Here is a 115,343-nt window from a genome sequence, read left to right as displayed (position 1 = left end):
CTCTGCCAACAGCGAAAAGCGTCGGGGTAACAAACCGTTTAGACCCTGAGCAATCTGTTCGTGGTGGTGTCGAGTACTTACGTCGTATTGTAAGTCGCGTGCCTGATAGCATTAACGAGCATGAAAAAATATGGTTTGCGTTAGCTTCATACAATATTGGTTACGGCCACATGATGGACGCACGACGACTCACCAAAGCACAAGGTGGCGATCCGAACGCTTGGGCCGATGTAAAAGACAGGCTGCCTTTACTTCGTCAGAAGCGCTATTACAGCCAAACTCGCTATGGGTACGCCAGAGGCGATGAAGCGCGTAATTACGTAGAAAATATTCGACGTTACTACCAATCCATCATTGGTCATGTCAGCCAACAGCCAGCGATTGATGAGAATAGCGATGACTTACAAGTGATTCCGCCGCTCACCCCCGACATTTTGATATCGGGCGCAGTAGAGACCGTCGTAGAACAAGTCTCTGGCGCTTCTGACGTCACGGTTGAAGAAGACACCAAACAAGAAAGCATTGAAGAATAAACCCGCGGTAAACTAAAAAATGACGAGCCTATGAAGCTCGTCATTTTTATTGAGTCCTAACGAAAACTTATCTAGAATCCAATATTCTGAGTGACACCAACCACACTCAACCATTCCTTTGGTTGGTCGCCTTTTCTTCATCGTTAGTAAAACTGATTGCTTTGTAACAGATTACTTTACAACCAAATGGTTTAGCTCACTTGATGAAGCGGCGCCTTCGGCTACACTCTGCCGAAATAACGTCACTCCTATTATTAAGCATCGTATTGAAATTGTTTGCTGGCTCTGTGCAATGCAGAAGTCAAATGAAGAACGTTTAAACCATACAATGTTTAGTGCGATTATCGAGCCTATTGCCAAGCATCGATGAGCCGCGCTTTACTGGTATAAGTCTTGTCTGCAGGAGGTTTTGAATATGAGAAGACGTAGAGTGCAGTCAAAGCGTTTAAATAACACAGTAGCTGCTATCCGACGTAAACGTAAACTGACATGTATGAAAAAGAAAGTAAGTTCACGTAATCGTGTTTTTGTACATTTAGTCAATCACTAGTGCGTCCAAGCAAACATCTACCACGTTGTAGGTGTTTGCTAGCCCTCACTACTCCCACTACCTTGTTCGCTCTCTCCATTTTCTAATGCTTTTTGTGCTTGCTTCTTCGCTTTAATTTCCTTTCGGCGGCGCTTAAAAAACGCTTGTAGCTGAGTGCGGCACTCATCTTCTAGCAGCCCCTTTTCAACTAAGGCGTAATGGTAAGCTGCTTGGCTTTCAAACAAATTAAGCACTGTTCCTGCTGCTCCAGCTTTTAAATCTGGCGCTCCAAAAACAACCCGCTTAACGCGGCTATGCAATAAGGCTCCGGCACACATTGGGCATGGCTCAAGTGTTACATATAACGTCGTATCCAGAAGGCGGTAATTTTCTAGCTTTTGGCCTGCTTTACGCAGTGTTTGGATCTCAGCATGTGCGGTAGCGTCATTAGTACCAATAGAGCGATTCCACCCCTCAGCGATAATTTCACCATCTTTGACAAGCACTGCGCCGACAGGTACTTCCCCCTCAGCTTCTGCTTGCTCGGCAAGCACCATCGCTCTGCGCATAAACAATTCATCTTGAGGGGAAAACGGATGGTTAGACAAAGGAGGCTCCAAAGAAACAAAAAACGATTGAAGTCAGGAATTTTATCACCAACTTCGGTTTCACTACAGCAACACATCACGGGACAAAGTCTGCAACTCCAAAAAACTAGTTACAAGGCCTATCGATGTTCGTTTTACGAGAACAAAAAAACGCAGATCGAAGACCTGCGCTTTTTGGCTGCCAATTAGCGGCTTTCACACCCTACACGTTTTTACATTGTGTAAGTGTAAGGAGCTTGAATGCCTAGCGGGATACCTACCATCCAATAAGCAACTAGGAAGATAGACCAACCGATCAGCATTGCGATCGAGAATGGCATCATTAGTGACGCAAGCGTACCGATACCAGCCGACTTCACATAACGCTGACAGTAAACCACTACAAGAGGGAAAAATACCATTAGAGGCGAAACGATGTTCGATACAGAGTCCCCCACACGGTAAGCCGCCTGAGACAGCTCAGGCGAGATACCAACCGCCATTAGCATTGGCACTAGGATTGGACCAATTAAAGCCCATTTTGCAGATGCCGAACCAATAAGTAGGTTTACAGACGCGGTTAGAAGTATCATACCGATGATGGTCACTTCACCTGGTAGGTTCATCGCTTTTAAGCCTTCTGCGCCATACAACGCTAGCATCGTACCGATGTTTGACTGAGCAAATGCAGATAGGAACTGAGCACAGAAGAACGACATAACAATGTATGCGCCCATGGTTGACATAGTATCAGCCATCGCTTTGATAATGTCGTTGCTGGTCTTGAACGTTCCAGACACTTTACCGTAAACGTAACCAGGAATGATAAACAGAATAAAGATCAACGGCACGATAGACTTCATTATCGGTGCTGAGAAGGCAGTAATTTCACCTTCAGGCGAGCGAAGTGCTGATGTTTCTGGAATTAACGCTGCAACAAGTAAAGCAATACCCGCCATCATTGCCCAACCTGCATAACGGAATGCTTTTGATTCCAGTTCAGTAAATGAACCTAGGTTTGGCGCGGTTTCCGCATCATCATCAATTGGCATTTTTGATAAACGAGGCTCGATGATTTTCTCTGTCACGTACCAACCAATCCCCACAATAATGATAGAGGATAGGCCAGTGAAGAAGATGTTCGCTAATGGGTTAACCACATATTCAGGATCAAGAACCTGCGCCGCAGTTTGCGTAAAGCCAGCCAATAGCGGATCGATACCTGAAGGGATAAAGTTTGCAGAGAAGCCACCAGATACACCTGCAAATGCTGCCGCAATACCCGCTAAAGGGTGACGACCTGCCGCATGGAAGATAATACCTCCAAGAGGAATAACCAGAACATAGCCTGCATCTGCCGCAGTATGCGATACAATGGCAACCAAAATAAGCATTGGAGTAAGAAGCTTAGCTGGCGTGAAGTTCAGCATCTTCTTAAGACCCGTCGTAATAAAACCCGAAGAATCTGCAACACCCACACCTAGCATTGCGACAAGTACGATACCCAGTGGCGCAAAGCCAGTAAACGTCGTCACCATATTAGCAAGGAAACTTGCTAGCGCTTCGCCCGTAAGTAAGTTGGTGATAGTAAGAGCTTCGCCCGTTCGAGGGTTTGGAAGATCGAATGATACATTCGACAAAAGTGCTGACGCCGCCCAAGTAATGATCAATGCCCAGAAGAACAAAATCGCAGGATCAGGGATTTTGTTACCTGTCCTCTCGATAAAGTTTAAAAAGCGCTCCATCCCGCTCGGCTTCGATGATGGTGCTTTATTTACAGCTTGGTTACTCATGGTAACTCCATAGTGAATGATGTTGGTGCCAAGGCCTATTTGAATAATTATAACGACCTACTATCCAACGAGTATTCTAGTAAACACTAATGGAGAAAGCACAAGGTTCTAGATTTTTTTTCATAATTGGAGACATATTTTGCAAAAACACCACTTCAATTAAACATAATAAAAACAGTAGAACATCAACTCAATTAACAGTTCAAAAACCATTTATTAACCGTAACAAATCCGGTATCAAACAGGAGTTACATCCGCATTTGTCTCAGCCCATGTATACAATTGAACTTAGTTTTCGAATTCACTGTATTGTGAGATCATCGTTTTAAGCTGAACTGATCGTGTCTCGCCGATTCTATCCTTCCAGCTAGAGGTAATGGTGATAGTTTTCAGTGTTCCTGAAACCGTGGCAGCTGGAACTTCCCACTCGACGACATAAGATCCAGTAACAGAAGAGCCTGTTGCAATAGAAGCAAAATTTGCAGGTGTGATGGTAGACATCGCCGCAGAAGCACCACGCGTCCGGAACCATTCGAGCTGGTTTTCTGCTAGACGAAGTGCTTCAATACTTTTTATGGCATATTCGGATTCGCGTTCTAAATACACGTTTAGCTTAGTTAAACCTAGTGCCCCAACACCGATAAGTAGAAAAGAAATTAGAACTTCAAGAAGGTTAAAACCTTTTTGTTTAGAGATCATTCCAGGAGCCCTTCTTCCAGCGGAAATTAATAATCGGATCAACGACCTCATCGATGTTATCTCGGTTGTAAGCAAAATTTAGAGAGTTAACAAAATAAGCACTGTAGCCTGGACTATCTAAGACTTGTCCCCCCGAAAAACTAAATGAGCCACGCTGCAGGTAAACGACTTTATCTAGAGCAAGCGTGGGAAAGTTAGCCGCATCCCCAAAATGATCTTTGGCCTCGAACAATTTCCAATGTGTATCTAAATCTGTAAGTGAATTAGTCGTAAGTTGATAGAGCATACCAGGGAATGTCATTGAACCATGTACAGCAAAAATACCATCTTGAACCACAAGTAATATTGGAGCTTCTCCAGTAGCGGCAAAAGCTTCATTAAGATAATCAATGCCTCCTTTGATTAGTATCCCATCAGAATCATTCTCATACTCTCCAGAGCTATTCTTTTTAGAGGAAGTAAACTCACAGGACCCCGTAACCCAAATATGAGTTTTCCCTGCTGAAATTTGCTCCCCAACTTTCTTTCCACAATCAGTAACGACTTGGTTAGTTGAGTCGTCGTAATCAATCGTAGTAAACCCCCAGCCTGATTTCACCGAGTTCCAGTCACTGCGTTGCTCTCTAAAAATGTCGTAAAATGGCTCTAGGTCTGCATCTTGAATAAAGTCCTCTCCGTAATCTGAGTCAGAAGAGGTCACACTCATATGTTCCGATTTACAATCTATATTGTTGTGAACAAAATCAGCATAAGGGGCAGAACCATGTATAACCCCTTGGTTTGTCGCTCCAGCACGTGAGTGAAATGTATTCTTATAGCGAATAGCAACACACTCCCACCCACTTCCTACAAATTCGCCAGGATCTGGTGTTGAAAATGCGGAGCTACCATTAACGTATAAATCTGTACTACTTTTTAATGCTCCGGACGCTCTTCCTCTTGAAAGGACAAGTTGTTTTTCAACGGTCCGGCTGGAGTTTGGAACTGGTTTGCTTAACAGCTTATTGTCGGGTTCCAATGCTAATTGATATAAACCTAAAGGCGTTTCACATCGGCTTGAAATTAGTGAAGTTGCAGAAGAAACATCACCGGTACTTTGAACTAAAGAATAGAAACACTCCAATCCCCCTTCTGCAAGCCAATGTTCTTGTCGTGCTTCAATTTGATTGTTGGCACGCTTGATCTGATAAAAAAGAGACTTGTAGCTACCAAGCGACATCATTAATGCCGCAACTAGCAATACACCCACAACTAATAACGCAGCTGCACCTTGTTGTTTCTTCATTACTGCCAGTTCCTTTGCATTGCAGTAAACGACTGCAGAGTGCGAATATCAGTCGCATCTTTCAATTCGGTTTCCAATGTAACGGTCACCAGTGCACTTTTTGCATCAGTGCTTTCTAACCGTTCACTAGTAAGGTCAAAACGATTAACGTGAATAACTTTCTTATCAAAAAGATTTTTACATGAGCCAGTGCCTGCAAGGTTAATCACGTCATCAACATCCCATATCGTTATTTGCTTTTTTTCACAAACAAATAGCGACTCTGGCGTGCTAACTCGTTGCTCATAAGCTACGTTTTTATATAAAGGAAAAGCGCCAGAAACACCTATGTAATAGGCATAAGCAATCACCCCGCTATCAACATCATCGAGAGTGTAAATCGTGTTCGATGCGCCAGATATTTTTAAAGAATGGTCATCGTTACCATCAAAACCAGCACGCTGAATGTCACTCTTGAGCATTTGCACGACACTTTCAGAGTTCTGTAACAACATTAGCTCTTTCGACCGTTCCATTATCACCCTTTGACCACTCACATAAATTGCCCCCACTGTCGCAAGAGAAATAAGCCCAAGTGCAGATGCGATCATAAACTCAACAAGGCTTGCCCCTTTTTGTTTAAACATAATCATCCTTTTAAGAGCAAGTTGAATAACCGTAATATTCTGTACTGTTGCTATCACTACACACTCGCACGCGAGCAGATAAAGTGTGGGAAATAAGTTTTAAGACTTTTGATGATTCACCAACAGGATGAAACTTCAAGTTTCCTGATGATGGTCGGCCATAAACGTCGTCAAAACTGATTTGGTCTGAATCGTAGTTAGGTGTAACGACAATACCGTCATACGGCTTACCTGATAAAGAGAACAACACAGTCCCAGCCCCCTCAGCTCCGTTATCTGTCAAATCAATACGCCAGTTTCCGTCACTGGATGAACTCCCAGACATGATGATGTGAGCCCAAAGTCTTTCACGCCGTAATACTGCTTCAGACTTGCCTTCAATAACAAAGCCATGCAATTCATTAGCTAAGCGCTGCATTTTGTTGGTTTCAAAAACATTTTGGAAAGATGGTGCTGCAAACGCCAATATAATACTCAGTACAGCAACAGTAATAAGAAGCTCCAACAACGTAAACCCGCGAGGCATTTCCCAAATTCCTATGTAAACGGCAAAAGGGCCGTAATTCATCTTGCACAGATGCTATCACCTGCCAAAAATAGGCGGAAAAGTGAAAAGGAAACTACTCGTGATGATTCGAATTTCTCGTTGTAACGGCTACAAAAAAGGATTGAGAGGGATGACATTGATCGAATTACTGGTAGCTGTAGTGATTGTCGGGATCATTGCGGCTGTCGCCTACCCTTCTTACACCAATCATGTGCTCAAGTCTCATAGGACGGTTGCCTTGAGCGATCTTAGTCGAATTCAGCTAGAGCTAGAGACATCTTATGATGGTGGGTACGACTGGAGTCATATTATCTCTGGAGGCATATGCTCTCTATGCGATTCAGACACAGATAGATTTTCTTTCAATATTGCGAGCTCTGCAAGTACGGCCTATACCATTACAGCAACAGCAAAATCGGCTCTGGGACAAGACGACGACGAGTGCTTGACTGGTTCTAAAACGATTACTTTAACGTCAACAAATGTCGAAGAACCTAGTGATTGCTGGAACTAGCAAGAACACCGAGATGCAAAAAGGCCTGCATTTTAGCAGGCCTTTGTATTTGTGCTTTTCACTAACGTCTTAGCTGGTTAAATCGTCAAAGAACTTTTTCACACCGTTGAAAAAGCCTTCTGATTTAGGCTTGTGCTTTGTCGCCGCTTCACCACCACAAGACTCTTCAAACTCTTTGAGCAGTTCTTTTTGGCGTGAGCTTAGATTTACTGGTGTTTCGACAACCAACTTCACAATAAGATCACCAACACCGCCACCGCGAACGCCTTTCACACCTTTACCACGCATACGGAACATACGACCTGTTTGCGTTTCTGAAGGCACTTTTAGGCTTACGCGACCATCTAGGGTTGGTACTTCAACTTCACCACCTAGAGCTGCCATCGCAAAGCTTACTGGCACTTCACAGTATAGGTTGTTGCCATCACGCTCGAAGATATGGTGCTCTTTCACGTGCACTTGTACATACAAGTCGCCAGCAGGCGCCCCCATTTCTCCCGCTTCACCTTCGCCAGATAGGCGAATACGATCACCAGTATCAACACCTGCCGGGATCTTAACGTTAAGTGTTTTTGTTTTCTGCTTACGACCTTGACCATGACACTCATTACAAGGGTCTTTAATGATTTTACCTTTGCCGTGACAGGTAGGACAGGTTTGTTGCACTGCGAAGAAGCCCTGGCGCATCTGTACTTGACCATGACCATGACAGGTACCACATGTTTCAGCAGATGAACCTTTCTTCGCGCCACTACCATCACAGGTATCACAGTGTACTAGTGTCGGTACTTCGATCTCCTTCGTTACACCACGAACCGCTTCTTCTAGCGTCAATTCCATGTTGTAACGTAGGTCAGCACCTCGCTGGGCACGGTGGCCACCACCGCCACGACGACCACCACCAAAGATGTCACCGAATACATCGCCAAAGATGTCGCCGAAATCAGCACCGCCGCCGCCAAAGCCGCCGCCACCGAAACCACCGCCGCCTTGTTCAAAAGCAGCATGACCGTATTGGTCGTACGCCGCTTTCTTTTGAGGGTCGGTCAGAACTTCGTACGCTTCTTTTACTTCTTTAAACTTGTCCGCCGCAGAATCATCCCCCTGGTTTCGGTCTGGGTGGAATTTCATCGCTAGACGCTTATACGCCTTTTTGATATCGCGCTCTGAGGCATCACGGCTTACGCCTAACACTTCGTAAAAATCACGTTTTGACATGTTCTTCGTCACCAGTTAATTACTACAAACGGCATCGATTCACCGCTTGGTGTTTGTATCGTTCTAGGTAAGTGCACTTGTCTGCAACATACTTAACTAGAAAGACAGCGTTTACAAACAGACGGGCGTAAGAGTTGCCCCAAACGCCCGCACACGAAGTCTTATCGACCCCAGATGGCTATGCAACCATCTGGTTAAGAAATATTATTTCTTGTCGTCTTTAACTTCTTCGAACTCAGCATCTACAACGTCGTCTTCTTTAGACTGTGCACCTGCGTCAGCACCTTGTGCTTGCTGCGCTTGAGCTTGTTGTTGAGCGATTTCCATCAGCTTTTGAGAAGCAGTCATTAGTGCTTGAACTTTAGCATCGATAGCTTCTTTGTCTTCGCCTTTACGTGCTGTTTCTAGCTCAGAAATTGCTGCTTCAATCTTCTCTTTCTCTTCTGCAGGTAGCGCTTCACCAGCTTCTTCTACTTGCTTACGAGTACCGTGAATCATTTGGTCAGCTTGGTTACGTGCAGTTGCTAGCTCTTCGAACTTCTTGTCCGCTTCTTTGTTAGCTTCTGCTTCTTGAACCATTTTCTCGATGTCTTCATCGCTTAGACCGCCAGAAGCTTGGATAGTGATCTTCTGCTCTTTACCAGTCTGCTTGTCTTTCGCAGATACGTGTAGGATACCGTCCGCATCAAGGTCAAACGTAACCTCGATTTGTGGCATACCACGTGGTGCAGGCTGGATGCCTTCTAGGTTAAATTGGCCTAGAGACTTGTTGTACATCGCTTGCTTACGCTCACCTTGTAGAACGTGGATAGTTACCGCGCTCTGGTTGTCTTCCGCTGTAGAGAAAACTTGGTTCGCTTTAGTTGGGATAGTTGTGTTCTTCTCAACTAACTTAGTCATCACGCCACCCATTGTCTCGATACCTAGAGACAGTGGAGTTACGTCTAGTAGTAGTACGTCTTTAACGTCACCAGCAAGTACACCACCTTGAACTGCAGCACCCATTGCTACTGCTTCGTCAGGGTTTACGTCACGGCGCGCTTCTTTACCAAAGAACTCAGCAACTTTCGCTTGAACCATTGGCATACGAGTCTGACCACCAACTAGGATTACGTCAGTGATGTCGTTTACTGATAGGTCAGCGTCAGCTAGAGCTACTTTTAATGGCTCAAGAGAGCGTTGTACTAGGTCTTCAACTAGAGATTCTAGTTTTGCACGAGTCACTTTAATGTTCATGTGCTTAGGACCAGTTGCATCTGCAGTAACGTAAGGTAGGTTTACGTCTGTTTGAGAAGTAGAAGAAAGCTCGATTTTCGCTTTCTCTGCTGCTTCTTTAACACGCTGCATTGCTAGTGGGTCGTTCTTAAGGTTGATGCCTTGCTCTTTGTTGAACTCATCAACCAAGTAGTTGATTAGACGGTTATCAAAGTCTTCACCACCTAGGTGAGTATCACCGTTAGTTGCTAGAACTTCGAATGTTTTCTCGCCTTCAACTTCATCAATTTCGATGATTGAAATATCGAATGTACCACCACCAAGGTCGTATACCGCGATAGTGCGATCGCCGCCCTTCTTATCAAGACCGTAAGCTAGCGCAGCTGCTGTTGGTTCGTTGATGATACGTTTAACTTCTAGACCTGCGATACGGCCAGCATCTTTTGTCGCTTGACGCTGAGCATCGTTAAAGTAAGCAGGTACTGTGATAACTGCGCCAGTTACTTCCTCACCAAGGAAGTCTTCAGCAGTTTTCTTCATTTTCTTAAGAACTTCAGCAGAAACCTGAGGAGCTGCCATTTTTTGGCCTTTCGCTTCTACCCAAGCATCACCGTTGTCAGCCTTAACGATTTTGTAAGGCATGATTTCGATGTCACGCTGAACTTCTTCGTCTTCAAAACGACGACCGATTAGACGCTTAATTGCAAATAGCGTGTTTTCTGGGTTAGTTACTGCTTGACGTTTCGCTGGTTGACCTACTAGCGTCTCACCGTCAGTGTAAGCAATAACCGATGCAGTAGTACGTTCGCCCTCTGCGTTTTCAATTACACGTGGTTTGTCGCCGTCTAATACAGCAACACATGAGTTAGTAGTACCTAAGTCAATACCAATGATTTTACCCATCTGGCTATCTCCGAATAAATTCTATTTTCGTTTGGTTATAACCCCAATGTGGGGGGAGGAGAATCGGGTTTCAACCCTTGCTCACAAACAAAAATAATCAATGTTTGCTTCTCTATGCCACATAGATAAGGGCGGCAAAATGCTTTTCAAGGGCAGAATTAAAAAAAAGCGTCTTTTTTCGAAATTTATGTGTTTCTTTCTGATTAGTTGGGAACTCGTCACACTGCTGTAGCGCAACAAAACGTCATTTCCCAGATAAATTTATTTATGTCCGACTCTTCCTAAATAAAAAACGAGCTCATAAGAGCTCGCTTCAATATTAGGGTTAAAATAAATGATTCAAGGTATTAGGCGTTCGCTTGAGCAGGCTCAGCATCAACACCTTCTTCTTTACCTATCTCACCTTCTGTTTTTGCAACAATGGTGTTCACTGCCGTGTCGCCGACAACGTTAGATGATGTACAGAACATATCATTAATACGGTCGACCGCTGCAATGATTGCCAAACCTTCAGGTGGTAAACCTAGTTGGTGAAGCAAAACGCCTACCATTACCACGCCGCCCCCAGGAACGCCGCCAGCACCAATAGATAACAGAAGAATAGTTAAGCCAAGTGTGAAGATGTCTGCGGTGTTAATTGGCTGGCCAAAAGCGTTCGCAACAAACATCGTTGCTAGAGCAATATAGATAGACACACCAGACATATTCATCGTTGCGCCCAGTGGTACACCGAAGCCAGCAACCGATTTAGAGACCTGAAGCTTTTCTGTCAGTGTGCGCATCGTTACCGGGATAGTCGCGTTTGAGCTCGCGGTAGATAGAGAGAAAAGAATCTGCTCACGAGTTGCACGTAGGAAAGTCTTTGGAGAAGTTCCTGTCGCAATACTCACTGCCATTGGGTAGAAGAAGAAGATCCAAAACACCAACATCGCAACCACCAAAGCCACGTAACCGGCAACGGACATTAATGTATTGGCGTTTAGCGTTGCACCTAGTTGAATCATTAGTGCGAACACACCATATGGTGCAAGACTCATCACTAATCCAACCAATTTCATCATGATTTCATTTGCCATTTTGAATGTGCGAATAGCTGGGCCACCACGAGAATCCAAAGCTTGAATTGCAAGCCCCGTCAAAATTGCCATAAAGATGATTTGCAGCATGTCGCCGCTAGCAAACGCTTGTACAGGATTGCTAGGAACAATGTTAACAACTAAAGAGAAAATGTCCGGCGTCTCTGTCGTTGTCAGCTGTACAGCCTCAGATACCGTTCCTGCTAGATTAGCGCCCGCTCCTGGCTGGAAGATCAAGCCGACAGTCAAAGCCGCCGTAATCGCAATGATGGTGTTAAGAATGTAAAGGGTAAAAGTTTTTCCACCAAGACGACCAAATGCACTGATGTCTTTCAAGTCAACAATGCCGCATACGATTGAAACGTAAACTAAAGGAACAACAAGCAATTTGATCAGTGAGACGAACATGCCGCCAACACCTTCTGCTGCTCCAAGTAGGTATGTATCAAAAATCGCAATACCGCTAAATAAGTACTGAATTGCTGTCCCCAGCACAAGGCCGGCAAACAAGCCTATAAAAATCTTACTAGAAAGCGATTTATCCATTATAAATCTCCGATATGTTGTGTTTACTATTTACATTTTTGTAGTTATATATGCTTACTTTTAAAGCATTAGTCGCAAATCATACACACCGAAGTTACAAAATAAAGTGATAATTTACATTTTTGTTAACGAAATTGTTTTAGAAAAAATGACTATATTTACATTCCTATGCAGAACAAACATTCACACAGCGAATGATTACAATCACTTATAGCCCTTTCCGTTAATAAACACGCAGCGAGATGAGAGAAAATCTCCTATAGGAAAATAATTAACCAATAGGAAAAAATATGAAGGGGATCAAATTTTCATTTATCGATATACAACGAAGTTCGATGCAGTCATTTATGTTTAAAACAAAAAAGCGCCCATCAAAAATGATGGGCGCTTTTATATTAAAAAAACAGGGAGTTAAAGTTACTTAGCAACCATTACCATTGCCGGACGAATCACACGACCGTTTAGTTCGTAACCTTTTTGCATAACAAACATAACAGTGTTTGATTCATGATCAGGGCTCTCCTGAATCGACATCGCTTGATGGAACTCTGGATTGAATGCTTCACCTTCAGGGTTGATTGCTTTCAAGCCAAATTTCGCGACAACGTCTACAAACGTTTTATGTGTTAGTTCAACGCCTTCTAGGAACGGCTTCACAGTTTCATTCTCTGTATCTGCCGCTTGAATTGCACGCTCTAGGTTATCAATAACAGGAAGCAGCTCTTCTGCAAACTTGTTCAACGCAAACTTACGTGCTTTATCGATCTCTTGCTCAGTGCGACGACGCATGTTTTCTACTTCAGCTTTAGAACGCAACACCGCATCTTGTTGCTCTTTTACTTTTGCCTCGCTAGACAATAGTGCCGCTTCTAGTTGAGCAATCTTAGCGTCTGTCTCATCACCAAGCTCTTCAAGCTCAGCTTCAACTTCTTGTGCTTCAGCTTCTACTTTTTCAGCCTCTTCGATGATTTGATCAAGCTCTTCTTCTGTAACTTTGTTTTCTTCGTTGCTCATGATATCTCCAGAATTCAACATAATGCCCTTAAAGCCATGCGCGTTTTTGCGGGCTTTAACCACATAAAAATTCGCATATTTAGGTGACTTGCCATTATTATGGGGATGAAGATTCCTGATTCAAGCCTCTTTAATGCGGAAATGCTATGAAAAATCCATGTAACGTGATCGCGATTATCGGAAAACCAAGAGATCAACAAGCAATTCAAACTCATAAAGAGTTGTACCAATGGTTGACTTCTGAGGGCTATAAAGTATTCATTGACGATCGCCTTGCCGCAATACTGGATGATATCCCACAGAGTCAGTTTGCTAGCTTAGTTGAACTAGGAAAAAATGCCGATCTAGCCATTGTGGTTGGTGGCGATGGCAACATGTTAGGTGCGGCAAGAATTTTATCCCGATTTGATGTGCCAGTTATAGGCGTGAACCGTGGAAATTTGGGCTTCTTAACTGACTTGAACCCAGACGACTTCCAAGCGTCTCTGCAAGCGGTACTCGACGGTGAGTATATTGAAGAGGAACGTTTTCTTTTAGAGGCGGAAGTACACCGCCACGGACAAATAAAGAGCCATAACGCTGCGCTAAACGAAGCCGTACTTCACCCAGGGCAAATTGCCCATATGATTGAATTTGAAGTGTACATAGATGAAAGCTTCGCCTTCTCTTTACGGGCCGACGGTTTGATTGTCTCCACTCCGACTGGCTCGACGGCATATTCACTTTCTGGCGGCGGCCCAATTCTTTCTCCTAGCTTGAATGCCATTTCACTCGTGCCAATGTTCCCTCATACATTGTCGAGTCGACCTTTGGTGGTTGATGGAAAACGTCGAATTAAATTGGTGGTATCACCAGAAAACCGTGGAACACAAGAAGTTAGCTGTGATGGACAAGTCTCACTTCCAGTTACCCCTGGCGACGAAATTCACATCTATCAAAGTCCAAATGTACTAAAGCTCATCCATCCAAAAGACTACAGCTACTATCACGTCTTACGGAATAAGCTTGGCTGGTCTAGTAAATTGTTCTAACACTTGTTACTCAGGGTAATAACTTCAATAAAAAAGCCAGCAGCTCAATTGCTACTGGCTTTTGGCTTTCTTAGACAAGAAATAGACACAAAGTAGTGAGGCGACACGATATTTGTCATCATTAAAGAGAAGCTTATAAATTTTGATCCTGTGGGCAAACTTTACACAAAAGATAGAAAAGCAAATTCAATGATCTATGTCCGGTGATATTCTCACCATGAATAGAGTATTAACTCTATTTCATACAATCAATAAAGGACATATTATGAAGAAAACCATCATTCTGTCTGTTCTCAGTACATTAGCACTTATTGGCTGCCAATCAGAGGAAACGCAAGTCAACAGTGTATCCAACGCAAAAGCGGAAGATATCACTAAGACGAAGCGTGCCCTAGCTCAACAATTGAGTGAGAACTATGCTGCCATTGAACCCATGTTGAGAAGAGATATTACTCCGCAACAGACTAACGTGTCTGTATCAGCATTTGTTAAGCAAAACCCTAACTCAGAGTTCAGCCGCCAGCTTGTACAAGCTGACACTCAAATTCGTAGCTGGAAAGGTATTTCTGAATACTCAGATCAGTTGTTAGAAGTTCGCTTGGCAAATGAAGCCATGATAACAGCATGGCAAAGTGGCGAGGTCGAGCCATTATTTGCATTTGAACCAAGTGGTGATGATGAGAATTGGCAATACATCGAAGCATTTGATGTTTATGGCAACATCCATCAACTCGATGTTTACCAGCTCCCTGAGGTACCTGTACTTGTCGTTGATAACAATAGCTCTGCAGAGTTAAAAGCAGGCTTGCAAGCTATGCAAGCTGAGATGAAAAAACTCGGTCAACCAGCTTTAGTTCAACCATATATTGCTGATGAACAACGCCAAAATACACCGCTATTGTCAAGTAGCGCAGTGGGCGAAGCGGCTCCAATTCAAACCACGCAGTTGAAAAAGATCCGTCTAGCCGATGACAAAGAACCTTGGATCTCTGGCAAGGCAGAAATCTACGCTATCGTAACGGGCGTCAATCCAAGTCGTGATGAACCTACTCTCGATTTGGTGGAGCTTCCATACTTAGACTACGATAACCAAGATTACTATCCAAATCAGATCATTATTCACTGGTCTCGTTACCGCTGGGGTGCGGCAGACATTGTGCTCATGGAGCAAGATGACGGCACAGACTATAAACAATTGGCAAAACTCCTTGTTCAAGTTGCCGAAGAAGTATTGAAAGCGATTCCAGATCCAGAAGTTCAGGCTTACGCGATTATTCCGCAAATCACGAACAAGATCATCGACACTATCCCCGATGGTGTACTCACGAATGATGATGACTTCGTCGACGTTTACTACACTCTAATGCAAGACACTTCATACGTGGATCACCCTGGTGCAGGTGTGAATGCAGTCGTCACACTAGAACCACTAACGATTAACCCAACTCGTCCGTAACCTGTTCAATTTTAATGAGTCGTTGTAATCACATCGGCTCATTTTTCCCACTTCATCACAAAAAACAGCCTACAAAGAAAATTTTCCTTACCTGACTTTACTGTATAAAGAAACAGTATATACTGTTCTCTTATACAGTATTGTTCAGTTATACAGGTAAATAAAATGCTGGCTCATCTAAGTGTTAATAATTTTGCGATTGTTAAGTCTTTACAACTCGAGCTTTCTAAGGGCATGACCACCATTACAGGTGAAACAGGCGCGGGTAAATCCATTGCTATCGATGCTTTAGGGCTCTGCTTAGGCGGACGAGCCGATGCCGGCATGGTGCGACAAGGTGAAGAGAAAACCGAAGTTAGCGCCGCTTTTTTATTGGACAACAACTTACATGCAACACGTTGGTTAGAAGATAACGATCTGCTAGATGGCAGTGAGTGTATTTTGCGTCGTATTATCACAAAAGAAGGCCGCTCAAGAGCCTTCATTAATGGCAGCCCTGTTCCACTATCACAACTCAAATCTCTAGGGCAGCTACTTATCAATATCCATGGGCAGCACGCTCATCATCAATTGATGAAAAGTGAGCACCAAATGGCCATGCTCGACCAATATGCTGGGCATTTAAACCTACTAAAAAGCACACGAAGTGCTTACCAGCATTGGCGTCAGGCGGATAATAACCTCAAGCAGCTAAAAGAAAATAGCCAGCAAAACCAGGCGCAAAAACAGTTGCTTGAATACCAAATCAAAGAACTGAATGAGTTATCGCTAGGTGAAGAAGAATTTGCAGAGCTCGAGCAAGAGCACAAACGACTATCCAACAGTGGTGAACTCGCCACTACCTGTCAGCAAGCCATCGAACTTATTTACGAAGGTGAAGAAGTCAATGCGCTTGGTATTTTGCAATCGGCCAATCACTCCCTAATTCAATTAGCCGAATTAGATGAAAAGCTATCTGAGCTACCTAACATGCTGTCAGAAGCGATGATTCAACTTGAAGAAACGAAGAATGAATTACGCAGCTACTTAGATGGCATCGATGTTGATCCTGCTCGTATGGCTTATGTAGAAGAACGTTTTTCTAAAGTGATGTCTGTAGCTCGTAAACACCACGTAATGCCAGAAGAACTATACCAACATCATCAAGATCTTCTGGCCCAAGTAGAAGCGTTAGATTGCTCCGATGAACGTTTAGATGAGCTTGCTCAAGAAGTAGAACACAAGTACCAAAGCTTTCTAACACAAGCAGAAAAACTGAACAAATCACGCAGCCGTTACGCAAAAGAACTGAACAAACTGATCACACAAAGCATGCACGAATTGAGCATGGAGAAAGCAGTATTCAGTATCGAAGTTAGCAATGACAACACGCACCCATCGCCGCTTGGCATGGACAGCGTGTGCTTCTTAGTATCGACCAACCCGGGACAACCATTGCAACCTATAGCAAAAGTTGCGTCAGGCGGTGAGCTATCACGTATCTCTCTAGCGATCCAAGTGATCACCGCTCAGAAAGTAGATACACCAAGTTTAATCTTCGATGAAGTGGATGTAGGTATTAGTGGCCCAACAGCTGCCGTAGTGGGCAAAATGCTACGCAAGCTTGGCGAATCTACTCAAGTATTGTGTGTCACTCACCTCCCTCAAGTTGCCGGATGCGGCCATCAACAAATGTTTGTTGCTAAGCAAACCAAAGCAGGCCAAACCGAAACCCAAATGCACGCATTAGATGAACAACAACGTGTGGCAGAATTAGCTCGCTTACTTGGTGGTAGTCAAATAACCGACTCAACGTTGGCAAACGCAAAAGAACTGCTTATCGCCGCTTAATAGATCGACAAGGGATGAGATATGGATATCAGAGCAATACACAAAACCAACTGCTTAGATCTCATCCCTATTTTTATTGAGTTAGAACATTACTACTTCAAAGAAAAAGCTTCATCAAAACACGATCTGGTCCATTATCTAAAGAGCCAAGTCTTCTCTGAACATTCTGGTGTTAATATCATTGCGGTTTACGATAATGATGACGTCGTAGGCTTTGCATCTTATACCGTCATGTTCCCTGCCCCAAAACTCTCAGGGCAGATGTACTTAAAAGATCTGTTCGTATCTTCGAAGGTTCGAGGAAAAGGGGTTGGTCTCAAGTTAATGAAGTATCTGGCATCTTTGGCGATCAAGTGTGGATGCCAAAGGTTGGACTGGACAGCTGAAAGTAGTAACCCTACCGCAGGTCAGTTTTACCGCTCAATTGGTGCAACACTAATTCATGAAAAAGAGTATTATCGTTTTTCAGGTGATGCATTACGCGAATTCGCCAAAACCGACTAACGAGTCACTAGGCTTGGCTCACCGCTGAAAGCGTCCATCACCCTACCTCCGATTGAAATGTGCTCTTCGTCACCTAACTAATACGTCATGTGGTGACATTTACCGCCTAATATCGGTGAATAAATGCAACTCAACTCAAAATTCGTTGTCAGATTGTCTACCATACGACGCATAGCTTTTTACATCTGCGTCGAGCTTGTTTATTATCAGCGCAGTATTTTAAAGGTTACTAAGAAATTATTATGCAATTAAAGAAGTGGTTAGTTGCCGTACCATTAGCAATGACATTGCTGACAGGATGTTCGGTATTGGAAAAACTGGTTTATCGTATTGATATCAACCAAGGCAACTATGTAGAACAAAGTGCGGTTGATAAATTAAAGTTTGGGATGACTAAAGCACAGGTTCGCTTCGTATTAGGGTCGCCAATGCTTATTGAAAACGGCTATCCAAACACTTGGTATTACATCTATCATCATACTCCTGGCCATGGCGAACCAGTACAGAAAGATCTGATTGTAAACTTTAATGACCAAGGCACGCTCGCAGACATCAGTGGTGACTTTCCAAAAAGTGACGCATTTTACGAGCAAATTCAGTAAACTGACTTTTGCAAAAAACCTCCCGTTTGGGAGGTTTTTTATTATATAGAAATCACGTTAGTCAAACTTTGAGTAACTCACATGAGCTATTGGGTTTATATTAATCCTGCTTATTTTTACGTACAGAACTAGGCTTGCCACCGGTGACTGGGTCTGCACTTCCCTCGGCTTTAGCCTGCTCCGCCCGTTTACGGCGAATCTCTTTCGGATCGGCGAGTAACGGACGATAAATCTCTATTCGGTCTCGATCTCGAACGGTCACATCCAACTTCACGTTACGACTAAACACACCCACTTTGTTCTTGGACAAATCAATTTCAGGGTACAACTCCAATACACCGGATTGTCGAATGATCTCTTCTACCGTTGCGTGATTATTTACCACTAAGTTAAATACACGCTGTTCATGAGGAAGAGCATAGACAACCTCAACGTGAATCATATCTGACTCAATACTCATAACACTCGTAGACCTGTTTTGCGCGTTTAGTAAATGCATTTACCATATTACTAGTAAGCTCGTTAAAAATCTTACCGAAGGCCATCTCAATCATTTTACTTGAGAATTCAAACTCAAGCTTTAGTTCAACCTTGCAAGCTTGCTCATCTAGCGCGGTAAAAATCCAACCACCACGCAACGTCTTAAACGGGCCATCCACCAAGTTCATCATAATTGCCTGACCGGGGATCAACTCATTTGAAGTCGTAAACGTTTTGCTGATTCCAGCCTTCGCCACATCGACAGAAGCCACCATACCATTCCCCGAAGACTCAATGATTCTAGAGCCCGAGCAACCAGGCAGAAATTCAGGGTATTTAGCAACATCATTAACCAGATTGAACATCTGTTCGGCGCTAAAAGACACAAGCGCAGAACGGCTGACTTGCTTCATACATACTCCTATCGATACATGTACAGATTTAAAGCTACTCGCCAATTTTACTTTTATTCCACGATTGCGCAAATAAAAGGATTTCCTATCCGATATCCAACCCGTATAATGACGCTATTATGGCAAAGAAAAAAACGAAACAAAAAGCGGGTAGCAATACTATCGCGCTGAATAAAAAAGCTCGCCACGAGTATTTCATCGATGATGAAATCGAAGCTGGCTTGGAGCTCCAAGGTTGGGAAGTGAAAGCCCTTCGCCAAGGTAAAGCCAATATTTCTGAAAGTTACGTATTTATGCGTGACGGTGAAGCCTTTGTGAGTGGCATGACAATCACTCCTTTAAATCAGGCATCGACACACGTTGTGGCGAACCCTACACGTGTGCGTAAACTACTAATGAGTCGTCGTGAGCTAGATAACCTATTCGGACGTGTAAACCGTGAAGGTATGACATTAACGGCCCTCTCACTGTACTGGTCTCGCTCTTGGGTGAAACTAAAAATTGGCGTAGCAAAAGGTAAAAAGCTGCACGATAAACGTACGGATCTAAAAGAAAAAGACTGGGCAAGAGAAAAAGCGCGCGTAATGAAGAGCGCGCTGCGTTAATCTTGACCACTTAAACGCATAGTACTGGACAGCCAATGCTTTTCTGTTACTATGCGAATATTACCTGGGGCTGATTTAGGATTCGACGGGAATTCAGAAGTCTGAGGTGCATGCCGAGGTGCGGTAGGCCTCGTTAACAAACCGCAAAAAAATAGTCGCAAACGACGAAAACTACGCACTAGCAGCTTAATAACCTGCTAAGAGCTCTCTCGCCCTAGCTTCCGCACGTAAGACGGGGATCAACGAGGGATCAAACCCAAACGCGCTAGCCCGGATTCTCCCGCCTGAGAGATGAACGGCGAATTTTAATTCAGGCTAGTCATTCATTAGCGTGTCGGTTCGCAGGTGGATGGCGAAATTAAAGATCGACTAAGCATGTAGTACCAATGATGAACGGTTTTCGGACGCGGGTTCAACTCCCGCCAGCTCCACCAAACGTTTGGAAAAGGCCACCCTCGGGTGGCCTTTTTTGTATCAACAACCCACTATCCACTATCCACATTGTCTTCTTTTCTCACGCACTCATGCTACCTGATAACTTTTCACGAGCATTACTGCATAACTCTGAACGTACGCCGATTTAAAAACTCGTTGAGTATTAAGTAACAGACGATACGCTCATAAATACACCACCAAAACTACACGGAAGTTCAGAAGAACTCATCCAAGGACAAAAGTGTGTCTATATGTTCTTCGATTTAAAGTGTTCTAAGTTTTTGGGGTATCAACAACTACGAGTGCTAAATCTAAGTTATAGAATTATGATGGGTTAAAGTAGAACAATTTGGGTTTATCACTAACCATCAAAAGATACTAAATAAGCCTTTTCTTTTGCTCTTGGTTATCACAATTGGCGGAAAAATAAATTATCAAGTCAATCTAGCATTACGATGTAAAGCAATAAAAATACCTCTTGACAAAGCGAATAATTAACTGTTTTCAATACGATTTCATTGTCTGAAACCTAGTATTTATAGAGTTTTTATCATTCGGTAGCTCTCGTTTATTTTGCTTTCACATTACCTGATGAAAGCCTCAAAAATCCAATACAATATAACTACCTAAGATTAGCGCAGACTGAGTGTTCCAGATTTAAACTTTATTAATGCTAATGAAAATCGGTCAAATAGATAAACATAAATCTAAAAATGTAATTTTCAAATTCACAAGTTACAGAGCAATGCAATATGAATCACATAGTTAAAATTAAATATTGTAAAAACACACAATACATATAGATTTATAGATTTTTAAAATGAAAAAAGTCGATGTGAGAAATTACTTATTTGGATTTATTACAATCATATTGTTGAACATTAATATGAGTTTTGGAGAGAGTATATTGAATAACGATAAAGTTAACCAATACACACCACAAATCAATGGTGTGATAACAAAAAAAGGGAAGCCGATTAATAACCAAAAGGTTAGTCTTAATATTGGTTTAAGCGCTTCAGGAAAATCAATAGACTTATCAACATTTACTGACAGCAATGGTCGGTTTGAATTTTCTCCTGTGTATGAGAACAAAGAGAGCGTTAAGATCCCGCTTATTGAACATTATGTAACTATTGTTTTAACCACAGAACTAGATATTGATGAAAGCGTTATTATTTGGGAAGGTTCGTTCGATGGCTATGAAATAGAGGATTACGTAAAAAACAATATGGCTAATCTAGTCTGTGATGCAGCAAACCCTCTTAAGTACTTTGCTTTTTCAATTGATGATGACGAAAACGATGACTACTACGTAAATAGTCAATGTGATTTATTTGGATATATTGACTCTGACTTATATGGAAATTAAAGAATGCAATCACTCTCACCAAAACTATCATCTAGAATCGCAGAAATCCCCTATTCTGTATTCGCAACTAATGTTCGTAACGTTAGTGGTTATATAGCAAAGTTTTTTACATTTGATCTAAGGAATGATGTCAAAAAAGGAACGACAAGTGGCTTTATGGGATTTGGTGGAATGACATCAGATTTTGTAGCGATAGGTCGAGGTAAGGGCGAGTTTGCCGATACTTTGGTATTTTCCTTCCGTGGCACTCAAGTAAACATCGGCGACATTATGACCGATGGAAACATTGGGATATCAGGTACCTCATCCGGTTACAGGGTACATGCAGGTTTTGTAAATCTCTTCAATACGATAAAGCCACAACTTGCAGCATACATCGCTGGTTATTCGAAAAAGAACATGAAAGCACCGAAGGCAATACACTGTGTAGGTCATAGTTTAGGTGGTGCTCTTGCTTCATTAGCGGCAGATTGGGTGAAGAGTCAGTACGGCTATAGCGTACACCTATATACTTTTGGCGCACCAAAAGTTGGCTTTAAACCATACGCAAGAAGGGAGTTAGATTCTTCCTATCGCTGCACTCATGGCGCAGATCCAGTTCCTATGTCTCCTCTTTGGCCATTTACTCACGGTGGTATTGAGTATCGGCTAGATGGAAGTTCTGGCATCTACTTCTGCGCTCATGGACTAGGAAAAAAATCTGTTCCGGGTTATGTCAATACCGCTACAAGTAATGAGTGGTCGGCACTACAACCCAAATCTCAAGCTTACCTAGAACGCAACGTATTTCTTGACTTCAACAATAGATATAATGCTCGGATGACTGATGGTTGGGTAAGTAAAATAGTCTCTTCAATTTTGACCTTATTAAGAATTTCAGGTCTGGGTCATATAATACAACAAATAGCAACTGTAGGCCTTACTGCTTGGGATCAACTAGCTAAAGCTATGGCGTACATCTCAAAACTAAAAAACGAGTATACAGAACACGTTCGCGGTATTTTAGGTCACATGAATGTAATGTCAGGTAGCGCAGCGATCGACCTATCGAGTATTACTTATAGAGTGATAAAACTTTGTTTTTCGAGACTAGTAAGAAGGTTAGATAGTCATGTTAGAAATGCTCTAAATATAGTAGAGTGACAGTAAAAGGCACGAACAATTATTCTAAAAAACGCTCTATTATCCTCAACTAGATTGAGTTCAGAAAAAGCGAAGCTATTTAGGCTTCGCTTTTTATTAGGGCTTAGAGTTGTTAACAATATTAAAATCTATATTCCACACCTAGTGATGCTTGGTTAAAGTCTGTTTCCGTGTTTGCACCGTTCGCGACATTCTCCGCATTGAGTTCTACGTCGTACCACATATATTCTGCGTTAACTAAGAAGTTATCAGTAACTTTAAAACCCACACCGGCACCAGCGAATACACCTTCATCATCTTTGTTGCCTTGGAAGCCCGCAACGTCGTAATCCGTCGAGTACCACATTTGACCGCCTTTTGCGTAAAGGTCGACACGATCAGCAATAGGGGCTGTAACTTTTAGTGCTGCGGTGTAACCGTCCGTTTCGGCATTTGCTAGGTTATTACCATAGCTACCGAAATCAATGTAACCACCTTCCAACGCTAAGTAAGGATTAAAACGGTAACCAACTAAACCTTGAATAACATCGCTGTCATCATCAAAGTCATCTTGTCCATCAACTTTTAAGTAACCGTAGTTGGCGCCAACATATACACCATGATCGTTGGAGTCCGCAGCATGTGATAAAGTACTAAACGTTGCTAAAGAAAAAAGGCTAATCAAAGTAACAACATTGCTTTTCATTTCGTTCTCCTAATATAAGTTCCATTGAAGGTTCGAATAGTAAAGAGCAAATGCAATGCCAACTTTAAATTAATGAAAAATATATTTAATTTTATAGAATACTGACAATCCTCTAAAGAACGCCGAACAAAAACAGAAAAAAAGATCTGTCTGTTTACTTTATATAAACAATACTAAATTGAGGTTAATCGATGATGTGAAAAAGATTCTTGTTAATTTGTAGATTTTTCAAAGAAATTAAATAAACATCTAAAATACTCTTGTAGATTAATCAGTCAAAAAACGCTTAGCTAGTTTTTATAAGAAAGGAAGCTAATCACACATACGTTGCATCTTACTTTGCTTCAAGCCGTGAATACTCTACTCTTTGCCTAAGCAGAGTTTAATGGAACTGAAGTATGTTAAAAGGCAGTGAATACCCTTCTATTCGAGCATTAAGGACGTTTGTCGCGGTCTCTAATTACCTCAGTTTCTCTAAAGCAGCGGATGCCCTATGTATTACGCAAAGCGCAGTAAGCAAACAAATCGCATCGCTGGAGCAATTGGTGGGTTTACCTTTAATACAAAGAAGGGCGAGTGGTATTGAGTTAACCGAAGAAGGCAAGCGTTATCTGCCGCAAGTCACAGAAGCTTTGGAGCTTATTCAGCATGCAACTGCCAACTTAATCCAGTCAGATTCAAAGCAAGAATTACTCACCGTGGACGTAACCCCTTCTTTTGCCAGCCTTTGGTTGATACCTAATATTGATGACTTCCACCAGCAACATCCTAACATCCGAGTAAGAGTCTGTACCGGGGATGGGAACGTCAAAGATTCGAGCAACGAAAGTGACTTACATATTCGCTGCCTTCCATTATCCACACATTATGAATACAGCCACTTACTGTGCGAAGAAACATTGTTATTAGTCGGTTGCACAAATGCTCCTGCAATTGAGAGTGTGCACGCTGTTAGTAATTATCCGTTTATACCTCAAATCACTCGCCCTCAGCTATGGGAGCAATTTAAAACTGTCTACACTGTAGAATCTCCCGTTACCTATCAACCTGTAGGCGTCGAACATTTTTACCTAGCTTGCGAAGCTGTCAGAATGGGAAAAGGGCTCGCCTTGCTTCCTGATTTTATGGCGCAGTATTCGATTTTAAGAGGGGACATTCAGCATGTTCTCAACCTAACTTTACAGAGCGGTTATGGTTATTACGTGATGATTCCAAATTATCGACTTTCAGCTAAAAAAGTAGTGGCATTTCACGAATGGCTGAAGAGCAAGCTAAGTTAATGTTGTTTCTTTAAACTCGTTTAGGTAAACCAAAACAACTCAAAGACTTCGGTATCTGTCTGCTCAAATTTATGGCATTCTCATCCATACTATTTAAAAAGGATAAATGGATAGTACGATATGGACAGCAACACGCCAAGACTCTCTTTACGCACCATTGAGCCGACCGATTACCCAGAGCTCGCGGAATTAATGGACCTTGTTTTTCCTGATGTTGGTGGCTCATGGCCACGCCTGACCATCATGGATCTTATTCATCAGTTTCCTGATGGACAAATCTGTATTGAGGATAACGGAAAAATTGTCGGCGCAGCGCTAACAATCAAAGTGGACTACAACCGATTTTCACTTCCTCACCTGTACACCGACATCATCACCGAGAACAACGTCATCCAAAACCAAGTGACCGGTGACGCCATGTATGGTCTCGATGTATTTGTTCACCCGGACTACCGTGGGCTGCGTTTAGGTCGCCGTCTGTATGATGCGCGTAAAGAACTTTGCCGGAGTAAGAATTTCAAAGCAATTTTAGCCGGTGGTCGCATCCCGAATTACCACAAATATGCTGACGAACTGAGCGTGGCTGAATACATCGACAAGATAAAACGCCGTGAGCTTCACGATCCTATTTTGTCTTTTCAGCTTGCAAACGACTTCGATGTCAAACGTATTATGCGTGGTTACTTGCCAGAGGATAGTGCTTCTAAAGGCTACGCAACTCTGCTGGAGTGGGATAACTTCTTCTACGAAGAGGATATTCAATCCGTACATGATGTAGAAAAAACGCTGATTCGTATTGGTGTTGTGCAGTGGCAAATGCGTGCTATGAATGACTTAGAGGACTTGCTCGATCAGGCTGAGTTCTTCATCTCTTCTCTTGCGAACTACAAAGCCGATTTCGCCCTATTCCCTGAATTCTTTAACGCGCCGCTGATGGGATTGCAAAACGACCAAAATTCCGTCGAAGCAATTCGCTTTTTGGCTAGCTTTACAGAAGAGATCAAAAACCGCTTCTCGCAGATGGCAGTCACCTACAACATCAACATTATTGCAGGCAGTATGCCCGTCATCGAGGATGGCAAGTTGTATAATGTGGCCTACTTGCTGCAACGAGATGGTGAAATAAACGCTCAATATAAGATCCACATCACGCCCCATGAGCAAAAAGACTGGGTGATCGACGGTGGTGACAATGTTCAAGTGTTCGAAACCGATGCAGGCAAAGTCGGCATACTGATTTGTTATGACAGCGAGTTCCCAGAGTTGGGAAGAATGCTCGCCGAGCAAGGCGCACAAATTGTGTTCGTTCCTTTCTGGACAGACACAAAAAATGGCTACCAACGAGTACGAATCTGTTCCCAATCACGAGCCATCGAAAACGAATGCTACGTTGCAATTGGGGGCAGTGTCGGCAACTTACCTCGTGTTGATAATGTCGATATCCAGTACGCACAATCTGCCGTATTTTCACCGTCGGATATCTATTTTCCACACGATGCGACCTTGACAGAAGCAAGCGCCAACACCGAAATGATAATCTTCGCTGATGTTGATTTGACTAAGTTGAAACAGCTTAATACCGAAGGCTCTGTCACCAACTTACGTCATCGCCGCCTTGATTTGTATGGTGCATTCACCAAAGCCAAAGAGTCATAAGGATCTCCCTAATTCGCCGCTACCAAAGAGCGTGGCGGCGAATAAAGCCTGCTGCAGGTTGATTCTGCGCAATTATCAGAGGCATGTCAGTTTTTCTCAATGGTGAGAAACAAGAATTGACCCAATAGGACATTCGGAGTATCACTCCAACTTCGTTCCGCTTTTATTAGGGGAAAGCTTTTGGAACATATTAACGAACTTCTCATGTCAATGAAGCCTTTGCTTGAGCAATACGGCTACGTTGCGCTGATTGTCAGTATATTTCTAGAAGGGATAGGTATCCCGATGCCTGGTCAATCACTGATGATCGCGGCATCTTTGCTCTCGTCAGAACAAGTCATGAACCTAAGTATGGTAATGATGGTATCGTGGCTGAGCTGCTTTTTTGGTAATACCTGTGGCTACTTAATCGGTTATTACTTTGAGGGGTGGTTAGATAAAAAAGGCTACATTTCCGGCCCGAAGATGCAAACGCTTCAATTGACTATCCAGAAATACGGCCCTACGTGCTTGGTGGTCAGCCGCTTTATTGAAGGAATGAAGCAATTTATGCCTCTTGCATGCGGTATCGCGAAAATGCCACGTAGAGAGTTTTTGCTCGGTAACGCCCTCGCGGCGACGGTTTGGGTATTGGTATTCAGCTTGTTAACTCACTTTGCATTTGAACATTTAAGCGTGTTGAGCAACCTGTACACCGAATACAAATATCTGGTATGGGCATTTGCTGCTGTCTTATTTACGTGGATGGTTTTAGGTATTGTTAAACGCAAAAAAGCCAAATCAATGCAATAACGACAGTCTCTTCATTAGCGCATAACTAAAGCTCGTGGTATCAGTGAGATACGCAACACGAGCTTTTATCTTTTTCTTTACGTGTAAAATTTAAACAGCCATTTAGACGTCTAGACGTTGACAATGTAGAAATGTGATATTAGTCTGCTCTTCTCTCTTATCATTAACATTGTCGTTTACATGTCCGGTTCCCAACAAACTACTAAAACAGTTGCACCGTCTGCGGTCGCACTGATCCCATTAATTGTATTCCTTGCGCTATTTATTGGCGTAGGCACTTACTTATCTTTGCAAGGCGTGGAATTTGCCTTCTACCAGCTGCCTGCACCCATCGCGGTATTACCAGCCATCATCATTGCGTTTCTTTTAAGTAAAGAGAAACTTAACCGCTCAATCGAACACTTCATGCGTGGTGTTGGCCACCCAGACATCATCGCAATGTGTATGATCTATCTGCTTGCAGGTGCCTTTGCTGCGGTAGCAAAAGCCTCTGGCGGTGTTGATGCAACAGTGAACCTTGGTTTATCCGCTATTCCAACCAGCATGATTTTACCGGGCATTTTTCTGATTTCTGCTTTTATCGCAACAGCAATGGGGACTTCGATGGGTACCATCGCAGCCGTTGCCCCCGTAGCGTTGGGTATTGCTGAATCAGCAGGAATGAGCTTACCGTTAACCGCAGGCGTTGTACTGAGCGGCGCTATGTTTGGTGATAACCTTTCTATCATCTCTGACACCACCATCGCGGCGACACGCTCTCAAGGTTGTGAGATGAAAGACAAGTTTAAAGAGAACATTCGTATTGCTTTACCTGCGGCGTTGATCGCGATTGCAGTGTTCGCTTTCAACAGTACTGCGACTCAAGTGCCTGCAACTGGCGATATTGAGTGGCTAAAAGTCTTGCCGTACATCACTATTTTGATCCTAGCGGTATCTGGTGTGAATGTGTTTGTGGTTCTGTCGATTGGCATTCTTTTGGCTGGCGGCGTGAGCTTGGCATCGATTGACAATTACGGACTAACTAATCTAGCCCAAGACGTATACAAAGGCTTTGGTAACATGCAAGAGATCTTCTTGTTATCCATGCTGATTGGTGGCTTGAGTGAACTGATGCGTCGCCAAGGTGGTCTTGCTTTTCTAACAAATTTCGTTAGTAGCCTTATCCACGCGTTTGGCTCTAGTCACTCTAAGCATGCGAACAGTCGTGCAAGCGAGCTAGGTATTGCAGGTTTGGTATCAATGGTCAATGGCTGTACGGCAAACAACACCGTAGCCATCATTGTATCGGGCAGCGTTGCTCGCCAACTGGCGGAAGAGAATAATGTCTCTCCTCGCCGCTCAGCAAGCTTGTTAGACATTTTCTCATGCGTGGTGCAAGGCGTGTTGCCTTACGGTGCTCAAGTACTACTGCTAGGTTCCGTGTTCAACCTCTCGCCACTTGAAGTAGTTGCCAATTCTTACTACTGTTTTGCATTAGCGATAGCGGCTGTTGTCGCGGTGTTTATCAAACATCCCGCTCGTCAACCTGTAGCGCAAACTGAGAACTAACGACAAATACCGAAAAGGCTCCGATGGAGCCTTTTTACTTTCCTTTCTTCTTTTTTTCTTTTCCGCGAGCAGATTTACTTCAAAGCTGAACGCAAACTTTGCGCACTGCGTAAAGGAATCGCAAAGCGATGCGCCACATCGCGTAGAGCTTCCACCTGAGCCGCGTTACTGATTGCTAATTCGCCTGCCACATCGAAGTGGTTATTCTCAAACCCCACTCTAACATCGAATCCAAGTAACATCGCACTCGCTAAACAGTCTTGCTCTCGCGCACCAAAAGCACAAATGGCACATCGAATTTCTTCCTCGACAAAACGCGCCAAATTCAAACCTCGTAAATCCCATGGCGAAGACTGTTGAGCTTGGTGATAACGCCCTAACACCACTAATGCATGCTGATGCGTTTTAGGTAACACGCCCGCATCACGCAGTTGGAAATAACGTTCAATGTCGGTTGCATCGTAGAGAATAATTTGGCTCACGATGTTGTGTTCTGCCACCCAATGGAAAAAGGCATGCCCTTCTTTCTCACTTGCGCGATCAGGGATTAACTCCCTCAATGCAAAAGAAGCCGCTTCTGGTTTCACAGCTTTAACTAACGCCATCTGTTGTGGCGGAGAATACAAGCCCACCGCCTCTGTGGTGAGCTGTACCATCATGTTTTGTCCCACCGCTTCTTTCACGGCATGGTAAATTGCCATGTTGTCGTCGATGTCTAATGAATGACGTCCGTTGGCGTCTCTAGCATGTAAATGGATCATGGCAGCCCCTAGCGTTTGACAAGCGATAGCCTCTGCAACCAGTTCGTCTGTTGTCATGGGTAAGCTGGCGTGATCGTGCTTAGTTTTTCTTGCACCGTTTGGGGCCACGATAATGGCGATAGGTTCTCGCAAATATTGGTTTGCTACTTCCATGTCTCCGCCACCTCTTTTAACGTTAATGAGAGTTTACCGACTAGTTCATCAATATGATGAGACTGAATAATGAATGGCGGTGCGAGCAAAATATGGTGCCCATTAACGCCATCAATCGTTCCGCCCATTGGGTAGCACATTAAGCCATTTTCCATTGCTCGCCGTTTGATGCGTTTGTCTGCCAATGTGGCTTTACTCAGAGGCGCCTTGCTTTCTTTATCCGCCACCAGCTCAATGCCAAAAAACAAGCCTTTACCACGAATGTCGCCAATGTACGGTAAATGGGCCAATGCAGAAGTAAGCTCATTACGCAGCAAAGCACTTTGCTGATTCACCGCCGTTAATAAATCATCTTGGAAGATGGTTTCAATTGTTGCCACGGCAGCAGCGCACGCCACAGGGTGCGCCATAAAGGTATGACCGTGTTGGAAAAAACCGCTTCCATCAGCAATAGCTTGATAGACTCGATCATTCGCAACCACCGCGCCAATAGGTTGATAGCCCGCACCAAGCCCTTTAGCCATACACACCAGATCGGGTTCTGCCTCTTCTTGCTCAAACGCAAAAAAACTGCCACTGCGTCCAACGCCACACATGACTTCATCCAAGATCAATAACACATCGTATTGGTCGCATATTTCGCGAATACGCTTGAAGTAACCTTGTGTGGCAGGCACAGCTCCAGCGGTGGCTCCCACAATGGGCTCAGCGACAAAAGCCATGACATTATCAGCCCCCAACTCAAGAATTTTTGCCTCTAGCTCATTCGCCGCTCGCAATGAGTAATCCAATTCCGACTCATGACTCTGCTGATAACGATAAGCATAGCAAGGGGCGATATGATGGCTCGGGTGTAAGATGGGTTTGAACGGTTCACGTCGCCATTCATTACCTCCGACAGCCAGAGCCCCCAAGGTATTACCGTGATAACTTTGCTGACGCGCGATGAATTGCTTTTTCTCTGGCTTACCTGATTCCACGAAATACTGCCGCGCCATTTTTAGTGCCGACTCCACCGCTTCTGATCCTCCACTGACTAAATACACATGGTTGAACTGTTCAGGCATGTACTGACAAATCAATTCTGCTAGGCGCTCACTGTTGTCACTAGTAAAAAATCCAGTATGAGCAAATGGCACTCGCTCGATCTGTTCCAACATGGCTTTTTTAACGGCGTGATGACTGTGGCCAAGGTTTGATACCGCAGCACCACCACAAGCATCGAGATACTGCTTTCCATGCTTATCGAATAGATAAACACCTTCACCTCTATCGATGATTGGTAGCGTGGCATGGCAATGACGGTGAAATACGTAAGACATTTGAGTCCCTTCCAATGTGTAATACTTGCACACATCATCAGGAACAAACCCAAACGTGACAAGAGAATAAATCTCACCCTCTATGAGCTTTTGGAATGCCACAAACCAAAAACACCAAAGCCCTTGATATTTAAACAATAAAATAAAAATAGGCCAGCTTTTTTAAAGGCTGGCCTATGGGTAACCCAAAGCTAAAAACAGAATCGTTTTACGAGTTTAGTGCCTGTTCTAAATCGGCTAGAATATCGTCAATATGTTCAATACCCACCGATAAACGAATCATCTCTGGAGACACACCAGCTTGTTTTTGTTCTGCTTCGCTCAATTGACGATGAGTCGTCGATGCAGGATGGCAAGCCAATGATTTTGCATCGCCAATGTTCACCAAACGCTTAAAGATTTTCAAAGCATCATAAAAACGCACACCAGCGTCATAACCATCTTTTAAACCAAACGACAAAATCGCAGAAGGCTTACCTTTCATGTATTTTTCGGCGAGATGGAAGTGTTCAGAACTTGGCAATCCGGCATAACTTACCCAACTGACTTTGTCATTCTGTTCCAAGAATTCAGCCACTTTGAGTGTGTTCTCGGTATGGCGCTCCATACGCAGCGGTAACGTTTCTAACCCTTGCATAAGCATAAATGCATTCATCGGTGATAATGCTGCTCCGGTATTACGCAGTGGTACGGTACGCGCACGCCCGATAAATGCCGCCTCACCAAACGCTTCGGTATACACCACGCCGTGGTAAGAAGGTTCTGGTTGGTTGAAAACAGGAAAGCGGTCTTTGTGCTGTGCCCAAGGGAATTTACCGGAATCTACAATCACGCCACCCAATGTGGTGCCATGCCCACCAACGTATTTAGTGAGAGAGTGAACTACGATATCCGCACCAAATTCGATGGGTTTGCAAAGCACTGGCGTCGCAACAGTGTTATCCACAATCACAGGTACGCCTTGTGCATGAGCAAGCTCCGCCACACGTTCTAAATCGATGATATTACCCGCAGGGTTCCCAATGCTCTCGCAGTACACCGCTTTGGTATTTTCATCAATTAACTCGGCCAAACTTTCTGGCTTGTCATCTTTGGCAAACTTCACTTGAATACCTTGATTTGGCAGCATGTGCGCAAACAAGGTGTAAGTACCGCCATAAAGTTGCGGCGTAGAAACGATGTTATCGCCCGCTTGCGCTAACGTCAGAATCGCATAGTTAATCGCTGCACTCCCCGCACTCACGACCAACCCGGCAATGCCGCCTTCTAACGCTGCCATGCGTTTTTCCAGCACGTCATTAGTCGGATTCATGATGCGAGTGTAGATATTCCCCGGCACTTCCAAGTTAAACAGATCAGCACCATGCTGCGCGTTATCAAACTCGTACGCGACCGTTTGATAAATCGGTGTCGCGACAGATTTGGTGGTCGGGTCAGTTTCGTAACCAAAATGGATGGATAGCGTTTCGTCTTTCATGTTCTTCCCTGTCTTTCATCACTCAAATAGCGGCAAGAAAAGCACTTACCTTGCTTAAAACTTATATTGCCCAATTTTTCAACAAATAACGTAGGGGCGAATCACAGAGATAAAACGCTAATTCAACTGTCCAAGTAACCAGTGACGAAACGTTTCTGTCGCATTCGTACGTGTGTTCATGATCAAGTAATACCCTGCATTGGCAGGAATCGGTTTGAATGGAGAAACCAAACGCTCTGTCGTCAATTCATCCTCAATCAGTGCCATTCGTGCCATCGCAATCCCAACGCCAGCTTCGGCTGCAGACATCGCCATATCCGTTCGATTAAAAAAGTGTCCGATATCGGTTTTAAAATCCAACCCCATCGCTGACGCCCAATATAGCCACTCATAGTCACGCGTCGCTTTTTCCCATGGCATCGCATCGTGTAGTAGCGTCGCCTCTTGCCATTGCTTCACTGGCATTGAGTTTTTTTGCTCACCAAACAACGTTTTTAGCCAGCCATGATCCTCAAGGTATTTTGGACTCATCACCGGTAGCAGATGCTCATCCAAAATCAGCTCCGCGTTAGCATTTCTATAAGGATGAAGACCATAGTCAATTGCGACGTCATAGTCTTTTATCTCACTATTTACCAGCGCACCTTCCGCAAAGATTTGTACTTGGATATCCGGATTATCATGATGGAAGCTTTCGAGCTTTGGGACTAACCATTTGAAAGCAAAAGAAGGCGTCAACTTCAAACGAATTTCATTGGTTTGCTTTTCTACTTTGAGCTCATCAAGCAATTTGCTCAGTTCCGAAAAGTGAAACTGCGTCGCTTGGTGTAACTGAGTGCCTTTTACGGTTAAACGAATACCGCGAGAGTGGCGTTCAAATAAAGTAAAACCTAATAACGCTTCCAAATGAATAATTTGTTGGCTTATGGCACCAGTGGTGAGGTGTAAATGTCTTGCGGCACCAGTAAAGCTGCTGTACTCCGCGACTTGGCTAAATAGGCACAAACCACTTATCAGATTACTTTTCATCCTTGAGCCTATAGTTTTTCTAAACGCAGTGTGTAATTTATATCGATTGTTAACAAAAGGTAAAGAAAAGAAACTGAGCACTCTGATAAATGTGTGGAGTGCATCAATGGAAGTCATCGTATTAGGCAGCGGCGTTATCGGCTTAACCTCTGCTTGGTATTTATCTCAAGCAGGCTATCAAGTTACCGTCATTGACCGCCAAGCAAGCAGTGCCATGGAAACGAGCTTCGCCAATGCCGGGCAGATCTCATATGGCTATTCTTCGCCTTGGGCTGCGCCTGGTGTTCCTGTTAAAGCCATTAAGTGGTTAATGGAGGAGCATGCTCCACTTAAAATCAAACCCACTCTGAATGCCGACATGATCCGCTGGGCGAGTAAAATGGTCGCGAACTGCACCCTACCTCGCTATCAAGTTAACAAGGCTCGCATGCTTTCGATCGCTAACCACAGCCGTATTTGCTTAGAACAGTTACGCCAAGAACACGCCATTGAGTATCAAGGACGTCAGTTTGGGACCTTGCAAGTATTCCGAACACATCAACAGCTGCAAGCCATTGAAAAGGACATGCAGCTCCTTGAACAAAGCGGAACCCGATTTAAGCTAATGGACGTCGAACAATGTATTGAACAAGAGCCAGGGCTTGCACTTGTGAAAGACAAACTGGTTGGTGGCTTGCATCTACCTGATGACGAAACGGGCGATTGCCATCAATTTTGCCAACAACTAACGGAGCTTGCTAAGGCACACGATGTCCGATTTGAGTTCGATACTGAAGTAAGCAATTGGGTTACAGTAGGCAAAAAGATCATAGGTGTCCAAACGAACCGAGGACAATTTAAAGCAGACCAATATGTAGTGGCCTCTGGCAGCTACTCTACAGCGCTACTCAAGCAACTCGATATTGATATTCCGGTCTACCCTGTCAAAGGCTATTCACTCACCATCCCGATGGAGGATGAACACTTCTCTCCTCGATCTACTGTGATGGATGAAACCTATAAAGTCGCTATGACTCGATTTGATGACAGAATTCGCGTAGCTGGCACCGCAGAATTAGCAGGGTTTGATGCTTCCCTTCCACAAAAGCGCAAAAACACCATCGAAATGGTCATCCGTGATCTTTTTCCTCGTTGTGGTGACTTCAGCCAAGCTGAGTTTTGGAGCGGCTTTAGGCCAATGACGCCTGATGGCACACCAATTATCGGCGCGACTAAATACGATAACCTTTTTACTAACACCGGACACGGAACTCTGGGCTGGACGATGGCTTGTGGTTCAGGTCAATTGCTAGCAAGCGTAATGAAAGGTGAAAAAGCAAAAGTGATGGATAATGCGGAGCTTAACCTTTGTCGTTACGCCTGAGGACATCACTGAACAAAAAACAGGCAGACACTTACTCCACAAAATGCATAACCACTGGCATTTTTAACTCATCAAAATCGCAGCACATTTAAATGACAATGTGCTGCATAATTAATCATCAGGCAAATCTTCTACCTAAAAGGAGCAAATAAGCAACAAGAACCAAATTTTAACAACTACTCTCCATTCTGTGTTCATCATCACGCTACAAAGGATTTGTAGCTAAAAAAGTTAACAATTACATTACATAAAGGGTAATGTATTGTGTGAAAAACAACCACAAACACAACTAACAGGGAAAATACTCATGCAGTCATTAGTTGATTTTCTGAATGGAATTATTTGGAGCCCGGTACTGATCTATTTGTGCCTTGGCGCAGGTTTGTTCTATTCAATCATGACGCGTTTTGTACAAATTCGTCACTTCTTTGAGATGTGGCGCTTATTACTTTCAGGGAAGAGTTCAACAAAAGGGATATCATCATTTCAGGCACTTGCCGTTTCACTATCTGGCCGTGTAGGTACAGGTAACATTGCTGGTGTTGCTGCTGCTATCGGTTTCGGTGGCCCAGGTGCCGTATTCTGGATGTGGGTCGTTGCCTTCTTTGGCGCTGCAACCGCATACGCAGAATCAACACTTGCACAAATTTATAAAGAAGAAGACGAAGGCGAGTTCCGTGGTGGCCCTGCTTACTATATTGAGAAAGCAATGGGACAAAAATGGTACGCTTGGATCTTTGCTATCGCGACCATCTTTGCTTGTGGTGTTCTACTTCCTGGCGTTCAATCGAACAGTATCGGTAACGCAGTAGAAGCCGCATTTGGCTCAGGTGACATGATTGAAACCGCTATTGGTACCTTCAGTTTTGCTAAAATTTTCACTGGTACGGTTGTTTGTGTCATTTTGGCTTTCATCATTTTTGGTGGCGTAAAGCGTATCGCGAACTTTACCCAAGTCGTTGTGCCATTTATGGCGTTAGCTTACATCATTACTGCGTTTGTCATCATCCTTCTAAACATTGGTGAGGTTCCACGCATTTTCGGCATGATCATTGGTGACGCGTTCACACCAATGGCAGGCGTTGGTGCAGCAATCGGCTGGGGTGTAAAACGTGGTGTCTACTCCAACGAAGCAGGTCAAGGTACTGGTCCTCACGCAGCAGCAGCAGCGAGTGTTGATCACCCAGCTCAGCAAGGTCTTGTTCAATCTTTCTCTATTTACATCGATACACTACTTGTGTGTTCAGCAACCGCGTTCATGATTCTTATCACTGGCGCGTACAACGTAAATGGTGCGATTGAAGGTACATTCCTGGTTCAAAACCTACCAGCGGATATTGGTGCAAATGGTCCTGTGTTTACACAGATGGCGATCGAAAGCGCACTACCTGGCGTGGGTAAACCATTCATCGCAATCGCTCTATTCTTCTTCGCGTTTACGACCATTCTGGCTTACTACTACATTGCAGAAACGAACATTGCTTACATTCGTCGTACGTTCAAAGTAAATGGACTGATGTTTATTCTGAAAGTCATCATTATTTCATCCGTGTTCTACGGAACCGTGAAAACCGCCAACTTAGCATGGGCGATGGGTGATGTAGGCGTAGGACTGATGGCGTGGCTAAACATCATCGGTATTTTGATCATCTTCTTTATGTCGAAGCCTGCACTCAAAGCACTGAACGACTACGAAGAGCAACAAAAACGTGGTGTGACCGATTTTACATTTAACCCTGTTGCACTGGGCATTAAAGGCGCAGATTACTGGGAAGATAAGTACCGACGTAAAACGGGTAAAGCACCAACGGCAGACAGCAATAGCGCAGAAACTGTTGAGCAACCATCAACATAGCGTTATCACATAAATAAGAAAAAGCAGTGGTCCGATTGAGGACATAAAAAAGGGGGATTAACCAATGGTTAATCCCCCTTTCTTCATTATGAGTAGCAGCTTAGGCGATAACCGCTTCAACTTTACGAGCGATTTTTGCTTTACCTACAGGTAACACTTCACGACCAAATTCGTTGTTCAGTACTTGTGCCATTGCGAAGTAAATTGCACTTGCGCCACAGAAGATACCCTCGAAGCCAGCGATAGCACCGATCACTTCGCTACCAGTGAAATCACGAGCAGCAAGCAAGAAGAACAGGATAGTTAGAGAGCCAAATACCACTTGCTTCGCTGTTGGGTAACATAGAGAACCAATGAACATGAAACCAGTGAAGATGCCCCAAAGCGCTAGGTACCAACCCATAAAGCTTGCAGGGCTTGCAGGAAGACCCATGTGAGGCATTACGATTAGACCAACCAATGTTAGCCAAAATAGACCGTAAGAAGTAAACGCAGTTGTGCCGAATGTATCACCGCGTTTAAAGCACATGATGCCAACGATTACTTGGCTAAGGCCACCGTAAAAGATGCCCATCGCTAGAATCATAGAGTCAATTGGGAAAAATCCTGCATTATGAATATTGAGCAGAATAGTGGTCATACCGAAACCCATAAGACCTAGCGGTGCTGGGTTAGCCAGTTTTGTCGACATGTACAAATACCTTTTTTCAAAAATGTTGATAAAAAATGCGCGCGAATTTTAATGGGCTCCAGAACAAAAGAGAAAAGCTGTTATTGAAAACTTAGATTCCATAAATAAACCACTACATATATAAAAAAAGACCCTGCAAAAAAGCAGAGTCTTTATAGATGGTTAGGTTGTTTTTTACTCGATCACTGACAAGAAATCTCGTCCCAGAACCAGTTGCTTTGCGTTGGGCTTTCCCACACTCCTGGGCCATTTTTCGCAACAAAACATTTGTTTTGGTACGTCACTTTATCGCCGTTAGCGACTTGCGTTACACCCGGCTCCCACTGAATAAAATTGCCTGTCACTGGTGGTTCTGGCTCGGTTACTGGCGGCTCTGGCTCAGTCACCGGTGGTTCAGGTTCCGTTGTAGGCGGCTCCGTAGGAGTGCCTGAAACCAGCTTCCAAGGGTCTCCTTTCGTTGGCTCATTACCTTGTGACCACCATTTCGCTTCGTAAACAGCACCTTGGTAAGAAACTTGATCACCCGTGTTATATACTTTGCCAGAATCCCAAGCTGCCACACCACCTACAGGCGGCTCAACCGGATCCACTGGGTCTAACTTGTCAACTACACGAACTTCTGGCCAACCCGCATGAGATTGGTAGAAGTTAGTTACACATTTCTCATAATCACCCGCAACTAGCGCAGAGTAAGCCGTTTGGAAACCAACAAGCTCACATTCAAATGAGTGACCTCCAGGACGATCTGAGTAGTATTTCCAGTTACCATCCCAGTTGGTGTAAAGCACGTCTGTCGCACCATTTAGATTTAAGCTGCCGTAAGGCGTCTGCTGCCAACAGGTATTGGTCTCATCGGCTTCAATTGGAATTTGATAATGAGCGGCAAGTCCTTCCCAATAGCGAATACGGTTAACAGGTTGACCTTTATCCTTGTTTTGCTCACCACACTCAATACCACCATTGATCACGTTGATGGTCGTACCAAAGCCGTAACCAATGCCAGCATCAAGCTCACGCTGTGAAGGCACCCAAGTACGGTCAATCACATGTAGCATTGCAGGTTTCGGTGCTTGTGGGGTTAGGAAGAACCAGATAGCCGATGCTAAGTTCAGCCACGAATCCGCAACCAAGCCTGGATTTTTCAGCAATACAGATGCATCGCCATCAAACATCACTTCAGAGAACGCGCCATAGTTAAAATGGTAAGAAAGCTGCTTTGCACCACGTCCAAAGTAACCTTGTCCAGACTCACATGGCCAGCGTTTGTTTTGCCAGTCATTTTGACCACAACCTGTTGTGTAACCTTCTTGCCCTTCAGACCATCCCATTTCTCGCACATGAACCAAAGCTTGCTGCCACTCTTCCAACCCTAGCGGATTATCCGATACGTTATCAATCGAAATATGGCCACCGGTTTCTTGTGCAAAGTGAGCAAACGCTGTCACGATCGATTTTTTACAAATTGCATCCGAATCACGACCGTCTGTGTACTCACCACAGAATGCAGGGAACTTACCAATTGCACGTAGGAAACGCGTGTAAGTGTATTCAGGTGCCGCCATTTGAGTCAGGAAGTCCCACTCACTTTCGGGGAATACACGCTCTACACGCTTCACGTTTTCTGGGTTGGTTGTCGCCCCTGGAACAATCGCTTCAACCACTGAGTTCGGGCGTGTCTCTAATGCTTGTGACCAAATGGCATACATAGGATCAGAAGTTTTGCTTTGCTCTACGGCTTGAACGTCACCACGAGCAATAACATAACCATTCGGATTTTGCGGATCGGGCTGAATATTCATACTCGCATTCACTTGTGCTGCTAAGACACAACTCAATGCAAGAGGAAGATGTTTGAGTGCAAACATGTCTAGTCTCCGGATTTCAACAATACAATATACGAGGAATAACTAGACATATAGTGGATCATATATACGAAACACCGAGCCAAGTACGTTGATTCTGCGAGACAAAATGAATAAATAGGTCCTCACACACATTTTGTCACAAGAAAAATGTTACCTTGACTCAAAAGAAAAGCGGAGACCCTGTGAGCCTCCGCTTTGTGATGTTTCTCTCTTTATTGTTCTGCCGAAACCACCTCTAGCTTCGCGGTTGACTTTTGTTTAGACAGCACAAAATAAACCACACACTGAGAAATAATTGCGGCAAGCACAATCACTGGTGAGGCGTTGATTCCAGCTAAAAGAAAACACCCCAATGCGATCATTCCATTGAGTAATGCGTAAGGCAATTGTGTACGGAAGTGCTCATACTGTTCACACCCCGCTCCTGTCGACGACAAAATCGTAGTTTCAGAGATGGGAGAACAGTGATCGCCAAACAAGCCACCAGATAATACCGCACCAATACAAACCAACAGTGGTGCATCAATCGCGACGGCAGTTGGGATCACTAATGGCATCATGATGGCAAACGTCCCCCAAGATGATCCCGTAGCGAACGAGATAATACCGGCCAGTAAAAACGCAACCGCTGGCAATAACCAGTAAGGGAAACCGGCTTGAGCTTGTTCAGCAATGTATGCAGCTGCACCTAATTCTTTCCCAACCGAGCTAAGCGCCCAAGCCAATACCAGAATCACCGCCACTGACATCATGTTTGACATCCCTTTCAGATAAACCTGAATACCATCCGAAAGCTTTCTTACGCCATAAAACGCCATCAGCGCAATTAAAGTGAAGGCCGCGAAGAAATATGCAGAAGAAAGTGCAGCCCTAAACGTTGATCCTGCCACTTTTTGAAATGGAAAACCGTGTGGCACGAGGATGGTACATAGAACCACCAGCATAACGAGCAAAGGTGCCCATACAAAACTAGATTTTGCATCTTTATGCGTAAACACATTCATGGACTCCTGCACTTTCCCAAAGTCAGAGCCCTGCTCTGCTAGTTGTTCAGCCTTCGCCATCGGTCCGAAATCTAATTTGAAGAAAGAGACAATCGGCACAATCGCGATCGCAAGAAAGGCGTAAAACTGATACGGGATCGCACCAATGAAAGCATCCCAATCACTCATACTGACATTCAGGGCAGTAAACTCTTTTTGAATCAATCCCATGATGTAAACGCCCCATCCGATAAAAGGGATCAAGATTGCCACCGGAGAGGAAGTCGAATCGATAATAAAAGCTAATTTTTGGCGTGATACTTTTAACTTATCAAATAAAGGGCGAAAAACAGGGCCAACAATCAGTGGTGTACCAAGGTCTGAGAAGAAAATAACCACACCACCGAACCATGCGGACAGTTGAGCTTGGCATTTACTCGCAACCCATTGAGTAACCTTTTTAGCAAACGCCACACCACCGCCAGATTTCTCCATCAAGGCAACAAAGCCACCAATAAAGACCAAGAGCAAAATGACGCCCGCATTGTAGCTGTCAGTTAATTGCGGCAGTAGATAGCTTTTCATCAATGCACTAAACGAGTCTAGTGGCCCTTTTTCGACAAATGTCCCTTCGAGCATAGCGACACCACTCACCACACCGGCGAATAAACCAACAACGACATTTCTTGTGGTCAGCGCGAGGAAAAGAGTAATAAGGATGGGAATGAGAGAGGTAACGTCAGCCTGTTCCATAGCAATACCATTTATGATAATCAAACAATTAAAATGAATATATATTTAATTTAACCGCATGTATATATCTCTCACGAAAAAGTTGAGCCTCCTCTTCACAAACTTGAAGTACAAAAAAACCAGCCCGAAGGCTGGTTCTTATAAACTCAACTGTCTAGAGGAAAATTATTCCCACTCGAATATCAATGAGAAGAAAATAAGTCTATATAACAGCTAGTTAGAAAAGTGGTCCTTGTCGATACCATCATCTATACCATGCGCAGAATTTTTTTGATTTTTTGCGTCTCGTCGGCGTTTTAGTTCGGCTTTGGCCCAAATTGAAGATTCTTCCATATCGCGACGAAGTTCTTGTATCTCTTCAACACTAAGCCGTCGTGGACCTGAGGTAATTCTATCCATCTTGTGCCTCCAACTTGTCGCAGTACATTTTAAAACGCATCAAAACATGAGTTACCAGCAAGAAATATTGGGGATATTTTTAGATTGTTTTTCATACACATCTTGAAAGCCATCAACACTGCCCAAAGATTATACAACGAGGAATAACCTCGTTAAATAAAAGGATCAAATCATGGGTTTGAAACCAGGGCCAAAACCAATAGCCAAGTCGACCGGCAAGCCAGATCAACGTCGACGTGACAACAAAAAAACTCCAGGAAACACTCCCGGCTTAAAGCCAAGCAAATCCTCGACCAAGTAACGCTACCTCAATATCGAGTCAGTGTAAGTGGTACTGACTCTTGTTGCTAAAACCCAAAACACGCTTTTGCCCCAAAATCGTTTAGAGTCAGTACCCTATGCTACAGAAACTCCATGTGTTTGCCCTACTAAAAGTAATCCCATCAATACCCCATAAATTCTAAAAATATGCCATTTGTTTGACATGAGCATCAGTTGCGCATATTCGATTGTGCTAGCCTCCAAAAAGTCAGCATTACACCACTTTAAAGGGGAAGTGGGCATTCGTACCTCACAAAATTTTATCCAACTATTTTTAGACAGTTAAAACAGCGTGGGTATCAGGCAGAATCGAAGCGGAACGAATATGGTAACTAAGAAGTTTGACCTAAATATAGATCGAATGCTTGAAAACTGGGATGTATTCCATGCAGTTCGGGAAATCATTGCAAATGCTCTCGACGAGCAGATATTGACTGACACAGAGGACATTATTATTTCACGTGATGACCGAGGTCATTGGTGCATAAGGGACTTTGGCCGTGGCCTTAGACACGAGCACTTCACGATGAACGAGAATCAAGAAAAGCTCGAACATCCCGGACTCATCGGAAAATTCGGTGTGGGCTTGAAGGATGCTCTAGCCACATTCGATCGCTTGGGCATCGAGACCCGTATCCGCTCTAAGTTCTGCGATGTCTCCTTCGACCGTTCTGAAAAACATGATTTCTCTGATGTCATCACGCTACATGCCTGTATCTCCGAACCGTCCGACCCTGCATTCGTCGGAACAGAATTCATCTTGAAAGGCTGTTCTACAGATGATATCGAGAAGGCGAAGCGTCTATTCCTGCGCTTCTCCGGTGAAGAGTGCCTAGAGAAAAACCAATATGGAGAAGTCTTGCGGAAAGTGGGCAGGGTCTCTTTCATTTACATTAACGGTATCCGCGTCGCCGAAGAAGAAAATTTTCTGTTCTCCTACAACATCACTTCGCTGACGGCTGCTATCAAGAAGGCTCTCAATCGCGAACGAACGAATGTCGGGAGAACCGCCTACTCCGACCGAGTTAAGTCCATTCTGCTCGCTTCCTCTTCGGAAGCAGTTGCTAAAACTCTCGTCAATGACCTCGGTAACTTTGGGAGTGGCTCACTCCACGACGAAATGAAATGGACGGATGTCTCCGTTCATGCATCGAAGATCACCAATGCGTCGGGAAACGTCCTGTTCCTGACGGATGAGGAGATTATGAATGCTCCGCGTTTCGTCGAGGAAGCTCGGGCAAATGGACGGCAGATAATCACAATCCCGAGTAACGTCAAGGAAAAGCTGTCGGGACAGGTTGATACTGAAGGAAACGTAATACAGGATTTAGGCAATTTCATTTCTGGGTGGAACGATTGTTTCGAGTTCAAATTTGTCCCACTAGAAAAGCTTTCACAGGCCGAAAGAGTGGTGTTTGGCACGACCGGAAAGCTCGCAGATCTAGTCGGTGGACTTCCTTCGAGGGTTCAGTCGGTGAAGATCTCGGAAACGATGCGCCCCGAGACGGGGGGCTTCTCGGAAGCTCGGGGGCTTTGGACTGGTAAGGAAATTATTATCAAGCGCGACGAACTCGCTTCTGTCGAGAGCTATGCGTCGACCCTGCTTCACGAAATAGCTCATGCTCGAAGCGGAGAGGTCGACGTCACAATCGGTTTCGAACAAGAGCTGACCTCACTCCTCGGGATGGTTGCATCGAAAGCACTACTTACTATAGCCGGCGAGCACACAAGAGCCCGATTACCTGAAACCCATACTTCATCGCCACACCCACAAACATCGAATCGAGACTCAACTCCAAAGAAAAAGGCAGGCTTTTGGGCAAGGTTTTTCGGCAATCCTTAGGGTGACGTGATAGTGCCCATCATCCATATTCATGCGCAGATTCTGATGAACTGTTCGCTGTACGGATGATTAGTTCATTGATTTAGGAAACTACGTTCTCCGTTTCCTCCAAATTCAGCGTATCCGAACAACATGGCTTAGGACACCTATTCTATTTAAGCTGTTTCTGCCCCCGCTCCGCCTTGACTCAGGTCTATCTGTTTTGAAACTTCCATGTCCAGAGGTGTTCTGACGAGGCTTTTGTTCTGACGAGGCTTTGTAACACAGAAATGCCCCTATATCAGATAGAGCAAAGGCTCTATCACATCTATTTAGCTAAGTGTGCTATATCTAAGCTAATGTGAAAGACAAGTCGCAAGACGTAACCCCACCTCCTTATTCAACTTGACTCACACTTGAAGGTCTAGACTCTATTTGTAAATTACTTTTAAGGGTAAAATAAGAGGAAATTGAGTTACTAGAGTCGAGTATGAGTAATACAGCAACAGTTAGACTATCTTGCTTTGGGATTATATCTGCTATTGAAGATGACCTTAGAGCATTGATATTGAGAACAACCAGCGATCTAAAGGATCTTCCACTAGATATCCAAGATAAAGTAGTTGATAGATTTAATCGAGAAAATGAAGTTAAACCAGACATCTCTCCACAGCTAGGTGATTATCTCAATTTTATAGATTTTTTGGATAGTCAAAAAATTCTCCATAAGATAAAGCGAAACCAAACGATCTTAAAAGAAGATCTACTAATCTTTATATGTGAAAATTTAGAGAACCTCTCCCCTTGTCGAAATCGAGTTTGTCATAGTCGCCCTTTAGAATCTACAGACTTTTTTGATTTACGTCAGTTTTGCATTGAATTACTAGAGCGCTCGAAAGACTATAAATTTTCCGAGATAAAAAAAGTAATTAATAATTTGGATGATCGGGCTTACTTGTCAAGCATTGGAACCCCTGCTGTTTGGGATGATAAGAAAAGAAATATTTTTAACAACCTTCCAATGGTAGAGTTTGATGATACAGGGTTTTTAGGTCGAGTTGATGATAGAACCTCTATTAATAAGTTATTATTGTCAGACACAAGAGTTATTACGATTGTAGGTGAGGGAGGGATAGGAAAGACTGCATTAGCTCAACGTTGTTTATATGATATTTTGGATATTTGTGAAGATCCTTCCAAAGGAGAAGCAAGGTTTGATATTATTGCTTGGGTGACATTAAAAGCAAATGAACTAACGGTTAATGGTGCAAAACAAATTAATAATGCAATAACAAATAGTATTGGTTTATTTCAGCACGTAAGTTCATTTCTTGGTAGTGAAAAAAGTGGAAGTATAGACAGTAATCTAGATGAAATATTAGAATATATGAATGAATTCAATATTTTAATTTGTATTGATAATCTAGAAACAATATCCACATCAAAAGTTAGAAACTTTTTGGCAAATATACCTAATGGTTCTAAAGTAATTATAACGACAAGAATGGCTCTGGGAGAATTAGAGTATAGATATAAACTAGATAAGCTTGATAATAAATCTTCTATCAACCTAATACGTACTATGGCAAAAATATTAAACGTGCCTGATTTATATAAAAGAAATAATGCAAAATTAGAATCTCTATGTGATAAATTATTCAATAACCCTTTGCTTATTAGATGGTATGTTAGGTCTTATGCTTATGGAGAAAATCCTAAGAAGCTAGTGAATAAGGATAGTGTAAATTTTAAAGAAGCATTAAGCTTTTGCTTTGAAAATTTATACGATAAATTGTCAGATGATGAAAGGAAAATCATTTTAGTTATAGCATGTAATAATAAACCAATGACTCTTGTAGAGTTACGTTTCTTTTTAGATGAAATGCATCATTTAGTTCTTGAAGAAGCTATTCATCGATTGAGAAATTCTAGTATGTTGATGGCCACTGATGAGGAGCGTTATGAAGAGCCAAAGTTTGTTTTAACTAGTGTTGCAGAAAGTTACCTAAAGAGCATTAATGCTGTTACTAAAGAGATCTATCAGCTAGTTAAAGAAAGACGGTCTAAACTGCGAACTATAATAGCTGGGCAAGGTGTGTCTAAACACACTTATGAGTTTGACCCTAAAAATGTGGTTTGGGAAACAAATGATCAAAAAGTATGTGCAACATACTTGAGTACTGCAATTACATTACACCATACAAAAAATACGGAAGAGGCTTTAGAAAAAGTTATTCAAGCTAAAGAATTAATGCCAGATTTTTCTGAATGTTATCGGGTTCATGCATATATTTTGCAGAAAGAACAACCTTGGTTAGCTATGTCTGAATATGAGACAGCTCTTGAATATAACGGTAATTCATTGATTGCACGCTACTCCTTTGCAAAGTTTTTAAATATGGAAGAAGAGTATGATGATGCAAAAGAACAACTTGAATATGCTCTTAAAATTGCTCCCGATTCTATTCCGTGTAAGAGTCAGTTAGCATTTACCTTCAAAATCATGGGAGACTACTCTTCCGCAAATAGTATTTATGAAGATATACTTTCTGAAGAAAATTTTTCTTCTCATAAAAAATTTCGTGTAAGCACATATGACCAGGCATCTGACTGTCAGCGAAGAATGTCAGAACAATTTATCGCTCACAATGATCCTGAAAAAGCACTAGTACACCTTACCAAATCAATTGATATTATTGAAAAAGCAATATCTAACGACGATTATGATGCTTCTATAATTGATAAGCTATGCAAGATATATAGAGAGTCTATAGGGTATTATAAAATTAGCGATGATATCTCTCTTAATAATAGAATACTAGGAATTTTGGATGTGTATATCCAAGATTTTAGTTATAAGTGTATACAAGAGTTAAGGGCGGGTATTGATGAAATATTAATAATCGATACGACTAAGAACAAGATTAAGCTAAATGAAATCCTTGAAAAAATAAGATATTTAATGACTAGAGAAGCAGGTATGCGTATCAATGGAACGATACATAATCTAGTAGAAGGTAAAAATAATAAATTGTCATATGGGTTTATTGTAGACGATCAAGATAATAGGTATTTCTTTAGTCGTAGTTCAATAACTCCTTCATATCTTTTTGACTCAAGAATGAAAGAAAAAAATATTAAAGTATGTTTTACTATTGGTAATAGTGATAAAGGGTTTATTGCAAAAGATATAGAGATTATTAGCTAGTGATGTTTTTTAATAAAGCTCACTAATGAAATATTAGTGAGCTTTATTGTTAAATACTAAAACTAGTTGTGGGCAGGCCTTGCGTTTTGTCTGCTAAGATACCCTATACTTGAAGTAACCCATTGATTACTAATTTAGCAAGGTCTCTAACTCACAAATGTCCAAAAACGAGTTACAGCTTCACTATAATCGGTTTGATGTATGTGAAAATACGGGCCGGTGCACCATCACCGGCCCGTATGCTTTCTAACTACTTGCGTCGGCCAAACGGCCAGCGTCTCATGTTGTCGATTTGATCAACCGTTTTCGTCACGTCCTTGTAGGCACGCCCGGCCAGCTTGTTTTGGAATACTTCCATTTTATCGGCAATGGTTGTCATCTTAGGGCTGTGTCCAGTGCTGTGTAGCCACTGTCCTAAAAAATAGAAGGCCAGCATCACAATGAACATCACTGCGAAGAAACCAAATACCTCCGCAAGGTTTTGAGGTGGAAAGTTAAGCTCCATAATCAGTAATCCTTATCTAGTTCGGCCGAACGGCCTTTATTGACAAAGCTAGCAACCTCTTCATTGCGTTCCTGGGCATACGAAACGTAGTCCTCAACGTCGAAGGTGTGCTTTTCCGGGTCACGCTCTTGCCACTCAGCGTGTGCTTGGCGAGCTTCTTCCTGGTCATCACTGGATAGGTCATCAAAGCCGCTGGTTTGATTCGTCCAGCCAGTAACGACACCGCCTAAGTTGTCGTTGTCAAATGCAGGAGAAGCGCCGTCAGTCACCCTCCTTATCATCTTCCTCGTCCCCTTTCATGTTGTTTCGTACTGAGCTGGCTAAACGACCTCCAGCGGTTTGGCTTATACGCTCCCCGGCCATATCTCCCACTCCCTTAATCAAATTAGCGCCAGTATCCGCTGCAACGCGGCCCGCTTTTGCAACACTATCCTTAAAGCCGCCAGAGGATTCGCCATGACTAGAAGATTGGTCGGAAGCTTGGGAGAAGGAGCCAGCCTCGTCAGAGTCACCGCTACCGCTAAATGCACTGCTAAGGCTCGACATAACGTCAGTATTGTTCGCTACGTTCTCACCTGCTTTTGTAAATGCAGCCTGAATAGCAGACGCACCGCCGGCGGTAGCCATTGCTGCACCAGCAGCCATACCACCAGTGGCAACAGTCGCTCCGGCCACCGCCCCAGCACTTATGCTGCCAGCACCCGCCGCCGCGCCACCTCCGGGAACTAGGCTAGCAACCACATTGGGAACAGAGTGAATAAGCATTACGAGAACCAGTGAAACGACAAAGATCACCAGCAGTTCACGCATAGGAGCATCATTGGATAGCCCAGCATAAAAACCGTCCATTATCGACATGGCGATGCCAATGAGCAAAGTCATTGTCATCAACTTCAAAGCGACACCCAATACGCTTTTGAAGTAGTTGATTGCTATATCTGAAGTCCAACGCGAACCACCAAACCCCAGCACGAAAACACCGGCATATATCAATATCCAAGCAGTTACCAAGGCCAACAACACATTAGCCGCCACAACCGCCATACATGCCAAAATTGCTAGCGTGATTAAGAAAAGAGACAAGTTATCTATAGGGCTTGTGATGCTGTAATACTCACCTGCTTTAACAATAATGTCGAAAGCAATGCTGATAGGCTCTGAGGGGGTTAGGTCTCTCGGAAGGCCACCGGCTTGAGCACCGATCGTTCTCAACGAGTCGATGATTGACGTCGCAAAGTCTGGGCCGTTTCTGAGTAACCAGAGGAAAAAACCAAACGTCAGGATAAAGCGCATAAACTCGGCAAAGAACTCCCTTATATCCGCTTGTTTAAGGAGCAAAGTACCGCCAGTCCAAACAAGAGATATAGTACCCAGCGTCCAAAACAGCCACACGGCATGGTTTGTAATTACCGTGCTCCAAGTAGCACTAGCGGTCATGAAGCGAACGGCTACCTCATCCAAGACACCATTTGGCTCAATGGCCGCCGACGCAGTTTGCGAGGTCAGTAACACAGCTAGTAGCATCACAAGTCGAATGAATATCTTGCTCATAATTAGAACCCCTTATTCTTGGAACGATCCGTGCGTTCGCCCATATTCCAAAGACAGTTCCCTTCTTCCCTCTGCTCTTTCGTCAGGCTCGGGTTATTACAGTTGATCGTTGTAGACTTTGTCCCTCCATCTTCACCACATCCTACCAGAACGAAAGAGGCCAACACGCTGACGATAAAAACTCGAATGATATTCTTCATGATTAGAACCCCCTGTTTTTTGAACGGTCAGTTGGATCTCCCATATCAAATAACCTTTCACGGGATGCTTGATATTGAGCGTCGCGGTCGGCTTCAGCCTGCATTCGAGAACCAACAGCATTCTGCTGAGCAATTAGTAAGCTACGGATTTGAAGGAGTTGGTTGGCCTGATTGCTGGCGAGTTGGTTAGCATAGCCAATAGCAGCTAACTGACCATCAGCTCCCTGAGCTGCAGACTGTAAGCGGTGCAGCTGACGAGCGTCGGCCTGTAAGTTTTCATGCTGTAACTTCAAGCTCTCAAATAGAGCATCGTTTGCCGTTTTCTGGGATTCAGACGCTAAACGACGGTTTTCTTCCATCGCGGCTTGTTCTGCTGGCGTACACCCTCCAGAACCGTTAAAGCAAGGTGAACTGCGGTAGTAGGCCACATCCTGGAATTTGCTTAGGTAAGCATCAAGGCTACCAAGCTGGTTTTGATAATAAGCAAGCGTATTGGTGGCATGAGTTAAATCATCAATCGTCGATTGTGCCTGGTCCCAAATATAAGCCGCTGGGGCCATCGTGTTTTGCAGTTGGTTTTCATACTGCTGCAACTGAGTTTGGTACTGTTGGATCTGCTTGGCTGTTTGAGTGACAGACTCCATTGCTGACATAATATTTTGTGTCAGGTTCGTTCCATCAACAACCGGAATCCCAGCGACTACCGGTATGGGAGAGATAAGCGCTAATGAAATAGCAACCGTAGGTATTTTAGCCGCTAAAATACGTATATTGTTCATGATTGAGTGCCCTTAGTATTGTCGTGACTAAGTTGCACCCACCAACCTGTATCGGCCTAAAATCTATAGATATGAGCCTCTACCCCTACTGAAAATCAGCGGTGAATGTGGACCTCTACAAAGATAGGTTGTCACTTTCTATCCTGGCGTCCGACCTGCGCGACACCTTAAAAACGCGCGGCCTTAGAGCTTTGAAACATAGGTGTCATTCCCCTTAAAACTGGTTAGGAGTCCAAGGGCTAAAATCGAGGATTAGATACCTCGTAGAGCAAGATGTCGTTGAGCCCGAAGGTGCGAATAAGTAGTGAGTGAAATAGGAACCATCAACTTGTTGGTGGGCCTACTTCACCTATCTTGCCCGCACCTCAGCACTGTTTATCCATGTTTTGCTATCTGTATATTTCTGCAAAGACGATGAATCTTGTCTGTATTTGTATGTATATGTCTGAAATCACATGGGAAAGGCTTGTAATATTATTTCGATTCCAAATATCTCCCGCCCCTCAAATGTCAATAAATGTTGAAACGCCAAGAAAATTAAATATTAAAGAAATTAATTTTCAATAACTTAAAAAACTCCCATGCCGTTCAAATCCGTTCTATTGACAGTTTCAGACATGTATAAATCAGCTGCACAAGTCGGTGTTTCATAAACTACATTGTTCCAATTTCGAGATTCAAACCTCTCAGTCTTTACCAAATTATCCACTGTGTTTTTCGCTTAACTACAGGTTAATTTTTTATATAGGTAAACCTACAGGAAAGTACTATAGGAGGTTCCACAACCATCTGTTATTAAAAAACTTTTCGGCCTTTCTCGGGACAGAACATGCGCACTCCGGGACAAAACATGCGTAAACCGGGACAAAACATGCGCAAAACTCCCCCTTTAAAGCGGGACAAAACATGCGTGGATAACTTTCTAATTTCCCAGACTTACTAACACCTAAAACGATGGTGTATACAGTTCCATTACGCTTCAATATCCCGTTCAATCTGTCGTTTTGTCCGTCGAGGTACTTGAGGAGCACTTGGCTTCAAAAGTAATCCTTTTTCGGTTGGAGTAGCATCTAGTTCTGGCCATGCCTGTTGTACCTTTTTAAGTCCACCATTGAACCGTCGTTTAAAGTCTTTGACATTGGCGTAATTCGCTCCCAATTGTCCCATCAAACCTAACCAAGGGATAATTGTGGCTCGCTTTAAATAACTCACCCGATAAGTCGCCCAGCAATATATATCTATGGCCATCGGAGAACGCTTAATCAACCGCAGAACTCTCATATCCAAAGGGACAGGTTTATCTGTAATAAGTTGAAAAAACTTAGGCGATAGTTCCACCCAAGATTCCCCTAATGAATCTTGATCGGATTGCTTTGTACTCCACCAAATATGGGAAATATCAGCAACCCTGGCTCCAGTTTCATCTTCACAAATATATCCACTTTCATCATTTAGTTCTGTATAACTCACACTGATCGTAGTTTTGAACAACCGCCGCATTTGGTCCCTAAAGGGGTCTATTGACCCATTTTCTCCCCCACTTGAACGCACCCCTAGTTTTTTCATAAAACCTCTTTGAGAATCTCCCAGTTCAAGCTTTCGTGCCTCCTGTTCAGTGATATAACCATTGTCCAGTTTTGACTTATTTCTCACTGCTTGTGTACTTACCCAAACCAAGAGATAGCGTGCATAACAACCGAAAGGCAAACCTACAGATGATGGTGCCATCATGTGGATGGTGAAATTACCATTCTTCCGGCTCCACTCATTCGATTTTGGATTGCTGTGCGGCATGGTTGCTTGAATCAGAAGTCGAGCAATAAATCCGAGTTCATTGGCCTCCTGAGCACTGCATTCTTGAATCTCTATGATGGAGTCTACGTAGCTCGATCTCACCTCAACTTTTGTTTTACGGTGCACTACTGGAACATTTTTTTTCTTGTTTGATACAGGGAACTCTGTATCCATAAAATCTTCAAACGACATATTGATTACTGACTACCAAAAAAAGCCCGGTCTAGCTGCTTTGAATGCAGACCTGCGTTTTTCTTCTATCCAGTTCTCAACCTCTGAAAGATCCCAAGCCACACTGCGGCTAGTAAGTACTATTCGTCGAGGAAACTCTCCCCGTTGTTCCATGTTGTAAATAGTCCGATCAGACAAAGGAATCATCTTGAGTAGTGTCTTGCGATTAATCAGGGTTTTATGTGCCAGATCCTGCATGTCTTTGCCTCCTCTTAGTTGCTGAGACCTGACTATGCCAATATTTTTTAAACTCCGGATTGGACGTTTTGGCAGATTAAGTTGAGCCTTCATTTATTTTCATATTGATAAAGGACCAGCTACCAATGAATGCAACTAGTTGCTAGTATATTCATCACGTAATCATTAGTAACATGGCACTGCAGTACGGGGGGGACGGGAGTGGCAGATGGAATATGCTGAAATCGAAAAGGAAGCGAGTGATCGCTTAGATACATACTTTATATCTGTATGGGAAGATTGCGACGCCTTTGTCGCCGATGGCATACGGGAGTTTCGAGATCGTTGGGCAAACTACACCGTACATTCAAGAAGAAAAGACCCTAGAAACCATTTGAAAGGTGTTCTGGCCCACAACAAGCTAGAAACAGATAAACTCCCTATTGGAGATCTCATCTTAGAAGTTCTCGATCCCAAGGTGTCGGCGTTCCTTAGCTCTCTTCCTGAGAGTCATTTTAATTTCTTTCCACATCCCTATCTGAATATTGATCGCTCACCCTTGCCACGTTCAAAAGCTAAATTGACCATGACAGAACGAGTCACACGTGAGATGTCTCTTAAATATGGCTCCAAATTTAAAGAAGATACTCCATTAACCAATCTAGTCATGATGATGGGATTTAAAAACGCTCATGATGTGATCAAACAGCAACTACGACATTTTGAGAATACTGAGCATCAATATCGGCCTATAGATTTTAGGTTTCAAGCAACCGTAGATAATCTGCTCGAACTATTATGGCTGCTTCACCTGACACCTACGCGATTTAAACAACATAGTGCCGACACCAAACTGAATGCACGACGAAAGCAAACCTACTGTGAGCTATGTGGCCAAAGAAATGAACTCGCAGAATATTTCTATAAGCTAGATAACAATATGCTAGATGATGAATATCAGATAGATGATCACAACGAAAAAAATCCTGACAACAAGAAAAAACTGCAGCTCAGCCACCGGTATTGCTCTCGCCATAAACCGAAAAACATTGATGGCCGCACTTGGAATTCGACATACAAAAGTGCTCTGAAATCAAAGGGCCAATTTGAGAAGGAATTACGACGATTGCAGCTTCACATTTTCAAAGTCGAACAGCTTAAAGCTGTATCAGGAGATGAACTAGTTGACCAGTATTTCTACCACTTCCTCCAAGATAAATGCGTAACGCAAAAGCAAGCTGACGCATTTTTCCATTACATTAGGAATAATTTCGAGTACCCGGTAGAGCTAAAGGGTGAAACAGAAAAACTCATTCATGCAGCAGCAGTGAGCTTAACTGGATCTGGTACAACTCTTGGAGCCAGTGATGAGGGAGCTTTACGTAATATAGCCCGAAGAATGGTCGATTCAAGACTTACTGACAATAAGAAAAAAATGCTCGCTCTGAAAAAGCAAGACCAAGACCTTAGTCAGAAAGCGATTGCTCAAAAACTAACTGAACTAGGTGGTAAAAAAATAACTCACCAAGCTGTATCTAAAGCTTTGGGAACGGTTCGTGACGAGTTTCTCTTATCAAGCTAGAAGAACTGGAAAAATTTAGCGGCTAAAATTTGACTCAGAAAAACTAAACTCATGGGGATAATTAAAAGTAAAAATTAACTCAAGCGGAAACTAAAACTAGTCTTAAATTATTAACAGTTTCTCTTTTGGATGTGTGCCTTCATGTGCTTGTTGTTAGCGTCTCTAGGGTAGTCCCAAAACTAACGTTATCAGGTTGAGTTCGCATTGTCTTTACTCTAGAATCATCGCCTTTCTAAGACTATTATATGCAATAGATTAAAGAGTTTTTAAGTAACTCAGTATCGGATGTAACCATGAATTACAAGCAACTAGCAAAAATGTTTACCAGCACAAACATAACTAAAGTTGCTCAAGGAGATCTGAGCCTTGTGCAAGACATTGCTAGTGACTTCCCTACACTATCCCATGTGCAAAGTCTTTCTGAATTATTTGAAGAAGCGTACAAACTCCTTTGTAAGCACTACCCTAATGAATATGTTATCAAAAACATTATTGCTAACAATATATTGTTAGGGACTCATTCAATGAACACCGCAAGCATGCTCAGTGAGTTGCGCATTGGCACCAACAAAGCGGACTGTGTAATCATTAATGGTTCTTCTACGTGCTACGAAATAAAAACTAAATTTGACTCCTTGAAGCGTCTTCCTGAGCAATTGTCATCTTACACATCCTCCTTTGATAAAACGTACGTTGTTACTCACGAAGCACATCTAAGTTCCTTGATTAAAATTCAAAAGGATATGCCCCGCTTTGGTATTTTAGTATCAAACAAAAGAAATCAGTTGAGTAAGAAAATAGAAGCTCCTCTAAATAAGAGCTTTGATGCAGAATTGATGTTTCATACTTTGAGGAAAGATGAGTATACCGACATTGCACTTAGAGTCACAGGATCTGTTCCCAATTGCCCGCAAACAGAATTGTTTAGCGAGTGTAAAGAAATTTTTTGTTCGCTGAATGAATCTGAAGCTAATGACCACTTCAAAAGAGTACTTAAGACATACCGTCGAAACGATCACAAATTCATCAGCAAACTACCAAAATCGATGAAAAATCTTGGCATAAGCTACAGCATTCACAAAAAAGACAAGGACAACATCATATCATCTCTACCCCAATGCAATCAGTTTAATAGTGAGGATTTTGATGTATTTTCCATATATGAGAGGGAAGCAGTTTGAGCTAGCGGCACTGAAAGAAGTAGCTCCGAGACTTAATTCAACCAAAGTTAGCCCTATAATTGAGCCAGTTAACGACAATATCGATCGGCTAAGCACTACGATCAAAGTACTAAACAATCATAATGTTGTACCGCATGTTATCGTAAATCCGCAAGTAGGTGATTTAGCAAGTGACTCACCGGACTTCCTCAACGTGGAATTATCTAAACATACCATATCTTTTATTCCATGCATAAGAGTACATAATCAAAATATCATACACATCAACACGTTAGTTCAACAACTAATCCACGATAGCGTTCCATTCTCTTTGTATCTACAAGAAGATATACAATCAAATATTACTACCTATACAAGTAACTCTGTTGCAAATATTATCCAGAACCTAAATAGATACTCGCACGCTTTCAGAAACTCATTACCACGTAGCGTAATTGTTGACAGCTCTTTTCCATCTCAACCAAGAAATGCGGACTATAGTAGAACACCGCAGTTTTTTTCAGATGCTCATGTGGCGTACACTACTCCCCTAATCCAACATCAAATCGGATTTGGAGATTTTTTAACGATTGATGATGCTTGGTCTACATCTGGCGGACCTGCTTTTGTTATCGCACTTCACATTACCTACATAGAACAATCAAATAGTAGTATGTACGTTAAACATAGCCTATCGACCAAAAGCCCAAATGATCAAAGTGACCCAGCAGGTAAGTTCAAAGAGGCTCTTCAGGAAATGATTAACTTTGCGAATATCACACCTAGCCTTGATCAAAACACACTTGGATTTCAAGAGTATATTAATATTCACACTAATGGGACGTATCACGGCTTAGGAGTACCTAAAAAGTTAAGCATGATGCACCATATTGAGACAATTAATAACTACCTTTAATTTGACTCAGTAAAATCCCTAAAAAGTACTGTAATAAGTGGGGCTCGATTCCCCACTCTACATTTACTCATTATTGGTAACAGCGTACTAAGTGGTCCACTCATCAATCATATCAGCCCAATCCTGTAGCATTGATGCACGTTGCTCTCGATATTCAGCTTTGTTGTAAACTGCCCTCACCCCTTTCTGTTCGTGCGCCAGGCATTTTTCTATCCAATCAGTGTTGTATCCAGCTTCATGCAGCAGTGTACTCGCTGTTCTACGTAGGTCATGCGGCCCAAACTTACTTAGTGACTGACCTTCCTTTTGCGCGGCCTTGTATGTCAAATCCATAACTCGGTTCATCGTCGCACTACTCATTGGAGCATCAGAGTCATAACGGGAAGGAAGAATGTAATCAGAACCACCGGCAAATGTCTTTAAGGCGATGAGAATGTCCATAGCCTGGCGTGACAAAAATACCAGGTGCGGGTTACGTCGTTTCATTCTCTCCTTGGGGATCGTCCACAACGCTTCACTAAAGTTAATTTCATTCCAGGTTGCATTGGTTAACTCGCTTTTGCGCACCATAGTCAACAACAGCAACTTTACCGAAGCACGAATCGAAGGAGTTGTACCTACCTTTTCCATGTAGCGGTACATCAAACCGATCTCAGCCGGCGTTAATGTTCGGTCTCTTGGTTCAAATCGAGCAATACTGGCGGGCCTCACCAAGTCTGCCGGGTTCTCAACTTTCTGCCCTCTCTCAATCGCCCATCGATACACCTGGAGTACAATGTCACGCGTATGCACAGCTGTTGCCGGTGCTCCACGCTCTACTATCGCATCCGTCAATGCTCGCAGATCTTCATGAGTGATTTCTGTCAGCTTCTGATTGCCAAATTTACCCTCTAACTCTCGGGCATAGACTGAGCGACGCATATCCCGGGTAGAGTCAGCCATCTGATAACCACGCAGCCATTTCTGAGCCCAGGCACCAAAAGTTTCAGCATCTTTGGTTCTCGCCTTAGCACGGGCTTTCTCTTTGGCCGGTGACTTTCCATCAGTAACCATTCTCTTCGCTTCATTGAGACGCTCACGCGCTTCAGCTAACGTGATGCCTCCTACTCCGTAGCGACCAAAGGTAATAGTTTCTTGTCTTCCATGGATCGAGTAGTTGTAGCGAAAGGAAATAGACCCTGCGGTGGTGACGGCAACATAGAGGCCATCACGGTCATTGACTTTGTAAAGTTTATCTTTGGGTTTGAGATTGCGTAGCTTGGTATCAGTAAGCATGTTTCGACCTATTATTCTTGTTTGATACCATGCTGAAAAACCTCTAAAAATCTAGAAATTAATCTTTATAAAACAGATAGATATAAAAGTTTAATACCATGCCCCATCAAAAACACTCAGCATGGTATCGGGCGTAATCCATGGCATTACCGATGAATCATACCCATCAAAATACCACGGTCAAACCGTGCTTGGCGTTGCCTGACATTGCCAAAAATGACTAAGCCAAAAACAAAAAAAGTCCGCAATTACGCGGACTTAAGTATGATTTAGTGCCTGTTAGTACCAGACGTTTCCGGTTGGGGAATTATTCCCACTCGATAGTCGCTGGTGGCTTACCAGAAATGTCGTAAACAACACGAGAAATGCCATCAACTTCGTTGATAATACGGTTAGATACCTTACCTAGGAAGTCGTATGGTAGGTGCGCCCAGTGTGCCGTCATAAAGTCGATGGTTTCTACTGCACGCAGTGATACAACCCAGTCGTATTTACGGCCATCGCCCATTACACCAACAGAACGTACTGGTAGGAATACCGTGAACGCTTGAGATACTTTGTCATATAGGTCTGCAGCGTGAAGCTCTTCAATAAAGATAGCATCAGCACGACGTAGCAAGTCACAGTATTCTTTCTTGATTTCACCAAGAACACGAACACCTAGACCTGGACCTGGGAATGGGTGGCGGTAAAGCATGTTATAAGGCAGGCCTAGCTCTAGACCAATCTTACGTACTTCATCTTTGAACAGCTCACGTAGTGGCTCAACAAGACCCATTTCCATGTCATCTGGAAGACCGCCCACGTTGTGGTGCGATTTGATCACGTGCGCTTTACCAGTCTTAGATGCAGCTGACTCGATTACATCAGGGTAAATCGTACCTTGAGCTAGCCATTTCGCGTTTTTCAGCTTCTTAGACTCTTCATCGAATACATCTACGAATACGTGACCGATAGTCTTACGCTTCTCTTCTGGGTCAGACTTGCCTTCAAGTGCTTTGAGGAAGCGTTCTTCAGCGTCAACTTTGATAATGTTCAAACCAAATTGGTCGCCGAACATATCCATAACTTGTTGACCTTCGTTTAGACGAAGTAGACCGTTATCAACAAATACACACGTTAGCTTGTCGCCGATTGCGCGGTGAACCAGCATCGCAACTACCGATGAATCAACACCACCAGATAGACCTAGGATAACTTCGTCGTCACCCACTTGCTCTTTAATACGAGCAACCGCATCTTCGATGATAGATTCCGATGTCCATAGACGCTCACAGCCACACACGCCAAGAACAAAGTTCTCAAGCATTTGTAGGCCACCTTTTGTGTGTGTCACTTCTGGGTGGAACTGAACACCGTAGTATTTCTTCTCTTCGTTCGCCATCGCAGCGTAAGGACAAGTGTCTGTCTCACCAACTTTTACGAAATCGGCTGGGATCTCTACTACTTTGTCGCCATGGCTCATCCAAACGTCTTGAGTTGCTTCAAGGTCTTTAAATAGAGCACATTCACCAGAAACTTTAACCTGAGCGTAGCCAAACTCACGTTCGTTAGAGCCCGCCACTTTGCCTCCTAGCTGTTCCGCCATGGTTTGCATGCCGTAACATACGCCAAGCAAAGGAACACCAGAATCAAACACATATTGAGGCGCGCGTGGAGAGTTCTCTTCCGTTACGCTTTCTGGACCGCCAGATAGGATAATGCCATCTGGGTTGAATTCGCGAATATCCGCTTCTTCTACATCCCAGCTCCATAGTTCACAGTAAACGCCGATTTCACGTACGCGGCGTGCTACTAATTGAGTGTACTGAGAACCGAAGTCCAAGATCAGAATACGTTGGTCATGGATATTTTTAGTCATTTTGAGCAGTCTTTTTAAGGCTAAGTGATTAAAACCGAGGCGAGTGTACTCGCCTCTTCTTAATGCTTCAAGGGAAAAGCAAACGTTTCCGTTGGGTAATTAGTTCCCTAGACGGTAGTTCGGCGCTTCCTTAGTAATTTGAACATCGTGTACATGAGACTCTTGCATACCTGCACCAGAGATACGTACAAATTCAGCTTTCGTACGCATATCTTCGATAGTTGCAGAACCAGTTAGACCCATGCTTGAACGTAGACCACCCATTTGTTGGTGTACGATCTCTTTTAGACGGCCTTTGTATGCGATACGACCTTCAATACCTTCTGGTACTAGCTTGTCCGCTGCGTTGTCAGACTGGAAGTAACGGTCAGAAGAACCTTGAGACATAGCACCAAGAGAACCCATGCCGCGGTAAGACTTGTAAGAACGGCCATTGTATAGAATTACTTCACCCGGCGCTTCTTCAGTACCAGCAAACATAGAACCAACCATCACACATGATGCGCCAGCTACGATTGCTTTACAGATATCACCTGAGAAACGGATACCACCGTCAGCAATAACCGGAATACCATAATCATTAGCCACTTCTGCCGCATCTGCGATTGCAGTGATTTGTGGAACCCCCACACCCGTTACAATACGAGTTGTACAGATAGAACCAGGGCCGATACCAACTTTCACTGCGCTTACGCCAGCTTCGATTAGTGCTTTAGCACCAGCACCTGTTGCTACGTTACCACCGATGATGTCTAGATCTGGGTAAGCTGCACGTGTTTCGCGAATGCGGTTTAGAACACCTTCAGAATGTCCGTGTGAAGAGTCGATAAGTAGAACGTCAACGCCTGCTTCAACTAGAGCAGCAACACGCTCTTCGTTACCAGCGCCAGCACCAACGGCTGCGCCAACACGTAGGCGACCACGCTCATCTTTACATGCGTTTGGTTTACGTTCTGCTTTGTGGAAGTCTTTCGCAGTAATCATACCGGTTAGTTGGAACTCATCATTCACAACCAATACTTTCTCTACACGAGCTTCGTGCATTTTCTCTTGCACTTCTTCTCGTGTTGCACCTTCTTTAACCGCTGCCAACTTCTCTTTTGGCGTCATTACTGAAGATACTTTCTTAGAAAGGTCCGTCACAAAACGAACGTCACGACCAGTGATAATACCAACAAGCTCATTGCTCTCAGTGACAACAGGGAAACCTGCAAAACCATGCTTTTCAGTGAGTGCAACAACATCAGCGATGGTCGCGTCAGGGTTTACAGTAACCGCGTCAGTTACCATACCAGCTTCGAACTTCTTAACTTTACGAACTTCGGCTGCCTGCTGCTCAATAGACATGTTCTTGTGGATAAAGCCAATGCCACCCTCTTGCGCTAGCGCAATTGCTAGACGAGCTTCTGTAACAGTGTCCATAGACGCTGAAATCATTGGGATGTTTAGGGTGATGTTCTTAGTTAGCTGAGTGCGAAGATCAGCTGTGTTTGGGAGAACGGTGGAGTGAGCTGGCACAAGTAGTACGTCATCGAATGTCAGCGCTTCTTTGGCAATTCTTAGCATTTGCAATATCTCACAATTAGAGGAGTAAAAAGAACAATCCAATCTCATCGTTTCGCATAATGAGGGTAACCTGCGTTAGCAACAAGCTACATTTGGATTAGATATTGCGGAGGGATTATACGGTTAACGCAATCGCTTGACCACAAATTTTTTTAATTTTTTTCTTGCAATTACCCCCTTGCTATGTATTATATTGCCGCTAATTTCCATACTCACGTCTAAGAGATTAGCTGTGCTCTCCAAGACCAATCAAAACATCTTTACTGTTTCTCGTCTCAACGCAGAAGTTCGTTTACTCCTTGAAAACGAAATGGGGATCGTTTGGCTCGTCGGAGAGATATCCAACTTTTCAGCTCCTGTCTCTGGTCACTGGTACCTCACTCTTAAAGACTCTCGCGCTCAAGTTAAATGTGCCATGTTTCGTGGTAACAATCGCCGCGTTACTTTCAAACCCGCTAACGGTAATCAAGTCCTAGTAAAAGCTCGTCTTTCTCTTTATGAGCCTCGCGGTGACTACCAATTGATCATCGAAAGCATGCAACCGGAAGGTGACGGCCGTCTTCAGCAAGAGTTTGAAGAGCTGAAAATGAAGCTTGCCGCAGAAGGGTTGTTCGCTCAAACCAATAAGCAACCTTTGCCTGAACACCCAAAACGTGTTGGCGTCATCACATCGAAAACTGGTGCCGCGCTTTACGATATCTTAGACGTATTGAAACGTCGTGATCCTTCCCTACCCGTTGTGATTTATCCGACAGTGGTACAAGGTGAAGATGCAGCCATTCAAATCGCACAAGCCATTGGTCGCGCTAACAGCCGTGATGAATGTGATGTGCTAATTGTGGGCCGAGGTGGTGGTTCATTGGAAGACTTATGGTGCTTTAACAACGAGATATTAGCTCGCACGATTGCAGCAAGCCAAATTCCTATTATTAGCGCCGTTGGACATGAAGTCGACGTGACAATAGCTGATTTTGTCGCCGACGTACGCGCGCCTACTCCATCAGCAGCAGCTGAGCTAGTAAGCCGTGATAACAGCCACAAAGATCAAGCTTTAGTTACCCGCCAGCATAAGTTAGCGAGCGCGATGCGTTACTACCTAGCACAACAAAAGCAGCAATCTGCGCAATTAGTGCACCGTCTAGAGAGACAGCACCCAAGCTATCGCTTGCAGCGTCAGACGCAACAGTTAGATGAGTTGGACATGCGCTTAAAGCGAGCGATGAGTCGTTTTATTGCCTTGCGTCAACAGCGAATCGAGCGTCAACATTATCGGCTGCAATTAAATTCTCCTGTAACACGCCTTGCCGAGCAGAAGTCGAAGCTAGAACGTGTTGAGCAAAAGCTCATGGATGCAATGGATCGCAAATTACTGACTATGCGCCATCAACTCGCGATTGCCGCAGAAAAGTTAGACACCGTCAGCCCACTAGCGACATTGAAACGAGGTTACTCAATTACTCAAACTGAGCAAGGTAAAGTGATTACTCAATCTTCAGATGTAAAATCGGGAGATGTATTGATTACTCGATTAGCCGAAGGCGACGTTCGCTCTACCGTTAACTGAATACAAACTCTGGTTAACTGATTTTCTGGAACTCAAATCGGACACGTGATTTTGACTTGAGTTCATTACACACATTGCAAAAGTAACTCGCAGCACCGCATGCTTGCAGCTTCTCCAGCTCCGCCTCACAATCAGGGCAAAAACCTACTTTTTTAAAATCCGATTCACACTGTTCACAATGGTATTGTCCTGTCCATTCCAGTTCGACATTGCAAGTCGGGCAAATGTTCTGCTGCATATCCCGTTCCTCTCTCTAAACTAAGCAATTTCGAGTAACGCATGCTACTCAAAATAACGAACAAGTATGTTGATCTTCATCACCGCCCTAACAAGTTTCACGAGGCGATAACCATACTTGATACGTAGGATCTTATACTGATCGTCTGATATTTACTCCTTGATCAGCGATCACCCCTTAAAAGAATATTTATATAACCACACACCGAAAGCATAAGTTACATATTCTGCATTCCAATTTAAGGCAGAATAAAAAACCTTATAGTAATTTAATTAAACGAAAAATTAGAATTTAATAAAAAGATCTTATTCAGAAAGCAGTGTTTACATTGGTGTGCATTTCGATAGTTTGAGCGTCGAGCTCAACGAGTTTAACTTGGATAAAAGCAAACTCATTTAAATGGCTCGCATGCGTTCCACCACAAGGGATTACCGCTAATTGACCTTCCCCTAAATCGCACTTCCAATAGCGAGAATCCGTTAATCTATCGCCGTGGCATTCCATGGTGATCATCGCATCTCTTTGAAGCCATTCAACCAGTTGGCCATTCACTTTTTCTGCAATCGCCTGGAGGTCATTCAGCATATCTGCACTGTTTAATCCTCTTTTACGGAGTGTTTTGCCTAAACGGTACGTATCGAGGCACTTGTCTGGAGTGACATAACTAGTAACTTGCGCATAGCTATTAAAGTCATAATAACCATGTGGGTCTTTGCGGTCTGCGTCTTTTCGCCAATAGTCTTCCGATAGTACTTTATTCAACGCCAAATACGCTAAGTGTCCTGCAGTGTGGCCTCGACTCACAGCATTTTGATAGTCTTTATCTACCGCTAATGTTACCAAGTCATTAATTGCAAATGATTCCGTACGTGATAAAACATGCACGACGACAAACACCCAACCTTCAGCATCACGCTTTACAGGGATGTCACTACCCACATACAAAGCACCACTTTCCTGTTCCACTGCTCCAACTTGGCAATCTACCACGTCATGCTCAGCCCCATTCACCTTCAACGTTCCTTTGTCTGCAGGGTGATCCGGCCATATGTGACTAACGGGATGGAACGGCGTGACATCTGTAATAACGTAAGTCACTTCTTCCGTAGATTGAACGCGCTGTATTTGTGCTTCTAATTGCCATGTTTGATGACAAAAACGAGTCTTTGTTGCTGTGATAGTCATTTTTACGATTACTTTTGATAAAAAAATACCCAAGTAGAAACTTGGGTATTCGAATTTCATTATTTATTGCGGTTTTTCACCATCGACATCATACGCTTACGTTTACGCTCTTGTGATAGCGTAAGCTTATTCGTACGGTTCTCGTATGGGTTATCACTGTTGTGGAAGTTAATGCGAATCGGTGTTCCCATAATTTCCAGAGACTTACGGAAGTAGTTCATCAGATAACGTTTATACGAATCTGGCAATTCACGAACCATGTTACCGTGGATAACAACGATCGGTGGGTTGTAACCACCTGCGTGTGCGTATTTGAGTTTGATACGACGACCACGAACCATTGGCGGTTGGTGATCATCCACAGCCATCTTCATGATACGCGTCAGTACTGACGTACCCACACGCGTTGTCGCCGAGTTATATGCTTCTTGAATAGATTCAAACAAGTGACCAACGCCAGTACCGTGCAGCGCAGAAATAAAGTGGATACGCGCGAAATCGACGAATCCTAAACGGCGGTCCAGTTCTTTCTTCACGCTTTCTTTCACGTCACTGTCTAGACCATCCCACTTGTTAACGGCGATGACAATTGAGCGGCCAGCATTCAGTGCAAAACCAAGTAAGCTTAGGTCTTGGTCTGAAATATTTTCACGAGCATCAATCACCAGTAGAACGACGTTTGCATCTTCTACCGCTTTCAGCGTCTTAACAACAGAGAACTTTTCAACCGTTTCATTGATACGACCACGACGACGAACACCTGCGGTATCAATTAGTACGTATTCGCGTCCATCACGCTCCATCGGGATGTAGATAGAATCGCGCGTTGTACCTGGCATATCGTATACAACTACACGTTCTTCACCCAGAATACGGTTAGTCAGTGTCGATTTGCCTACGTTAGGACGACCGATGATCGCCAACTTAATCGGCTGCTCTTGAAGGCGCTTGAACTCTGCTTCTGCGTCTTCTTCAGTGTAATCTTCAACAAGAGGCTCTTCGTCTTCGAATCCAGTCAGGTCTTCAATCTCACCTTCTTCAGATTCACTTGTTAGTAGATCATCAAAGAATGGAGATAAAGCACGCTCAAGCAAAGCGGTCACACCACGGCCATGAGCGGCCGCAATCTGGTACATATCATCCACGCCGAGCTGCCAAAAGTCAGCACACGCCGCATCGGCATCAATACCATCGATTTTGTTTACTACCAGCATCGCTGGCTTTTCAATTTTACGCAGATGCGCCGCAATTGCTTCATCTGAAGGTGTCAGACCAGCACGACCGTCAACAAGGAACAATACAACATCAGCCTCATCAATCGCGGCTAATGACTGTTCTGCCATCTTTGTTTCCACGCCTTCTTCTGTGCCATCGATACCACCAGTATCAATCACAATGAATTCGTGCTCTTCACCAAGTCTCGCCTGGCCATATTTACGGTCTCGCGTTAGGCCTGGAAAGTCCGCAACCAACGCGTCACGAGTGCGAGTCAATCGGTTAAATAGTGTAGATTTACCTACGTTCGGACGCCCTACTAGAGCTACAACAGGTACCATAACAACCTCTACAATAATCTTTCTTCTGTAGTTATAGGTAACGACTTGCTCGATGCCAAATCAAACCAGCTTTTTACCTATAACCACGTCAGGGTTAATAAATTCAAACAACAAAACGGCTCCTAGCTGTCACCAGCCAGGAGCCGAATGTGAATTATATCACGATATTATTCGTTAATGGTTAGTTTCTTTACATCGCCGTTGCGAGTTGTAATCACATAACCATCCGACAATAACGTCGGGCCAACTGCCAAGCCACTATCATCGACAAACTGCTGCGCAACAAATTCGCCCGTTGAACGATCCATCCAGTGAAGGTAACCAAGCGTGTCACCGACAACGAGATAATTGCCAACAATAACTGGCGCTGTAAGTTGTCGGTGCTCAAGCAAGCTGTTTTCCCACAACTCAGTCCCGCTTCGTGAATCAACGGCAACAACATGATCTTTTTCCGTTATCACAAAGATGCGACTACCATCTGTAGAAATGTCTGTCGCAGATGAGTAATTACGCTTCCAAATCGGGTTCGCTGAACGCAAGTCAATGGCGATAAGTTGACCATTGTATCCAATGGTGAAAAGAGTACCGCCTAGCACAATTGGCGATGAATCAACGTCAACCAAACGATCAATTTCTGTCGCGCCTTTTGGAGTACCAACAGGCTGTTGCCAAATCAACTGACCACGCTCAACGATAGCAGCTGCGAGTCGGCCATTTGCCGTTCCCCAAAATACACCGCCGCCAATTGCAGTCGGAGTACTGTCGCCACGTAAAGTTAAGTTCGGCACTTCTGTACTCAATGCCCAGCGTTGCTCACCTGTACTCTCATTAAGGGCAATCAACATGCCTCGGCTAGTATTGATGATAATAAGGCCTGAATCTGCAACTGGCTTCGCCAGTACCTCACCACCAACTTTTACACGCCAAACAATTTCACCTGTTTCTTGGTCAAGAGAGATGACTTCACCATTCTCAGAGCCAATGTAGAGGTTTCCGTATGCCGCTGTGATACCACCAGAGAGACGAGCAATGACATCTTCTTCTAGGTCCGTTTGCCAACGTTGTTTACCATTCTCAGGATCCAGCGCTTTTACTAAGCCATCACGACTTGCCACGAACAATGTATCATTCGCAAATACAGGGGATAGCTTTGAAAAGTAATGACCGACACCATCGCCAACCGATGTGCTCCACTCACTACTGGTTGTAAACTGACTGTCTACCTGAGGTAGTGGCGCCATTACAATGGTGTCTTTCTCACCTGCACAACCGGCAAGTACTCCCATTGTTAACGCCCCTAGCAAGGCTTTCTTAAAGACTCTTTTCATCCAATGCGGTCCTTATTTCGCCAGATCGTCCAATTTCATTTGTAGTGTCGGGCTTGCATCTGCCGCTTGCTGAGCTTCAGTATACGCAGCGTACGCAGCATCTTTGTCACCTTGGCGAATCGCAATATCGCCACGAAGTTCAGCAATACGACCTGTCCATGCTGTATCAGTGACGTTACTTAGCTCTGCCGTTGCAGCGTCGAAGTTACCCATTTCCGTCTCAATACGCGCAATGCGGTAACTAATCAATGGTAACAACGCAGCATCTTGAGTGTTGCTTTGCGCCCACTTCAGTTGCTCCAATGCAGCAGAAAGGTCTTGAGCTTCAACTTGTGCTTTAGCAAGTTGTAGCGCAGCCAATACTGAGTATTCTTTTACTTCATTTGACTCAATGAAAGCTTTCACGTCAGCTTGAGCATCAGTGCCTTTGTCTTGCAAAGCATTCATTGCTGTCGTGTAGCTTTGAGAAGCTGCTTCACTCGCCTGAATCACAGAATCCTGGTAGTAACGCCAGCCGAATAGACCACCTAAACCAACAACCGCACCGATGATGACGGCTTTGCCGTTTTCCTTCCACCAGTCTTTAATGGCTTCAACTTGTTGTTCTTCAGTATCGTAAAGTTCCACTTCCTGTCCTCTTAAAACATGTAAATGGCAGCTTAGCTGCCATTGTTCCTATTTCGTTTAAAGGCTCCACATTTGGGAGCCTTAGCTTACGAACTAGGATGTAATTTTGTTAGATTACTAAAAGACTTAAATCAGTGCTGCGATCTTTTCTGCAACTTCTGCTTGGTTGTAAGTCTCTTGCTCACCACCAGCTAAGTCTTTCAGTACTACGGTATTATCCGCAACTTCGTTTTCGCCCAGAACCAATGCTACAACAGCACCAACTTTGTCTGCGCGTTTAAACTGTTTCTTGAAGTTACCGCCACCGAAGTGATTCATCACACGAACGCCTGGAACAGACTCGCGAAGCTGTTCTGCTAGCTTCATTCCTGCCATCATGGTGCCTTCACCCGCTGTGACTACGTACACGTCAACACTGCGACGAACGTCTGTCAGTTCCAACGTTTCTAGCATCAGTACTAGACGCTCTAGGCCCATTGCAAAGCCAACCGCTGGTGTTGGTTTACCACCTAATTGCTCTACAAGGCCATCGTAACGACCACCGCCACATACAGTGCCTTGAGCACCTAGGCTCTCAGTGATCCACTCAAATACCGTGCGATTGTAGTAATCCAGACCACGAACTAGACGTTCGTTAACTGTGTATTTGATACCTGCAGCGTCTAAAAGTTCACATAGACCTGCGAAGTGTGCTTTAGACTCTTCACCCAAGTAATCTGAAAGGCGAGGCGCATCACCTAAAATAGCTTGAACGTCTGGGTTCTTCGTATCCAGAACACGCAGTGGGTTCGTGTGCATGCGACGCTTACAATCTTCATCTAGCACATCAATATGTTGCTCAAGGAATGCAACCAGTGCAGTACGGTAGTCTGCGCGGTCTTCTTGAGAACCGATAGAGTTCAGCTCAAGACGAACATGTTCATTGATACCTAGCTCACGCCATAGACGCGCCGTCATCATGATAAGCTCTGCATCAACATCTGGACCATTTAGACCAAACACCTCAACACCACACTGGTGGAATTGACGGTAACGACCTTTCTGCGGACGTTCATGGCGGAACATAGGCCCCATGTACCACAGACGCTGTTCATCACGGTTGATCAGGCTGTTTTGGATACATGAACGTACACAACCCGCCGTACCTTCTGGGCGAAGTGTTAGGCTGTCGCCGTTACGGTCATCAAAAGTGTACATTTCTTTTGAAACGACGTCTGTTTCTTCACCAACAGCGCGGCTGAATAGGTTTGTTTCTTCAACGATTGGCATGCGCACTTCGTTATAACCGTATGCGCTAATTACATTTTTCACTGTGTTTTCTAATTTTTGCCACAGTGGCGACTGAGTTGGGAGGCAATCGTTCATGCCTCGAATTGCTTGAATTGTTTTTGCCACAATACTTACCGTAATTCTCGTTGAGATTAATCTTGTACTTTAACTTCGATGCGGTTTTCGCCATTCATCATAGCTGCTTTCGCACGGATCTTAGCTTCTAGCTTATTCACAAGGTCATCGTTATCAAAGCGCTCTTTCTGGCGTTTACCATCTTCGTAGAATGCGCTCTTCTTGTTACTACCTGCTAGACCTAAGTGAGAAACTTCTGCTTCACCAGGGCCGTTTACCACACAACCGATGATAGACACATCCATTGGCGTGATGATGTCTTCTAAACGTTGCTCCAGTGCATTCACCGTACCAATCACATCGAATTCTTGGCGTGAGCAGCTTGGGCACGCAATAAAGTTGATGCCTCGAGAGCGAATGCGCAGAGATTTAAGGATGTCGAAACCGACTTTGATTTCTTCAACTGGATCGGCAGCCAAAGAGATACGCAGCGTATCGCCTATCCCTTCAGATAACAGCATACCTAAGCCAACAGATGACTTAACAGCGCCAGCTCGAGCACCACCCGCCTCTGTGATACCTAAATGAAGAGGCTGATCGATTTTCTTCGCCAGCAGACGATATGAATCCACCGCAAGAAAAACGTCTGAAGCTTTCACGCTAACTTTAAATTGGTCAAAGTTAAGACGATCGAGATGATCTACGTGACGCATCGCCGATTCAACCAAGGCTTCTGGCGTAGGCTCACCGTATTTCATCTGTAGGTCTTTTTCCAAAGATCCACCATTGACACCAATACGGATCGGGATATTTTTATCGCGAGCGCAATCAACAACGGCGCGAATGCGCTCTTCATTGCCGATGTTACCTGGGTTGATACGTAAACAGTCAACTCCGTACTCCGCAACTTTCAGCGCGATACGATAGTCGAAATGAATATCAGCCACTAATGGTACAGAAACTTGCTGTTTAATCAGTTTGAAAGCTTCTGCTGCGTCCATCGTAGGTACAGAAACTCGAACGATATCTGCGCCGACTTTTTCTAGTGCTCGGATTTGAGCGACTGTCGCTTCTACGTCAGTCGTGCGAGTGTTAGTCATTGACTGTACTGCAATTGGCGCACCATCACCAATTGGCACATCACCCACATAAATACGCGTCGATTTACGACGAATAATTGGAGATTCGTGTTGCATAATTTTTTATAACGGTAGAGTGAATCTAGCTACTTTGCCTGAAGTATACCCAGAAAGGTCGACAGGTTCACTTGCAAATGTCATTGTAACCCCTTCCGGTGCGCCCAATATCACTTTAAATGGCGCTTTTCCGGTAAGTTCTACATCTTGTCCTGGCTTATGAGTACCACTTACCAGCGTTTTACCATTGGTGTCTTTTACTTGAATCCAACAGTCCGCTTTAAACTTCATAGTAAGAAGTGTCATGCCTTCAGGTACTACTGGCGCAGGCTGTTCCGCTTCCGCCGCTTCAATCACGGCAACAGGTTCTTCAGAATCTACGCTTGTTGTATTTTCAGTTTCAGTCAGCAAAGGATCCGCCCCTTGCTCAACGGGTGCTTCAGTCGATTCAGCAACGCCTTCATTAGTTGAAGCAACTTCTTCAGGAGTGCTTGCGATTAACTCTTCAGCCGTCATCAAATCGATATCAGCTAATTCTTGAGCAGTGGGCTGCGGCGCTTCAACACTTGAATCCGTTACTTCCTTAGTTAGGCTATTCTCTTGTTGGTTTTGCCACCACCATGCCGCTGAAATGCCAATAATGACCAGCCCGATAACCCAAGTAAGGAGCATAATACGGCTATTGTGCTTCTCGTCTTTTGTTTTACGAGAGAAGCTTTGCATTTCAATTTCTTGCTCTTGAGGCTGAGCATCGGCAGTCTGCTCTAACGCCGTCAAAACCACCTTCTCATCAAGACCTACGAATTTAGCGTAAGAGCGTAAGTAACCACGCGTAAATGTCGCAACTTGTTGAGATTCAAATCGGTTATTTTCAATATCTTCAATCACAGAAATGCGAAGCCTCAGGCGATCGGCAACTTGCTTTTGGCTCATTCCCAAGGATTCACGTTTGTTTTTCAGTAATGTGCCAGCTTCAATAGAGAGTGGCACTTCATTCGTATTTTCGTGTTCTGTCATAATGGCGGTATTTAATCTGTTTTAGTGGCTAACGTGGTCATGTATTTTCGTTATTGTTCTTAAGCCTCTTTAAAGATAGCTAGCCTAAACGCGTTAACCAAAAATAATAATTTTAAGAAACTCTCAGCGATCTGAGTGCGAATACCCGTTTTGCAAAAATCAGCAAAACGTATGTGAGAAAGTGCTGAGAATTATCGGTGTCATCGTTAGTGTTACATATCATGATAAGCGAATGCGCAACGAAGACAAAAACTCTTTACACTCAAACTAACAGATAGCTCAAGCTTTTGTCCAAACTTTGACAAAGGAATTCGAAATTATACCCAAATAACCTTAGGTTGCAGAGTGATAGTCCCAAATCTTGGCGAAAATGTCCTAAACAATAAACAAAATAGCCAGAGCGAATGGCTCTGGCTATTTTTGAATTCCGGTCGTTTATACAGCTTTCACTTCAATGGTATCGGCACCGCGTGACGCTTTCAGCATTGCCGTACGTTTAGTTCGGTCAATTACATCACCGACCAACTGACCACATGCGGCATCAATGTCATCACCACGTGTTTTACGAACCGTAACTGTGTGCTCGTATTGCATCAATGTTTTTTGGAAGCGATCAATACGTGAGTTACTTGGTTTCTTGTAAGGTGAACCTGGGTACGGGTTAAACGGAATCAAGTTAATCTTACATGGTGTGTCTTTCATCAATTCAGCCAGCTCGCGTGCATGGTCCATGTCATCGTTCACATGATCAAGCAACACGTACTCGACTGTTACCTTGCCACGGTTTGCATTCGATGAAGCAATGTAACGACGAACGGATGCTAGGAAATCTTGAATATCCCAACGATCGTTAATTGGCATGATTTCACTACGCAGCTTATCGTTTGGCGCATGAAGAGAGATCGCCAACGCAACGTCGATTTTGCCCGTCATCTGATCAAGACCAGAAACCACACCTGATGTTGATACGGTTACGCGACGCTTCGACAAACCAAAGCCAAGGTCATCCAACATTAACTCTAGTGCTGGAATCAAGTTCTTCATATTAAGAAGCGGCTCACCCATACCCATCATCACGACGTTCGTAATTGGGCGACGGCCTGTTTCTTTCTCAAGACCAATTTCACGTGCAGCACGCCAAACCTGGCCGATGATCTCTGAAACTTTCAAGTTACGGTTAAAACCCTGCTGTGCTGTTGAGCAGAACTTACATTCCAATGCACAACCTACTTGAGAAGATACACAAAGCGTTGCGCGATCATCTTCTGGAATGTAAACCGTTTCTACATCCTGATCACCAACCTTCATTGCCCACTTGATCGTGCCGTCTGAAGAATGCTGAGCTTCTGCTACAGTTGGTGCTTTAATTTCACACTTGTGTAAAAGCTTTTCGCGCAGCTTCTTGTTGATGTTTGTCATTTTTTCGAAGTCATCTACACCGAAATGGTAGATCCACTTCATAACCTGATCGGCACGAAACGCTTTCTCGCCAAGTTCTTCCGCGAAAAACTGACGCATGCCTTTGCGATCAAAGTCGAGTAGATTGATTTTTTCAGTGGTCATGTTGCCTCTCAATGACTGAAACAAGAATAAGGGCGCGAATTGTACAGCCTTTATGCAGCTACAACAAGGGGTGTAAGACCCTGAGTTTGCTAAGGCATTAAAATAAAAACGATTAAATTTTAATCAGACTTTACGGTGAGAATAATGATTAGACAACCGACAACAAAAGCGTAGAAGTGGTACAGAGAAAACAGTGAGAACAAACACACGTAACTAAGCTTTCACCTCTGTAAAATGCTCAGATTAGCCAATATCTTCGCGAATAATTACGAATGAACTCGCCGGTGAAATGGAGAATGCGGAATAAAAAACCTCGGACAATTCCGAGGTTATTACGAACTAGATCATCACGCAAAAGTGATGCATGAACGAGTTAGCGAGAGAAAACTTCTGATTCAGGGAAGAAAAACTCAATTTCACGAGCGGCAGACTCAGGGCTATCTGAACCATGAACTGAATTGTGACGCATGCTGAGTGCGTAATCAGCACGCAAAGTGCCACATGCCGCGTCCTCTGGGTTGGTTTTACCCATTAGCTCGCGGTAACGTGCAATCGCATTTTCGCCTTCCAATACCTGAACCATAATAGGACCAGATGTCATGAACTCTTTTAGAGGAGGGAAAAACTCTTTACCTTCATGCTCTGCATAAAAGCCGCTTGCCTGATCTTCTGTCAGGTGAACCATTTTGGCAGCGATGATACGTAGGCCAGCCTTTTCAATACGATTGTAGATTTCACCAATTAGGTTTCGCTCTACAGCATCAGGCTTAATGATTGAAAATGTTCTTTCTAGAGCCATAAAATTTCCTTTCTGTACTTGTAATAATAGTTGTGCTTTTAAAGTGACTTACTGGGTAAGAGCAGCACTCAAACAAGAGAGTGCTGCAATCAATCTTATTTTCCAGCTTGCTCATTGAGGAAACGAGCAAGTGTACGAACACCCATACCCGTTGCTCCCGCAGCCCATTTATCAGAAGCGGCTTTACGATACGTACCCGCACAGTCGAAATGTAACCAGCCTTTTTTGTAGTCCTCAACGAAGTAAGACAAGAATGCAGCTGCAGTACTTGCACCCGGAGAATAATCACCAGAGCTGATATTCGATAAATCGGCAAAATTAGATGGCAGCATTTCTCGATGGAAATCAGCAAGTGGTAGCGGCCACAAGCCTTCTTTTTCCTGGTTTGCCGCCGTAAGCGCTTGATGCGATAGCTCATCATCAAAGCTCATTAGCGCATGGTAATCGTTACCTAACGCATTCTTCGCTGCGCCTGTTAGCGTCGCGCAGTCAATAATTAACTCAGGCTTTTGCTCACTAGCGTAGATAAGACCGTCTGCAAGCACCAAGCGACCTTCCGCGTCGGTATTCATAATCTCAACGGTTTTGCCGTTTTTGTAAGTGATGATGTCGCCAAGCTTAAGGGCACGGCCAGAAACCATGTTCTCAGCACAACACAAGATCAGTTTTACGCGCTTGTTTAAACCGCGCAAGATAGCTAATCCTAGGCCACCAGTGATAGTACCCGAGCCACCCATATCTGCTTTCATTGCACTCATGAAGGTAGAAGGCTTCAAGCTGTAACCACCGGAATCAAAGGTGATGCCTTTACCCACAAGACATGCGAATACAGGTGCGTTTTCGTCACCAGTTGGGTTGTAGTCTAACTGAAGCATCGCAGAAGTACGCTCAGAACCACGGCCTACTGCGTAAATACCTTCCCAACCTTCTGCCAACAAGTCTTTGTCTTTGACGATACGAGCTGTCACCGTGCCTTTCGGCGCAACAGATTTGATGAATTCAGCAGCCATTGTCGCTAGCTGACGAGGAGCAACTTCTTCTGCCGTTTTGTTGATAATATCGCGGGTAAAATCAGTCGAAGTAATACGAGCTTGAAGCTCTGCTTGATCTTCATCAGACAATGCTGCCCACTCAACTGAGCCATGTTTTTTAGGGTTACGGAACCCTTGGTGGAAAGCCCATACGCTCTCTAGATCCCAGTTATCACCAGAAAGAAAAATAGAACGAATTCCTTGGCCATCTAGCTGACGAGCTGCACGTTGAATTGCGCCGAGATCATGACCTTCACCTAAGTGAATAGTTGCGCCGTTTTCAGCGAATGAAAGCAGTGCTTTTTCACCCCAATGTGGTGCTGCCGACTCTTGACTTAAAAATACAGACATCTGTGTAGACATGGTTTCTCCTTGTCTTATAGCAGCGTTGCCTACGCTGCTTCTTTTTAATAACTCACGGATGTTAGCATTATGTAGGGCAAAAATGTCAATTGGATAAAAAAACGGACCTAAAGGTCCGCTTTTTTTAGTAAGAATTGTTAACTAGGCTGTGTTTTACAGACTTAGTCCGCTTCGTCCATCCAGCACATGATAACGGCTTCTAGAATCTTTTCATTAGAACGGTTTGGCTCATCGTCAAACTCATCTAACTCCATGATCCATTGATGAAGATCGGTAAAACGCACTGTTTTTGGATCGACATCTGGAAACTTGTCACAAAGTTCAATCGCGATATCGCGAGAATCTGTCCATTTCATTGCTCATCTTCCTTTTGCTTCTTCCCTATATTGGGAAGATAGTTTTAGTGATCTTCTGAAGCGTGGTTTAGTGTGTATTTAGGAATTTCTACCACCAAGTCTTCATCAGCGATTCTCGCCTGACACCCTAGGCGTGACTCAGGCTCTAGACCCCACGCTTTATCTAGCATGTCGTCTTCTAGTTCTTCACTTTCTTCTAGTGAATCAAAACCTTCACGGATGATTACGTGGCAGGTAGTACACGCACATGACTTCTCACACGCATGTTCAATACCGATACCGTTTTTTAGCGCTACGTCTAGAACGGTGTCACCAGAGTTTGCTTCCAACACTGCACCTTCTGGGCACAAATCGTCGTGTGGTAATACAATAATCTTAGGCATAACTACTTATCTCTTATATATCGTCTACTGATTGACCTGACAACGCAGCTCGAATCGATTTATCCATACGGCGTGATGCGAAATCTTGGCTCGCTTTATCGGTATCTTTAATGCCTTGCTCTATCGCATCTGCATCATCACCATTACGCAGCTCAATCAAGGCTTCGATGGCTTTAATCAAGTTTTGTTTCTCTTGTTCTGATAGTAAGTCATCACCATCAGCTTGCATCGCTGCAATCAAACCTTCTATCACTCGGTCGGCTTCAACACGCTGCTCAGCTAAGGCACGAGCTTGCATGTCTTCTTTTGCGTGCGTCATTGAATCACGCAACATATCCGCCACTTCATTGTCACTTAAGCCGTAAGAAGGTTTTACTTGAATCTCTGATTGAACACCAGTGCTCTTCTCCATTGCCGTAACAGAAAGAAGGCCATCTGCGTCGACTTGGTAAGTCACGCGAATATGTGCCGCACCCGCTGCCATCGGAGGAATACCTTTTAACGAGAAGCGAGCAAGTGAACGACAGTCATCAACCATTTCACGTTCACCTTGTACCACATGAACACTCATCGCCGTTTGGCCATCTTTGAATGTGGTAAATTCTTGCGCACGCGCAACGGGAATCGTAGTGTTGCGGGGGATGATCTTCTCGACCAAACCACCCATGGTTTCAATACCGAGCGACAGTGGGATCACATCAAGAAGCAACATTTCAGAGTCCGGCTTGTTACCCGCTAGAATGTCTGCTTGGATACCCGCGCCGATTGCGACGACTTCATCAGGGTTAATGCTTGTCAGAGGTGTGCGACCAAAAAACTCGCCTACCATTTCACGAACCAACAATGTACGGGTTGAGCCGCCAACCATGACGACCTCGAGTACTTCATCTGCGTCGACATCCGCATCTTTTAATGCGCGACGACAAGACATCAGTGTTTTCTTCACTAGCGGACGAATCAGATCTTCGAACTGCTCGCGAGTCACGGTGCCTTTCCAACCAAAAACGTCAACGTCAACACTGTCTTGCTCAGAGAAAGCAATCTTAGCTTCAGTAGCAATGTTCAACAGTATACGGTTCTTTTCTGCAGAAAGCGGCGCTTCTAGACCCGCTTGCTCCATTAAATAATCGGCAAATAGATGGTCGAAGTCGTCACCGCCTAATGCAGAATCGCCACCTGTTGCTAATACTTCAAATACGCCTTTCGATAAACGTAGGATAGAGATATCAAAAGTACCGCCACCTAGATCGTAAACCGCAATCACACCTTCTTGACCAGAGTCTAGGCCATAAGCAATTGCCGCAGCGGTTGGTTCGTTAAGTAGACGGAGAACATGAAGACCAGCTAATTTCGCCGCATCTTTTGTACCTGCACGTTGCGCGTCATCAAAGTAAGCAGGAACGGTAATAACGACACCAGCTAACTCACCACCTAACGTATCTTCAGCTCGCTTACCCAATACTTTTAGGATGTCCGCAGATACTTCAATCGGGTTTTTGTCACCTTGAGGTGTTTGCAGAATTGGCAGGCCGTTTTCACTCTCTTTAAAACGATAAGGAAGTGAAGAGTAACGGGACTGAATGTCCTTTAATGAACGACCGATCAAACGTTTTACAGAGATAATCGTGTTCTCTGGTTCAAACTCTGCTTTGGCTTTGGCTTCGTGGCCGACCGTTAACGTTTCCTCAGCGTAATTAACGACTGAAGGTAAAATAGTACGGCCCTGCTCGTCCGCAAGTGGAGTTGCATCGCCGCTACGTACAGAAGCAACCAAAGAGTTGGTAGTACCTAAGTCGATACCCGCTGCTAACTTATGCTCATGAGGTGCCGAGCTTTGGCCCGGTTCTGCGATTTGAAGTAGTGCCATGATAGGTCCTTGTCACGCTTACTAGCCGAGGAGTTTGTCTTCGACTAGCTCAATTTCGTTCTTTAGTTTGGCAATGAATTTTAGCTTACGAACTCGGTCTGCGGCTTCAGCCCATAGACCATCATCAAGCTCTTGCTCGACGCTTGCCAGATGCTGTTTGTACATTTTGCTGACCTTAGAGTCGAAGTCAAAAAGCGCCGATTCAGGATCGGACTTGTCAGCAATCTCTTCCAGTTCTTCGCGCAGTTCCATTTGCTCCATTAAGAACATTGGATCTTGCATTGTTTGCTGTTCACCTCGGATCTCAACACCTTGCTCTGCGAGGATATACTCGGCGCGAGAAATAGGATTTTTCAGAACTTGATAGGCATCGTTGATTTGCGCCGCCTTTTGCACCGCCATCAAACGGTCACGTTCTGAGCCCGTTGCAAAGTTATCCGGGTGGAAGCGTTTTTGTAGTTCTCGGAACTGAGAAGAAAGAAGGCTACCATCCAGCTTAAACTGACTTGGTAGCCCAAATAATTCAAAGTGATTCATTAAGTTCGGGTCCTAGTAAAGCCTTCCGGACTCGTTTGCCCAGAAGGACAATCAATTAGACGTTGAAGCTTTCACCACAACCACATTCACTTTTCGCGTTAGGGTTGTTGAATTCAAAACCTTCATTCAACCCTTCTTTCACGTAATCCAATTCAGTACCATCTAGGTACACTAAGCTCTTTTGATCGATGATAATTTTCACTCCAGAGAGTTCAAATACTTCGTCTTCTTCATTGAGCTCATCAACAAACTCAAGTACGTATGCCATGCCGGAACAACCAGTCGTCTTCACTCCAAGACGTAAACCGATACCTTTGCCTCGGTTATCTAGGAATGCTCTTACGCGACTTGCCGCTGATTCTGTCATTGTGATGGCCATACTGCACCTTAGTCTGTCTAAATTTCGATTGGAATGGGAGCGTCAAAGCTCCCATTATATTACGGAATAATTATTCTTGGTGTTTTTTCTTGTAGTCAGCAACCGCTGCTTTGATTGCATCTTCAGCAAGAATAGAACAGTGAACTTTCACTGGTGGAAGCTCTAGCTCTTCAGCAATCTCAGAGTTTTTAATTGCTGCCGCTTCATCAACTGACTTACCTTTTACCCACTCAGTTACTAGTGAGCTTGATGCGATTGCACTACCACAACCGTATGTTTTGAACTTCGCATCTTCGATGATACCTTCAGGTGTCACTTTGATTTGAAGCTTCATTACGTCACCACACGCAGGAGCGCCAACCATGCCGCTACCTACTGATGGATCTTCTTTATCGAATGAACCAACGTTACGTGGGTTCTCGTAGTGATCAATTACTTTTTCGCTGTATGCCATGATAAATTACCTCGAATCCTCTATTTCAATCCCTGAGATTAATGGTGAGCCCATTCAACAGTGCTCAAATCAATCCCTTCTTTGTACATATCCCATAGAGGAGACATGTCGCGTAGCTTAGTCACTGCAACGCGGATTTGTTCAATTGCGTAATCAATTTCTTCTTCAGTCGTGAAACGACCAAACGAGAAACGAACCGAGCTGTGAGCCAATTCGTCATCCATGCCTAGGGCACGAAGAACGTAAGAAGGCTCAAGGCTTGCAGACGTACAAGCACTACCAGAAGATACCGCTAGATCTTTAAGCGACATTAGTAGTGATTCACCTTCTACGAATGCGAAACTGATGTTTAGGTTGTGTGGTACACGCTGCTCAAAGTCACCGTTTACCGTCACTGCTTCTAAGTCTTTCACGCCATCAAAAAGACGGTTACGAAGCGCTAAAGCATGATCGTAATCTTTTTGCATGTCTTCTTTTGCAATGCGGAATGCTTCACCCATACCTACGATTTGGTGAGTAGGTAGTGTACCAGAGCGGAAACCACGCTCATGACCGCCACCATGCATTTGCGCTTCAAGACGAATACGAGGCTTACGACGTACGTAAAGTGCACCGATACCTTTAGGGCCGTATACTTTGTGAGCAGAAAGTGAAATTAGATCAACTTTCATCTCTTGAACGTCGATTGGTAATTTACCTGCAGATTGCGCAGCGTCCACGTGGAAAACAATTTTACGCTCACGGCACAGTTCGCCGATCGCTGTAATGTCTTGAACCACACCAATCTCGTTGTTTACATGCATAATAGACACAAGCACGGTGTCATCACGCATGGCTGCTCTAAGCTTCTCTAGATCGATCAAGCCATTTGATTCTGGCTCAAGGTAAGTCACTTCAAAGCCTTCACGCTCAAGTTGACGACATGGGTCAAGAACGGCTTTGTGCTCTGTTTTACAAGTGATTACGTGCTTGCCTTTCTTCGAGTAAAAGTGCGCTGCACCTTTAATCGCAAGGTTGTCTGATTCTGTCGCACCAGATGTAAATACGATTTCGCGAGGATCTGCATTTAGAAGGTCAGCAATTTGCTCACGAGCAGTATCGACCGCTTCTTCTGCCTGCCAGCCGTAACGGTGCGAACGTGACGCTGGGTTGCCAAATGTGCCATCCATTGTCATGTACTGAACCATTTTTTCAGCAACACGTGGATCAACTGGACATGTAGCGGAATAATCAAGATAAATCGGCAGTTTCATTCTCTACTCCAATGTAAAAAGCTGACCGCTAAGAGCGGACGTTTACACCGATGGGCGCGGCGGTTGTATTTTTGTTTGATAGCCCATGGGTTACCGCCAGATCAATGTCCTGACGATCAGAAATTTCGAGTACTTCATTGTCTGTCATCAACTCACCAAGAGTGATGTTATTCAAAAAGTCACTAATGCGAGAGCTTAGGTCACGCCACAGCGTGTGAGTAAGGCAACGTGTTCCACCTTGGCAATCTCCTTTACCTTGGCATTTGGTTGCATCTACTGACTCATCAACGGCAGCAATCACGGTACCAATAGCGATACTGTGAGCGTCGGCACCAAGTCGGTAACCACCACCAGGACCACGAACGCTGGCAACGAGACCTGCTTTACGCAATTTTGAAAATAGCTGCTCTAAGTAAGAGAGCGAGATCCCTTGACGCTCTGAAATATCAGCCAGAGGTACAGGGTTTTGTTGCGAATGCAGTGCCACATCCAGCATGGCTGTCACCGCATATCTTCCTTTAGATGTAAGTTTCATACCACACCGTATCCACATGGTTTGTAATGGTTAAGATTTTTCCATACCTGAGTAATTTGGTCAAGTATTTATTTGACCATTTTACTCAGGTATTCATCCTTACACCTAAAGTGGTTATTATTCACTCAGAACTTCTTTTCTATCGAAGTCAAAACGCCTCGTAGAATATTAAGTTCTTGGGTTTCTGGTCGAGCACGAGAGAACAAACGGCGCAACTTATTCATCACCTGTCCAGGTTGCTCTTTGTTAATAAACTGGGTCTCAACCATCACCTTTTCAAGATGCTCGAAGAACATTTCGAGTTCTCGATGACGCGGGTATTCTTCCGATTCATTTGGGGAAAACTGGCTTTGCTCTAAGTTCAAGTGTGCAACTCGCACTTCGTAACTGAGAGTTTGTACAGCCATCGCTAGGTTAAGCGAGCTGTACTCAGGATTAGCGGGAATACAAACATGGTAGTGGCACTTTTGTAGCTCTTCGTTTGTCAAACCAGTTCTTTCTCGGCCAAACACGAGCGCAACCGGATGCTTTCGGCCTTCAACTGCAAATTTCTCACCGCATTCACGTGGCTCGAGCATTGGCCATTCTAATGTACGAGAGCGGGCGCTAGAACCCACAACAAGGCCACAATCTTCAACCGCTTCTTCTAATGTGCCGACAATCTTTGCATTTTGAGCAATATCACCAGCACCCGCAGCTAAAGCAAGAGTTTGTTCATCCACTTCACATTGTGGATCGACTAATACTAGTTGGTTTAAACCCATCACTTTCATTGCTCGAGCTGCTGAGCCAATATTGCCTGAATGAGAGGTACCTACGAGTACAATTTTTACTTGATCCAACATCTGTGTTTGCTACCTAAATTAAAACCGCAGAATGTTATCATAGTTTTTTAAGACACCCTAGAGGCAAGCAGACCTCTCTTCTCATTCTTGGTTATTGTTCTCGTCCGCAGTATGCTCTGTACACTCAACCAGCCGCATTTAGAACAAAAAATAACCACTTCCCTTTTTAATTATCTCTGGTATACTCGCCGCCGCTTTCATTTGTTCTTTAACATCCGTTGGGAAATTCGTATGCATCCAATGCTAAACATTGCTATTCGCGCTGCGCGAAAGGCAGGCAATCATATTGCTAAATCATTAGAAAACACTGATAAAGTAGAATCTACTCTTAAAGGCACTAATGACTTTGTCACTAACGTAGACAAAGAAGCAGAATACATCATCATCGATACTATCAAGCAGTCTTACCCTGAGCACTGTATCGTTGCTGAAGAACAAGGTCTTATCGAAGGTAAAGATAAAGACGTACAATGGATCATCGACCCACTGGATGGCACCACTAACTTTGTAAAAGGTTACCCAACTTTCGCGGTTTCTATCGCTGTTCGTATTAAGGGCAAAACTGAAGTTGCTTGTGTTTACGATCCAATGCAAAACGAGCTATTCACTGCACAACGCGGTGCCGGCGCTCAACTAAACAGTGCACGTATTCGTGTTGCTCAACTAAAAGACCTTCAAGGTACTGTTCTAGCAACAGGCTTCCCATTCAAGCAGAAACAACACGCTGAGTCTTACATCAAGATCGTTGGTGCGCTATTCACTGAGTGTGCTGATTTCCGTCGTAGCGGCTCTGCTGCTCTAGACCTTTGTTACGTGGCTGCTGGCCGTGTTGATGGTTACTTCGAACTAGGCCTAAAACCTTGGGATATGGCAGCAGGTGAGCTTATTGCTCGTGAAGCTGGCGCAATCCTAACAGACTTTGCTGGCGGCACTGACTACATGAAGTCTGGTAACATCGTTGCTTCAAGCGCTCGTGGCGTAAAATCTATCCTTAAGCACATCCGCGAAAACGGTAACAGCGCGATCCTTAAGTAAGATTTGAAAGTCATATTTAGCCCGTCACGCTGATGACTTTAGAAAGCCCCGCTCAATGAGCGGGGCTTTTTTGTATCTACCGAACCGTATCTACTTAGCTGCAATGTAAGGCTCTCCATACAATGAGGTTCGGCAAGCTCACGACTCTATTCAGATACAAAAAAACCGCTGATTGCTCAGCGGTTTTTGTTTTCGGTTCTCAATCTGCCTTATGGCATTTCGTCGAACTCTGCACCTTCTTTTTCTACTTGAGGTGGCATCAAGTGCTCTTTCTGGATACCCAGTTTTAGAGCCAGTGCTGATGCTACGTAGATAGAAGAGTAAGTACCTACAGTGATACCGAGTAAAAGTGCGGTTGCAAAGCCGTGAATCATAGCACCACCCTGCATGAACAGTGCAATTACCACGAACAGCGTCGTACCAGATGTAATCAATGTACGGCTCAACGTTTGAGTGATTGAGGCGTCCATAATGTCTGAAGGTTCACCCTTACGCATCTTACGGAAGTTTTCACGAATCCGGTCAAATACAACGATGGTATCGTTGAGTGAGTAGCCCACAACCGTCAGTAGCGCAGCTACGATGGTCAGGTCAACTTCAATTTGTAGAAACGAGAAGACACCTAGCGTGATAATTATATCGTGAGCCAATGCCATTACCGCACCAGCCGCTAGACGCCATTCAAATCGCATCGATACATAAAGCAGGATACAGATCAGCGATACCAAGATCGCTAGACCACCAGCTTCTGTTAGCTCATCACCAACGTTGGGACCTACGAACTCAATACGACGCATTTCTACGCTTTCGCCAGTACCATCTTTGATAGCACCAATGATTTGGTTACCTAGCGTTTCACCAGAAACGTCATCACGTGGACGAAGACGGACCATGACTTCACGAGCACTACCGAAGTTTTGTACTGTCGCATCGCCAAAGCCTTTTGAATCTAGTGCTGCACGAATCTCTTCAAGGTTTGCTGGCTGTTCAAAACCGACCTCGATAAGCGTACCGCCAGTGAAATCTAGACCCCAATTAAGCCACTTGGTTGACAAAGTGAAGATAGAAGCAGCAATCATTATAATTGAAAAAACGAATGCTACTTTCGACCAACGCATAAAGCCGATCGTCTTCTCTGCTTTTAGAATTTGAAACATATTAATTCCCAGCCTTAGATCGACAATTTATCAACGCGTTTGCCACCGTAGATCAGGTTCACGATACAACGTGTACCAATAATGGCGGTGAACATTGAAGTTAAGATACCGATAGATAGAGTAACTGCGAAACCTTTCACCGCACCTGTACCGACCGCAAATAGAATGATTGCAGTAATTAGTGTTGTGATGTTCGCATCAGCAATCGTGCTGAATGCATTCGCGTAACCTTGGTGAATCGCTTGTTGTGGACTACGTCCATCACGAATTTCTTCACGGATACGCTCGAAGATCAGTACGTTCGCATCAACCGCCATACCGACTGTTAACACGATACCGGCTATCCCCGGAAGCGTCATGGTAGCGCCTGGAATCATCGACATAACACCAATGATAAGCACCAAGTTTGCCATTAGAGCGATGTTTGCAATCAAACCAAAGCCGCGGTAGTAAAGCAGCGTAAATAGCATTACGGCAACCATACCCCAGATACATGCTTGGATACCCATATCGATGTTTTGCTGGCCCATTGATGGACCAATGGTACGTTCTTCAACGATAGAGATAGGTGCAATCAGTGCACCAGCACGTAGTAGAAGTGCTAGGTTGTGTGCTTCTGCAGCAGAGTCGATACCTGTAATACGGAAGTTACGACCAAGAGCCGATTGAATCGTTGCTTGGTTGATGACTTCTTCATGCTTATCCAGAATAACTTTGCCTTCAGGCGTACGACGGCCACTGTCTTTGTATTCTGCAAACACGGTAGCCATTAGCTTACCAATGTTCTTCTTAGAGAACGCAGACATCTTATTACCACCTTCGCTGTCTAGCGAGATGTTAACTTGTGGACGACCATATTCATCAACACTTGAGCTTGCATCTGTGATGCTTTGACCGCCAAGAATAACGCGCTTCTTAAGCACAACTGGGCGACCATCACGGTCCATCTTGATTTCACTACCTGCTGGCGCACGACCATTTGCCGCTGCCGATAGGTCAGCTTTATCATCAACTTCACGGAATTCAAGCGTTGCCGTAGCTCCGAGAATTTCTTTTGCACGAGCAGTGTCTTGAACACCAGGCAGTTCAACTACAATGCGACTAGCACCTTGACGTTGAACCAATGGTTCCGCAACACCTAGTTCGTTGACACGATTACGTAAAATCGTAATGTTTTGCTCAACAGCATAGTTACGGATCTCTTGTAAACGTTGCTCAGTAAAGGTTGCAGTAAGAGCGTAACGGCCATTTGAATCAGAATCGACAAAAATCATGTCCGGGTGATTCTTTTCTAGCGTTGCTTTCGCTTCTGCTAATTGCTCTTCGTTACGCAACAACACTTCTACCGCTTCTTTTCCAGAAGGGCGGATTGCACGGTAACGAATCTTGGCGTCACGAAGTTCGCTACGGAAAGCTTCTTCTTGTTGACCAACAAGCTTTTCCATCGCTGCATCCATATCCACTTCCATTAAGAAGTGAACACCACCGCGAAGGTCAAGACCTAGCTTCAATGGTGACGCGCCAATCGCTTCTAGCCAATCGGGTGTAGAAGGTGCAAGGTTAAGTGCAACAATTGTGTCTTTGCCTAGCGCTTCGCTGATGACATCACGAGCACTGATTTGTGTGTCAGTGTCGTTAAAACGAACAAGAATTGATCCATCTTCGAGAGCAATGGATTTATGAGAAAGTTGCTCTTTGTTAAGAGCAGTAGTGACAGCATCCAGCGTTGACATATCTACAGAGGCGCCACGCGCCCCTGTAACTTGAATAGCCGGATCTTCACCGTAGATATTTGGAAGTGCGTATAACGCAGCGGTGATGATGGCAAAAAGCACCATCAAGTACTTCCATAATGGATAACGGTTTAGCACAGCGAGGATCCTTTAGCTGTTTTATAGAGACTTAAGCGTACCTTTTGGTAGCACTGCAGTGATGAAGTCTTTCTTGATTACTACTTCATTGTTCGCGTTAAGCTCAATTGAAATGTAGTCATTGTCTTCAGCAATCTTAGTGATTTTACCCACTAGGCCACCGCTAGTTAAAACTTCGTCGCCTTTGCCCATAGAAGCCATTAGGTTTTTGTGTTCTTTTACGCGTTTCGCTTGTGGGCGGTAAATCATGAAGTAAAAGATCACTGCGAACATGCCAAGCATGATTAGCATTTCAAAACCACCGCCTGCTGGCGCGCCTTCTGCTGCTGCGTGAGCCTGAGAAATAAACATTAAAACATCCTCATTATATTTTATTGATAATCAAACAAATTGGGCTTTCGCATTTTAGATTCAAGTCTGAGAGTAACTAATAGAGATCGCTCTCTCAAAAATAACGTGCGTTAGCCTACTTTATTAGCAAAAGCCTCTGGCGACATGCCAAAGGCTTTAATTCTTTTAGTTTTTCAATTACTGCTCTTTTGCTAGTGGTGGCACTTCACGGCCACGACGCTCATAGAACTCAGTAACAAATTCATCGAAGCGATCTTCATCAATTGCTTTACGAATGCTTTCCATCAGACGCTGGTAGTAACGCAGGTTATGGATTGTATTCAAGCGAGCGCCTAAGATTTCATTACAACGCTCTAAATGGTGAAGGTACGACTTGCTGTAGTTTTGACAAGTGTAACAGTCACAATGCGGATCCAATGGTGTTGTATCCGTTTTATGTTTCGCATTACGGATCTTGATCACACCACCAGTCACAAATAAGTGACCATTACGTGCGTTACGCGTTGGCATTACACAGTCAAACATGTCGATACCACGACGAACACCTTCAACCAAGTCTTCTGGCTTACCTACGCCCATCAAGTAGCGAGGTTTGTCTTCAGGAAGTTGAGGACAAGTATGCTCAAGAATACGGTGCATGTCTTCTTTAGGCTCACCTACTGCCAAACCACCAACCGCGTAACCGTCAAAACCGATTTCCGTTAGACCTTTTACCGACACATCACGTAAATCTTCGTAAACACCACCTTGGACAATACCAAATAGGTTGTTCGGGTTTTCTAGCTTCTCGAAGTGGTCACGTGAACGCTGTGCCCAGCGTAATGACATTTCCATCGATTTCTTCGCTTCATCGTGTGTCGCTGGGTAAGGCGTACACTCGTCAAAAATCATAACGATGTCAGAGCCCAGGTCTTTTTGAATTTCCATCGACTTTTCTGCGTCCATGAAAATCTTGTCACCGTTTACTGGGTTACGAAAGTGAACACCTTCTTCAGTGATCGTACGCATCTTACCAAGGCTGAATACTTGAAAGCCGCCTGAATCAGTAAGAATAGGACCGTGCCAGTTCATAAAATCGTGCAGGTCACCGTGCATTTTCATCACTTCTTGACCAGGACGTAGCCACAGGTGGAACGTATTACCTAGCAGAATTTCTGCACCAGTACCTTTTACTTCTTCTGGTGTCATACCTTTAACGGTACCGTAAGTACCTACTGGCATGAACGCAGGAGTTTGAACAGTGCCGCGTTCGAAAGTCAGTTGACCACGACGTGCATTGCCGTTTTTCTTCTTAAGATCGAATTTTAATTTCACGATGCCTCCGGATGTCAGAGAAACAGTCTGACTGAGTGTTTAGGGCTCTACCCTACTTTAAGGAGCGGTCGCTTTTCCTTGCGAGAGACAAAGCAATGGATGCTTTATTTCCTAGCTTACTGCTAGCACTCGTAAATCTATTTTTAACTACGCTGTTTTCTTCTTGATGAACATTGAATCGCCATACGAGAAGAAACGGTATTTGTTTTCCACCGCATGTTTGTAAGCATTCATGGTGTTCTCGTATCCAGCAAATGCACTCACCAACATGATCAGTGTTGATTCAGGCAAGTGGAAGTTTGTGATCAAGCAATCCACTAGCTGATATTCGTAACCAGGGAAAATAAAGATTTCAGTATCGCCAAAGAATGGGGCCAGCTCAGTCCCTTTTTGCAATGCGTCTTGCGCTGCACTTTCAAGTGAACGCACAGATGTGGTACCAACAGCAATAATTCGTCCGCCACGCGCTTTCGTCGCTTTAATTGCTTCGACGACTTCTTGTGGTACTTCTACGTACTCGGCATGCATGTGGTGATCGTTGATATTTTCCACTTTTACCGGCTGGAATGTACCCGCCCCAACGTGCAAAGTAACGTAAGCAAACTCTGCACCTTTCGCTTTGATTTTCTCCAAGAGAACATCATCAAAGTGAAGGCCCGCTGTAGGTGCCGCAACCGCACCTGGCTTTTGATTATATACCGTTTGGTAACGCTCTTTATCTGCATCTTCGTCTGGACGGTCGATGTAAGGAGGAAGCGGCATATGGCCGATTTCTTCCAGAATTTCTAGTACCGTCTTATCAGAACTAAATTTCAGTTCAAATAAAGCATCATGGCGTGCAACCATTTCTGCTGAATATTCATCATTCTCGCCAACAATAATGGTTGTACCTGGTTTTGGTGATTTAGAGCAACGAACGTGCGCGAGGATGCTTTTCTCATCCAACATGCGCTCCACCAGCACTTCTAATTTACCGCCCGATTCCTTGCGGCCAAAAAGACGAGCAGGAATAACACGAGTATTATTAAACACCACTAAGTCACCGGGTTGAACTTGGCCCAATACATCAGTAAATGTGCCATCAATGAGCTCTCCGGTATTGCCGTCCATTTGCAGCAGTCGGCTAGCGGTACGCTCTGGTTGAGGGTAGCGAGCGATGAGTTCATCTGGAAGGTCGAAATGGAAATCTGATACTTGCATGTTACTTGTCTTATCTATTGGTCAAATCACGTCTAGGCGACGATAAAATTGCGACGAGTTTTTCGCAGCAGACTAGTATATGTTTACATGCTGCAATAGCAAGCAAATCACCAGAATATAGCAGTAAAAGCCATGGTGAAGAGTGTAATAAAACGTGAAAAGCCTCGATTACTTGGCACTATTTTTAATTTGAGCCCCAAAGAGAGAACATGAAAAAAGCAAAGCAACGTATACCGCTGCTTATTAGTTTGGCATTCCAATCGCCCTATCAAACCTCACGCTTTCGCCACAAGAATAACGGCACGAATAAACCCAATAACCAAAACCCTAGACTGCCACCTTCATCATCTGAGCCTTTGAAATCACAGTTATTGGTCGCAATGCCATCGTGACACTCTTTATTGTCACCACTTTCATTGTTAGCACTTTTGATAAAATTCGGCGCAATGATGTAACGACTTGGTGGCGCATCGGCAGTGATGTAAGACTGTACCCAGTCGTAATAGTGGCTCACCTTGGTGTAGAAACTTGGGATCGTCAAAGAGCCACACGTTGGTAGAATAAGGGGGCCGCCACTAACAATACCAATTTGTTTGCCGGTCGCCACATCGACCAACGGGCCACCACTGTCACCTTTACATGCAGAGTTGCCATATTGAGTATGGCTATCTGGCTCCAATACATGGTTTTGTGTTGGTAGCGTACAAATTTTGGTTTGGTTGTCTCTTGAATCAATGATCCCCGGAAAACTGCTGCCAATTTCTAAACGCTCATAACATTTGTCGATGGGTAAAAATGTGCTAATGGTGGTTTTGAGCGTATTAGAAGGTTCAGAAGCATCCGGCTGAGTAGCCCCCCATCCAAACACTTGCACATTTTCGACACGTTGATTGGTCAGGTAATTATCGTTCCAATCCGCCGCCAAACGTGCTTCGATACTCTCCATGTCAACTTTACTCGCTAGGTCAGCAAAGCTCGCGTTTGCCACTGGGCGCGTGAGATACAGCAACGCGATGTCTGAATCTAAACCGGTTTGGATAGGTTTCACGTTGCCATTACTGTCGGTCTCAGCTTTTGAAATCCGGGTGTAATCCGGATGAACCACAACGTGAGACACCGGATAGAAGTTATCAAGCCCTGCAGAATTAAGTTCATACACATTCGCATTCACCGACAGCTCACCCGGCGGGGTCACATAGTAGGTTGCTTCATTGGTTCCTTGTCCCATCACCACACAGTGCGCCGCAGTCAGTACCCATTGCTCTGTCAGCATCGTTCCACCACACAGCGGAAACTCTGCCATATTACTTGCTCGCAAAGTAACGCGGTCAACAGGATCGGTTTGTTCATCTCCTAACACAATCGCCTGTGTTGATGGCACACTGAATGCCGCCACTGCCAGCGCAATAAGTTTGTTACACGTTGTTCGTTTCATCTAGGTTGCTGTCTTCAATTTGGTAAGCCTGGACGTATCTTCTTCGAGAGAAGAATCTTGGAACATCCAGCGAATAAAAATGTGCGATTCAATTCATTGGATTACCTTGGGGACACATTCAATATCAACTAAAAATGCCAACTGACTCGCACACAAACCGACTTATTCAAATTAATAAAAACACCAATAAAACACAGATTACGCAGCCCATCAGCATTGTGCTATTTAATTGATGAAAAACGAGTTAGCTCCCAGATATACAGAAAAATATTCTCTATATTTAAGAGAAGGACAATGCCGCTGGAGGTCTCTATGATCAAGGTTGAAGACATGATGACTCGTAATCCTCATACATTACTGCGCACGCACACCTTGCGTGATGCAAAAAGCATGATGGATGCGCTTGATATTCGACACATTCCGGTTGTTGATGCCAATAACCACTTACAAGGCTTGGTGACTCAACGCGACATTCTTGCTGCTCAAGAATCGAGCTTGCACCCAGATGAGGCTGAACAATCTTTTACTTTAGACACACCGCTCTACGAAATGATGCACACCAACATCATGACGGCAGAGCCTATCGCGGGGCTCAAAGAGAGCGCTATCTATATGCAAAAGCATAAAGTTGGCTGTCTACCTGTTGTCACCAAAGGTCGATTGGTCGGCATTATTACTGATAGTGACTTCGTGACGATTGCGATTAACTTATTGGAACTACAAGAAGAAGTGGAACCTGAAGAAATCGAGCAGGAAGAATAGTACGCAAGCGTATTCTCTTTGTTGTAAGTTTCGTTTTTACACCGGTTAAACGAAAAAAGAGCGGCAGGGTTGCCGCTCAAAATGCCATTACTGACGCTGATTAAGGAAGTGTTTCTCTGCCAATTAGAATTGGTCTTCTTCGGTCGAACCTGTCAATGCTGTCACTGAAGAGTTACCACCTTGGATGGTATTGGTCATTCTATCGAAGTAACCTGTACCTACTTCTTGTTGGTGCGCAACAAACGTATAGCCTTTTTCAGCCGCTTGGAATTCAGGACGCTGAACTTTCTCAACATAATGACGCATACCTTCACCTTGAGCGTAAGCGTGCGCCAGTTCAAACATGTTGAACCACATGTTGTGAATGCCTGCTAGCGTGATGAATTGGTACTTGTAGCCCATGTCTGCAAGCTCTTGTTGGAACTTAGCAATGGTTTCTGCATCTAGGTTTTTCTCCCAGTTGAATGAAGGCGAGCAGTTGTACGCCAACAATTGATCTGGGTATTCAGCGTGAATTGCTTCTGCAAACTTACGTGCTTCTTCCAAACATGGCGTAGCCGTTTCACACCAAATCAAGTCTGCATATGGTGCGTAAGCCAGGCCGCGAGAGATAGCTTGGTCGATACCCGCGCGAACGCGGTAGAAACCTTCTTGAGTACGCTCACCTTCGATGAAGTCTTTATCATATGGGTCGCAATCTGAAGTAATGAGATCCGCCGCATTCGCATCAGTACGAGCAATAACTAATGTTGTTGTACCCGCTACGTCAGCAGCCAAACGAGCTGCAACGAGCTTTTGTACCGCTTCTTGCGTAGGAACTAATACCTTACCACCCATATGGCCACACTTTTTCACCGATGCTAACTGGTCTTCAAAGTGAACGCCCGCGGCACCGGCTTCGATCATCGATTTCATTAGTTCGTAAGCGTTAAGCACACCACCAAAGCCCGCTTCAGCATCCGCTACGATAGGTAGGAAGTAATCAATACCACCTTCATCTTCAGGCGTCTTACCAGCAGCCCACTGAATTTGGTCTGCACGACGGAATGAGTTGTTGATGCGTTTTACTACTGACGGTACAGAATCTACTGGGTAAAGAGATTGGTCTGGATACATCGTCGAAGCGGTGTTGTTATCCGCCGCTACCTGCCAGCCTGACAAGTAAATCGCTTCAATACCTGCTTTAGCTTGTTGAACCGCTTGACCACCCGTTAGCGCACCAAGACAGTTTACGTAACCTTTTTTCGCACTACCGTTGACCAGTGACCAAAGTTTGTCTGCACCACGTTGTGCAATTGTGTTTGCAGGCACCATAGAGCCACGCAGTTCCACCACTTCCTCGGCAGTGTAAGTACGCTTCACATTTTTCCAGCGTGGGTTAGTTGCCCAGTCTTTTTCCAGAGCTTCAATTTGTTGGCGGCGAGTTAAGTTAGTCATTGGTCTATCCCTCTTTATAATTTGCACTTTATGCGTGTGCGTTGAGTTTCCGTTCTCAGGCAGTACTTCCCTATCTGCCTTGAAAATCCTTCACGTTATTGGTGTTACAGTTATTCTTTATTAATCTAGGTAGTCATAACCAGGAACTGTCAAAAAGTTGGTCAGTTCATCGCTCGTCGTGAGCCTTGCCATTAAGTCTGCTGCTTCTTCAAATCGACCCGCATGGTAGCGCTGCTCGCCAATTTCTTGCTTCACGACTTCAATCTCTTCTTTTAGATAGAGCTCGAACAGCTCTTTAGTGACCTTTAATCCGTTGTCTAGCAACTTGCCGTGTTGAATCCATTGCCAGATAGAAGCTCGGGAGATTTCTGCCGTTGCAGCGTCTTCCATCAGTCCGTAAATCGGCACACAACCATTGCCAGAAATCCAAGCTTCGATGTATTGCAGCGCAACGCGAATATTGTGGCGCATTCCGCCTTCAGTGCGCTCGCCTTCACAAGGCTCAAGCAGTTCGGCTGCTGTAATAGGCACATCCTCTGCACGGCTCACATCCAACTGGTTGGTGCGTTCACCCAGCACAGCACTAAAGACTTCCATAGCAGTGTCAGCCAAACCTGGATGAGCCACCCAAGTACCGTCGTGGCCGTTGTTAGCTTCTAACGATTTGTCAGTCTGGATCTTGTCTAATACTTTTTGATTCTCTTTCGGGTCTTTAGCTGGGATAAATGCGGCCATTCCTCCCATCGCGAAAGCACCTCGTTTATGGCAAGTACGTACCAATAATCGCGAGTAAGCGTTTAAGAATGGCTTGTCCATCGTTACCACTTGGCGATCTGGCAGTACTCGGTCTGAGTGTTTTTTCAATGTTTTGATATAGCTAAAGATGTAATCCCAGCGACCACAGTTCAAACCAACGATGTGTTCTTTAAGCGAGAACAGAATCTCGTCCATTTCGAATACCGCTGGTAAGGTTTCAATCAGCACAGTCGCTTTGATCGTGCCTGTATCCAAACCGAAGTAGTCTTCCGTGAAATGGAACACTTCGCTCCACCACTTCGCTTCGTGATGCGATTGCAGTTTTGGAAGGTAGAAATAAGGGCCACTGCCTTTTTGAAGTAACGCTTTATAGTTGTTATAGAAATACAGAGCGAAATCGAATAGCGCACCTGGAATGATCTGACCGTGCCACGTAACGTGTTTTTCTTTTAAATGAAGGCCGCGAACACGGCAGATCAACACCGCTGGGTCATCTTCCAGCTGATAATGTTTGCCATTGCCAGGATTGGTGTAACTGATGGTGCCATTAACAGCATCGCGCAAGTTAATTTGACCATCTAGCACTTTACTCCATGCAGGAGACATTGAATCTTCGAAGTCTGCCATGAACACTTTTACATTCGCATTCAGTGCGTTAATCACCATCTTGCGGTCAGTTGGTCCGGTAATCTCCACACGGCGATCTTGCAGATCTTGTGGGATTCCTAGGATCTTCCAACTTCCTTCACGGATGTCTTGTGTCTCTGGTAGAAAGTCTGGTAGCTCACCAGCATCAATACGTGCTTGCTTCTCTTCTCTTGCTTCCAGCAACTGTTCAACACGTCCGGCAAATTTTTCACACAGTAGAGATAAAAAGGTTTGGGCTTCAACAGGGAAAATTGCTTGATGTTCTGGAGCAACGACTCCATTCACCTCAAGCATGCCTTGGGTTTGCTTTAGTTGTCGTGTTTTTTGTTCTGTCTGAGCAAGCATAATCATTCATCCTTAACGTGCTTTATCCATCTTGGGCAGTCAGCGTAAAGCTACATTTGTAAGTTATGAACAACAAATTACATCCTTTAACTTTGTGTTCAACTCGTCTAGCCATGTCGATAGATTGCGTAATGCTACGTGTATTTTCAATCTAGACATAAGTCGTATCGCCTTTAAATAAGCTATATCAACAAAGGGTTTAGTGAAACCCCCAATATAAACAAAACAGAAAATTCAAAGTTTTATTCCGCAAGGTAAAAACCATCTATCAAGCACCTTATTTTGTAAATTATTACGTAATAAAATTACATTAAATTTAAAGTCGTTTTATCATTTCAAACAAGCGTATGAATATAGACTGGTAAACAAACACCTTGTATTCACAAGGGCTGAAGAGATGGATTTAAACAGGGGTCAAACAAGATATGCAGGGCTTTGTGTAAAATTAACATTGTGAAATTTCACTATTTTATGAAAGCTTCATCAAAGAAGAGCTGTAAAATTTTACAAGTCAAAGTTTACCAACAGAATAAAATACTAGAAAGCGCACTGTTTCCAGTGCGCTTTTAGATAAATAATGGAGAAGTAAGGGCTAATACTAATAGCTAAAGCAGCTCTGAAACGACTTCTGCAAGTTGATTAAATGTTTTCGTTCTTGACGAGCTCGGACGCCAAACTAAGCCGATTTCGCGATAAGCTTGTTTACCTGGAGGATCGATCACGACTAAATTCTGGTTATGCAGCAAGCCATGGTCGATAGCCATTTGAGGAATGAACGTTGTTCCCAAACCATTCGCAACCATTTGCACCAGTGTATGGAGGCTGGTTGCCGTAAACGGATTGATTTTTTCTTTGTCTGTTAATTTACACGCTGATACCGCATGTTCCGTTAAGCAATGTTCTTTCTCTAGTAGAAAGACGGATTCGTCAGGTAAATCCGCGTAACGAATCGGCACAGGGACCGATTGGGCTTGATTAGCGCTTATAACCATTCGAAACGGATCCTTACCCACTACTCGGCTTTCCATCCCATCAATTTCGACTGGTAACGCTAAAATAAGCACATCCAGCTCACCATGTCTGAGCGCTTGGAGTAAGTTTGTCGTCGTGTCTTCTCTTAATAAAAGGTTCAGTTGTGGGAAACGGTAGTTCACCTCTTGTACCAAATCACACAGTAAAAACGGAGCAATTGTTGGTATACATCCTACTTTTAGCTGGCCTTGCATATCGTCGCCTTGGCACATACGTCCAAGCTCGACCAAATCTTGCCCTTTTGCTAACAGCTCTCGCCCCTGCTTTACTACCATTTCTCCTGTTTGGGTAAAAACCAGTGGACTTTTCTTATCTTTCTTTTCATATAAGGGACAACCAATCAATTCCTCTAAGTTTTGAATACCCTTACTTAAAGTCGACTGACTGACAAAACAACGCTCTGCAGCGTCACTAAAATGTCTTGTTTCATGCAGTGTGACTAAATAGTGTAACTGCTTCAAACTGGGCCATTTATTCATAATTGTATTTGTATCTACCGCCGTTCCAGTGATCGAGTTAAGAGTTTTGTTATTATCGTTTTTTTCGATTAACTCAATCTATTTATTTCGCTTTTTTCAATACTACAATCTGTACTATAGTTTGTCTCGTACAAACACGAACCAAACCGACACAACTGAATTCGGTTTGGAGCTAACCATACTTTTTAGGAGCAAAAAAATGGTACTAGTAGGTCGTCAAGCCCCTGATTTTACTGCAGCAGCTGTTCTAGGTAACGGTGAAATCGTTGAAAACTTCAACTTTGCAGAGTTCACTAAAGGTAAGAAAGCAGTAGTATTCTTCTACCCACTAGATTTCACTTTCGTTTGCCCATCTGAGCTAATCGCATTCGACAACCGTCTAGCTGACTTCCAAGCTAAAGGTGTTGAAGTAATCGGTGTTTCTATCGATTCTCAGTTCTCTCACAACGCATGGCGTAACACTGCTATCGAAGATGGCGGTATCGGTCAAGTTAAGTACCCACTAGTTGCTGACGTTAAGCACGAAATCTGTAAAGCTTACGACGTTGAGCACCCAGAAGCAGGCGTTGCTTTCCGTGGTTCTTTCCTAATCGACGAAGAAGGCGTTGTACGTCACCAAGTAGTTAACGACCTACCACTAGGCCGTAACATCGACGAAATGCTACGCATGGTTGACGCTCTTAACTTCCACCAGAAGCACGGCGAAGTATGTCCTGCACAATGGGAAGAAGGTAAAGCAGGTATGGACGCATCTCCAAAAGGTGTTGCAGCGTTCCTATCTGAGCACGCAGCTGACCTAGGCAAAAAATAATAGACCTTCACCCTAGCTCAACGGGTGTGATGGTTGGATGTATATAAAGCAATAAGCTAATGCGGAAAACCGCAAACGCCAATCAGTCTAAGTAAAGTCCTATCAAAGCCCAGAGCCTCAGCTCTGGGCTTTCTTTTTCCTTCAGATAAACCGCAAAAATGAGGTAACGCTTCAGCGTAAACTTTACCTCTATTTATCATCCCCTCCATACAGATTCTGCTTACTTGCCCTGTTAATATCTTAGCCACAACACCTATTTGTAACGTTAGCAGGATGAATGAACGTGGTTACTCACCTAGAAGTCTGTATTGATAATATTGAATCTCTGCACTACGCCATTGCTGGCGGCGCCACTCGGATTGAACTTTGCTCCTCTTTGGCTTTAGGCGGACTAACACCCAGTTATGGCTTTATGCAGCAAGCGGCTAAGCTTTCGAGTGTTCCAGTTTATGCCATGACCCGCCCACGCCAAGGTGACTTCTTCTACAATGAAGAAGAGATCGAAATGATGCGTTGGGATATTGAAGCGGCTCACCAATCAGGCTTGAGCGGTGTCGTGTTCGGCGTGCTCACTCAAGACGGTGATATTCATATGCCTTACGCGGCTGCGCTGTGTGAATTTGCTCAAGCGCTTGGCTTAGGCGTGACCTTCCATCGTGCCTTTGACCAGTGTCGTGACGCTGAAAAAACTTTGGAAGAAGTGATCAGCTTAGGTTGTGAACGTATTTTAACCTCCGGTCTTGCGCCTTCAGCACCACAAGGGATCGATGTGCTTAGAGCTTTGGTTAAGCAAGCCCAAGGACGCATAGCAATCATGGCGGGGGCTGGCGTTAATGCGAGTAACGTACGTGCGTTAGTAGAAGACACTCAAGTTCCTGAAATCCATCTGTCAGGCAAAACCACACGCCCTAGCCAAATGACCTTTGTTGCTGAACAAAGCAAAATGGGCGCATCCGATGTCGATGATTTTTTAATCCCCATCACAAGTACACAAGCCATAACCGATGTCGTAGCAGCTCTCAAATAGACCACCGTAACCTCACGCGCATAGCTTTTGAGTGCTAACATATTGTTTATCAAGGAGTGAGGAAAGGTGTATGTCTAAATTGAAGAAAAAGGAATACGAAAAGGAGCTCAAAAACCTTCAAGTTGAGCTCGTAAAACTTCAAGAGTGGGTCAAACACAAAGGGTTAAAAGTGGTGGTTCTGTTTGAAGGCCGTGATGCTGCGGGCAAAGGCGGAGTGATAAAGCGAATTACAGAAAAGCTAAACCCGCGTGTTTGTCGCGTAGTGGCTCTGCCTGCACCGACAGAAAAAGAAAAAACGCAATGGTACTTCCAACGTTACGTCGCTCATTTACCATCTGCTGGTGAAATCGTTTTATTTGACCGAAGTTGGTATAACCGAGCAGGTGTCGAAAAAGTCATGGGGTTCTGTACTCCAGACGAATACGAGGAGTTTTTACGCTCTTGCCCTGAATTCGAGAGAATGTTGCAACGCTCTGGGATTATTCTGATTAAGTATTGGTTTTCGGTTTCAGACGAAGAGCAGGAAAAACGTTTTCTAGGTCGAATTAATACGCCGATCAAACGTTGGAAATTCAGCCCAATGGATTTGGAGTCACGTCATCGCTGGGCGGAGTATTCGGAAGCAAAAGATAAGATGTTTGCCTATACAGACACGAAAAGCTGCCCTTGGTGGGTCGTCCCTTCAGATGACAAAAAGAAAGCGCGCTTGAACTGTATCAGTCATTTACTAAGCCAGATTGATTACAAAGCACTTGAGTACTCACCCATCGAATTACCTGAACTCAATAAAGAAGGTTACGTCAGAGCGCCCATTGATGATCAGACCTTCGTTCCTGATAAATATTGACGTGCTTTCCTTCTCTCTAATAAATAGACCAGCCTAAAAGCTGGTCTATTTATTGAAGTCAGTTACTTCAGTACGTCATCAATACTTTGATCACCTAGATGGCGTACATCTTTCCCTTTCACGAAGTAAATAATGTATTCACAGATGTTCTGGCAGCGGTCCCCCACGCGTTCAATCGCGCGTGCCGACCACATCACTTGCAGAATATTAGGGATATTTTTTGGATCTTCCATCATGTAAGTCATCAACTGACGAATCACCGCTTCATACTCGGCGTCTAGTTTGTCATCTTGTTTATGCACCTCTGCTGCCGCTTCTACATCCATGCGGGCAAACGCATCTAAAACCTGATGCAGCATATTAATTGCCTGACGGCAGAGAGGCTCTAACGACACTTGGAATTGTCGTTCTTTTGATGATGGGCTTTCAATGGCAACGTAAGCAATGCGTGTCGCCACATCACCGATGCGTTCTAAATCCGTGATCGTTTTGATGATAGCCATAATTAAGCGCAAGTCTTTTGCCGTTGGCTGACGCTTAGCAATAATGCGTGTACAGGCGTCATCGATCGAGACTTCCATCGCATTCACTTTATGATCGTCACGCACAACCTTACGCGCCAGTTCGATGTCTTCTTTATGCAAGGCTTGAATAGCATACGAAAGCTGCTGCTCTACCAAGCCTCCCATGGTTAATACATGAGTACGAATCGATTCTAGCTCTACGTTAAATTGTCCTGAAATATGACGTCCAAAGTGCATGATGTTCCTTATTCCGTATAGAGTCGCGACTTAACCGTAGCGACCCGTAATGTAATCTTCGGTCTGTTTCTTCATTGGCGAAGTGAAGATCGAGTCCGCGTCAGAGTATTCAATTAACTTACCCATATGAATGAATGCAGTATGATCGCTCACTCTCGCCGCTTGTTGCATGTTATGGGTAACGATAACCACAGTATATTGAGTCTTCAGCTCATTGATAAGCTCTTCAATAGTTAAAGTTGAGATTGGATCCAACGCTGATGTTGGCTCGTCCAATAACAGGACTTCCGGCTCAATCGCCACCGCGCGCGCAATGACCAAGCGCTGTTGCTGACCACCAGATAAGCCAAATGCGTTCTCATGCAAGCGGTCTTTTACCTCATCCCACAACGCCGCCGAGCGCAAGGATCGCTCCACTGCGTCATCTAAACTGCGGCTGTTTTTTACACCTTGTAAGCGTAAGCCATAAACTACGTTTTCATAAATAGACTTAGGAAATGGATTGGGTCTTTGAAACACCATTCCCACTCGGCGTCGAAGTGTCGCAACATCGACATTAGGATGATAAACATTCTTGCCATGGAGACGCACTTTACCTGTGACTCGACACCCTTCCACTAAGTCGTTCATACGATTGATGCAACGTAATAACGTCGACTTTCCACACCCTGAAGGACCGATAAAAGCGGTGACTCGCCCTTTGGGAATTCGCATCGAAATATCATGCAGCGCCTGAGTTTGACCATAGAACAGATTAAGGTTCTCGATTGAGATTGCTGTTTGTTCATCCGTTAAATTATGAACGTCCAATGGTGGCTCATAACCTAATGTACTATCAAAATTAAACATACTTAATCTTGTCCTAACGTTCTGTATTTTTCTCGTAAATTATTGCGAATACTGATTGCTGTTAAGTTTAGTCCGACAATCACTGTCACGAGTAAGAAAGAGGTAGCATAAACTAATGGTCGCGCCGCTTCGATGTTGGAGGTTTGAAAGCCAACATCGTAAATGTGAAAACCTAAATGCATGAACTTTCTATCCAAATGCACATAAGGGAATTGTCCGTCAACCGGTAAACTGGATGCCAATTTCACGACTCCCACCAGCATCAGTGGCGCTACTTCGCCAGCTGCACGCGCAATCGCAAGGATCAAACCTGTGATAATAGCTGGCGTCGCCATAGGCAAAACCACGCGCCATAGCGTTTCGAACTGAGTTGCACCAAGTGCCAGAGAGCCATGTCGCACGGAGCTCGGAATTCGAGTTAAACCTTCTTCTGTCGTCACAATCACAACTGGAAGCGTCAGCACAGCAAGAGTTAGTGCTGACCATAACAAACCCGGCGTACCAAAGGTTGGTGCCGGTAGCTTCTCCGCATAGAATACGTTGTCGATAGAGGCACCAATCGTATAAACGAAGAAACCTAAACCAAACACGCCATAAACAATCGATGGAACACCCGCTAGGTTTATAACCGCAATACGAATAACTCTGGTTAGAGCGTTATTCTTAGCATATTCATGTAGATAGATAGCGGCGATCACCCCGAGTGGCATCACAATGATCGACATGATGAGTACTAAGAAAACCGTACCAAATATCGCAGGGAACACGCCTCCTTCGGAGTTAGACTCTCTTGGATCTTCAGATAAAAACTTCCAAACCTGTTTTCCCCAATGCATGACTTTATCAGGCAGTGACATTTGGTTTGGATACCAGTAGTCCAAAATATCTTCGAGCGGAATCGATACTTGTGACCCCGTCATATCCTCGGCAATCAAGGCATAGTCAGAGAGCTGAAGTCGTAAACCATCAAGTTGCAAATCTAACGTCGCAAGCGCTTTTTCTATCTGCTCTTTTTTCGTCTGATTTTCCTTTAAGAAGCTTTCTGTCAGCGTGTCATTCAATTCATGCTTGCGCTTTTCTAATCGTAACTGCTCTAGCTTCCAACCAAGCTCTTTAAGCTGATCGACCACCAAAGAATCAATCTCATGGCGCAGAGTTTCTGCATCATCAAGCTTTTTATTTAGTATCGATTGAATATCACTGGTGTATATATTATCGCCATCTTGAAACGCCACCAGCTTACCAAAGAAATAACCACCGCTACTGCGCTCTATCACCGCCCACTCTTTTGGCGTCGTGGGCTCATCCAACTGCATTTGCAATACGGAGATAAAATCGGCGGGATACAACTCTCGGTTAGCGATTTTGATACTGAGTCGAGTGGCAAAATCTTCATCGTCTTCTAACTGTTGTGCTGCGCTTTCAGGCAAATAACTCTTCGGTACAAAGCTGCGCTCATACACTTGACCAATCAGAATAGTATTTTCATGTAGCACTTCGCCTTGTACAGGAGTCAGCGCTGCAACATTCCACTGATACAAGGGCGCTGGCCAAAAGTAAGTCAGGCCTTTCCAGCCGATAAGGAGTAACAACCCTAATACCGACAACAAACTGATGCTGACTGCACCGCCTGTTAGCCATATCCACGGTGCGCCAGAACGAATCCAATTTAACACGTTATTACTCGCTCTTTATTCAAACCATTATTACAACGCACGGTACTTATCTCTCAGTCTCTGACGAACCCACTCCGCAAGCGCGTTTACTGCAAACGTAAACACAAACAAAATCAATGCAGCTAGGAACAGCAGGCGATAATGCGAACTTCCAACTTCCGACTCTGGCAACTCAACGGCGATGGTCGCCGACAGGCTGCGCAATCCTTCCAAAATATTCCAATCCATTAATGGCGTATTGCCCGTTGCCATTAACACAATCATGGTTTCGCCAACAGCGCGTCCCAGGCCCATCATAATGGCAGAAAAAATACCTGGGCTTGCAGTAAGCAAGACAACATAGATTAAAGTTTGCCAAGGCGTGGCCCCTAATGCCAAAGAGCCATCCGATAAATGCTTCGGTACAGAGAAAATAGCATCTTCGGCAATGGTAAAAATCGTCGGGATAACAGCAAACCCCATCGCTAGCCCCACCACCAATGCATTGCGTTGATCGTAACCAATACCATGCTCGGTTAAGAATAAGCGCATATCGCCACCAAAGAACGTCTGCTCAATCGTAGGCGAAATCCACACTCCAAGCCCAATCAGTACCAATATGACAGGCATGAGCACTAAAGCATGCCAACCATTAGGCAGACGATTCCGCAAAGGTTGCGGTATTAATGCCCATAGCCCGCCCATAATCATGGTGCTCAAGGGCAAAACAAACAGCATAACGACGATCGTAATCAGGTGATCTTCGACAATAGGCGCGAACCACAATCCCGCGAGGAAACCAATGATCACCGTCGGCAGTGCTTCCATTAGCTCAATCGACGGTTTTACGACACGACGCATGCGTGGCGACATAAAGTAAGCCGTATAAATAGCACCTAGCACTGCGAGCGGTACTGAAAACAGCATCGCAAACATCGCCGCTTTTATCGTTCCAAACGCAATAGGTACTAGGCTGAACTTAGCCTCAAAGTTATCGCTCGCCGAAGACGATTGCCACACAAATTCAGGCTCAGGATACCCTTCGTACCACACTTCTTGCCATAATGAAGACAATGAAATTTCCGGATAGGCATTGTCCACTTCCGCAACATTTAACGCATTATTTTGCCAAGTGATTAAGTAGCGTTCATTGTTAGACGTTGCTGCGATTGCGGGCGCTTGATTGTACGCACGCTTAAACAACACCAGTTTTTCACTGGTTGTATAATGGCTTTGCAACGTGCCGTTGGTGTAAAAGCTATAAAATCCTTTTCGATGAGAATCCGGCAACAAATACTTAAGCTCTGATGCCAATTTAAAATCACGAATATGCGTTAACGTGCGTTTTTCTTCTTGCAGCGTATCAAACCATTGCGACACCCGACCATCGTTGTGCGTCACCAAAAGCGAGTAAGCACCAGCCAATAAGTCTATCGTACGAACGGAATGCTTCTTATCACCTTGAGTGAGATCGACCACCTCTCGCACAGCAAATTTACGTGCGGTTTTCTTTAACACGATCAACTCAGAGCCATCGCGCAAATAAAGCGTTTCACCGTCAGGTGTCAACAACATTTGCTGAGGCGTATTAAAGCCTGAAGAGAACGTAAAATCGATCGTTGTAGGAGACGTACCCAAAGACGAAGCCACTTGCCAGCGAGCTTTCACTTCACCGCTTTGCGTCTGCCAAACAACCGTTGGTAAGGGCGTCGAAGCTGCAAATACAAACTGAGTCACAGGATCTTGAGGCGTACTTAGTGTCAGATCCATGCTGGTGTCTAGCTCAATCACTTCCGGAGGACGTGTATTTTCTCTCAATGTGGCATTAAATTCTGGCTTGAAAAGGTTCGCTTTACCCTGCCCATCAACAAATCCATACCAACCTAGCCCAGGAGCAGATTGAGAGAAAGCGACGGGTTTCTGGGCGATTTGCTGTGTATACACCGCAGGTTTCGTAGGATCGTCCATCGACAAATATTGAATCTCACCACTTTGGGTTAGAACGAACGCGAGCTGAGCGTAATCATCCACTGAAATCGCAAGTGGTGTTTCAATATGAGTGGCTCGAATGGCTTGGTTGGTTTTGATCTCCGCATCAGAAAAAAGCGGAATGATCACCATGGCGAGGTAGACAAAGATCAAAATAAGCGCCGCGAGTACGCCGACACCACCGGATGTCACTGCAAGTCGAACTAAACGATCTTTTATCAGTCGTTTCTTATCTTTTTCCTGCAATGAAAACTCGGCTTGTGCCATTTAAATCTCTACCTTTTTTGACTTAGTACTAGAATATGTCGTTAAGATGACAATTATATTACAGATCACATTAAACACCTGAAAAGAATACAACTCTTATGCAATGCGTGGTATGAAATAAATCTGTAATGAAAATCTCATAATGTTCTCACTCATCCATTTTTCCAAGATGAGTACGTAATACTTCACTTTTGGCTAGGTAAGGTTATGAGCGCAGAAAAACTATATATAGAAAAAGAACTGAGTTGGTTGTCTTTCAACGAACGAGTATTACAAGAAGCTGCCGATAAAACCGTCCCTTTGATCGAACGTATTCGCTTTCTTGGGATCTTTTCCAACAATTTAGATGAATTTTACAAAGTACGCTTTGCGGACGTGAAGCGCAGAATCCTAATCAGCCAAGAGCGCGGTGGCAGTGATAGCCCTAAACGACTGTTAACCAAAATGCAGTCGAAAGCACTAAAGCTTAACGAACAATTTGATGAGCTTTACAGCGAGTTGATTCGAGAAATGGCGCGACGTCGCATTTTCTTGGTCAACGAACAACAACTGGATGAATCGCAACAAAAGTGGATCGCAAAATACTTCCGTAGAGAGGTAATGCCGCATATCACTCCCCTCCTAATGAAAGACGAGATCGATGTTCTGCAATTTCTCAAAGACGAGTACGCTTACATCGCCGTAGAACTGCGTAAAGAAGAACATTACCAGTACGCTCTGATCGAAATTCCGACCGATCACCTTCCCCGCTTTGTGATGGTACCAGAACAGAAAGGAAAGCGTCGAAAAACCATCATCTTACTTGATAATATTATCCGCCACTGTTTGGACGAGCTGTTCAAAGGCTTTTTTGATTATGATGAGCTTAGCGGCTATGCGATGAAAATGACGCGTGACGCTGAATACGATTTACGCAACGAAATCGAGTACAGCTTGCTTGAACAAATGTCAGAGGGTGTCAATCAGCGACTGACAGCAAAGCCCGTTCGCTTCGTCTACGAACGCGATATGCCGCCTCAAATGTTAGAGTTTCTGTGTAACAAACTTAATATCTCTAACTACGATAACCTTATCCCCGGCGGACGCTATCACAACTTTAAAGACTTCATCGGCTTTCCAAATGTTGGACGAGAATATCTTGAAAATAAACCTCTCCCGCCAATGAAATGTGCCGATTTCGAAGGTTATGCCAATAGCTTTGACGCGATTAAAGCGAAAGATATTCTGCTCTATTATCCCTACCACACTTTTGACCACATTAGTGAGTTAGTGCGCCAAGCCTCCTTCGATCCCAAAGTACTTAGTATCAAGATTAACATTTATCGCGTCGCGAAAGATTCTCGCTTGATGAACTCTTTAATTGATGCGGTGCACAACGGCAAAAATGTCACTGTGGTCGTCGAACTGCAAGCTCGCTTTGATGAAGAAGCCAATATCGAATGGTCAAAAGTATTAACCGAAGCGGGTGTGCACGTCATCTTTGGTGCGCCTGGTCTTAAGATTCACTCAAAGCTACTGATGATTAGCCGCCGCGAAGGTGAAGAAATTATTCGCTACGCACACATCGGCACAGGCAACTTCCATGAGAAGACGGCACGAATTTATACCGACTTCTCCCTGCTTACGGCAGATCAAGAAATCACTAATGAAGTCCGTAATGTCTTCGGTTACATTGAGAATCCATACCGACCAGTGAAGTTCAATCACCTTATGGTATCTCCTCGTAATTCTCGAACCCAAATCTACCGCTTAATCGATAATGAAATTGCGAATGCCAAGCTAGGGAAAAAAGCCGCTCTTACGATCAAGGTCAATAACCTAGTCGATAAAGGCATCGTCAATAAGCTTTATGGAGCAAGTACTTCCGGTGTAAAAATAAACATGATCATTCGAGGCATGTGCTCATTAGTACCGGGCATTGAGGGGATCAGCGACAATATTCGCATCATCAGTATTGTTGACCGCTTTCTTGAGCACCCTCGCGTGGTGATCACCCACAATGATGGCGATCCGCAAGTTTATATCTCCTCCGCAGACTGGATGACAAGAAATATTGATCACCGTATCGAGGTAGCAGTACCAGTCCGTGATCCACGTTTGAAACAGAGAATTATTGATATAACGAATATCCATTTTACCGATACAGTAAAGGCTCGTTTAATAGATAAAGAAATGAGTAACGCTTACGTACCACGAGGTAATCGCAAAAAAGTTCGCTCTCAAATCGCTATCTATGACTATCTTAAAAATATAGAAAAGCAAACTAGAAAACAAAATTCAGATGCCTCAAATACTTGAACAAGATACTCGCTACATTGCCGCGATAGACCTCGGCTCAAACAGTTTCCATATGGTGGTGGCCAAAGTTGTCGGCAGTGACCTACAACTGGTTAGTCGTCATAAACAACGTGTTCGCTTAGCATCAGGACTCGACAGTGAATTGAACTTAAGTCACGCCGCAATGGAGCGTGCGCTAGAATGCTTAGCCATGTTCGCTGAGAGGCTGCAAGGGCTTGATGAGTCAAATGTACGTATCGCCGCCACACACACACTAAGACGCGCTAAAAATGCCCACCTTTTCATCGAGCGTGCGAAAGAAGTGATGCCTTTCCCAATAGAAATTATCCCCGGAGAAGAAGAAGCCCGCCTGATTTACTTAGGCGTCGCGCACACTCAAGTAGAATCCAACTCCAAACTAGTCATCGATATCGGAGGCGGCAGTACCGAGATGATTATTGGACAAGAATTTGAGCCTGAGCTTCTCAACAGTAAACAGATGGGATGCGTCAGTTTTACAGAACAGTACTTTAAAAACGGCAAACTATCAGGCAAAAACTTCAGTAAGGCGATGTTAGCGGCCGAACAAAAACTCGAGTCCATTGCTTCAACATATCGTAAAAAGGGCTGGGATATTGCTCTCGGCTCATCAGGAACCATCAAAGCGATTCAAGAAGTGCTAGTAGGATTAGGTTTTGAAGATGGCCTGATCACAGCGAGTCGACTGGATACACTTATCGAAACTCTGTGTAAATTTGATTCAATTGAAGATATTGAGCTGACGGGTCTAACAGAAGAACGTAAACCCGTATTCGCAGCAGGCGTAGCGATTTTGTCCGCGATTTTCAAAGCGCTTCGCATTGAGCAAATGTTTTTCTCCGATGGTGCTCTACGCGAAGGCCTGTTGTACGAAATGGAAGAACGTTTCGCACGCTCCGATATTCGCATGCGCACCACAGAAAATTTAGCCAACAAGCACCGAGTCGACTTAGAGCATGCCGCTCGTGTGAAGGGTCATGCACGTGAGATGTTATGTCAGGTACGCTCTGAACTAGGCATTAAGAAAAAGAGTGAGTTATTTGACTTACTAGAGTGGGCAGCGTTGCTTCATGAAGTCGGATTAAGTATTAACTTGCGTAGTTTCCATCGCCACTCTTTTTATATTCTGTTGCACTCCACCCTACAAGGCTTCAACCGTGAGCAGCAATTAGTGCTTGCAACATTGGCTCGCTTCCAGCGTAAAGCGCTCAAATTGCAAGAACTACCAGATTTCAACCTCTATAAACAGAGTGACGTTATAAGCCTCATCAAAATATTACGACTTTCTATCGTATTAAATGGGCAGCGTAATGAAGATCCATTGCCTGATATCACCTTATCTATCAAAAATGACGAATGGATTCTCACCTGCACAGATGAAGCATGGCTAGAAAACAATAAATTACTTCACGCGGATTTACAGGAAGAACAAGAACGTTGGGACAGCGCGAAGTGGACACTCACTTTCTGATTTCGTACTCTTCATACCTAAATAAAAAGTCGGCTTACAGGCCGACTTTTTTTAACTCTTCTTCTGCAAAGTCTGCCGTAATGGGCACATAACCATCTTTCTCAACCAACGCTTGTCCCTGAACAGAAAAGATAAAGCGAATAAATTCAGCTTCAATTGGTGTTAATGGGTAATCAGGGTGCTTATTCACGTAAACATATAAGTAACGTGATAGTGGGTACTTACCACTAACAATATGTTCTCGCGTTGGAGTCACGTAGTCATTTCCCATTTTAGCCACAGGGACTAAGCGCACGCCTGCCACTCGATAACCGACACCGGAATAACCAATTCCACTGATGGTTGACGCTACAGCTTGCACAACTGACGCGGAGCCTGGCTGCTCGTTAACTCGGGTCTTGAAATCGCCGCCACACAAGGCATTGCTTTTGAAGTAACCGTAAGTTCCAGAAACGGAGTTACGACCAAACAACTGGACGTTTCGCTTTGCCCACTGTGATTCAAGACCGAGTTGCTGCCAGTTTGTGACAAATTGACTTTCACCACAGCGTAGCGTGGCAGAAAACAAAGCATCTAACTGACTAAAGTTAAGCCCTTGAATTGGATTATCTTGATGAACAAAAATACCGATTGCATCGATGGCGACCCTGAGCGCCGTTGGCTTGTAGCCATGTTCACGTTCAAACGCTTCTATCTCTCTTAAACGCATAGGGCGACTCATGGGACCAAACTGAGCTGTTTGTTCGGTCAATGCTGGAGGGGCAGTAGAAGAGCCAGACGCTTGGACTTGCGCATTAATATTCGGGTAAATGGATTTAAACTCTTCAACCCAAAGCGTTGTCATACCCGCAAGTGTATCGGAGCCAACAGAGAGCAAGTTCCCGACAATCCCCGTCGTTTTATGATAAGTCGGCAATGGTTTATCTTGAGCGGCAGCAATAAAAGAACAAACAAGCGCGAATAAACTGAATGTTTTTGCCAATCGTAAAGCCATTATTTCACCACCAAACGCTCAGGCAATACGAAAGAAAACTTACTGCCCACACCTACTTCACTGTGAATTTCTAAATGAGAGTCATGGTGACTCAGCGCGTGTTTTACAATGGCTAGCCCTAAACCACTTCCACCAGTATCACGTGATCTTGCTTTATCCACTCGATAAAAACGCTCAGTAAGTCGATGGAGGTGCTGAGGTTCAATACCATCACCACTATCTTCCACCTCTAAGCATGCGCCTTGAGAGGTCTGGAACCAACGAACATTAATGTTCGCACCAGGCGGTGTGTATTTGACGGCATTATAAACGAGGTTAGAGATAGCACTACGTAACTGGTCATCATCGCCCAGCACGCGTAGGCTAGCATCAACATCAAATTTCAATTTATGTTGGTTGTCCCCACTAAGGCTAACCGCCTCTTTTTCTAACACTTCAAGCATCGCGGGCACATTCACGACTTCCTCAAGCTCATGCATAGGTGCCGCTTCAATTTTAGATAGTGTCAGTAGTTGGTTCACCAAACTGTTCATGCGGTTGAGCTGCTCCGTCATGACACCATGAGCTTTGCTCCACATTGGACCTACGACCATATCAGGGTCTTCTGTCATCTCAAGATAACCTTGTAGCACCGTCATTGGTGTACGTAGTTCATGAGATACGTTGGCGAAGAAGTTGCGACGCATTCCCTCAAGTTGTTTTAACTGGCTCACATCACGCACTACCATCAAGTGCTCACCCTCGGTATACGGTACGATACGTAATTCCAGCATGCGTTCGACGTTGAGTGGTGAACGCATTTCTAATGGCTCAGAAAAGTCTTTCTTGTTGAGGTACTTGATAAAATCAGGTGTACGAATGAGATTCGAGATAGGTTGACCTGAATCTTCTGGCCAATGGAAGCCCAGTAAGTGCTGAGCCAGCTTGTTGCACCAAACAATATTGCCTTCAGCACGGAATACCACTACCGCATCGGGTAGCGATTCTGCACCATTTCTGAATCGACGAATAAGATTAGTAAGCTCTTTTCGTTTGCGGCGTTGGCGCTGTTGTAAGCGATACAACCCATTGAACAAAGATTCCCAGTTACCACTACCAGATGGTGGCGTGAGGCGTTTTTCATCCCATAACCAAGAAGATAAACGTACTTGGTTATGCAAATGCCACACAAGCTGCAATGCCGTAGCAGCCAAAAGCAACCACGGCATATAACCGAATATCCAACCTACTATCACCCATGGGGTGTAAAAAAAAGCCAGCTCCCAGGCCAGCTTTTTCCACGTTAATCTTTCAACCACTCATAACTCCAGAAATGGTACCGATAAGCTGCGTGTTAATTTATGCCTTCGTCGAGAAGCGGTATCCAGCACCACGAACAGTTTGGATCAGCTTATCATGCCCTGCAGCTTCCAACGCTTTACGCAGACGGCGAATATGGACATCGACTGTACGGTCTTCGACATACACGTTGGTGCCCCAAACATTGTTTAATAGCTGCTCACGGCTGTATACGCGTTCTTGATGCGTCATGAAAAAATGAAGCATCTTAAATTCTGTTGGGCCCATGTCTAATGGCGCATCATTAGCCGTAACACGGTGCGATACAGGGTCAAGCTTTAATCCCTGTACATCAATTACATCTTCTAGTGCAGTAGGGGTTACGCGACGAATCACCGCTTTTAAGCGTGCAACCAACTCTTTAGGAGAGAATGGCTTGGTAATGTAGTCATCCGCACCGACTTCTAAACCGCGCACTTTATCTTCTTCTTCACCACGAGCGGTAAGCATCACAACTGGAATGTTGCGCGTTAATTCCTCTCGCTTCATATGTTTGATGAAGTTAATGCCACTACCGCCTGGTAACATCCAATCCAGTAAAACTAAATCAGGGAAGGGTTCAGCCAGTTTGGTTACTGCAGTATCGTAATCTTCCGCTTCTACCGCTTGGTAACCTTTCTGCTCAAGTACGAAGCACAGCATTTCGCGAATAGGAGCTTCGTCTTCAACAACCAGAATCCTTCTAGACATAATTGAGTAACCTTATGTTCGTTGAGCTAATGAATTTAAGAGACAAAGCGCCTCTCTATGCATAAGCATTATCACTACCAATTATGACACTTTTGTGACCTTTGAAAACAAATTTTCATATAACTTTCTTTTGAGGTTCATTCGGATATTTTTCATTTCTATTAAGACATCAGCACAAAAATTCCCTATGATTAGTCCCTTGTCATCAAGCCTAGAGAAGATTTATGTGGTTTAAAAACTGTCTGGTATACCGCGTTAACCGCGAGGTTACTTTTAACGCCGAACAACTAGAAACTCAGCTGTCTGAATTCCGATTCACCCCGTGTGGCAGTCAAGACAAACAGAAATTTGGCTGGGTCAGTGCAATGGGTAGACATGGCGATATGATGACTCACGTGTCAGAAAACCGCATTCTGATTTGCGCCAAGAAAGAAGAGAAAATGCTACCTGCCTCTGTGATCAAAGAATCATTGAATGCAAAAGTAGAAGCAATGGAAGCGCAAGAAGGTCGTCCTCTGAAGAAGAAAGAGAAAGACAACCTGAAAGATGACATCGTAATGGATTTACTGCCGCGCGCATTCAGCCGCAGCAGCCACTCTCACGTGCTCATCATGCCAAAAGAAGGTTTTATCCTTGTTGATGCAAGCAGCTATAAAAAAGCAGAAGATGTATTAGCATTGCTTCGTAAAACCATGGGTAGTCTACCTGTTGTTCCTGCTATTCCAGAGGTGGCGATTGAAACTACGCTAACCGAGTGGGTGAAAAGCGGTGACACACCTCAAGGTATCAGCATGATGGACGAAGCTGAGCTAAAATCCGTACTTGAAGAAGGTGGTGTGATTCGCTGTAAGAAGCAAGAGCTAACCACTGATGAAATCCGCAACCACATCGCTGCGGATAAGGTCGTGACGAAACTTGCGCTTAATTGGCAAGATCGTATTGAGTTCATTATGACGGAAGATGCAGGCATCAAACGTCTAAAATTCTCTGATGAATTGAAAGATCAAAACGATGATATTCCACGTGAAGATCAAGCAGCTCGATTTGATGCAGACTTCTCTCTAATGTGTGGAGAGTTCAGTGCTTTCCTTCCCAACCTATACGATGCGCTAGGCGGCTTACCGAATCCTAACGCATAATATTGTATAAAGGTTAACCATAACGCCCTCACTTTTTTTGAGGGCGTTTTTCTATCTGAAGCACAATTACCCTAGTCACAGTTCACATTTTGACGTAAAATTTGCGCCCCATTTCCATTAGGTGGAATTGGCCTGACTTGTGATCAGATAAAAGAGAATTGAGCAATGACAACTGAGAAAGCATTCGTGCCTGAGCTACTATCTCCAGCGGGCAGCCTGAAAAACATGCGTTACGCATTCGCCTACGGGGCAGATGCAGTTTACGCTGGCCAACCTCGCTACAGCCTTCGCGTACGTAACAACGAGTTTAACCACGAGAACCTAAAAATCGGTATCGATGAAGCCCACGCCCTAGGCAAAAAGCTTTATGTGGTATGTAACATTCAACCACACAACTCGAAGCTAAAAACGTTCATCCGTGATCTTAAGCCAATCGTAGAGATGGGTCCTGACGCATTGATCATGTCAGATCCAGGCCTAATTATGATGGTTCGTGAAGCTTTCCCAGAAATGCCAATTCACCTTTCTGTACAAGCGAACGCTGTAAACTGGGCGACCGTTAAGTTCTGGGCAGCGAATGGCGTGGAACGTGTGATCGTTTCTCGCGAGCTATCTCTAGAAGAAATCGAAGAAATTCGTGAGCATTGCCCTGAAACTGAGCTTGAAGTATTCGTTCACGGTGCATTATGCATGGCTTACTCAGGTCGTTGCCTACTTTCTGGCTATATCAACAAACGTGACCCTAACCAAGGCACTTGCACTAACGCATGCCGCTGGGAATACAAAGTTGAAGAGGGTAAAGAAAACGACGCTGGTGATATCGTAGAGAAATTCGACCCGACTGAAGCACAGCCTGTCGAAGTACAAGACGAGCGCCCTGAAACCACAATTGGTCGCGGCCAACCAACAGATGAAGTCGTTCTGCTTTCTGAAGCGCACCGTCCAGAAGAAAAAATGGCGGCTTACGAAGATGAGCATGGTACTTACATCATGAACTCTAAAGACCTACGAGCGGTTCAGCACGTTGAACGCTTAACTAAGATGGGTGTTCACTCATTGAAAATTGAAGGTCGTACTAAATCGTTCTACTACTGCGCACGTACCGCTCAAGTTTATCGTAAAGCAATTGATGATGCTGTAGCAGGTCGACCATTCGATGAAAGCCTAATGGGTACACTAGAAAGCCTAGCTCACCGTGGCTACACTGAAGGCTTCCTACGCCGTCATACACACGATACTTACCAAAACTACGATTACGGTTACTCAGTCTCTGATGCTCAACAGTTTGTTGGTGAATTCACAGGCAAACGTCGTGGTGACATGGCTGAAGTAGAAGTAAAAAATAAGTTTCTTGTCGGTGATAGCCTTGAACTAATGACGCCAAAAGGCAATATTGTTTTCACGCTAGAGGCAATGGAAAACCGCAAGTCAGAGTCTATTGAAGACGCGAAAGGAAACGGTCACTTTGTATTCATTCCAGTACCAGCAGAGCTAGATTTAGAATATGGCCTATTAATGCGTAATCTAAACTCAGGGCAGGACACCCGTAATCCGACTGGTAAGTAACCATGGCCTTGCTCATTACTGATAAATGCATTAACTGCGACATGTGTGATCCCGAATGCCCCAATGGGGCAATCAGTATGGGAGAGAGCATTTTCGAAATTGATCCAGCGCTATGTACAGAGTGTAAGGGGCATTACGAAAAGCCGACCTGTCAGTCAGTGTGTCCAATTACAAAATGCATAATCACTGATCCGAACCATGTCGAAACTGAAGAGCAGTTGCTTGAAAAATTCGTGATTATTCAAGGGTTAGCATAAGAGCAATTAGGTTCAACTTTGGCATCAAAGTTGAACCTTTTCTCAACCTGATTTTTCAATAGGGATAATATTGCAGAACAGCTCTTTTTCAAAATGATACTCTAGTCTCTCACGCCAATTTTCCGCTTGAGAAACAGGTATTAAATAAAAGTTTTCTCGGCTCGTATCAGTAACGAAAGCCATCCCATATTGCATCAGCTCATAATGCACATCATTAACAAAACCCGGATCAAGGCGTTGACGCCCAGTCAGGTGATTCACATCCTCTCGAGTCAAAGAGACTCCTTTAGTATCACTGCTAAATCTGTGTCTTAACCACTCTGCAAATTCTTTTGCACAAATCATAGTCATGGTTTTGTCCTTGATTTACTCTTCTAACAGGAAAAGGGCATATCCCTGCCTTACACACTTGTCTGCGTTGTTATCGCTTTTTAGCCAACTGACAGACATATTGCTAAGAAACCAGAGTATCGTGACGAAAGATCTTTTTCTAAACAGAGAAGTTACAACTTACCCATACTACAACTCTTTGTTTAATTTAGATTTCTATAATATGTCCCCAAAACTGATTGGGTTAGTTTTTGTATTGGTACTATTCAATGTAGACAAAAGTATGATGTTTCTCCAGTTTCATAAAAGAGATCACCAAGTACAGATAAACCTGAAGAGTAACACTAATTAGGATTGATAAGCGGCAAGCATTGAGGTGGAACGACTTTTTTTCGTTTGGGCTTAGAGGTTGTTTTTACCCGTGGAGGGGTATCAATAGGCTTCGCTTTCGGGGCCCAACTTGCAAGCTCAGCACCGCAACCATCACCTACTGGAGGTGGTGCTTGACCAACACAATAGTCGCTCGAATCAGGACAAGATAACCTGACGTGAAAGTGGTAATGATGCCCCCACCATGGACGTACTTTACGTAACCAAGAACGATCTTTGCCGTTTTCTTGCAAGCAAAGTTGCTCCTTAATAACAGGATGTACAAAAATTCGTGCAACATCCTTACTTTTTGAAGCGTACCGAATTAGCTTAAAGTGCCGCTCTTCCCAGCGATGATTAAGTATGGAATAACCTTTTAAATCCACCACACTCATGGGTTTAGGAAGTTGTAATTCGTTATAAGAAAGCGGTTGGTCAGCAAGTCTTAGCCAGATATCGATATCTAACCCGGTTTGATGACTAGAATGACCAGAGGAGAACCTTCCACCTCTAGGTAAAGACAAATCACCAATTAGCAGAGTGGTGTTGAGATTTTGATGAGCTTTAAGCGCCAGATTTTCAATAAACTCTATCGTTTTAGGGTGCCCATAGTAGCGCTTCGTTTTACTACGTAAGACTTGATAACCAACGCCATCGAGAGGCAAGGGTAATGCACCATCTAAACAACCGTTAGCATAACTACCAATAGAGGAGGAAGAGTTTCGGGTAGGATTAACCGCAGACTCCCAAGGAGTAGAACATACTGAAGCTGAGAAACATAAACCCAAAGTTACAATGAAACTCAGCCTCATAGCCTTTAACCTTTAGTAGTGTTCGCCATTATCGTAATAAGCTTTAGGAGATAAGGCGGAAAAGATAACTGCAACATCAATATCGGCACCAGCGATACCGCGCACTTGTTGCGTAATAAGCTTGGCAACTTCATCTTGCACTTCCTGGCCACGGTCGAACCAAAGCACTTCGACAAAAGGATATGCAGCACTCACCTCACCCTCATTGAAAAACGTAGTGTAGATATACTCAAAAGTAAAATCCTCACGCGGACAGTCCATTAGAGGCTGAAGTTCATCCGTAAGGGGTTTTGATAATGCCTGAACAGCTTGTGGCTCTACAGCACGGAATCGAAAATGTGGCATAAACTTACTTCCTAATTATTAGCATTAATGCATGATGATAACAGGAACCAAGTCAGTAATCATCCAAGCCAATGTAACCACTGACCTTTCAATAGATTGTGAATCAGATGTGCTCGATAACGAAGAAAAAGTGTTATGAAATTCGAAGGTAAAACAGAAAGAGCAAAGCGATACATCAACATTTAGTAATTACATTACTAGAAAATAAAACTATCTGAAGCAAAGGTATGCCATATTCGTTGGATAAACATACACCTGACATCGAAACTATACGTTAGGAATAAAAGAGACCCTGACCTAAGCCAGAGCTTATGAATATGGGGGATAGGTGAAGTGGACCAATATCCCGGAGATATGAACTTTCAATCCCCCGATACTTTGGTATCAGAGGAATCGACAACTCTCCAACTAGTCAGATTCTCTTTTCTTCAGATGCAAAAAAGCCCCAGCATTACTGCTGAGGCTTTAGAGTATGGCAGGGGTGGAGAGATTCGAACTCCCAACACGCGGATTTGGAATCCGCTGCTCTGCCAATTGGAGCTACACCCCTGTAATTCGTGTTTATTGAGACGACGCTCAAATAAGTGGCGGAGTGGACGGGACTCGAACCCGCGACCCCCGGCGTGACAGGCCGGTATTCTAACCAACTGAACTACCACTCCGCAGTGGTATCACTCGCTTTAATAAGCAAGTGTCCGCTTTTGTCTTCACTTTTCGAAAAAGTGAAAATAAAACTAAAGCCTGGCGATGTCCTACTCTCACATGGGGAAGCCCCACACTACCATCGGCGCTATTTCGTTTCACTTCTGAGT

The 115,343-nt window shown here is 44.1% G+C and carries 100 protein-coding genes, 2 tRNA genes, 1 other RNA gene and 1 pseudogene (1 of these 104 running past the window's edge); 33 read left to right on the top strand and 71 right to left on the bottom strand.

All coding sequences use genetic code 11. The annotated features are described in order from the left end of the window. A protein-coding gene (gene mltF / locus R7O03_RS09125; RefSeq protein WP_053303011.1) for a membrane-bound lytic murein transglycosylase MltF crosses the window boundary here: on the top strand, positions 1-533 show its 3' end. Its footprint begins 1,045 nt before the window's first position; the window shows 533 of its 1,578 coding nt (coding positions 1,046-1,578); the start codon falls outside the window, past its left edge; the stop codon is at positions 531-533. Between the two features lie 588 nt (positions 534-1,121). On the opposite strand, the gene tadA is transcribed toward mltF, so the two are convergent. The 6 genes from tadA to R7O03_RS09095 form a co-directional block, all read right to left on the bottom strand. After that, a complete protein-coding gene (gene tadA, locus R7O03_RS09120) occupies positions 1,122-1,670 on the bottom strand; it encodes a tRNA adenosine(34) deaminase TadA (protein WP_081107502.1) in 549 nt (182 codons plus the stop codon). 212 nt (positions 1,671-1,882) lie between these two features. After that, positions 1,883-3,442, bottom strand: coding sequence for an AbgT family transporter (locus tag R7O03_RS09115; protein WP_064376797.1), 1,560 nt, complete (start codon positions 3,440-3,442; stop codon positions 1,883-1,885). 288 nt (positions 3,443-3,730) lie between these two features. Then, the gene (locus R7O03_RS09110) at positions 3,731-4,141 is read right to left on the bottom strand and encodes a prepilin-type N-terminal cleavage/methylation domain-containing protein (RefSeq protein WP_005381606.1); all 411 of its coding nucleotides are present in this window, start codon (positions 4,139-4,141) and stop codon (positions 3,731-3,733) included. Then, positions 4,131-5,426, bottom strand: a complete 1,296-nt coding sequence (locus R7O03_RS09105; RefSeq protein WP_318131674.1) for a hypothetical protein — start codon at positions 5,424-5,426, stop codon at positions 4,131-4,133. The genes R7O03_RS09110 and R7O03_RS09105 overlap by 11 nt, the downstream gene beginning before the upstream one ends. Beyond that, positions 5,426-6,052 (bottom strand): PilW family protein, encoded by a 627-nt coding sequence (locus R7O03_RS09100; RefSeq protein WP_186584446.1) that lies wholly within the window; start codon positions 6,050-6,052, stop codon positions 5,426-5,428. The genes R7O03_RS09105 and R7O03_RS09100 overlap by 1 nt, the downstream gene beginning before the upstream one ends. A gap of 10 nt (positions 6,053-6,062) precedes the next feature. Next, on the bottom strand, positions 6,063-6,578 hold the full coding sequence (locus R7O03_RS09095) for a GspH/FimT family pseudopilin (RefSeq protein WP_186584447.1): 516 nt from the start codon (positions 6,576-6,578) through the stop codon (positions 6,063-6,065). A gap of 103 nt (positions 6,579-6,681) precedes the next feature. Between R7O03_RS09095 and R7O03_RS09090 the strand changes: the two genes are divergently transcribed. Continuing rightward, complete coding sequence (locus tag R7O03_RS09090; RefSeq protein ID WP_318131684.1) at positions 6,682-7,113, top strand: type IV pilin protein; 432 nt, start codon at positions 6,682-6,684, stop codon at positions 7,111-7,113. A gap of 69 nt (positions 7,114-7,182) precedes the next feature. Here R7O03_RS09090 and dnaJ read toward each other — a convergent pair whose 3' ends face one another. The 4 genes from dnaJ to grpE all read right to left on the bottom strand — a co-directional run bounded on the left by dnaJ (position 7,183) and on the right by grpE (position 13,085). Continuing rightward, complete coding sequence (gene dnaJ / locus R7O03_RS09085; protein WP_005381620.1) at positions 7,183-8,331, bottom strand: molecular chaperone DnaJ; 1,149 nt, start codon at positions 8,329-8,331, stop codon at positions 7,183-7,185. Positions 8,332-8,535: 204 nt separating this feature from the next. After that, entirely contained in the window at positions 8,536-10,449 is a 1,914-nt protein-coding gene (gene dnaK / locus R7O03_RS09080; RefSeq protein WP_005381623.1) for a molecular chaperone DnaK, read from the bottom strand. A gap of 347 nt (positions 10,450-10,796) precedes the next feature. Continuing rightward, entirely contained in the window at positions 10,797-12,071 is a 1,275-nt protein-coding gene (locus tag R7O03_RS09075; RefSeq protein WP_005381625.1) for a dicarboxylate/amino acid:cation symporter, read from the bottom strand. Between the two features lie 417 nt (positions 12,072-12,488). Next, positions 12,489-13,085: a nucleotide exchange factor GrpE gene (grpE, locus tag R7O03_RS09070; RefSeq protein WP_021034134.1), complete on the bottom strand. Its 597-nt coding sequence runs from the start codon at positions 13,083-13,085 to the stop codon at positions 12,489-12,491. 146 nt (positions 13,086-13,231) lie between these two features. Between grpE and nadK the strand changes: the two genes are divergently transcribed. From nadK to bamE, 5 genes are all read left to right on the top strand, one after another. Continuing rightward, positions 13,232-14,116: an NAD(+) kinase gene (gene nadK, locus R7O03_RS09065; RefSeq protein WP_005381631.1), complete on the top strand. Its 885-nt coding sequence runs from the start codon at positions 13,232-13,234 to the stop codon at positions 14,114-14,116. 265 nt (positions 14,117-14,381) lie between these two features. Further along, positions 14,382-15,572, top strand: coding sequence for a DUF3103 domain-containing protein (locus R7O03_RS09060; protein WP_005383752.1), 1,191 nt, complete (start codon positions 14,382-14,384; stop codon positions 15,570-15,572). 165 nt (positions 15,573-15,737) lie between these two features. Beyond that, on the top strand, positions 15,738-17,402 hold the full coding sequence (gene recN / locus R7O03_RS09055; protein ID WP_318131673.1) for a DNA repair protein RecN: 1,665 nt from the start codon (positions 15,738-15,740) through the stop codon (positions 17,400-17,402). Positions 17,403-17,423: 21 nt separating this feature from the next. Continuing rightward, positions 17,424-17,906, top strand: a complete 483-nt coding sequence (locus R7O03_RS09050) for a GNAT family N-acetyltransferase (protein ID WP_005381636.1) — start codon at positions 17,424-17,426, stop codon at positions 17,904-17,906. Between the two features lie 242 nt (positions 17,907-18,148). Continuing rightward, entirely contained in the window at positions 18,149-18,508 is a 360-nt protein-coding gene (gene bamE, locus R7O03_RS09045) for an outer membrane protein assembly factor BamE (RefSeq protein WP_005383748.1), read from the top strand. A 100-nt stretch (positions 18,509-18,608) separates the two neighbouring features. On the opposite strand, the gene R7O03_RS09040 is transcribed toward bamE, so the two are convergent. Then, the gene (locus tag R7O03_RS09040) at positions 18,609-18,968 is read right to left on the bottom strand and encodes an RnfH family protein (protein ID WP_005383746.1); all 360 of its coding nucleotides are present in this window, start codon (positions 18,966-18,968) and stop codon (positions 18,609-18,611) included. Beyond that, a complete protein-coding gene (locus R7O03_RS09035; protein WP_005381641.1) occupies positions 18,958-19,401 on the bottom strand; it encodes an SRPBCC family protein in 444 nt (147 codons plus the stop codon). The genes R7O03_RS09040 and R7O03_RS09035 overlap by 11 nt, the downstream gene beginning before the upstream one ends. A 119-nt stretch (positions 19,402-19,520) precedes the next feature. Between R7O03_RS09035 and smpB the strand changes: the two genes are divergently transcribed. The 4 genes from smpB (at position 19,521) to R7O03_RS09015 (ending at position 22,956) form a co-directional block, all read left to right on the top strand. Beyond that, positions 19,521-20,006: an SsrA-binding protein SmpB gene (smpB, locus tag R7O03_RS09030; protein ID WP_005381642.1), complete on the top strand. Its 486-nt coding sequence runs from the start codon at positions 19,521-19,523 to the stop codon at positions 20,004-20,006. 66 nt (positions 20,007-20,072) lie between these two features. Then, positions 20,073-20,440: a transfer-messenger RNA gene (gene ssrA / locus R7O03_RS09025) on the top strand. An 821-nt stretch (positions 20,441-21,261) separates the two neighbouring features. Then, on the top strand, positions 21,262-21,813 hold the full coding sequence (locus tag R7O03_RS09020; RefSeq protein WP_318131672.1) for a DUF6795 domain-containing protein: 552 nt from the start codon (positions 21,262-21,264) through the stop codon (positions 21,811-21,813). A 3-nt stretch (positions 21,814-21,816) separates the two neighbouring features. Beyond that, the gene (locus R7O03_RS09015; protein ID WP_005383744.1) at positions 21,817-22,956 is read left to right on the top strand and encodes a lipase family protein; all 1,140 of its coding nucleotides are present in this window, start codon (positions 21,817-21,819) and stop codon (positions 22,954-22,956) included. Between the two features lie 121 nt (positions 22,957-23,077). Here the strand turns inward: R7O03_RS09015 and R7O03_RS09010 are convergent, their stop codons facing one another. Then, positions 23,078-23,641 (bottom strand): porin family protein, encoded by a 564-nt coding sequence (locus R7O03_RS09010; protein WP_005383742.1) that lies wholly within the window; start codon positions 23,639-23,641, stop codon positions 23,078-23,080. 398 nt (positions 23,642-24,039) lie between these two features. Here R7O03_RS09010 and R7O03_RS09005 point away from each other — a divergent pair, with 398 nt between their 5' ends. From R7O03_RS09005 to R7O03_RS08990, 4 genes are all read left to right on the top strand, one after another. Continuing rightward, the gene (locus tag R7O03_RS09005) at positions 24,040-24,921 is read left to right on the top strand and encodes a LysR family transcriptional regulator (RefSeq protein ID WP_005383740.1); all 882 of its coding nucleotides are present in this window, start codon (positions 24,040-24,042) and stop codon (positions 24,919-24,921) included. A 120-nt stretch (positions 24,922-25,041) separates the two neighbouring features. Continuing rightward, positions 25,042-26,577 carry a bifunctional GNAT family N-acetyltransferase/carbon-nitrogen hydrolase family protein gene (locus R7O03_RS09000; protein ID WP_005381670.1) on the top strand — a complete coding sequence of 512 codons (1,536 nt, stop codon included), beginning with the start codon at positions 25,042-25,044 and terminating at the stop codon, positions 26,575-26,577. Between the two features lie 204 nt (positions 26,578-26,781). Continuing rightward, the gene (locus R7O03_RS08995; protein ID WP_005383738.1) at positions 26,782-27,369 is read left to right on the top strand and encodes a DedA family protein; all 588 of its coding nucleotides are present in this window, start codon (positions 26,782-26,784) and stop codon (positions 27,367-27,369) included. A 180-nt stretch (positions 27,370-27,549) separates the two neighbouring features. Then, positions 27,550-28,917, top strand: coding sequence for a Na+/H+ antiporter NhaC family protein (locus R7O03_RS08990; protein ID WP_005381672.1), 1,368 nt, complete (start codon positions 27,550-27,552; stop codon positions 28,915-28,917). Between the two features lie 74 nt (positions 28,918-28,991). Here R7O03_RS08990 and R7O03_RS08985 read toward each other — a convergent pair whose 3' ends face one another. The 4 genes from R7O03_RS08985 to R7O03_RS08970 form a co-directional block, all read right to left on the bottom strand. Continuing rightward, complete coding sequence (locus tag R7O03_RS08985) at positions 28,992-29,831, bottom strand: 3-keto-5-aminohexanoate cleavage protein (protein ID WP_005383736.1); 840 nt, start codon at positions 29,829-29,831, stop codon at positions 28,992-28,994. After that, a complete protein-coding gene (locus R7O03_RS08980; protein ID WP_318131671.1) occupies positions 29,822-31,153 on the bottom strand; it encodes an aspartate aminotransferase family protein in 1,332 nt (443 codons plus the stop codon). Before R7O03_RS08980 ends, R7O03_RS08985 begins: the two co-directional genes overlap by 10 nt. Positions 31,154-31,361: 208 nt before the next feature. Continuing rightward, positions 31,362-32,630, bottom strand: coding sequence for an O-acetylhomoserine aminocarboxypropyltransferase/cysteine synthase family protein (locus tag R7O03_RS08975; RefSeq protein WP_205460833.1), 1,269 nt, complete (start codon positions 32,628-32,630; stop codon positions 31,362-31,364). 117 nt (positions 32,631-32,747) lie between these two features. Then, positions 32,748-33,659 carry a LysR substrate-binding domain-containing protein gene (locus tag R7O03_RS08970; RefSeq protein WP_137281744.1) on the bottom strand — a complete coding sequence of 304 codons (912 nt, stop codon included), beginning with the start codon at positions 33,657-33,659 and terminating at the stop codon, positions 32,748-32,750. A gap of 106 nt (positions 33,660-33,765) precedes the next feature. On the opposite strand from R7O03_RS08970, the gene R7O03_RS08965 reads away from it, so the two are divergent. Then, positions 33,766-35,022: a D-amino acid dehydrogenase gene (locus R7O03_RS08965; RefSeq protein ID WP_171344843.1), complete on the top strand. Its 1,257-nt coding sequence runs from the start codon at positions 33,766-33,768 to the stop codon at positions 35,020-35,022. Positions 35,023-35,329: 307 nt separating this feature from the next. Continuing rightward, positions 35,330-36,877 (top strand): alanine/glycine:cation symporter family protein, encoded by a 1,548-nt coding sequence (locus R7O03_RS08960; protein WP_005381681.1) that lies wholly within the window; start codon positions 35,330-35,332, stop codon positions 36,875-36,877. Positions 36,878-36,977: 100 nt separating this feature from the next. On the opposite strand, the gene R7O03_RS08955 is transcribed toward R7O03_RS08960, so the two are convergent. From R7O03_RS08955 to R7O03_RS08940, 4 genes are all read right to left on the bottom strand, one after another. Then, entirely contained in the window at positions 36,978-37,568 is a 591-nt protein-coding gene (locus R7O03_RS08955) for an acetate uptake transporter (protein WP_005381682.1), read from the bottom strand. A 182-nt stretch (positions 37,569-37,750) separates the two neighbouring features. Continuing rightward, entirely contained in the window at positions 37,751-39,433 is a 1,683-nt protein-coding gene (locus tag R7O03_RS08950; protein WP_318131670.1) for a chitinase, read from the bottom strand. Between the two features lie 212 nt (positions 39,434-39,645). Further along, entirely contained in the window at positions 39,646-41,169 is a 1,524-nt protein-coding gene (locus R7O03_RS08945; RefSeq protein ID WP_213867002.1) for a Na+/H+ antiporter NhaC family protein, read from the bottom strand. Between the two features lie 213 nt (positions 41,170-41,382). Beyond that, on the bottom strand, positions 41,383-41,568 hold the full coding sequence (locus R7O03_RS08940) for a hypothetical protein (protein ID WP_086597857.1): 186 nt from the start codon (positions 41,566-41,568) through the stop codon (positions 41,383-41,385). A gap of 646 nt (positions 41,569-42,214) precedes the next feature. On the opposite strand from R7O03_RS08940, the gene R7O03_RS08935 reads away from it, so the two are divergent. Together R7O03_RS08935 and R7O03_RS08930 are read left to right on the top strand one after the other, a co-directional pair. Further along, a complete protein-coding gene (locus R7O03_RS08935) occupies positions 42,215-43,732 on the top strand; it encodes an ATP-binding protein (protein ID WP_108745023.1) in 1,518 nt (505 codons plus the stop codon). 469 nt (positions 43,733-44,201) lie between these two features. Continuing rightward, positions 44,202-46,919: an NB-ARC domain-containing protein gene (locus R7O03_RS08930; protein WP_086597859.1), complete on the top strand. Its 2,718-nt coding sequence runs from the start codon at positions 44,202-44,204 to the stop codon at positions 46,917-46,919. Between the two features lie 250 nt (positions 46,920-47,169). Here R7O03_RS08930 and R7O03_RS08925 read toward each other — a convergent pair whose 3' ends face one another. The 6 genes from R7O03_RS08925 to R7O03_RS08900 all read right to left on the bottom strand — a co-directional run bounded on the left by R7O03_RS08925 (position 47,170) and on the right by R7O03_RS08900 (position 52,177). Beyond that, entirely contained in the window at positions 47,170-47,424 is a 255-nt protein-coding gene (locus R7O03_RS08925; protein ID WP_086597860.1) for a hypothetical protein, read from the bottom strand. A 2-nt stretch (positions 47,425-47,426) separates the two neighbouring features. Beyond that, positions 47,427-47,705, bottom strand: a complete 279-nt coding sequence (locus R7O03_RS08920; protein ID WP_054868186.1) for a hypothetical protein — start codon at positions 47,703-47,705, stop codon at positions 47,427-47,429. After that, entirely contained in the window at positions 47,686-48,975 is a 1,290-nt protein-coding gene (gene trbL / locus R7O03_RS08915) for a P-type conjugative transfer protein TrbL (protein WP_108745024.1), read from the bottom strand. The genes R7O03_RS08920 and trbL overlap by 20 nt, the downstream gene beginning before the upstream one ends. A 202-nt stretch (positions 48,976-49,177) precedes the next feature. Further along, positions 49,178-49,954 (bottom strand): P-type conjugative transfer protein TrbJ, encoded by a 777-nt coding sequence (gene trbJ / locus R7O03_RS08910; protein ID WP_108745025.1) that lies wholly within the window; start codon positions 49,952-49,954, stop codon positions 49,178-49,180. A gap of 972 nt (positions 49,955-50,926) precedes the next feature. Then, positions 50,927-51,940, bottom strand: a complete 1,014-nt coding sequence (locus R7O03_RS08905; RefSeq protein ID WP_064377448.1) for a replication protein RepA — start codon at positions 51,938-51,940, stop codon at positions 50,927-50,929. Between the two features lie 12 nt (positions 51,941-51,952). Next, positions 51,953-52,177 carry a helix-turn-helix transcriptional regulator gene (locus R7O03_RS08900; RefSeq protein WP_025622075.1) on the bottom strand — a complete coding sequence of 75 codons (225 nt, stop codon included), beginning with the start codon at positions 52,175-52,177 and terminating at the stop codon, positions 51,953-51,955. A gap of 208 nt (positions 52,178-52,385) precedes the next feature. Here R7O03_RS08900 and R7O03_RS08895 point away from each other — a divergent pair, with 208 nt between their 5' ends. The 3 genes from R7O03_RS08895 to R7O03_RS08885 all read left to right on the top strand — a co-directional run bounded on the left by R7O03_RS08895 (position 52,386) and on the right by R7O03_RS08885 (position 55,814). Beyond that, on the top strand, positions 52,386-53,738 hold the full coding sequence (locus tag R7O03_RS08895; protein ID WP_108745027.1) for a hypothetical protein: 1,353 nt from the start codon (positions 52,386-52,388) through the stop codon (positions 53,736-53,738). A gap of 293 nt (positions 53,739-54,031) precedes the next feature. Then, entirely contained in the window at positions 54,032-54,919 is an 888-nt protein-coding gene (locus tag R7O03_RS08890; RefSeq protein ID WP_017633905.1) for a sce7726 family protein, read from the top strand. Next, positions 54,885-55,814 carry a sce7725 family protein gene (locus R7O03_RS08885; protein WP_017633906.1) on the top strand — a complete coding sequence of 310 codons (930 nt, stop codon included), beginning with the start codon at positions 54,885-54,887 and terminating at the stop codon, positions 55,812-55,814. The genes R7O03_RS08890 and R7O03_RS08885 overlap by 35 nt, the downstream gene beginning before the upstream one ends. 87 nt (positions 55,815-55,901) lie before the next feature. Here R7O03_RS08885 and R7O03_RS08880 read toward each other — a convergent pair whose 3' ends face one another. The 3 genes from R7O03_RS08880 to guaB form a co-directional block, all read right to left on the bottom strand. Beyond that, positions 55,902-57,089 carry a tyrosine-type recombinase/integrase gene (locus tag R7O03_RS08880; RefSeq protein ID WP_108745028.1) on the bottom strand — a complete coding sequence of 396 codons (1,188 nt, stop codon included), beginning with the start codon at positions 57,087-57,089 and terminating at the stop codon, positions 55,902-55,904. A 307-nt stretch (positions 57,090-57,396) separates the two neighbouring features. Further along, positions 57,397-58,950 carry a glutamine-hydrolyzing GMP synthase gene (gene guaA / locus R7O03_RS08875; protein ID WP_005383721.1) on the bottom strand — a complete coding sequence of 518 codons (1,554 nt, stop codon included), beginning with the start codon at positions 58,948-58,950 and terminating at the stop codon, positions 57,397-57,399. A gap of 99 nt (positions 58,951-59,049) precedes the next feature. Next, positions 59,050-60,516, bottom strand: coding sequence for an IMP dehydrogenase (gene guaB / locus R7O03_RS08870; protein WP_042521181.1), 1,467 nt, complete (start codon positions 60,514-60,516; stop codon positions 59,050-59,052). A gap of 232 nt (positions 60,517-60,748) precedes the next feature. Between guaB and xseA the strand changes: the two genes are divergently transcribed. Next, positions 60,749-62,080 (top strand): exodeoxyribonuclease VII large subunit, encoded by a 1,332-nt coding sequence (gene xseA / locus R7O03_RS08865; protein WP_258514761.1) that lies wholly within the window; start codon positions 60,749-60,751, stop codon positions 62,078-62,080. Between the two features lie 13 nt (positions 62,081-62,093). Here the strand turns inward: xseA and R7O03_RS08860 are convergent, their stop codons facing one another. The 20 genes from R7O03_RS08860 to trmJ form a co-directional block, all read right to left on the bottom strand. After that, positions 62,094-62,318 (bottom strand): zinc ribbon domain-containing protein, encoded by a 225-nt coding sequence (locus R7O03_RS08860; RefSeq protein ID WP_031780210.1) that lies wholly within the window; start codon positions 62,316-62,318, stop codon positions 62,094-62,096. 309 nt (positions 62,319-62,627) lie between these two features. Further along, positions 62,628-63,503 carry an alanyl-tRNA editing protein gene (locus R7O03_RS08855; RefSeq protein WP_318131683.1) on the bottom strand — a complete coding sequence of 292 codons (876 nt, stop codon included), beginning with the start codon at positions 63,501-63,503 and terminating at the stop codon, positions 62,628-62,630. Between the two features lie 59 nt (positions 63,504-63,562). Beyond that, the gene (gene der, locus R7O03_RS08850) at positions 63,563-65,059 is read right to left on the bottom strand and encodes a ribosome biogenesis GTPase Der (RefSeq protein WP_017820569.1); all 1,497 of its coding nucleotides are present in this window, start codon (positions 65,057-65,059) and stop codon (positions 63,563-63,565) included. A 167-nt stretch (positions 65,060-65,226) separates the two neighbouring features. Further along, positions 65,227-66,387: an outer membrane protein assembly factor BamB gene (gene bamB, locus R7O03_RS08845; protein ID WP_005381696.1), complete on the bottom strand. Its 1,161-nt coding sequence runs from the start codon at positions 66,385-66,387 to the stop codon at positions 65,227-65,229. A gap of 12 nt (positions 66,388-66,399) precedes the next feature. After that, the gene (locus R7O03_RS08840; protein ID WP_005381697.1) at positions 66,400-67,014 is read right to left on the bottom strand and encodes a YfgM family protein; all 615 of its coding nucleotides are present in this window, start codon (positions 67,012-67,014) and stop codon (positions 66,400-66,402) included. A 126-nt stretch (positions 67,015-67,140) separates the two neighbouring features. Then, positions 67,141-68,409, bottom strand: coding sequence for a histidine--tRNA ligase (gene hisS / locus R7O03_RS08835; RefSeq protein WP_005381698.1), 1,269 nt, complete (start codon positions 68,407-68,409; stop codon positions 67,141-67,143). 26 nt (positions 68,410-68,435) lie between these two features. Further along, positions 68,436-69,554, bottom strand: a complete 1,119-nt coding sequence (gene ispG, locus R7O03_RS08830) for a flavodoxin-dependent (E)-4-hydroxy-3-methylbut-2-enyl-diphosphate synthase (RefSeq protein WP_005381699.1) — start codon at positions 69,552-69,554, stop codon at positions 68,436-68,438. 6 nt (positions 69,555-69,560) lie between these two features. Then, complete coding sequence (gene rodZ, locus R7O03_RS08825; RefSeq protein WP_318131669.1) at positions 69,561-70,511, bottom strand: cytoskeleton protein RodZ; 951 nt, start codon at positions 70,509-70,511, stop codon at positions 69,561-69,563. A gap of 435 nt (positions 70,512-70,946) precedes the next feature. Beyond that, on the bottom strand, positions 70,947-72,074 hold the full coding sequence (locus R7O03_RS08820; RefSeq protein WP_017633913.1) for a bifunctional tRNA (adenosine(37)-C2)-methyltransferase TrmG/ribosomal RNA large subunit methyltransferase RlmN: 1,128 nt from the start codon (positions 72,072-72,074) through the stop codon (positions 70,947-70,949). A gap of 373 nt (positions 72,075-72,447) precedes the next feature. Further along, complete coding sequence (gene ndk, locus R7O03_RS08815; RefSeq protein WP_005381702.1) at positions 72,448-72,873, bottom strand: nucleoside-diphosphate kinase; 426 nt, start codon at positions 72,871-72,873, stop codon at positions 72,448-72,450. 95 nt (positions 72,874-72,968) lie between these two features. Continuing rightward, positions 72,969-74,267 (bottom strand): aminopeptidase PepB, encoded by a 1,299-nt coding sequence (pepB, locus tag R7O03_RS08810; protein ID WP_005381709.1) that lies wholly within the window; start codon positions 74,265-74,267, stop codon positions 72,969-72,971. A gap of 161 nt (positions 74,268-74,428) precedes the next feature. After that, entirely contained in the window at positions 74,429-74,623 is a 195-nt protein-coding gene (gene iscX / locus R7O03_RS08805) for a Fe-S cluster assembly protein IscX (RefSeq protein ID WP_005381711.1), read from the bottom strand. Positions 74,624-74,667: 44 nt separating this feature from the next. Beyond that, entirely contained in the window at positions 74,668-75,006 is a 339-nt protein-coding gene (fdx, locus tag R7O03_RS08800; RefSeq protein WP_005381713.1) for an ISC system 2Fe-2S type ferredoxin, read from the bottom strand. A 13-nt stretch (positions 75,007-75,019) separates the two neighbouring features. Further along, on the bottom strand, positions 75,020-76,873 hold the full coding sequence (gene hscA, locus R7O03_RS08795; protein WP_005381715.1) for a Fe-S protein assembly chaperone HscA: 1,854 nt from the start codon (positions 76,871-76,873) through the stop codon (positions 75,020-75,022). A 21-nt stretch (positions 76,874-76,894) separates the two neighbouring features. Then, the gene (gene hscB, locus R7O03_RS08790; protein ID WP_033905803.1) at positions 76,895-77,410 is read right to left on the bottom strand and encodes a co-chaperone HscB; all 516 of its coding nucleotides are present in this window, start codon (positions 77,408-77,410) and stop codon (positions 76,895-76,897) included. Positions 77,411-77,465: 55 nt separating this feature from the next. Further along, a complete protein-coding gene (iscA, locus tag R7O03_RS08785) occupies positions 77,466-77,789 on the bottom strand; it encodes an iron-sulfur cluster assembly protein IscA (protein WP_005381717.1) in 324 nt (107 codons plus the stop codon). A 70-nt stretch (positions 77,790-77,859) separates the two neighbouring features. Then, positions 77,860-78,243 carry a Fe-S cluster assembly scaffold IscU gene (gene iscU, locus R7O03_RS08780; protein ID WP_005381718.1) on the bottom strand — a complete coding sequence of 128 codons (384 nt, stop codon included), beginning with the start codon at positions 78,241-78,243 and terminating at the stop codon, positions 77,860-77,862. Positions 78,244-78,281: 38 nt separating this feature from the next. Next, positions 78,282-79,496, bottom strand: coding sequence for an IscS subfamily cysteine desulfurase (locus R7O03_RS08775; protein ID WP_005381719.1), 1,215 nt, complete (start codon positions 79,494-79,496; stop codon positions 78,282-78,284). 28 nt (positions 79,497-79,524) lie between these two features. Next, entirely contained in the window at positions 79,525-80,031 is a 507-nt protein-coding gene (iscR, locus tag R7O03_RS08770) for a Fe-S cluster assembly transcriptional regulator IscR (RefSeq protein ID WP_005381720.1), read from the bottom strand. Positions 80,032-80,156: 125 nt separating this feature from the next. Continuing rightward, positions 80,157-80,876: a tRNA (cytosine(32)/uridine(32)-2'-O)-methyltransferase TrmJ gene (trmJ, locus tag R7O03_RS08765; protein ID WP_005383693.1), complete on the bottom strand. Its 720-nt coding sequence runs from the start codon at positions 80,874-80,876 to the stop codon at positions 80,157-80,159. A gap of 231 nt (positions 80,877-81,107) precedes the next feature. Here trmJ and suhB point away from each other — a divergent pair, with 231 nt between their 5' ends. After that, complete coding sequence (suhB, locus tag R7O03_RS08760) at positions 81,108-81,911, top strand: inositol-1-monophosphatase (RefSeq protein ID WP_005381722.1); 804 nt, start codon at positions 81,108-81,110, stop codon at positions 81,909-81,911. Positions 81,912-82,120: 209 nt separating this feature from the next. Here the strand turns inward: suhB and secF are convergent, their stop codons facing one another. The 6 genes from secF to R7O03_RS08730 form a co-directional block, all read right to left on the bottom strand. Then, positions 82,121-83,068, bottom strand: a complete 948-nt coding sequence (gene secF, locus R7O03_RS08755; RefSeq protein WP_005383689.1) for a protein translocase subunit SecF — start codon at positions 83,066-83,068, stop codon at positions 82,121-82,123. A gap of 14 nt (positions 83,069-83,082) precedes the next feature. After that, on the bottom strand, positions 83,083-84,939 hold the full coding sequence (gene secD, locus R7O03_RS08750) for a protein translocase subunit SecD (RefSeq protein WP_005381724.1): 1,857 nt from the start codon (positions 84,937-84,939) through the stop codon (positions 83,083-83,085). Between the two features lie 21 nt (positions 84,940-84,960). Continuing rightward, the gene (yajC, locus tag R7O03_RS08745; RefSeq protein WP_005381725.1) at positions 84,961-85,290 is read right to left on the bottom strand and encodes a preprotein translocase subunit YajC; all 330 of its coding nucleotides are present in this window, start codon (positions 85,288-85,290) and stop codon (positions 84,961-84,963) included. Positions 85,291-85,467: 177 nt separating this feature from the next. Beyond that, positions 85,468-86,604 carry a tRNA guanosine(34) transglycosylase Tgt gene (gene tgt / locus R7O03_RS08740; RefSeq protein ID WP_005381727.1) on the bottom strand — a complete coding sequence of 379 codons (1,137 nt, stop codon included), beginning with the start codon at positions 86,602-86,604 and terminating at the stop codon, positions 85,468-85,470. A 147-nt stretch (positions 86,605-86,751) separates the two neighbouring features. Then, the gene (gene queA, locus R7O03_RS08735; RefSeq protein WP_005381728.1) at positions 86,752-87,804 is read right to left on the bottom strand and encodes a tRNA preQ1(34) S-adenosylmethionine ribosyltransferase-isomerase QueA; all 1,053 of its coding nucleotides are present in this window, start codon (positions 87,802-87,804) and stop codon (positions 86,752-86,754) included. A 268-nt stretch (positions 87,805-88,072) separates the two neighbouring features. Next, positions 88,073-89,239: a trypsin-like serine protease gene (locus R7O03_RS08730; protein WP_042521159.1), complete on the bottom strand. Its 1,167-nt coding sequence runs from the start codon at positions 89,237-89,239 to the stop codon at positions 88,073-88,075. Positions 89,240-89,551: 312 nt separating this feature from the next. On the opposite strand from R7O03_RS08730, the gene R7O03_RS08725 reads away from it, so the two are divergent. After that, positions 89,552-90,001, top strand: coding sequence for a CBS domain-containing protein (locus tag R7O03_RS08725; protein WP_017820562.1), 450 nt, complete (start codon positions 89,552-89,554; stop codon positions 89,999-90,001). 123 nt (positions 90,002-90,124) lie between these two features. On the opposite strand, the gene aceA is transcribed toward R7O03_RS08725, so the two are convergent. From aceA to R7O03_RS08710, 3 genes are all read right to left on the bottom strand, one after another. Further along, positions 90,125-91,438: an isocitrate lyase gene (gene aceA, locus R7O03_RS08720; RefSeq protein ID WP_005381733.1), complete on the bottom strand. Its 1,314-nt coding sequence runs from the start codon at positions 91,436-91,438 to the stop codon at positions 90,125-90,127. Positions 91,439-91,558: 120 nt separating this feature from the next. Then, positions 91,559-93,187 carry a malate synthase A gene (gene aceB / locus R7O03_RS08715; protein ID WP_318131668.1) on the bottom strand — a complete coding sequence of 543 codons (1,629 nt, stop codon included), beginning with the start codon at positions 93,185-93,187 and terminating at the stop codon, positions 91,559-91,561. Positions 93,188-93,792: 605 nt separating this feature from the next. Further along, on the bottom strand, positions 93,793-94,698 hold the full coding sequence (locus R7O03_RS08710; RefSeq protein WP_005383681.1) for a hydrogen peroxide-inducible genes activator: 906 nt from the start codon (positions 94,696-94,698) through the stop codon (positions 93,793-93,795). Between the two features lie 199 nt (positions 94,699-94,897). Here R7O03_RS08710 and R7O03_RS08705 point away from each other — a divergent pair, with 199 nt between their 5' ends. The 3 genes from R7O03_RS08705 to ppk2 all read left to right on the top strand — a co-directional run bounded on the left by R7O03_RS08705 (position 94,898) and on the right by ppk2 (position 97,383). Further along, complete coding sequence (locus R7O03_RS08705; protein WP_005381738.1) at positions 94,898-95,509, top strand: peroxiredoxin C; 612 nt, start codon at positions 94,898-94,900, stop codon at positions 95,507-95,509. A gap of 283 nt (positions 95,510-95,792) precedes the next feature. After that, positions 95,793-96,536, top strand: coding sequence for a copper homeostasis protein CutC (locus tag R7O03_RS08700; protein WP_372587964.1), 744 nt, complete (start codon positions 95,793-95,795; stop codon positions 96,534-96,536). Between the two features lie 70 nt (positions 96,537-96,606). After that, positions 96,607-97,383 carry a polyphosphate kinase 2 gene (ppk2, locus tag R7O03_RS08695; RefSeq protein WP_047102160.1) on the top strand — a complete coding sequence of 259 codons (777 nt, stop codon included), beginning with the start codon at positions 96,607-96,609 and terminating at the stop codon, positions 97,381-97,383. A 62-nt stretch (positions 97,384-97,445) separates the two neighbouring features. Here the strand turns inward: ppk2 and phoU are convergent, their stop codons facing one another. The 4 genes and pseudogenes from phoU to R7O03_RS08675 all read right to left on the bottom strand — a co-directional run bounded on the left by phoU (position 97,446) and on the right by R7O03_RS08675 (position 102,904). Next, the gene (gene phoU / locus R7O03_RS08690; RefSeq protein WP_005381744.1) at positions 97,446-98,144 is read right to left on the bottom strand and encodes a phosphate signaling complex protein PhoU; all 699 of its coding nucleotides are present in this window, start codon (positions 98,142-98,144) and stop codon (positions 97,446-97,448) included. Positions 98,145-98,174: 30 nt separating this feature from the next. Then, a complete protein-coding gene (gene pstB / locus R7O03_RS08685; protein ID WP_005381745.1) occupies positions 98,175-98,993 on the bottom strand; it encodes a phosphate ABC transporter ATP-binding protein PstB in 819 nt (272 codons plus the stop codon). Positions 98,994-98,995: 2 nt separating this feature from the next. Then, positions 98,996-99,964: pseudogene (pstA, locus tag R7O03_RS22765) on the bottom strand (phosphate ABC transporter permease PstA); the annotation flags it as partial. A gap of 735 nt (positions 99,965-100,699) precedes the next feature. Further along, positions 100,700-102,904: an ABC transporter permease subunit gene (locus tag R7O03_RS08675; RefSeq protein ID WP_318131667.1), complete on the bottom strand. Its 2,205-nt coding sequence runs from the start codon at positions 102,902-102,904 to the stop codon at positions 100,700-100,702. 207 nt (positions 102,905-103,111) lie between these two features. On the opposite strand from R7O03_RS08675, the gene ppk1 reads away from it, so the two are divergent. Together ppk1 and ppx are read left to right on the top strand one after the other, a co-directional pair. Further along, complete coding sequence (gene ppk1 / locus R7O03_RS08670; RefSeq protein WP_005381748.1) at positions 103,112-105,202, top strand: polyphosphate kinase 1; 2,091 nt, start codon at positions 103,112-103,114, stop codon at positions 105,200-105,202. Then, on the top strand, positions 105,186-106,691 hold the full coding sequence (gene ppx / locus R7O03_RS08665; RefSeq protein WP_005381749.1) for an exopolyphosphatase: 1,506 nt from the start codon (positions 105,186-105,188) through the stop codon (positions 106,689-106,691). The genes ppk1 and ppx overlap by 17 nt, the downstream gene beginning before the upstream one ends. A 34-nt stretch (positions 106,692-106,725) precedes the next feature. Here ppx and R7O03_RS08660 read toward each other — a convergent pair whose 3' ends face one another. Genes R7O03_RS08660 through phoB form a run of 3 tightly spaced genes read right to left on the bottom strand, consistent with a single transcriptional unit; the run spans position 106,726 to position 109,713 of the window. Further along, positions 106,726-107,685: a phosphate ABC transporter substrate-binding protein PstS family protein gene (locus R7O03_RS08660; protein WP_318131666.1), complete on the bottom strand. Its 960-nt coding sequence runs from the start codon at positions 107,683-107,685 to the stop codon at positions 106,726-106,728. Beyond that, entirely contained in the window at positions 107,685-108,983 is a 1,299-nt protein-coding gene (gene phoR / locus R7O03_RS08655; protein ID WP_005383667.1) for a phosphate regulon sensor histidine kinase PhoR, read from the bottom strand. The genes R7O03_RS08660 and phoR overlap by 1 nt, the downstream gene beginning before the upstream one ends. Positions 108,984-109,023: 40 nt before the next feature. Then, positions 109,024-109,713, bottom strand: a complete 690-nt coding sequence (gene phoB, locus R7O03_RS08650) for a phosphate regulon transcriptional regulator PhoB (protein WP_005381752.1) — start codon at positions 109,711-109,713, stop codon at positions 109,024-109,026. A gap of 224 nt (positions 109,714-109,937) precedes the next feature. Between phoB and rdgC the strand changes: the two genes are divergently transcribed. From rdgC to R7O03_RS08635, 3 genes are all read left to right on the top strand, one after another. Beyond that, positions 109,938-110,852, top strand: coding sequence for a recombination-associated protein RdgC (gene rdgC / locus R7O03_RS08645; protein WP_054576951.1), 915 nt, complete (start codon positions 109,938-109,940; stop codon positions 110,850-110,852). Between the two features lie 165 nt (positions 110,853-111,017). Further along, the gene (gene yegQ, locus R7O03_RS08640; protein ID WP_042521151.1) at positions 111,018-112,418 is read left to right on the top strand and encodes a tRNA 5-hydroxyuridine modification protein YegQ; all 1,401 of its coding nucleotides are present in this window, start codon (positions 111,018-111,020) and stop codon (positions 112,416-112,418) included. 2 nt (positions 112,419-112,420) lie between these two features. Beyond that, positions 112,421-112,675, top strand: coding sequence for a YfhL family 4Fe-4S dicluster ferredoxin (locus R7O03_RS08635; protein WP_005381763.1), 255 nt, complete (start codon positions 112,421-112,423; stop codon positions 112,673-112,675). Positions 112,676-112,717: 42 nt separating this feature from the next. Here R7O03_RS08635 and R7O03_RS08630 read toward each other — a convergent pair whose 3' ends face one another. The 5 genes from R7O03_RS08630 to R7O03_RS08610 form a co-directional block, all read right to left on the bottom strand. Further along, positions 112,718-113,026, bottom strand: coding sequence for a hypothetical protein (locus R7O03_RS08630; protein WP_005381765.1), 309 nt, complete (start codon positions 113,024-113,026; stop codon positions 112,718-112,720). A gap of 323 nt (positions 113,027-113,349) precedes the next feature. Next, the gene (gene mepA, locus R7O03_RS08625; RefSeq protein ID WP_318131665.1) at positions 113,350-114,186 is read right to left on the bottom strand and encodes a penicillin-insensitive murein endopeptidase; all 837 of its coding nucleotides are present in this window, start codon (positions 114,184-114,186) and stop codon (positions 113,350-113,352) included. 12 nt (positions 114,187-114,198) lie between these two features. Next, positions 114,199-114,531: a DUF1904 domain-containing protein gene (locus tag R7O03_RS08620; protein WP_005381768.1), complete on the bottom strand. Its 333-nt coding sequence runs from the start codon at positions 114,529-114,531 to the stop codon at positions 114,199-114,201. 473 nt (positions 114,532-115,004) lie between these two features. Beyond that, positions 115,005-115,081: transfer RNA gene (locus tag R7O03_RS08615), tRNA-Trp, on the bottom strand. Between the two features lie 35 nt (positions 115,082-115,116). Then, positions 115,117-115,193, bottom strand: a tRNA-Asp gene (locus tag R7O03_RS08610). Positions 115,194-115,343 lie beyond the last annotated feature (150 nt).

It is taken from the genome of Vibrio sp. Vb2960 (assembly GCF_033337665.1).
In the GTDB taxonomy this organism is placed as follows: domain Bacteria; phylum Pseudomonadota; class Gammaproteobacteria; order Enterobacterales; family Vibrionaceae; genus Vibrio; species Vibrio alginolyticus.
This window is presented reverse-complemented; position numbering and strand designations above follow the sequence as displayed.

Excerpts from the sequence above, each read along its gene's own strand:
- R7O03_RS09115 (WP_064376797.1), bottom strand. The coding sequence starts at position 3,442 with ATGAGTAACCAAGCTGTAAATAAAGCACCATCATCGAAGCCGAGCGGG.
- R7O03_RS09110 (WP_005381606.1), bottom strand. The coding sequence starts at position 4,141 with ATGATCTCTAAACAAAAAGGTTTTAACCTTCTTGAAGTTCTAATTTCT.
- R7O03_RS09105 (WP_318131674.1), bottom strand. The coding sequence starts at position 5,426 with ATGAAGAAACAACAAGGTGCAGCTGCGTTATTAGTTGTGGGTGTATTG.
- R7O03_RS09100 (WP_186584446.1), bottom strand. The coding sequence starts at position 6,052 with ATGTTTAAACAAAAAGGGGCAAGCCTTGTTGAGTTTATGATCGCATCT.
- R7O03_RS09095 (WP_186584447.1), bottom strand. The coding sequence starts at position 6,578 with ATGCCTCGCGGGTTTACGTTGTTGGAGCTTCTTATTACTGTTGCTGTA.
- R7O03_RS09090 (WP_318131684.1), top strand. The coding sequence starts at position 6,682 with ATGATTCGAATTTCTCGTTGTAACGGCTACAAAAAAGGATTGAGAGGG.
- dnaJ (WP_005381620.1), bottom strand. The coding sequence starts at position 8,331 with ATGTCAAAACGTGATTTTTACGAAGTGTTAGGCGTAAGCCGTGATGCC.
- dnaK (WP_005381623.1), bottom strand. The coding sequence starts at position 10,449 with ATGGGTAAAATCATTGGTATTGACTTAGGTACTACTAACTCATGTGTT.
- R7O03_RS09075 (WP_005381625.1), bottom strand. The coding sequence starts at position 12,071 with ATGGATAAATCGCTTTCTAGTAAGATTTTTATAGGCTTGTTTGCCGGC.
- grpE (WP_021034134.1), bottom strand. The coding sequence starts at position 13,085 with ATGAGCAACGAAGAAAACAAAGTTACAGAAGAAGAGCTTGATCAAATC.
- nadK (WP_005381631.1), top strand. The coding sequence starts at position 13,232 with ATGAAAAATCCATGTAACGTGATCGCGATTATCGGAAAACCAAGAGAT.
- R7O03_RS09060 (WP_005383752.1), top strand. The coding sequence starts at position 14,382 with ATGAAGAAAACCATCATTCTGTCTGTTCTCAGTACATTAGCACTTATT.
- recN (WP_318131673.1), top strand. The coding sequence starts at position 15,738 with ATGCTGGCTCATCTAAGTGTTAATAATTTTGCGATTGTTAAGTCTTTA.
- R7O03_RS09050 (WP_005381636.1), top strand. The coding sequence starts at position 17,424 with ATGGATATCAGAGCAATACACAAAACCAACTGCTTAGATCTCATCCCT.
- bamE (WP_005383748.1), top strand. The coding sequence starts at position 18,149 with ATGCAATTAAAGAAGTGGTTAGTTGCCGTACCATTAGCAATGACATTG.
- R7O03_RS09040 (WP_005383746.1), bottom strand. The coding sequence starts at position 18,968 with ATGAGTATTGAGTCAGATATGATTCACGTTGAGGTTGTCTATGCTCTT.
- R7O03_RS09035 (WP_005381641.1), bottom strand. The coding sequence starts at position 19,401 with ATGAAGCAAGTCAGCCGTTCTGCGCTTGTGTCTTTTAGCGCCGAACAG.
- smpB (WP_005381642.1), top strand. The coding sequence starts at position 19,521 with ATGGCAAAGAAAAAAACGAAACAAAAAGCGGGTAGCAATACTATCGCG.
- R7O03_RS09020 (WP_318131672.1), top strand. The coding sequence starts at position 21,262 with ATGAAAAAAGTCGATGTGAGAAATTACTTATTTGGATTTATTACAATC.
- R7O03_RS09015 (WP_005383744.1), top strand. The coding sequence starts at position 21,817 with ATGCAATCACTCTCACCAAAACTATCATCTAGAATCGCAGAAATCCCC.
- R7O03_RS09010 (WP_005383742.1), bottom strand. The coding sequence starts at position 23,641 with ATGAAAAGCAATGTTGTTACTTTGATTAGCCTTTTTTCTTTAGCAACG.
- R7O03_RS09005 (WP_005383740.1), top strand. The coding sequence starts at position 24,040 with ATGTTAAAAGGCAGTGAATACCCTTCTATTCGAGCATTAAGGACGTTT.
- R7O03_RS09000 (WP_005381670.1), top strand. The coding sequence starts at position 25,042 with ATGGACAGCAACACGCCAAGACTCTCTTTACGCACCATTGAGCCGACC.
- R7O03_RS08995 (WP_005383738.1), top strand. The coding sequence starts at position 26,782 with ATGTCAATGAAGCCTTTGCTTGAGCAATACGGCTACGTTGCGCTGATT.
- R7O03_RS08990 (WP_005381672.1), top strand. The coding sequence starts at position 27,550 with ATGTCCGGTTCCCAACAAACTACTAAAACAGTTGCACCGTCTGCGGTC.
- R7O03_RS08985 (WP_005383736.1), bottom strand. The coding sequence starts at position 29,831 with ATGGAAGTAGCAAACCAATATTTGCGAGAACCTATCGCCATTATCGTG.
- R7O03_RS08980 (WP_318131671.1), bottom strand. The coding sequence starts at position 31,153 with ATGTCTTACGTATTTCACCGTCATTGCCATGCCACGCTACCAATCATC.
- R7O03_RS08975 (WP_205460833.1), bottom strand. The coding sequence starts at position 32,630 with ATGAAAGACGAAACGCTATCCATCCATTTTGGTTACGAAACTGACCCG.
- R7O03_RS08970 (WP_137281744.1), bottom strand. The coding sequence starts at position 33,659 with ATGAAAAGTAATCTGATAAGTGGTTTGTGCCTATTTAGCCAAGTCGCG.
- R7O03_RS08965 (WP_171344843.1), top strand. The coding sequence starts at position 33,766 with ATGGAAGTCATCGTATTAGGCAGCGGCGTTATCGGCTTAACCTCTGCT.
- R7O03_RS08960 (WP_005381681.1), top strand. The coding sequence starts at position 35,330 with ATGCAGTCATTAGTTGATTTTCTGAATGGAATTATTTGGAGCCCGGTA.
- R7O03_RS08955 (WP_005381682.1), bottom strand. The coding sequence starts at position 37,568 with ATGTCGACAAAACTGGCTAACCCAGCACCGCTAGGTCTTATGGGTTTC.
- R7O03_RS08950 (WP_318131670.1), bottom strand. The coding sequence starts at position 39,433 with ATGTTTGCACTCAAACATCTTCCTCTTGCATTGAGTTGTGTCTTAGCA.
- R7O03_RS08945 (WP_213867002.1), bottom strand. The coding sequence starts at position 41,169 with ATGGAACAGGCTGACGTTACCTCTCTCATTCCCATCCTTATTACTCTT.
- R7O03_RS08940 (WP_086597857.1), bottom strand. The coding sequence starts at position 41,568 with ATGGATAGAATTACCTCAGGTCCACGACGGCTTAGTGTTGAAGAGATA.
- R7O03_RS08935 (WP_108745023.1), top strand. The coding sequence starts at position 42,215 with ATGGTAACTAAGAAGTTTGACCTAAATATAGATCGAATGCTTGAAAAC.
- R7O03_RS08930 (WP_086597859.1), top strand. The coding sequence starts at position 44,202 with ATGAGTAATACAGCAACAGTTAGACTATCTTGCTTTGGGATTATATCT.
- R7O03_RS08925 (WP_086597860.1), bottom strand. The coding sequence starts at position 47,424 with ATGGAGCTTAACTTTCCACCTCAAAACCTTGCGGAGGTATTTGGTTTC.
- R7O03_RS08920 (WP_054868186.1), bottom strand. The coding sequence starts at position 47,705 with ATGATAAGGAGGGTGACTGACGGCGCTTCTCCTGCATTTGACAACGAC.
- trbL (WP_108745024.1), bottom strand. The coding sequence starts at position 48,975 with ATGAGCAAGATATTCATTCGACTTGTGATGCTACTAGCTGTGTTACTG.
- trbJ (WP_108745025.1), bottom strand. The coding sequence starts at position 49,954 with ATGAACAATATACGTATTTTAGCGGCTAAAATACCTACGGTTGCTATT.
- R7O03_RS08905 (WP_064377448.1), bottom strand. The coding sequence starts at position 51,940 with ATGTCGTTTGAAGATTTTATGGATACAGAGTTCCCTGTATCAAACAAG.
- R7O03_RS08900 (WP_025622075.1), bottom strand. The coding sequence starts at position 52,177 with ATGCAGGATCTGGCACATAAAACCCTGATTAATCGCAAGACACTACTC.
- R7O03_RS08895 (WP_108745027.1), top strand. The coding sequence starts at position 52,386 with ATGGAATATGCTGAAATCGAAAAGGAAGCGAGTGATCGCTTAGATACA.
- R7O03_RS08890 (WP_017633905.1), top strand. The coding sequence starts at position 54,032 with ATGAATTACAAGCAACTAGCAAAAATGTTTACCAGCACAAACATAACT.
- R7O03_RS08885 (WP_017633906.1), top strand. The coding sequence starts at position 54,885 with ATGTATTTTCCATATATGAGAGGGAAGCAGTTTGAGCTAGCGGCACTG.
- R7O03_RS08880 (WP_108745028.1), bottom strand. The coding sequence starts at position 57,089 with ATGCTTACTGATACCAAGCTACGCAATCTCAAACCCAAAGATAAACTT.
- guaA (WP_005383721.1), bottom strand. The coding sequence starts at position 58,950 with ATGACTAAAAATATCCATGACCAACGTATTCTGATCTTGGACTTCGGT.
- guaB (WP_042521181.1), bottom strand. The coding sequence starts at position 60,516 with ATGCTAAGAATTGCCAAAGAAGCGCTGACATTCGATGACGTACTACTT.
- R7O03_RS08860 (WP_031780210.1), bottom strand. The coding sequence starts at position 62,318 with ATGCAGCAGAACATTTGCCCGACTTGCAATGTCGAACTGGAATGGACA.
- R7O03_RS08855 (WP_318131683.1), bottom strand. The coding sequence starts at position 63,503 with ATGACTATCACAGCAACAAAGACTCGTTTTTGTCATCAAACATGGCAA.
- der (WP_017820569.1), bottom strand. The coding sequence starts at position 65,059 with ATGGTACCTGTTGTAGCTCTAGTAGGGCGTCCGAACGTAGGTAAATCT.
- bamB (WP_005381696.1), bottom strand. The coding sequence starts at position 66,387 with ATGAAAAGAGTCTTTAAGAAAGCCTTGCTAGGGGCGTTAACAATGGGA.
- ispG (WP_005381699.1), bottom strand. The coding sequence starts at position 69,554 with ATGCAACACGAATCTCCAATTATTCGTCGTAAATCGACGCGTATTTAT.
- rodZ (WP_318131669.1), bottom strand. The coding sequence starts at position 70,511 with ATGACAGAACACGAAAATACGAATGAAGTGCCACTCTCTATTGAAGCT.
- R7O03_RS08820 (WP_017633913.1), bottom strand. The coding sequence starts at position 72,074 with ATGACCACTGAAAAAATCAATCTACTCGACTTTGATCGCAAAGGCATG.
- ndk (WP_005381702.1), bottom strand. The coding sequence starts at position 72,873 with ATGGCTCTAGAAAGAACATTTTCAATCATTAAGCCTGATGCTGTAGAG.
- pepB (WP_005381709.1), bottom strand. The coding sequence starts at position 74,267 with ATGTCTACACAGATGTCTGTATTTTTAAGTCAAGAGTCGGCAGCACCA.
- iscX (WP_005381711.1), bottom strand. The coding sequence starts at position 74,623 with ATGAAATGGACAGATTCTCGCGATATCGCGATTGAACTTTGTGACAAG.
- fdx (WP_005381713.1), bottom strand. The coding sequence starts at position 75,006 with ATGCCTAAGATTATTGTATTACCACACGACGATTTGTGCCCAGAAGGT.
- hscA (WP_005381715.1), bottom strand. The coding sequence starts at position 76,873 with ATGGCACTACTTCAAATCGCAGAACCGGGCCAAAGCTCGGCACCTCAT.
- hscB (WP_033905803.1), bottom strand. The coding sequence starts at position 77,410 with ATGAATCACTTTGAATTATTTGGGCTACCAAGTCAGTTTAAGCTGGAT.
- iscA (WP_005381717.1), bottom strand. The coding sequence starts at position 77,789 with ATGGCCATCACAATGACAGAATCAGCGGCAAGTCGCGTAAGAGCATTC.
- iscU (WP_005381718.1), bottom strand. The coding sequence starts at position 78,243 with ATGGCATACAGCGAAAAAGTAATTGATCACTACGAGAACCCACGTAAC.
- R7O03_RS08775 (WP_005381719.1), bottom strand. The coding sequence starts at position 79,496 with ATGAAACTGCCGATTTATCTTGATTATTCCGCTACATGTCCAGTTGAT.
- iscR (WP_005381720.1), bottom strand. The coding sequence starts at position 80,031 with ATGAAACTTACATCTAAAGGAAGATATGCGGTGACAGCCATGCTGGAT.
- trmJ (WP_005383693.1), bottom strand. The coding sequence starts at position 80,876 with ATGTTGGATCAAGTAAAAATTGTACTCGTAGGTACCTCTCATTCAGGC.
- suhB (WP_005381722.1), top strand. The coding sequence starts at position 81,108 with ATGCATCCAATGCTAAACATTGCTATTCGCGCTGCGCGAAAGGCAGGC.
- secF (WP_005383689.1), bottom strand. The coding sequence starts at position 83,068 with ATGTTTCAAATTCTAAAAGCAGAGAAGACGATCGGCTTTATGCGTTGG.
- yajC (WP_005381725.1), bottom strand. The coding sequence starts at position 85,290 with ATGTTTATTTCTCAGGCTCACGCAGCAGCAGAAGGCGCGCCAGCAGGC.
- queA (WP_005381728.1), bottom strand. The coding sequence starts at position 87,804 with ATGCAAGTATCAGATTTCCATTTCGACCTTCCAGATGAACTCATCGCT.
- R7O03_RS08730 (WP_042521159.1), bottom strand. The coding sequence starts at position 89,239 with ATGAAACGAACAACGTGTAACAAACTTATTGCGCTGGCAGTGGCGGCA.
- R7O03_RS08725 (WP_017820562.1), top strand. The coding sequence starts at position 89,552 with ATGATCAAGGTTGAAGACATGATGACTCGTAATCCTCATACATTACTG.
- aceA (WP_005381733.1), bottom strand. The coding sequence starts at position 91,438 with ATGACTAACTTAACTCGCCGCCAACAAATTGAAGCTCTGGAAAAAGAC.
- aceB (WP_318131668.1), bottom strand. The coding sequence starts at position 93,187 with ATGCTTGCTCAGACAGAACAAAAAACACGACAACTAAAGCAAACCCAA.
- R7O03_RS08710 (WP_005383681.1), bottom strand. The coding sequence starts at position 94,698 with ATGAATAAATGGCCCAGTTTGAAGCAGTTACACTATTTAGTCACACTG.
- R7O03_RS08705 (WP_005381738.1), top strand. The coding sequence starts at position 94,898 with ATGGTACTAGTAGGTCGTCAAGCCCCTGATTTTACTGCAGCAGCTGTT.
- ppk2 (WP_047102160.1), top strand. The coding sequence starts at position 96,607 with ATGTCTAAATTGAAGAAAAAGGAATACGAAAAGGAGCTCAAAAACCTT.
- phoU (WP_005381744.1), bottom strand. The coding sequence starts at position 98,144 with ATGCACTTTGGACGTCATATTTCAGGACAATTTAACGTAGAGCTAGAA.
- pstB (WP_005381745.1), bottom strand. The coding sequence starts at position 98,993 with ATGTTTAATTTTGATAGTACATTAGGTTATGAGCCACCATTGGACGTT.
- R7O03_RS08675 (WP_318131667.1), bottom strand. The coding sequence starts at position 102,904 with ATGGCACAAGCCGAGTTTTCATTGCAGGAAAAAGATAAGAAACGACTG.
- ppk1 (WP_005381748.1), top strand. The coding sequence starts at position 103,112 with ATGAGCGCAGAAAAACTATATATAGAAAAAGAACTGAGTTGGTTGTCT.
- ppx (WP_005381749.1), top strand. The coding sequence starts at position 105,186 with ATGCCTCAAATACTTGAACAAGATACTCGCTACATTGCCGCGATAGAC.
- R7O03_RS08660 (WP_318131666.1), bottom strand. The coding sequence starts at position 107,685 with ATGGCTTTACGATTGGCAAAAACATTCAGTTTATTCGCGCTTGTTTGT.
- phoB (WP_005381752.1), bottom strand. The coding sequence starts at position 109,713 with ATGTCTAGAAGGATTCTGGTTGTTGAAGACGAAGCTCCTATTCGCGAA.
- rdgC (WP_054576951.1), top strand. The coding sequence starts at position 109,938 with ATGTGGTTTAAAAACTGTCTGGTATACCGCGTTAACCGCGAGGTTACT.
- yegQ (WP_042521151.1), top strand. The coding sequence starts at position 111,018 with ATGACAACTGAGAAAGCATTCGTGCCTGAGCTACTATCTCCAGCGGGC.
- R7O03_RS08635 (WP_005381763.1), top strand. The coding sequence starts at position 112,421 with ATGGCCTTGCTCATTACTGATAAATGCATTAACTGCGACATGTGTGAT.
- R7O03_RS08630 (WP_005381765.1), bottom strand. The coding sequence starts at position 113,026 with ATGACTATGATTTGTGCAAAAGAATTTGCAGAGTGGTTAAGACACAGA.
- mepA (WP_318131665.1), bottom strand. The coding sequence starts at position 114,186 with ATGAGGCTGAGTTTCATTGTAACTTTGGGTTTATGTTTCTCAGCTTCA.
- R7O03_RS08620 (WP_005381768.1), bottom strand. The coding sequence starts at position 114,531 with ATGCCACATTTTCGATTCCGTGCTGTAGAGCCACAAGCTGTTCAGGCA.